This is a genomic window from Janthinobacterium sp. BHSEK, assembly GCF_056174685.1.
Window position 1 is genome coordinate 1 of the sequence record NZ_JBWBYV010000017.1, and the last position, 106,265, is coordinate 106,265.

Consider the following 106,265-nt stretch of genomic DNA (forward strand, 5'->3'; position numbering starts at 1 on the left):
ATCGGGCCTGGTTGCGCAGCCGTGGCATCGCTCCACGCATAGCCCGCTATGGCATCGAGTCGCGCGAACGCCTGGGCAAATGGCGCTGGGTGGTCGAACGCACGCTGGGCTGGCTGCACCGCTTCCGCCGATTACGCATCCGCTACGAGCGCCGTGCCGATATCCATCAGGCATTCCTCTCGCTTGCCTGCATACTCATCTGCTGGAGATACATTCAGCGGTTTTGTTAGGCGTTCTAAGGCGTCTTTGTGGCAACCGTACCATCGCTGAAAGATCCGCGTTGGGGCGGACACTCGCCAATTCGTCTGGTCGCACAGGTTCCGTAGTGCAGACTCAAGCCGGCGACGTAGTGGCAAGCGATAATTGGCTGCTGGATTTAAGCCCCTCGCTGTTTTAATCTCTGGGCCCGCTGGCTCAGCTACAAGTCAGGTTGCGACATGGAGCATTCGTTTTCACGCTTGATAATTGCGGCTGGTGTGGCTTGTTTAGTCATGGGCATGGCCGCTATTCAACAAATGCGGCTTAATCGTCCCATCGGTAAAGTAAAATATTTTCTGCTTAAATTAGCGGCGTTAGTCTGGCTAGTGAGTGGACTATTTGTCGGAACGCTCTACAGTCACGGAGTCGATGTGGCGTGGTACATTTTTGGTGTCGCCGTTAGCCTGGCCGGATGTGCCGTTGCAGGCATTGTGGTGTTTGCTTGGCCTTTTTTCACAGGACGTAAGCCGGACAGTTAATATACTTTATGAAGTTGCATCACTTATGAATTTAGTTGCAGACCGACATCTTTACGCTATATGCAAACCGATTCTATGAACCAAACTCTTGGCTTTGCCTCACTAATTGGCTTTGCAAGCGCACTGATTGTGCACATTGCGGCATTGATGGGAGTCAATGTGTCTGATAAGTTTCCTGCGATCTGGTGGCTGCACGTCGGCATTTTCGTTGTGTTCATTCCGTTTGTCTTCTCCAGTCGAAAGTCACTCGGCCCCAAACCAACGTTCGCTGAACTACGCGCAGCTTTTCCAAAGTGGGTGGTCGGACTGGGACTCTGTATTTCTGCTTACGCATTGGTGAATTTTGCACTCTTCATGATGAAAGCGGCGGGCGGCACTCCTTCGATCGTTGACGGGAAATTTGTGCTATTGAACCGTGGAAATTTCATTCGCGAACTGACCGCCGTGGAGTATTCCACTTTCAAGGTAAATCAAGTGCGTGGTTTCTCCGGGCACTGGCTAGTGTTCTACTTTGTGCCATTTGCGTATTTTATGTTCCATAAGAGATCTGAACCATTCAATTCGACGCCTTCGGCGCGGCTGCATTGATGCATGGGATTTTTCTGTCCAAGTGGCCGTATCAAGCAATACTGATGGCGGTAACGACGCCGAAACTGTCGCAGTCCAGGCACCATCAATCGTCATGACCCGAAAACACAATGAGACTGGGCTGCCGAGGTCGCTGTTATGAAGTCCGGCCTGCCCGGACGTGTGGGGTGGAAGCGGACGGAGCCGATTAGCGCTGCGAATCGCCATCAGTAGCCTAAGGCCGCGATCCTCAGCGCGGGAATTTATACCGTACCAGCAGCGTAGGTCCTTTGCCGCCGGGTGGCGTCAGCAGTATCTCGTCACCCGGCTGCATCTCTTCATACATTACCGTGCAACAGGTCGGCATCGAGTGGCCGCGCGCGGGATAAACGCCAACGTCGGTGTGCAGGTTCGCAGCGCGGACGTCCACGCTGGTCTCGCCGGCCTTTCCTGCTTCTTGCAGCAGCTTGCGCAGTGCGGTGACGAAGTCCCCTTTGCTGAGTCTGGCCGGTGCCTGGTTTGTTTGCGGGCGAGCGCTTGCGTCGTTTTTCATGCGATTTCCTTCAGTGTATACATTCCCGCCACTATATCATTGGCCCCTGATGGAGCGAGCGGAGCGAGGGGCACGGAGCGAGGGTCAGGTCCGGCATTCGCACACAGTCTGAGCCGCTAAGGTTGTTGTTAGGAAAAACCGCCTGCGGCGCAAGAGCTAGCCGGAAGAATCGGAGAGGGTTGCGCTTGCAAGCGCAACCCGGTTTTGCGGCGCCGAGCTGCGCTCGCCGAAGGCCCCGCAAAACCCCCGCGCCCGTACCGGACGCGGATTCGACGCCCGCGTTCTGCATGCATGGAATAAATAAAAAGGGCCTCCCCGCCAAAACGGGGAAGCCCTTTTATTTATTCAGTGGTGGAGACGGCGGGAATCGAACCCGCGTCCGCAAGCACTCCACAGACAGTTCTACATACTTAGCACTATCATTTAATTTAACTCAGCCAGCACGGATGTGCACGTTATGGGCAAGCGAGTTACCTATTATTTAGTCGGACGCTAAGTAACCCAGCATACGACGAGTCCCTGTAAATGACTCTAGAGCTTTTGACGGCCCACCCCAGGGACGAGGTGTTCTAGAGCTAACAGCGATTAAGCTGCCAGTGCGTACGAGTTATCGTTTGCAGTTAAGTTTTTTCTGGGTGTATTTACGAGGTAACCAGCCCTCGGTATGCCCTGCGCTGCTTTGCAACCCACGTCGAAACCAGGTCGTCCCCACAGAACCTTCATTGTAGCGCAATCTTCACACTCTTGCATGATGCATTCGCGGTAATGTAGTGGTTGTATTTACGAGGTGGCCAGCCCTCCGCATGCCGTGTGCTGCTTTGCAACCCACGTCGAAACCAGGTCGTCCCCACAGAACCTGCATTACAGCGCAATCTGCCCACTCTTGCATGATGCATTCGTGCTCTCGACGTAAGGCATGCGCCTCAAGCCGCCAGCTGCCGCTCCTGCGCCGCCTTCACCACGCCAGTCACCAGTTCCAGCAACGCTTGCGGCGTATCGAGCAGGTGGTCGGCGTTCCAGTGTTGCGGCTCGACGGGGCCGCAGTAGCCCCAGGCGCAGGCGACCGTGCGCATGCCGGCGGCGCGGCCGGCCTGGATGTCGCGCAGGTCGTCGCCCACGTACCAGCAGTCTTCCGGCGCCAGGTCCAGGCGGCGCGCCGCTTCCAGCAGGGGCGCGGGATGGGGTTTCGGGTGCGCCATGGTGTCGCCCGAGATCACGCAGCCGGCGCCGCCCAGGCCGATCTGGCCCACCAGCGGGTCGGTGAAGCGGGCGGCCTTGTTGGTGACCACGCCCCAGGCCAGGCCCAGCGCCTGCAGGCCGTCGAGCATGGCGGGGATGCCGTCGAATAAACGGCTTTCCACCGCCAGGGCCGCTTCGTAATTGTTCAGGAAGCCGTCTTTCAGGGCTTCGTAGCCGCTTTCGCCAGGGGCGATGCCATACGACGCGCCTATCATGCCGCGCGCGCCGGCCGAGGCCGTAGGGCGCAGGATGTCATACGGGGTCGGCGCCAGGCCGGCGCGCGCGCGCAGCAGGTTGATGGCCGCTGCCAGGTCGGGCGCGGTGTCGGCCAGGGTGCCGTCGAGGTCGAACAGGATGGCGCGCGGGGCTGGCAGATGGTCAGTGATCATGGCGGGCAAATTGTGTCAAGTGGGAATGAAAAATGGCGGCCGCAGCCGCCTTGTATTGTGCGTGATGGTTACAGCGGCCGGGTGCAGGCGACCAAATAATTGACGCTGGTATCGCTATTAAGTGAGTAAATCTTGGTCAGTGGATTGTAGCCCATGCCACGCATGCTGTTGACGTCCAGGCCGGCGCTGCGCACGTATTGCGACAGTTCGGCCGGGGTGATGAATTTGTCATAGTCGTGCGTGCCTTTCGGCAGCAGGCGCAGCAGGTATTCGGCGCCCAGGATGGCAAACAGGTACGCTTTCGGGTTGCGGTTCAGGGTCGACAGGAAGACGTGGCCGCCCGGTTTCACCAGCGTGGCGCAAGCCTTGACGATGGCGGCGGGGTCTGGCACGTGCTCGAGCATTTCCATGCACGTCACGACGTCGTACTGGCCCGGCTCTTCCTCGGCCATGGCTTCGGCGGCGATCAGCTTGTAGCGTACCTTGGCGCCCGACTCCAGGCTGTGCAGGTCGGCCACTTTCAAGGCCTTGTCGGACAGGTCGATGCCCGTCACGTCGGCGCCCTTGCGGGCCATCGATTCGGCCAGGATGCCGCCGCCGCAGCCGATGTCGATCACGCGCTTGCCGGCCAGCGGCACTTTCGCGTTGATCCATTCCAGGCGCAGGGGGTTAATTTCGTGCAGGGGACGAAACTCGGAAGTGGGGTCCCACCAGCGGTGGGCCAGCTCACTGAATTTTTGGATTTCGAGAGGGTCGGCGTTCATAGGTCGAATAATAGCGGCAATTTTACAATTGGGCAGCCACGGACGAAAAAAAACCCCGCCGTGGCGGGGTTTTTCATGCTGTTCTTGACTTGCGCGATGACTTGCGGCAAGTCCAGGAGTTCAGCTATTACTTGTTGCGGGTACCAACAACTTCGATTTCCACGCGACGGTTTTTCGCACGGCCTTCGGCAGTTTTGTTATCAGCAACAGGTTGTTTCTCGCCTTTGCCTTCGGTGTACACGCGGTTGCTTTCAACGCCTTTGGTGACCAGGTAGGCTTTGACAGCATCAGCACGACGTACCGACAGTTTTTGGTTGTAAGCATCGGTGCCGACGGAGTCGGTGTGACCCACAGCGATGATGACTTCCAGGTTGATGCCGCCCAGTTGTGCGGACAGCTCGTCCAGCTTGGCTTTGCCTTCTGGCTTCAGCGTAGCTTTGTCGAAATCGAAGAATGCATCAGCAGCGAAGCTGACTTTTTCCGAGGTAGGAGCAACGACGACTGGTACTGGCGCAACAACGACTGGTGCCGGTGCTGGTACGACTGGTGCTGGAGGAGCTACGCATTTGCCGTCTTGCAGGGTTTCTGGCTCTACGCACAGTGGCACGTCGCAACCTGGCACTGCGTCAGCAGGTGTCCAGTAGCCGGTACGCCAGCACAGGCCGAATGGGTCACGCACGATTACGCCGCGGGCATCTTGCACGTAAGCGCTTTTTGGGCTTGGTGCTTTGATGTCAGTGGTAACTGGCGCGAATGGTGGGGAGGTTGGGGTTTGGGCCGAAGCCGAGCCAGCAATCACTGCGGATGCAGCGAAAAACAGCGTTACAAATTTATTCATTCTTTTTTCCTTTCGGGGGGTGATATCCGCAGAACAACACTGCGCTACTGGTGCTACGTGCCAAGATTTTATCATGTAGACCATATGCGCTCGTTTCAGATTGCGAAACTAGCAATTAACTTCCCAGTCATTTTGCCACACGCATCAGGGGCACACGACCGTGGTTAAATCAAAGCTTGCCCGATTTTAGACCGTGCGTTGTTTTTGCGCAACGAAAATGCCCATTTGTAACGCACCTGTAACAATTGATCGCTTTTTTTGCCTCTTTTAAGGGCAGGTGTCTTGAACTGATATTGCCATTGTGCATTATCGACAGGTCAATATGCGCGGCCCCGGCGCAAACTGCCAATCTTGCCGGTATGGCCAATTTGTACAGGTAGCTGGGCGCGCATGCTAAAATCGTGCGCTTGACTGTTAAGAGTGCCGGGCAAATGCCCACGGCGGCACTGCATGGCCAGCACCTACCCTTGCGGTACCCGTACTGGCCGTGCCGCCAGCCCGCCGATTTGTTCTGGCACTCTGCGACATGGAAGCCGGGCCGCGCCAGCAGCGCGCGGCGCGGCGTCCACGACGACAGCCACCCAGGATATGCAGTATTGCGTCATACATTGCGTAACAGATAAGTTAACCACAGCCTGAGATCAGTCGAACCGCCAATGGATCAATTCGCAAAAGAAACAATTCCTATTTCCCTCGAAGAAGAGATGCGCAAGAGCTACCTCGATTACGCCATGAGCGTGATCGTCGGCCGTGCCTTGCCCGATGCGCGCGATGGCTTGAAGCCAGTGCACCGCCGCGTCTTGTTCGCGATGCATGAAATGAATAACGTGTGGAACCGCCCTTACGTCAAGTGCGCCCGCGTGGTCGGCGAAACCATGGGTAAATACCATCCCCACGGCGATGCCTCGATCTACGACACGCTGGTGCGCATGGCGCAAGATTTTTCGCTGCGCTACATGCTCGTCGACGGCCAGGGCAACTTCGGTTCCGTCGACGGCGACGGCGCCGCGGCGATGCGTTACACCGAGTGCCGCCTGGACAAGATCGCCAGCGAGCTGCTGGCCGATATCGACAAGGATACCGTCGACTTCCAGCCCAACTACGATGGCAAGGAAAAGGAGCCGACGGTCTTGCCGACGCGTATCCCGAACCTGCTGATCAACGGCTCGTCCGGTATCGCCGTCGGCATGGCGACGAACATTCCGCCACACAACATCACCGAAGTCATCGACGGCGCGCTGCACGTGCTGCGCAACCCCGAATGCACGATCGATGAATTGATCGAGCTGATCCCGGCGCCGGACTTCCCGACGGCCGGCATCATCTATGGCGTGTCCGGCGTGCGCGACGGTTACCGCACGGGCCGCGGCCGCGTCGTCATGCGCGCCAAGACCCACTTCGAGGAATACGGCAAGGACGGCGGCCGCATCGCCATCATCGTCGACGAACTGCCATTCCAGGTCAACAAGAAATCCTTGCTGGAACGCATCGCTGAAAACGTGCGCGACAAGAAGCTCGACGGCATTTCCGACATCCGCGACGAATCCGACAAGTCGGGCATGCGCGTGGTGATCGAGCTGAAACGGGGCGAAGTGCCGGAAGTGGTGCTCAACAACCTGTACAAGCAGACCCAGTTGCAAGACACCTTCGGCATGAACATGGTGGCCCTGGTCGATGGTCAGCCGAAGCTGCTGAACCTCAAGCAGATGCTGCAATGCTTCCTGTCGCACCGCCGCGAAGTGGTCACGCGCCGTACCGTGTTCGAACTGCGCAAGGCGCGCGAACGCGGCCACGTGCTCGAAGGCCTGGCTGTCGCGCTGGCCAACATCGATGACTTCATCGCCATCATCAAGGCCGCGCCGACGCCGCCGATCGCCAAGGTCGAGCTGATGGCCAAGGCCTGGGATTCGTCCGTCGTGCGCGAAATGCTGGCCCGTACGGGCGACGGCACGACGCCGGGCGGCGTGGATGCCTACCGTCCGGAAAACCTGCCGAAGCACTACGGCATGCAGGCCGATGGCCTGTACAAGCTGTCGGACGACCAGGCGCAGGAAATCTTGCAGATGCGCCTGCAGCGCCTGACGGGCCTGGAGCAGGACAAGATCGTCAACGAGTACAAGGACGTGATGGAACATATCGCCGACTTGCTCGACATCCTGGCCAAGCCGGAACGCGTCACCGTCATCATCACCGATGAAATGACGGCGGCGAAGAACGAATACGGCGCCGGCAACAAGGACGTGCGCCGCTCGCAGATCGAGTTGAACGCGACCGACCTGGAGACGGAAGACCTGATCACGCCGCAGGACATGGTCGTGACCCTGTCGCACACGGGTTACATGAAGGCGCAGCCGATCACCGAATACCGCGCACAGAAGCGCGGCGGCCGCGGCAAGCAGGCCATGGCGACGAAAGAGGAAGACTGGATCGACCAGCTGTTCATCGCCAATACGCACGACTACATCCTGTGCTTCTCGGATCGTGGCCGCATGTACTGGCTGAAGGTGTGGGAAGTGCCGCAAGGCTCGCGCAATTCGCGCGGCAAGCCGATCGTCAACATGTTCCCGCTGCAGGACAACGAAAAGATCACCGTGATCCTGCCGCTGTCGGGCGAGAACCGCACGTTCCCGGAAGACCATTACGTGTTCATGTCGACCAGCCTCGGCACCGTGAAAAAGACGCCGCTGAAGGACTTCAGCAATCCACGCAAGGCCGGCATCATCGCGGTCGACCTGGACGACGGCGACTTCCTGATCGGCGCGGCGCTGACGGACGGTCAGCACGACGTGATGCTGTTCTCCGATTCGGGCAAGGCAGTGCGCTTCGACGAAAACGATGTGCGTCCGATGGGCCGCACGGCGCGCGGCGTGCGCGGCATGAACCTGGAAGAAGGCCAGCACGTGATCGCGCTGCTGGTGGCCGAGAACGAGCAGCAGTCGGTGCTGACGGCCACGGAAAACGGCTACGGCAAGCGTACGCCGATCACCGAGTACACGCGCCATGGCCGTGGCACGAAAGGCATGATCGCCATCCAGACCAGCGAGCGCAACGGTAAAGTGGTTGCCGCGACACTGGTCGATGCCAGCGATGAAATCATGCTGATCACCACCGGCGGCGTCTTGATCCGCACCCGTGTGTCGGAAATCCGCGAGATGGGCCGCGCGACGCAGGGCGTGACCCTGATCGCCGTGGAAGACGGCACCAAGCTGTCCGGCCTGCAGCGCGTGGTGGAAACGGATATCGACGAAGTCGAGCTGACGACGGAGGCGGGCACGGATGCCGCACCGGCAGCGGCCGAACCAGCCGATCCTGTCGACCCGGCCCAGCCGGAGTAAGATGATTGGGGCTCTTTCGGGAGCCCCAATTGCTATTGGCGTGCCTTTTCCTGGCGCCGCCAGCACAATTTCGTAGGTCGGCTTAGCCCGTCGGGCGTAAGCCGACATGCATCGCCGGCAGTGCCCTTTTACCAGTCATTCAACATCCCGCATGCCATGAGAAAAATCGTCGCCACCTTCTTCGCCGCGTTTTCGCTGGCCTTTCTTGCGACCCTGCCGGCCCTGGCCCAGAGCACGCAAGCCACGCCCGCCCGCCAGGCGGCGCCCAGCCCCGCCATGAAAGTGGCCGTGCGGCGCATGCTCGACGCGATGCAGTTCCCGCAGCTCACGCGCAGCATCTTCGATCAGATGCTGCAATCGGTGCCGGCCATGATACGCCAGTCGGCGCAGCAGCAAATCAACAGCAACCCGAAACTGGATGATCAGCGCAAGGCGCGCGCGCTGGCCAGCGCCGAGGAGGAAATCCCCCTCGCCATCGCCACCCTGACGCAGGTACTGGCCGACCCGACCCTGATCGACGAGCTGGGCGACGAGATGGTGCCCCTGTACGCGCGTTTTTACACGGTGCCGGAAGTCGAGCAGCTGACGGCCTTCTACAAGACGCCGCTGGGACGCAAGATGCTGGCCACCATGCCGCAACTGTCGGCCGAGTCGATGGCCATCAGCCAGCGCGTGCTGATCCCGCGCGTGAACGCCGTGCTTGACCAGGTCATGCGGGCGGCCACGCAGTCGCCCCAATAAGATTCCCATTTTGCCAAGGACCGTATCGTGACCCATATCTACAATTTTTCAGCCGGCCCCGCCGTCCTGCCCAAGGAAGTGCTGGCGCAAGCGGCCTTTGAAATGCAGGACTGGCATGGCAGCGGCATGTCGGTGATGGAAATGAGTCACCGTGGTCCCGAATTCATTTCGATCTACCAGCAGGCGGTGGCCGACCTGCGCGAGCTGCTGGCCGTGCCCGAGAACTATAAAATCCTGTTCCTGCAGGGCGGCGGACTGGGCGAGAACGCCATCATCCCGATGAATCTGGTGGGCCTGGCCGCGCAGCAGCCGGCCACCGTGGACTTCGTGCACACGGGTTCGTGGTCGGGCAAGTCGATCCAGGAAGCGGCCAAGTATGCCAGCGTGAACGTGGCCGCGTCGTCCAAGGCTGCCCGTTTCACGGGCGTGCCGCCCGTCGCCGAATGGAAGCTGACGCTGGGCGCGGCCTACCTGCACATCTGCACCAATGAAACCATCGACGGCGTGGAATTCCAGCAGGCGCCGAACGTGCCGGCAGGCACCACCATCGTGGCCGACATGTCCTCGCACATCCTGTCGCGCGTGATCGACGTGTCGCAATACGGCGTGATCTTCGGCGGCGCGCAGAAAAATATCGGCCCGGCCGGCCTGACCCTGGTCATCGTGCGCGAAGACTTGCTGGGCAAGGCATTGCCGATCTGCCCGTCGGCTTTCGACTGGACCATCGTGGCCGAGCATGAGTCGATGTACAACACGCCGCCCACCTACGGCATCTATATCGCCGGCCTGGTTTTCCAGTGGCTCAAACGCCAGGGTGGCGTTGCAGCCATGGAACAGCGTAATATTGAGAAAGCGGCGCTGCTGTACGCGGCGCTCGATGCGGACGACTTCTACCAGAACCGGGTCGACCCCGCATACCGCTCGCGCATGACCATCCCGTTCTATCTGCGCGACGAAAGTCTGAACGACGCATTCCTGGCCGGCGCCAAGCAGCGCGGCCTGCTGCAACTGAAGGGCCACAAGTCCGTCGGCGGCATGCGTGCATCGATCTATAACGCGATGCCGATTGAGGGCGTGCAAGCCCTGGTCACCTATTTGAACGAGTTTGCCGGACGCTGAGTCGCTTAAGCGACCGCGCCGGCCCGCCGCCGGCGCAGGCCGCGCGGCAATGATTGAAGTACAGCTGACGAAACAAACAACCATGACCGATAAATTGAAACCGCTGCGCGAACAGATCGATGCGATCGACGCGCAAATCCTCGAACTGCTGAACCGCCGCGCGCAAATCGCCCAGCAGGTGGGCCACGTGAAGGCCGAGACGCAGGCGCCCGTGTTCCGCCCCGAGCGCGAGGCGCAGGTGCTGCGCGGCGTGGCCGAGCGCAATCCCGGTCCCATGGGCGATCGCGAAGTGCAGACCATCTTCCGCGAAATCATGTCGTCCTGCCGCTCGCTGGAAAAGCGCGTCACCGTGGCCTACCTTGGCCCGGCCGGCACCTTCAGCGAACAGGCCGTGTACCAGCAGTTCGGCAGCGCCGTCGAAGGCTTGCCGTGCGCGTCCATCGATGAAGTGTTCCGTTCCGCCGAGGCGGGTACGGCGGACTTCGGCGTGGTCCCGATCGAAAATTCCTCGGAAGGCGCCGTCAACCGCACGCTGGACATGATGCTGCAGACGAGCCTCATCATCAGCGGCGAGGTGGCGATCGCCGTGCACCACAGCCTGATGACGAAGAGCGGCAACATGGACGGCGTCACCTCGATTTGCGCCCATTCGCAGGCGCTGGCGCAGTGTCAGGTGTGGCTGAACCAGAATTATCCGCACGTCGCGCGCTACGCCGTGGCTTCGAACGCGGAAGCGGCCCGCATGGCCGGCGAAGACGGTAGCGTCGCGGCGATTGCCAGCGAACTGGCCGGCGCGCAGTACAAGCTGGGCGTGGTCAAGGGACATATCCAGGACGACCCGCACAACCGCACGCGCTTTGCCGTCGTGGGCACCTTGCAGACGGCGCCGTCGGGCAAGGACCAGACCTCGCTGGTATTGGCCGTGCCGAACAAGGCGGGCGCCGTGTACCAGCTGCTGGCGCCCCTGGCCAAGCACGGCGTATCGATGACGCGCTTCGAGTCGCGCCCGGCGCGCATGGGCAGCTGGGAGTATTATTTCTATGTCGATGTGGAAGGCCACGTGCAGGACGCGGCCGTCGCCCAGGCGCTGGCCGAGCTGCAGAGCAATGCGGCGTTTTTCAAGGTGCTGGGGTCGTATCCGGTCAGTCTGTGACTTCGTTGACTGGTGTCGGATTACGCTGTGCTAATCCGACCTACGGTAAGCTGTAGGTTGGGTTAGCGCAGCGTAACCCAACAACAACAGCCATCAGCCTAATCATTCACCAACTTTTAAAGAGCACCATGTCTAAAAATATCGGTCCAGAATACGTCCGCGCCATCGCCCCTTACCAGAGCGGCAAACCGATCGCGGAAGTCGCGCGCGAATTCGGCCTCGACGAGGCAGCCATCGTCAAGCTGGCGTCGAATGAAAATCCGTACGGCATGCCGGAATCGGCAAAGCAGGCGATGATCGCCGCCATCGATGATCTGGGCCGCTACCCGGACGCCAACGGCTTCGACTTGAAAGCCGTGCTGTCGAAGCGCTACGACGTGCCGGCCGACTGGATCACCCTGGGCAATGGCAGCAACGACATCCTGGAAATCGCCGCGCACGCGTTTGTCGAGCACGGCCAGTCCGTCGTGTACTCGCAATACTCGTTCGCCGTGTACGCGCTGGCCACGCAAGGCCTGGGCGCGCGCCACATCGTCGTGCCGGCGCAAGCCTACGGCCATGACCTCGACGCCATGGCGGCGGCGATCGCCGACGACACGCGTCTGGTCTTCATCGCCAATCCGAACAACCCGACCGGCACCTTCCTGACGGCCGCGCAGCTGGAAGCCTTCCTCAAGAAAGTGCCGGCGCACGTCGTCGTCGTGCTCGACGAGGCGTACAACGAATTCCTCTCGGCCGACGAGCAGTACGAGTCGACGGCGTGGGTGCGCCAGTATCCGAATCTGGTGGTCTCGCGCACCTTGTCGAAGGCGTATGGCCTGGCCGGCCTGCGCATCGGCTTTGCCATCGCCCAACCGGTGCTGACGGACCTGATGAACCGCATCCGCCAGCCGTTCAACGTCAACTCGCTGGCGCAGGCGGCCGCGATTGCCGCCCTGAACGACAAGGCCTTCCTCGAACAAAGCGCGCGCAACAACGCGGCCGGCTACCAGCAATTTACGGAAGCGTTTGCGCAACTGGGCCTGGAATACGTGCCGTCGCACGGCAATTTCGTGCTGGTCAAAGTGGGAGACGATGATGCGGCAGGCGCGCGCGTCAACCTGGCGCTGCTCAAGCAGGGCGTGATCGTGCGCCCCGTCGGCAGCTACGGCTTGCCGCAATGGCTGCGCATTTCCATCGGCCTGCCGCAGGAAAACGCCATCTTCATCGCCGCGCTGACGAAAGCGCTGGCCTGACCGTATGACGACGCCTGCACTGAACAAGGTCGTTATCTTTGGCGTAGGCCTGATCGGCGGCTCGTTCGCGCGTGCCCTGAAGCACGCGGGCGCTGTCGGCACGGTGGTCGGCATGGGCCGCTCGCCGGCCTCGATGGCGCGCGCGCTCGAGCTGGGCATCATCGACGAGATCGGCGGCGACATGGCTGCTGCCTTGCTTGGCGCCGACCTGGTGCTGCTGGCCGCGCCCGTGGCGCAGACGGGCGCCATCCTGGCGTCCATCGCGCCGCACCTGCGGCCCGGCACCATCGTCACCGATGCGGGCAGCACGAAAAGCGACGTGGTGGCGGCCGCGCGCGCAGCGCTCGGTGGCAAGGTGGCGCAATTCGTGCCCGGGCACCCGATTGCGGGACGCGAGACGAATGGCCCCGATGCGGCCATCATTGATTTATATCAAGGCAAGAAGGTGGTGCTCACGCCGCTGGCGGAAAATAGCGCCGCCGATGTGGAACGGGTGGCGGCCGCGTGGCGCGCCTGCGGCGCCATCCTGCACACCTTGAGCCCCGAAGAACATGACAAGGTGTTTGCCGCCGTCAGCCATCTGCCGCATCTGCTGGCTTTTGCGCTGGTCGACGACATCGCCAACAAACCGCACGCGGGCCTGCTGTTCCAATACGCGGCCAGCGGCTTTCGCGACTTTACGCGCATCGCCGGCTCATCGCCGGAGATGTGGCGCGACATCAGCCTGGCCAACCAGCCGGCGCTGCTGCATGAACTGGACGCCTACCTGGCGCAGTTGACGACCTTGCGCGCCCATCTTGCCGCGCACGACGGCGCCGCCATCGAGGGCGTGTATGCGAACGCCCAGCACGCGCGGCAGCAATGGATCGAGGCGATCGAAACGGCGGAAATACCGGCCGCGCCCACACGATAAATACTCAAGGATTCCAGCATGACCCAGACCAAGCACTACCCCCACCATATCGATCTGAAGCCGGTGATGCACGCCGAAGGCACGGTGCGCTTGCCCGGCTCGAAAAGCATTTCCAACCGCGTGCTGCTGCTGGCCGCGCTGGCCAAGGGCACGACGAAGATCATCGACCTGCTCGCCTCCGACGACACCTTCGTCATGCTGACGGCATTGACGTCGCTGGGCGTCAAATGGACGCAGGATGAATTGACGGGCGACCCGGCCACGGCGCACCAGGTGCACCACGTGGAAGGCTGCGGCGGCGCGTTCCCTCACCACGAGGCGGACCTGTTCATGGGCAATGCCGGCACGGCGATCCGCCCGCTGACGGCTGCGCTGGCCGTGATCGGCGGCGACTACACCCTGCACGGCGTGTCGCGCATGCACGAGCGCCCCATCGGCGACCTGGTCGACGCGCTGAACGCCGTCGGCACGCAGATCGAGTACACGGGCGAGCAGGGCTTCCCGCCGCTGCGCATCCGCCGCGGCCACATCCACGCGCAGCGCATCGCCGTGCGCGGCAACGTGTCGAGCCAGTTCCTGACGGCCCTGCTGATGGTGGCGCCGCTGATGGCGCGCGACCATGCGGTCACCATCGATGTCACGGGCGAGCTGATCTCGAAGCCGTATATCGAGATCACCCTGAACCTGATGCGCCGCTTCGGCGTGACGGTCGAGCATGACGGCTGGCAGTCGTTCACCGTGCAGCCGGGCCAGCAATACCAAAGCCCGGGCACGATCCACGTCGAAGGCGACGCCTCGTCGGCCTCGTACTTCCTGGCGGCCGGCGCCATCGGCGGCGGCCCCGTGCGCGTGGAAGGCGTGGGACGCGACAGCATCCAGGGCGACGTGCGTTTCGTCGAAGCCTTGCAGCAGATGGGCGCGACCATCACCATGGGCGAGAACTGGATCGAGGCCCGCTCGAACGGCGTGCTGAAGGCCGTCGACATGGACTTCAACCATATCCCCGACGCGGCCATGACGATCGCCGTGGCCGCCCTGTACGCGGACGGCACCTCGACCTTGCGCAACATCGCCAGCTGGCGGGTGAAGGAAACGGACCGCCTGGCCGCCATGGCGACGGAATTACGCAAGCTGGGCGCCGAAGTGGAAGAGGGCGCCGATTACCTGCGCGTGACGCCGCCGGCCGAGATCCAGGCGGCGACCATCGACACGTATGACGACCACCGCATGGCCATGTGCTTTTCGCTCGCCTCGCTGGACGGCGCCGCCCGCCGCGGCAACGAGATGCGCATCAACGACCCGAAATGCGTGGCCAAGACCTTCCCCGAGTATTTCGCCGCCTTCGCGGGGATTGCCAAAGATACATTAATTTAATTGATAAATAATACAATGCCGAACTCCACCATCCCAGTCATCGCCATCGACGGCCCCACCGCTTCCGGCAAGGGCACGGTGGCGCACCGCGTGGCCGACAAGCTGGGTTTTCATTACCTGGACTCGGGCGCGCTGTACCGGCTGACGGCCTTGAGCGCGCTGCGCCGCGGCACGGACTTGCGCGACGAGCACGCGCTGGCCAAGCTGGCTGAACACTTGCCTTGCCACTTTGCCAATGGCGAGATCCTGCTGGCGCAGGAAAACGTCACCGAGCACATCCGTGCCGAGGAAGTCGGCAACACGGCGTCGAAAATTGCCGTGTTGCCAACGGTACGCCAGGCCCTGGTCAGCTTGCAGCTGGGTTTTCGCAAGACGCCGGGCCTCGTGGCCGATGGGCGCGACATGGGCACGGTGATTTTCCCGCATGCCCAATTGAAGGTGTTCCTCACGGCCAGTGTCGAGGCGCGCGCGCAACGGCGCTACAAGCAATTGATAGACAAGGGTTTTTCTGCTAATATGGAAGACCTTCTGATGGATTTGCAGGCGCGGGACGAACGTGATACTCACCGTGCGATTGCGCCGCTGGTCCCCGCTGAAGGGGCGCATGTCCTCGATACGTCGGAAATGACGGCAGATGATGCCGTTGAAGCCGTGTTGAAATGGTATGCAGCTGCAGCAAAATAGCGTGTTGTTGTGCTATGTGGTGCCCGTTGACGGCTCCTGGCCTGTCCGGGTGTGTCAAAAACCTAACCCAGTTTAAGTCGCATCGTGCGATCTCTGCTGGATAACCTGTGTGAACCCTATGTCTACTGTTACAACTAACGAATCTACCGGTATGGAAAGTTTTGCTGCGCTCTTCGAGGAATCGTTGTCGCGTCAAGATATGCGCTCCGGCGAAGTTATTTCCGCTGAAGTCGTGCGCCTCGACCACAATTTCGTGATCGTGAACGCTGGCCTCAAATCCGAAGCATTCATCCCTGTCGAAGAATTCAAGAACGACCACGGCGAACTGGAAGTCAAAGTTGGTGACTTCGTTTCCGTGGCGATCGAATCGCTGGAAAACGGTTTCGGCGATACCATCCTGTCGCGCGATAAAGCCAAGCGTCTGGCTTCGTGGCTGGCTCTGGAAAAAGCGATGGAATCGGGCGAAATCGTCGTCGGTACCGTCAATGGTAAAGTCAAAGGCGGTCTGACCGTGTTGACCAACGGCATCCGCGCATTCCTGCCGGGCTCGCTGGTTGATACCCGTCCTGTCAAAGACACCACCCCATTCGAAGGCAAGACCCTCGAATTCAAAGTGATCAAGCTGGATCGCAAGCGTAACAACGTGGTTCTGTCCCGCCGCGCCGTCATCGAAGCTTCGATGGGCGAAGAGCGTCAGAAACTGATGGAAACGCTGAAAGAAGGCACGGTCGTGACCGGCGTCGTCAAAAATATCACCGACTACGGCGCGTTCGTGGATCTGGGCGGTATCGATGGCCTGCTGCACATCACCGACCTGGCATGGCGCCGTGTACGTCACCCGTCGGAAGTACTGACGGTTGGCCAGGAAATCACCGCCAAGGTCCTGAAGTACGATCAAGAGAAAAACCGTGTTTCGCTGGGCGTGAAACAACTGGGCGACGATCCTTGGACCGGTCTGTCCCGTCGTTACCCACAAAGCACCCGTCTGTTCGGTAAAGTAACGAACCTGACCGACTACGGCGCGTTTGTTGAAGTGGAACAGGGTATCGAAGGTCTGGTACACGTTTCCGAAATGGACTGGACAAACAAAAACGTTGCTCCTAACAAAGTTGTCCAACTGGGCGACGAAGTAGAAGTGATGGTTCTGGAAATCGACGAAGAGCGTCGTCGTATCTCGCTGGGCATGAAACAGTGCAAAGCCAATCCATGGGACGACTTCGGTGTTACCCATAAGAAAGGTGACAAAGTCCGCGGCGCGATCAAATCGATCACCGACTTCGGCGTGTTCATCGGCCTGGCCGGCAACATCGACGGTCTGGTGCACCTGTCCGACCTGTCCTGGACCGAAACCGGCGAAGAAGCCGTGCGTCGCTTCAAGAAAGGTGACGAACTGGAAGCCATCGTTCTGGCCATCGACGTTGAGCGCGAGCGCGTTTCCCTGGGCGTCAAGCAACTGGAAGGTGACCCATTCAACAACTTCGCAGCCATGAACGACAAAGGCTCGCTGGTAACCGGCACCGTTAAATCGGTTGAGCCTAAAGGCGCCGTGATCCAACTGTCCGAAGAAGTCGAAGGCTACCTGCGCGCTTCCGAAATCTCGCGCGACCGCGTTGAAGATGCTGGTACGCACCTGAAAGTCGGCGACACCGTCGAAGCAATGGTGTTGAACATCGACCGCAAAGCCCGTGGTATCCAACTGTCGATCAAAGCGAAAGACAACGTGGAAACCCAGGAAGCCATGCAGAAGATGGCAGCTACCGACAACAACGCAGCTTCGGGCACCACCAGCCTGGGCGCCTTGTTGAAAGCTAAGTTCGATAACAAGAACTAAGACTTCGCGGATACTGGCAGATGACAAAGTCCGAGCTGATCAACCGCCTCGCTGAGCGTTATTCTCAGCTGGTGGCGAAAGATGCGGAGTATGCCGTCAAGACCATTCTCGATGCGATGACCAACGCCCTGGCGACTGGTCAGCGTATCGAGATCCGCGGTTTTGGCAGTTTTGCCCTGAACAGCAGGCCCCCGCGCATCGGCCGCAACCCGAAGTCCGGCGACAAGGTGATGGTTCCTGAAAAACGGGTACCCCACTTCAAACCGGGCAAACAGTTGCGCGAGCGGGTGGACGCGATGGTCGGGCAACCGATCATCGAGGATTAATCGTCTGCTGGAAGGCGACATAAAGAGCGGCGTCCTTGGATGCCGCTTTTTTTTGTTAATATGCTGTAGAGCACTGCTCAAACCTACTGCGCGTCGCGCTTTGCGGCCGGCGATGCTCACCGTACTTCAGTACGGTTGCGCTTCTTGGCCACAAATCACTGCCGCTCGCTACGGTTTGATCAGCACTCTACGTTTGTGCCATGTGGCACGGGCATTTTTTTGTTCACTCTGGACCTATCGATGAAAATCATCTCCACCATCGTTGGCTGTGTTCTTTTCGTCCTGTTCTTCAGTTTTGCACTGAAGAATGCGCAGGTTGTCGACCTGCATGTTTTCCTCAATTATGAAATTCGCGGCCCCCTGGTCCTGATGCTGCTGGGCTTTTTTGTCGCCGGCGCCAGCCTGGGCGTATTGGCCCTGACGCCGACCGTGTTCCGTCACCGCCGCGAAGCGAGCAAGCAAAAAACCACCATTGCCGCGCTGCAGACCGTTGGCGTGGCCAGCAATGTCCAGCCGCAACCGGACAGCGTGAGCGCGCAGTAAGCGCCGCCGTCGCTCCTATCTCTCTTACTCGAATAAAAACAATCGCATGGATTTTGAACTCTGGTGGCTCTTGGGTATCCCCGTGTTTTTCGCGCTGGGCTGGATTGCCGCGCGCGTGGACATTCATCAACTGGTGTCCGAATCGCGCAGCCTGCCGCGCAATTACTTCAAGGGCTTGAATTTCCTGCTCAATGAGCAGCACGACAAGGCCATCGACGCCTTCATCGAAGTCGTCAAGCTGGACCCGGAATCGGCCGATATGCACTTTGCGCTGGGCAACCTGTTCCGCCGCCGCGGCGAAACGGAACGCGCCATCCGCGTGCACCAGAACTTGCTGGCGCGCCCGGACTTGCCGCTGGAACAGCAGGGCCACGCCGCCTACGAGCTGGGCATGGATTACCTGAAGGCGGGCTTGCTGGACCGCGCCGAAGAAACCTTCAACAGCCTGGTCGACACGCAATATGCGGCCCAGGCGCGCCGCGCGCTGCTGGAAATCTACCAGCGTGAAAAGGAATGGCCACGCGCCATCGAAGCGGCCGTGGGCTTGCAGGAATCGGGCGCCGGCGCGCGCCAGAAGGAAATCGCCCAGTTCTATTGCGAACTGGCGCATGACGCGCTGGTGCACATGAAGCCGGACGACGCCATGCCGCTGCTGGAAAAAGCCCTGCAGACGGACCGCAAGAGCGTGCGCGCCACCATTCTGACGGGCGACGTGCTGCTGGCGCGCGGCGACGTGGAAGGCGCGCTGACCACCTGGCGCCGCGTGGAGCAGCAAAGCGTGCCGCACGTGGCCCTGGTGGCGCAGCGCCTGATGGATGGCTACACCAAGGTGGGCCGCGCGCAGGAAGGCGTCAACCTGCTGCGCTCCTACCTGGAAGAGGCGTCGTCGATCGACCTGATCGAAGTCGTCTTCAAGGCCGTCATCGAGCTCGACGGCGTGGAAGCGGCGAAGCAGCTGGTCAGCGCCGAGCTGCGCCGCACGCCGACCCTGCTGGGCCTGGATAAGCTGCTGGAAGCGCGCATGATGGATGCGCCTGCCGCCATCTGGTCGGAACTGTCGATGGTGAAAAACCTCGTGCACGGCTACACGCAGAAGCTGGCCCGCTACCAGTGCAGCCATTGCGGCTTCAAGGCGCGCCAGTTCTACTGGCACTGCCCTGGCTGCAACAAGTGGGAAACCTACCCGCCGCGCCGCACAGAAGAACTTAACGTCATGAACTGATTCGTACACGTCACCTTGCCCTGAGCAATGTGGCGTGTACTTCTATGTAAGACCTGCTTTTTATCCATACGGTACATCCATGAAAATCACTATTATCGGCACCGGCTATGTTGGCCTCGTGACCGGCGCCTGCCTGGCGGAACTGGGCAACGACGTCTTTTGCCTCGACCTGGACGCACAGAAGGTCGCCTTGCTCAACAGTGGCGGCATCCCCATCCATGAACCTGGCCTGGAAGAAGTCGTGGCGCGCAACCGCGCCGCCGGGCGCATGACCTTTTCCACCGACGTCGAGGCCGCCGCCGCGCACGGCGCGATGCAATTCATCGCCGTCGGCACGCCGCCCGATGAAGACGGCTCGGCCGACCTGCAATACGTGCTGGCGGCCGCGCGCGGCATCGGCAAGTACATGACGGACTTCAAGGTCATCGTCGACAAGTCGACCGTGCCCGTCGGCACGGCCGAAAAAGTGCGCGCCGCCATCCAGGGCGAACTCGACGCGCGCGGCGTGGCCGCCACGTTCTCGGTGGCGTCGAACCCGGAATTCCTCAAGGAAGGCGCGGCCGTCGAAGACTTCATGCGTCCGGACCGCATCGTCATCGGCGTCGACGCCACGCCGGATGGCGAGCGCGCGCGCGAATTGCTGAAAAGCCTGTACGCGCCGTTCAACCGCAACCACGAGCGCACCTACTGGATGGATGTGCGCTCGGCCGAATTCACGAAATATGCGGCGAATGCCATGCTGGCCACGCGCATCTCCTTCATGAATGAGCTGGCGAACCTGGCCGACAAGGTGGGCGTCGATATCGAGGCCGTGCGCCACGGCATCGGTTCCGACCCGCGCATCGGCTACAGCTTCCTGTACGCCGGTTGCGGCTATGGCGGTTCCTGCTTCCCGAAAGACGTGCAGGCGCTCGAGCGCACGGCGCGCGGCCACGGCCAGGAATTGCTGATCCTGCGCGCCGTCGAAGCCGTCAACGACCAGCAGAAGCAGGTGCTGGGACGCAAAGTGGTCACTCGCTTCGGCGAAGACTTGACGGGCCGGCATTTCGCCGTGTGGGGCCTGGCCTTCAAGCCGAATACGGACGACATGCGCGAAGCGTCGGCCCGCGTGCTGCTGGCCGACCTGCTGGGACGCGGCGCCAGCGTGGCCGTGTACGACCCCGTCGCCATGGCCGAGGCGCGCCGCGTGCTGCAGCTCGATTTGACTCCGGCGCAATTGGCCAGGGTGCGCTTTGCCGACAGCCCGAAGGATGCGCTGCAGGACGCCGATGCGCTGGTCATCGTGACCGAATGGAAAGCCTTCCGCAGCCCCGACTTCGAGCAGGTCAAGGCGCGCCTGAAGCAGGCCGTGATCTTTGACGGGCGCAACCTGTTCGAGCCGGCCGTCATGGCCGAGAATGGCATCGAATACCACGGGATCGGTCGCTCGATCCTGACGCGCGCATGAGCGCCCAGGAGGTGGTCGCCTTGACGGCGCCGGCCGCGCTGGCCCAGGTACGCCTGCTGGTGGTGGGCGATGTGATGCTGGACCGCTATTGGTTCGGCGACGTCAGCCGTATTTCGCCGGAAGCGCCCGTGCCCATCGTGCGCATCGAGAAGCGCGAGGAGCGCCTGGGCGGCGCGGCCAACGTGGCGCGCAACGCGGCCGCGCTGGGAGCGAAGACGAGCTTGCTGGGCGTGGTGGGCGACGACGAGGCCGGCAGCCAGGTCGAGCGCCTGCTTGAGGGGGGCGGCATCCACAGCTATCTGCAGCGCGATGCGGCCATTTCCACCATCATCAAGCTGCGCGTGATCGGCCGCCAGCAGCAGATGCTGCGCATCGACTTCGAGGATGCGCCCAGCGATACGGTGCTGCGCGACAAGCTCAAGCAATTCAATGCCCTCTTGCCGCACTACGACGTGGTGATCCTGTCGGACTACGCCAAGGGCAGCCTGGTGAACGTGGCCGAGATGATCAAGGCGGCCCGGGCGGCCGGCAAGATCGTCATGGTCGACCCGAAAGGCGATGATTTCAGCCGCTATACGGGAGCGTCAGTGCTTACTCCGAATAAATCGGAACTGCGCCGCGTGATCGGCAACTGGAGCACGGAAGAGCAGCTCACGGAACGCGCGCAGCAGATGCGCGCGCAGCTGGGCCTGGACGCCTTGCTGCTGACCCGTTCCGAAGAAGGCATGAGCTTGTACACGGCCGACGAGGTGCTGCACATGCCCACCGATGCGCGCGAAGTGTTCGACGTCTCGGGCGCCGGCGACACGGTGATCGCCACCATGGCGGCCATGCTGGGTGCCGGCATGGGCCTGGGCGACGCCGTGCGCACGGCCAACCGGGCCGGCGGCATCGTCGTCGGCAAGCTGGGCACGGCCACCGTCACCCGCGACGAGCTGTTTCCGCAGTAATTATGCTGTATCGCCTGCGCCGGCCTGTTTGATCTGGCGCAGGTTCTCCCACCGTTCCGCCGTCCCGTCTTGTCAACCGTATCACGTCCCAGCCGTTAAAGCCGTTAAGGCGCTGCTCTTCCCTTGCGTTCGAGTCATCTTGAAACCACATCACGGAGAGATACCCATGTTCAAAAAAATACTGCTGGCCATCGCCACCTTGATCGCGACGATGGGCTTTGCCTTTGCCCAGGTCGATGTCAACAAGGCGGACCAGGCGGCACTCGACAGCGTCAAGGGCATCGGCCCCGTCACGTCGAAAGCCATCATCGATGAGCGCGCCAAGGGCGGCGCCTTCAAGGATTGGGCCGATTTCGAAAGCCGCGTGAAGGGCATCGGTCCGAAAAGTTCCGTAAAGCTGTCGGAAGCGGGCTTGCAAGTGAATGGCCAGGCCAAGTCCGGCGCGCCCGCGGCGCCCGCGACGGCGGCGAAAGCTGCGCCGGCAAAAGCTGCTGTGAAGGAAGTTGCAGCGAAAGAAGCCGCACCGAAGCCAGCTGCTGCGACCGACACCGCTGCGGCGCCGGCCAAGACAGCCGCTGAAGCGAAAAAAGAAGCTGCTGCCGCGAAGAAAGAAGCCAAGGCTGCCGCCGCTGCCGCCAAGAAAGAAGCCGCCGCGGCCAAGGTGGTGCCCGCCGCCGCGCCTGCCGCCGCCGATGGCGCCGCGCCAGTGAAGACGGCCGCCGAAGCGAAGAAGGAAGCTGCCGCTGCCAAGAAAGAAGCGAAGGCTGCTGCCGCTGCCGCGAAGAAAGAAGCGAAACTGGCTGCCGCCGAGGCGAAGAAGGCAGAAGCAGATAAAAAGTAAGCGTGTTGCTGTAAGGCGTGTTGCGTGGTGGTGCCGCGCAGCACGACAAGAAACCCCCGCGTGGTACCGGCCGCGCGGGGGTTTTTTTATTCTGCAGCCTGGACTTCTTGCTTGCCGGTGTGCCGGAATGGCGCAGCCAGTTGCCCCGCCAGCGTCTTTGGCATGGGAGCCTCGATGCCGCAGGCGGCCGGCCAGGCGCGCGGCAGGTGATATGTGCCGAACAGCCGGTCCAGCAGGGGCAGGGTCGAGGCGTAGTTGCGGTTGATGTGCTCGAATTTGCTGTGATGCCAGTGGTGGAAGGCGGGCGTGGCTACCAGCCATTCCAGCGGGCCGAAGCGCCAGCGCAGGTTGGCGTGGATGAAGAAGCCCCAGACGGTACCGATCAGCAACAGCAGCACGGGTGCGGCGCTGCCTGCCGCACCGGGGCTGGCCAGGCCCAGCAGATACAGGGGTGTCAGGCCGAACAGGCGCGTGACGACCATGTCGACGGGATGGGTGCGGGTATTGGCGAGGAAATACAGCTGTTCCGTGCTGTGGTGTACGGCGTGGTAGCGCCACAGCCATGGAATTTCATGGCTGAGCCTATGCCCCCAGTAAGTGCCGACTTCGCCAATCAGCAAGCCCAGCACGAGCTTGCCCCACAGGGGCAGGATAGACAAGGTGGCGGGAATGGCGTCTGGCAGCCAGCGCTGGCCAGCGACGGCGGCCAGGGCCAGCGGCACGGCCAGCAAGGCGGCCGGCAGCAGGCTGCTGATGAAATAAAAACCCAGGTCGCTGAACAGTTCCGTGCGGGAACGCCCCGCACGGGGTTGGCCAAAGAAGCGCTCGAGCGGCACGAAGAGCGCGGCCAGCAGCACCAGCCACAGGCTCAGGCGCAGTACATCGACGACGATGCCAGGCAAGGTGGTCAGCAGGCTCATTTGATTCCGTCAAACAATGGCAAAGTGTCGCTGTCTCAGGCCGCACGGGCCGTCTTGCGGCGGCGCGTCATGAAAGCCAGCAAGCCCAGGCCGCCGATCAGCATGCCCCAGGTCGACGGTTCCGGCACGGCCGAGACCAGCGACACGCCATCGAGCAGCATGAACGGCGGCGCGCCCGTCGGGCTGCCCTTGGCCATGAACGACAGCAATTCGCTGCTGTTCGTGGCCGTGAAGGTCATGCTGGCCTGGTGCCAGCCCGTGAAGCCCTGGCTGACATTGGCCAGGGATGCCGTTTGCTGCTTGCTGCTGCCCAGCGCAACGTCCCAGTAATTGATGGGATTATCGCCGCGGAAACCCACTTGCTGGCCAGCGCCGTACGAAAAGCTCAGGACGTAGGCCTGGCCGGCCACCAGGCCGCTCACCTGCTGCGTGACGGGGCCAGGAAAATAATCCCAGTCGGCGGCCAGCACATTGCCGCCCGTGGGGCTGACGCCCAGGCCGTTTTGCGGGCCGCGGCCGCTGTAGGAGTTCGGTCCCCACAGGGCCAGCGCCGTCGCGGCGTTGGTGTCGTCGATGTTGTTGCCGTTCAAGACGAAGTTATAGCCCTTGCTGGACCAGTCGCTCAGGTAGGTGCGGTCGTCGCGGGCGTATGTGCCTTCGTTCAATTGTTTCGAGGTGCCGTTACTGGTCAGTTCAAAATCGCCATTCTTGACCAGGTTGGTCGTGGCGGCCTGGGCGGCAGTGACGCACAGGGCGGCGGCCAGCGCCAGCAGGGTAGATGTTTTACGCATATACAGCTCCAAAAGGGACAGGGTCGTGTTGCAGTCTGTCGGCGAGCTTTTGGCCAACGTTGGATTCAATCGCGGAAGGGGCGAGAAGGGTACTTCAGGGACAGCGGCGGTGTCTCGTTGACGCCATTGACGCGATTATAGCAGCGTTTGGCAAAACGGCATCTAACATGTCTCGAAAACAACAAATATTTTTAAGTGGCAACCTTGTCAGGATTAACGTTTTTATATGCCATGCGCCTCTACAGCTGCGACTCGATCGGCAGCCAGCGCATCACGGATATCAGCAGGCGGCGCCAGAAGCCCGTTTCAGGGTCCTGTGTCCACACTTTAGCGGGCTGCTCGGTGGCGTCGGCCCAGCGCAGGGCGCCGTTGTCGAGGAACAATCGATAGCTGGTGTCGCTCGCCGTCGAGTGCAGGAATAGCGCGCGCATGTCGGCCGCCAGCGCGGCATCGTCGAACAGCACGCCCATTTCCGTGTTCAGCTGGGCCGAGCGGGGATCGAGGTTGAAGGAGCCGACGAAGCCCCGCTGGCCATCGACCACCACGGCCTTGGTATGCAGGCTGGCGCGGCTCGACCCCATCAGGCTGATGCGCTTGCGGTGCTGGGTCTTCAATTCAAACAGGGCGACGCCGCCATCGAGCAGCGCCTGGCGGTAGCGCGCATAGCCCGCATGCACGAGGGCCACGTCGGTGGCGGCCAGCGAGTTGGTCAGCACCTGGACCTGGACGCCGGCCGCGACTTTTTCGCCCAGGCTCTGCGTCAGCGCCGCGCCGGGCACGAAATAGGGCGAGGTCAGCAGCGCTTCTTCGCGCGCGTCCGTCAGCAGGGGCAGCAAGCTGTGCATGAGCCAGTGCTCGCTGCGCTGCAAACTGGCCATGGGCGCGGCTTTTTCCGGCGGGTCCGACAATACCTTCACCTGCGCGCTCCAGTGCAGGCGCAGGCGTCCGTCCAGGTGCGCCTGCAACTGGCCCGCATCGGTCAGCTGGCGCAGATACGGCGAGGCGCCCAGCTCGCCCGTGAGGGCATCGAGGCGGGCGCGCACAGCCTGCAGTTCCGGCGCGCCTGCATCCTTGCCGGCGTGCAAGGCGCCGATGGGGAGGACGGCGCGGCTGTTCCAGAAGCGGTCGAAGATGTCGCTCGTCTGCTGGACGGCGGGGCCCACCAGCAACAGGTCGGCATCCTGGAAATTGACTTGCTCGGCGGCGTCAAAATATTCATCGCCGATATTGCGCCCGCCGACGAGGGCGACCCTGCCGTCGACGATCCAGGCCTTGTTGTGCATGCGCCGGTTCAGGCTGACGGCGCGCAGGGCCATTTCCACGGCGCGCAGCCAGATGCCGTCGCGGTTGCGGCTTGGATTGAAGATGCGCACGTCGATCAGCGGATGGCTGTCGAGCGCGAGGATGGCGGCGTCCTGGCCGCGCGCATTGATATCGTCGAGCAACACGCGTACGCGCACGCCGCGGTCGGCCGCGCGCAGGAGTTCGCGCACCAGCAGGCGTCCCGTGACGTCGTTATGCCAGATGTAGTACTGCAGGTCGATGCTGCGGCCCGCTTCGCGCGCGCTCAGTGCGCGCAGGGCGAACGCTTCCAGATTGTCGTCGATCAGGGCCGTGCCGCTCTGGCCCGGGCGTTGCGCCAGCTGCGGCGCCAGCACACGGTCGAGCAGGGTGGCATCCGTCGCCACGGGCAAGGCCGTGCCCGGCGCGCCCAGTGAGCGTTCGGCGAAGCGCCCGTAGCTGTACAGGGCAGCGATGCTGAGCACGGCAAACAAGGTGGCCAGCAACAGCAATTTGACGAGCATGCGGCGCACCGTCAGCGGAGCGCGCGCAGGCTGCGGCGTGCGGGATGGAGGGCGGTCTGGCGCATGCTGTGTCTTTCGTGAGCGACGGGGAGTGGCCGATTGTAGCAGTTTCTACAATGCACGATTTTCGACCTGGGACATCCTTGCTTGCCGTCAAAAATGCGAGAATGATCACTTGTTAATGATCGGGAGACGGCGGCATGGTACGGATTTTGACGGCAATGACGGCAGCCATGCTGTCGGCGAGTGTGGCGGCGGCGCCGGGCGCCGAACCGGCACAGCAGCAGATACGGCAGGTGGTGGCCGACATCTCGCCGCAGCGCATCGAGGCGCATGTGCGCAAGCTGGTCGGTTTCCAGACGCGCCACACCATGTCCGATACCGTGTCCGACACGCGCGGCATCGGCGCGGCCCGGCGCTGGATCAAGGCCGAGCTGGAGCGCTGTGGCGCGCAGGCGGGCGGACGGCTGCAGGTAGCGTTCGACAGCCATGTCGCGCCCGTGTCGAAACGCATCGCGCGGCCGACGGAAATCGTCAACGTGGTGGCGACCCTGCCCGGCAGCCAGCCGCAGTCGGCCGGGCGTATCTATGTCGTCAGCGGCCATTACGATTCGCGCGCCACCGACGTGATGGATGCGCAGGGCGACGCGCCCGGCGCCAATGATGACGCCTCGGGCACGGCGGCCGTCATTGAAATGGCGTGCGCGATGGCGCGCCACCAGTTCGACGCCACGCTCGTCTTCATGGCCGTGGCGGCCGAGGAACAGGGGCTGCTCGGTTCCGGTCACTGGGCGCAGCAGGCAAAGTTGAACAAGCTCAACATCGCCGGCATGCTCAATAACGACATCATCGGCAGTTCGCGCGCGGAAGACGGCACGGTCGATGGCGGCCAGGTGCGGCTGTTTGCCGAGGGTATCCCGGCCGTGAAGGAGATGAGCGACGGCGTGCGCGCCCTGGTGGCGACGGGCGGCGAAAACGATTCCATCTCGCGCCAGCTGGCGCGCCATGTGAAACAGGTGGGCGAGCGCTACGTGCCCGGCTTCAAGGTCAACGTCATCCAGCGCGCCGACCGCTACCTGCGCGGCGGCGACCATATGCCGTTCCTGGCGCAAGGCTACGCGGCGCTGCGCTTCACGGAACCGCACGAGGATTTTGCGCATCAGCACCAGGACGTGCGCGTGGAAAATGGCGTGCAGTATGGCGACCTGCCGCAATTCGTCGACTACGACTACGTGGCGAAAGTGGCGCGCGTGAATGCGGCGGCGCTCGCTTCGCTGGCCCTGGCGCCGGCCGCGCCCGCCGGCGTGCAGGTGCGCACGGCCCAGCTGGAAAACGCCACCGCACTGGTATGGCAGCCGAACATGGAACCGGACCTGGCCGGCTACCGCATCGTCTGGCGCGCCACGACGGCAGACCAGTGGCAGGGCGCGCAGGACGTGGGCAAGGTCACCGAGGCCAAGGTCAAGCTGTCGAAAGACAACTATTTCTTTGGCGTCCAGGCCATCGATCGCGACGGCAACGTCAGCGTGGCCACGTATCCCATGCCGCTGCGCTGATCAGGAACCGACGGGCAGGCGCGCAAGAAAGCCGTGGATCTGGGAAACGACCGCCGCGCCTTCGCCCACGGCGGCGGCCACGCGCTTGGTGGAACCGGCACGCACGTCGCCGATGGCGAACACGCCCGGCACGCTCGTTTCCAGCGCGGCCCGCTCCGGCAAGCCCGGTGGCGGGTAGGGTAAATGCGCGGTGTGGCCATGGGCGCGGCATTCGGCGCGCGTGACGTCGAAGCCCGTGCGGATGAAACCCTGCTCGTCGACGGCGACGGCGCAGTCGTGCAGCCAGTCCGTGTTCGGATCGGCGCCGACAAACAGGAACACGCGGCGCACGGCGCAATCGCACTCTTCCCCCGTGTGGTTGTTGCGCCAGCGCACCTCCGTCAAGCCATCGTCGTCGCCTTCGAGGGCGATGATTTCCGTATGCGTATGCAGGGTGATGTTGGGCGTGGCGGCGATGCGCTCGATCAGGTAGCTCGACATGCTGGCCGCCAGGCCCTCGCCGCGGATCACCATGTGGACTTTGGCGGCGTGGCCCGAGAGGAACACGGCGGCCTGGCCGGCCGAGTTGCCGCCGCCGACGAGGATGATCTCTTCCTGCCGGCACAGCTTGGCTTCGATGGGCGAGGCCCAGTAATACACGCCACGTCCCTCATACGTTTTCAGGTTGGCCAGCGAGGGGCGGCGGTAGCGCGCGCCGCACGACAGCACCACCGTGCGGGCGCGCACCTGCGTGCCGTCGCACAGATTGACGCGCAGGGGCCAGGTGTCGCACAGCAGGTTGGCGGCGCTGGCCGGGGTGGCGATCTCGACGCCGAACTTTTGCGCCTGCACATAGGCGCGCCCCGCCAAGGCCCGGCCGGAAATGCCGGTGGGGAAACCCAGGTAATTTTCGATGCGCGCGCTGGCGCCCGCCTGGCCGCCGTACGCGCGCTGTTCCAGCGCCAGAACCGATAGGCCTTCCGAGGCCGCATACACGGCCGTGGCCAGGCCGGCGGGACCGGCGCCCACCACCAGCACGTCGAAGAGTTTGTCGCCGGATAAATCGGGCAGCATGCCCAGGCAGCGTCCCAGTTCCGCATTGCCGGGATTTTTCATGATCTTGCCGTCCGGACAGACCACCAGCGGCCACTCCTGCGGCGTGGGCTGGTAGCGACCGGCCAGCGCGGCGGCGGCCGCATCGCTGGCCGGATCGAGCACCGTGTGCGGATGGCCATTACTCGACAGAAAACTTTGCAGGTGGAACAGATTGCCATTGCCGCGCGGGCCCACCAGCACGGGGCCGCCCGAATTCGATTCGATCAGCGCCACGCGGCGCAGGATCAGGGCGCGCACGATGCGTTCGCCCATCTCCGCTTCGGCGACGATCAGCGCGCGCAAGGATTCCGAACTGATGTCGAGCAATTCCACCGGCCCCACGGCGCTGCCGTTGACGAGGGTGGGGCGGCCGGACAATTGCGCCACCTCGGCAATGAAATGGCCGACGCCCACTTCGCGCAACTGCGACGCCTGCCCCAGCACCTCGTGGCGCTTGATGCTGACCCGGCCGGACAGTATCACCAGCATGCCGAAGCTGCTGCTGCCCGCCTCGAACAGCGTCTCGCCATCGGCGAAGCGCCGCAGCGTGCCATAGCGCTGCAAGCGCTGCAGTTCGAGCGCATTGAAGACGGGCGAGATCTGGTGGCTGCGGCCCTGCAAGTCGAGCGTGGCGAACTGGACGGGATCATCCTGCGTCGTTTCGGGAATGAATTCGGGTGTGCTGCTGGCCATGGCGGGTCCGTTCGGAGGCTGAATAAGCAAATAACAAAAATAACTAACAGTGACGAGTCTAGCGCATGCGGCGCCCGCCCGCCGCAATATCCCTTGCGCACGCCCGGAAATGGCGGGGCGGCAAGCGCCATGCGGCCAGTGGCGGCGCAGCCGCGCACGCGCGCGGGCCCGGATGCCCCCGCCGATGAGCGATACGCCGTCCAGCATCTCATATTAGAATGGGTCCTTGTTGAATCCACTCAAACAGACACGATGGCTTACAAGACACTTGAAGATACGATAGGCAATACCCCGCTGGTGCAGCTGACGCGCTTGCCGGGCGCCGATGCGCTTGCGCGCAACAACGTCATCCTCGGCAAGCTGGAAGGCAACAATCCGGCTGGCTCCGTGAAGGACCGCGCGGCCATGTCCATGCTCAAGCGCGCGGAAGAGCGCGGCGTCATCAAGCCGGGCGATACGCTGATCGAGGCGACCAGCGGCAATACGGGCATCGCGCTGGCCATGGCCGCCGCCTTGCGCGGCTACAAGATGCTGCTCTTGATGCCAGACAACCTGAGCGTGGAGCGCCGCCAGAGCATGGCCGCCTACGGCGCCGACATTTTATTGACGCCGAGGACGGGCGGCATGGAATATGCGCGCGACCTGGCCGAGCAGATGCAGAAGGATGGCCGCGGCGTCATCCTTGACCAGTTCGCCAACGAAGACAATTCGCGCGCCCACTATGAAAGCACGGGACCGGAAATCTGGCGCGATACGCATGGCCGCGTGACGCATTTCGTCAGCGCCATGGGCACGACGGGCACCATCATGGGCGTGTCGCGTTACCTGAAAGAACAGAATCCCGCCATCCAGATCATCGGCGCCCAGCCCGAGGAAGGTTCGCAGATTCCCGGCATCCGCAAGTGGCCGGAAGCGTACTTGCCGAAAATCTACGACAAGTCGCGCGTGGACCAGGTGGAATACGTGAGCCAGGGCGTGGCCGAGCGCATGGCGCGCAGCCTGGCGGCGGAAGAGGGCTTGTTCTGCGGCATCTCGGCGGCCGGCGCGTGCGAAATCGCGCTGCGCATCTCGCAAACGGTGGAAAACGCGACCATCGTGTTCGTCGTCTGCGACCGCGGCGACAGATATCTGTCCACAGGTGTTTTTCCTGCGTAACGGCGAAGGATGTGAAGTGAGGTCGGCCAGAACGGCCTGAGAACTGCTGGAAATACCCCCTCCCCATGGCGGGGAGGGAAAACCTGCGAAACCGGCAGGATCAGCCTTGTGGCGTTTCGCCTTCTTTTGGTTTGAATTGCTTGTCGCTGATGCGGAATTTGTTACGACGGTCACCCATCAGGTAACGCAGGTCGCGGATGCTCAGATCGCTGACTTCGTGCATGCGGATCAGCAGCGATGCGCCGACCGGCAGGCGGTGATGGCGGATTTTGCTGATGACCGGTGGCGCCACTTCCAGCGCGCGGGACAAGGCTGCGTCGTTTTTCAGGCGCAGGTTTTCGATCAGGGTATCGAGCAGTCTGTTTGGGTTGTACTGGAGCAGATCGTCGGAGTCCGAATCGCTGTTCATATCAATGCCGACTTGGTTTGTCATGATGTTATTGTTCCTTCTGTAGTTGCACTGCAAAGTAAAAAACACTCGGAGCTCGCTCTTGCTGCGTTCATGTTCATTCTTTACTAAAAGGAACGAATTCACACACGGTACGATCCGGGAGACAGTTTTTCATGATATATACACAATTGTACAACAGGATTCAATTTCAAGCTGGAAAGCCCGATAATCTTGCCTTGTACAGAATTGGTGTTGTCTAGTTGCAACACCTATTTATTCTTTATTATGCTCTATGATAGAACAAAAATTGTACTTTGACAAAAGTTAAGTATAAAACCATTACTGCATCCCGTGCCGCACAAAGGCTGGCGAGCGAGGCTGGCACATGTTATCGGCCCTACCATAGTCTTGTTTGCTGGCCGCTTCAACATCCCTTACGCTTTCTTACAAGTAATATTATAACTTTACACTGACTTTCGGTTAGCGTGCGCGCACTTGGCTGATGGCCCTGCCCAAGTCGATCACTGACATGGCATAAAAATAACTTCTGTTGTACTGAGTTATAGCAAAGAAGTTATTGGTTGCCAAGTGATACTCAGTTGCTTCTGAACCATTTTGTAAATCGATCAGGCCGAACAACATGTTCTGGGGCGTGGACAGGGCGGCACCCACGCCGGCCTCCTGCAATTCCGCCAGCCGGTACTTGGCCTGCAAGCCCTGGCCGATGAACTTTTCCCAAGTGCGGCTGGCCGAGACGGTGACGGGATACGTGCTGATGGCGGGGTCGTCGCGGCGCCAGCCGTGTTCGACGAGGAAATGCGCGACGCTGCCGATGGCGTCGGCCGTGGAGTTGCGCAAGTCGATGTGACTATCGCCATCGAAGTCCACCGCATATTTCATGATGCTGCTGGGCATGAATTGCGGCAAGCCGATGGCGCCCGCATACGAGCCGAGCAGGGTCAATGGATCGATGCCATCCTTGCGCGCATACAGCAGCGCGTTTTCCAGTTCGCCCTTGAAAAATTCCATGCGCGCGGCGCGGTTCGGGCTTTCCGGATAGGAAAACGCCAGGGTGGTCAGCGCGTCGAGCACGCGGAAACGGCCCGTGTTGCGTCCGTACACGGTTTCCACGCCGATGATGCCGACGATGATTTCGGCCGGCACGCCATACTCGCGCTCGGCCCGCGCCAGCGCTTGCGCATTCTCTTCCCAGAATTTCACGCCCGCATTGATGCGCACCGGCTCGATGAAGCGGGCGCTGTACGCTTGCCAGTTCTTCGGCTTGCCCGGCGGGGCCGGTTTCATCAGCTGCACGGTCGACTCGACATAGCGCACCTTGCCGATCAGGGTATCGAGCCCGGCGCGGTCAAAGCCATGCTTGGCGGACATTTCATCGAGGAAGGCGCGGACTTCTTTCCAGTTGGCATAGTCGACGAATTCGCCTTCGAAGTCGAATTTTGCCGGTGCTTTTTTGGCTGCCGCCTTGGCGGGCGGGGCCTTGGCCGCGCGCACGGCACGGGCGCGGTCGGCGGCGGAAATGTTGCTGTTTTCGCCGGCGTGCGCGGTGGCCAGGCACAGGGGAAGGGAGAGGAGCAGGGACAGGGCGGAGGTTTTGATCGGTAACAAGGAGCGTCTCATCGGCATTGGGTTAACAGGCGGCGCAAGCTGCGCCGCGCGCGGAGTTGTTCGTCTGGGCTGGCATTACCATACTTCATCGCGGCATAGATTGCCAGAAACTGTGCGATGGCGGCGTGCGCTTCTTGTGTGGCCTTGCCTGCGGCCAGGCGCGCAGCATAACCGTGCGGGCCTTCATGCGGCGCACGGCTGTAGCCGCGCCCCGCCTGCTGACGGCAAAACCGCGCGTACAGGCGGTCGAGCGGATCGCCTTGCCGCGCTTGCCGCCACCAGACCAGCCCACCGGCCACGGCGGACAGCAGGGCCAGCACGGCGCAAGCGAGTGCCAGCTGCGTCGCAGGCAAGTTTTTCAAGCCATCGAGCATGGCGCGCTGGCGCTGCGGCGTGGTGTCGAGCACCCAGCTGCTCCAGGCGTGCTCGGCTTGCTGCCATTGCTGGCGCCACGCGGCGAGCGCCCCTGGCGCGCCGCCGTCGAGGCCGGCCAGGGCGCGCCACGCCGTCAGCGGCGACGGGGGAGGCGGCAGGGCGGCGTCGAGGTTGCGCTCCGTGCGCAGGGGGGCGACGGCGCCGGTGGGATCGATGCGCACCCAGCCCCGGCCCGCCAGCCACACTTCGCTCCAGGCATGGGCATCGGACTGGCGCACGCTCAGGCTGTTGTCCGTACCGTTGCGCAGGCCGCCCTGGTAACCGGTGACGACGCGCGCGGGAATGCCCATGGCGCGCATCAGCACGACAAAGCTGCCAGCATAATGTTCGCAAAAGCCCGCCTGCGTGCCAAACAGGAAGTCGTCGACGCCATGCTTGCCCAGCAGCGGCGGCTGCAGGGTGTAGCGGAAGGGCGCGCGGCGGAAGTGATCGAGCACGGCGGCGACGGCATCGGCTGGGGCCAGCGCCTGCGCGCCATGGCCGCGCAGGGCGCGGGCCCAGGCCACGCTGCGCGGATTGCTGCCAGCGGGCAAGGCCAGCCATGGCTGTTGCTGCGCGGCCGGCAAGCCGGCCTGCAGCCGGTAGCGCGCCTGGGAACTGACGCGGTAACGCACGGTCGAAGTAAGGGGCTGTACGGTCAGCACTTCCAGCGCGGACGAGACGACATACGGATTGCCGGGCAGGCGTTCGATGCTGCGCGGCACATCGAGCGCGAAGATGCGCCGCTGGCCGCTCGCCTGCAAGGTCACTTCATATTGGCTGGGCTGGCCTTCCAGCGCGATGTCGATGCGGCTGTCGCTGGCAGGCGCGCGCCCCTTTGCGCCCCTGCGCGTCCAGGTGGCGCCGTCGAAGTCGCCCAGCACCACGCCGCGCCAATACAGCTGGTCTTGCGGCGGGAGCGGTGTGGAAAATCGCGCCGTGAAGACGGGTGCGCTTGACAGGGCCAGCGAGGCGATGGCGCCCGGCTGCATGCTGTCGGACAAGCCCGTGCGCGCCTGCGCGCCGTCCGATGCGGCGCCCCACAAGGGGCCGTCCACGCGCGGCACGGCAAGAAACATCAGGGCCGACAGGGGAAAGGCCAGCGCCAGCATGCGTCCCAGCAAGCCCAGCCTTTGCGCCAGGCGCGGCTGCACCGCGCCGTACTGGGCCGACAGCAGGGCGGCCAGCAGGACGATGACGGTGGCCAGCATCCAGGCGGCGCTGAGGATGCCTTGCGCATGAAAGAAGTTCGCCAGCAGCAAAAAGAAACTGAGGAAGACGAAGACGAAGATGTCGCGCCGGCCATGCATTTCCAGCGATTTCAAGGCGAGCAGCAAGGCCAGCAGGGCCACGCCGGGATCGCGTCCCAGCACGGTGCCATAGCTGGCGTACACGCCGGCGATGCCCAGCAGGGCCAGCGGTGCGAGCATCGCCAGCGGCGGCTGGCGCCGACCCCGCACGGTGATCGCGGCGCGCCACAGCAGCAGGGCGGCGGCGGCTGCCGACAGCCACGGGGGCAGGTGCAGCGCGTGCGGCGCCAGCACCATGGCGGCGGCCAGCAACAGCAGCACGATGTCGGCCTTGTCACGCGGCAAGTTTGCCAGCCATTGCCTCATGCCATGACCTCATGCTGTGGCAAGCCGTGCAGGGCCAGCGCGCGCAGGCAGGCGTCGCGCTGGCTGGCGCCCAGGGCCGGCGCCACGGTCAGTGCGCCCAGGCGCAAGCCGTACGGCAAGCCCGTGCGTTCGGCCTGCAGCACCCAGGCGGCCAGGCGCGACAAACGCGCTTCCGGCGCCAGCGCGTGCAGGGCGGCGTGCTCAAGCATGATGCTGCCGTGAGCCATGCCGGCGGGCGCGTCGACGGCAGGCTCGAATTGCTTGCTGAAGACATGCTCACTGTCATGGCGGGCGATCTGGCGCCAGGCCAGGCGGTGCAAGGGATCGCCGGGCTGGTAGGCGCGCACGCCGGCCAGCTCCAGGACGCCGCCGGGCGAGTCTGGCGGCCGTGTCTGCTTTGCCTGCCGCACCGTGCCGGCAGGCAAGGGCAGCGGCGGCGCGTTGTGCTCGGGCTGCGGATACACGAGTACGCGGGCATCCGGCTGCCAATGGCACCAGGCAACAAACAGGCCCAGTGGAAAACTGCCGGACAGGCGCACGGGAGGAGCAGTGACCCAGCCGCGTTGCGGCGCCGCCACGACGATGCCGACGGCCGTTTCCCCTTGGGCGGCGATGTCGGCCAGGCTGGGCGCTGCCGGTGAGTCGCTGATGGCCAGGTGGATCGCATGGCGCGGGCGCGTACTGCGGTTGATCAGGCGCAAGGTGAACGAGGCGTGGCTGCCCGCGAACACGGGGCTGCCCGGCGTGGCGGCCAAGGCCAGGCCCGCCAGGTTGCGGCTGGTAAACAGCATGTCGGCGATGGCGCAGGCGGCGGCGAAATACGTGAGCGCATAACCGAGGCCCAGGCGGTAATTGACGGCGGCGATCCACAGCGCCAGCAGCAGGGCGGCAAACGCCAGGCCCGCGCGCGAAGGGCGGACGTGCACGCGCTGCGCGCCCAGCCAGGGGCGCGCCGGCAGCCAAGAGATATTGCGCCAGCGCATGCCGGTCAGACGGGTATGCTCAACAGCAGGTGCTGCAGCAGCGCGCGGCTATCCGTGGATCCTTGCGCCGCATGCAGGCGGTGGGCGCAGACGGGCAGCAGCACGGCTTGCACGTCGTCGGGCGTGACGTGGTCGCGTCCGGCCAGGGCGGCCCAGGCGCGCGCCGCCTGCAGCAGGGCCAGCGCGGCGCGCGGGCTCAGGCCATCGGCAAACACGCCCGGCGCGCGGGTGGCGTGCACGAGGGCCAGCACGTAGTCGACGACGGCGGCCGAGGCGTGGATGGCGCGCAGGCCCGCTTGCGCCTGCAGCAATTCTTCCGCGTTCATGACGGCCGGCAAGGTGTGCAGCATGGCGCGGCGGTCGGCGCCCAGCAGCAGCGCCCGTTCGGCGGCCGCATCGGGGTAGCCCAGGGTGACGCACATGAGAAAACGGTCGAGCTGCGATTCGGGCAGGGGGAAGGTGCCCAGCTGGTGCGCGCAGTTTTGCGTGGCGATGACGAAAAACGGCTGCGGCAGCGCATGCGTGACGCCGTCGAGCGTCACTTGCCGCTCTTCCATCGCTTCGAGCAAGCCCGATTGCGTCTTCGGCGTGGCGCGGTTGATCTCGTCGGCCAGCAGCACCTGGGTGAACAGGGGGCCGGGATGAAAGAGGAAACTGGCGCTGCCACGGTCATACACGCTCATGCCGGCCACGTCGGCGGGCAGCAGGTCGCTGGTGAATTGCTGGCGCTTCCATTGCAGGCCCAGCGTGATGGCCAGCGCATGGGCCAGCGTCGTCTTGCCCACGCCGGGCACGTCTTCGATCAGCAGGTGGCCGCCGGCCAGCACGCAGGCGAGGGTCTGGCGGATCTGCAAGTGTTTGCCGACGAGAACTTCGCCGATCTGCTGTGCGGCCTGGTGTATTTTCGAAAACATGCTATTTCTATCACAGTAAGACGGATTATTTAATTTACAATCGCTTTGGCCAGGTCAAACGGCGCCGCCCGCCACCTGCGCGCTCGTGGTAGATTAGAGAGGCAGCAAGGACGGCCAGGGCGGCACAGACCAGCCAGTGATTTTATGCGAGAACGCGCAGGGCGAACAGGAATGCCATGCGGTGTTCCCGGAGAATGGATAGAGACAGAGGTAACCAGTACAGCGCATGAGCACAGCCATTTATACCCATCCCGATTGCCAGCGCCATGAAATGGGCGACTGGCACCCTGAATCGCCGGCCCGCTTGCAGGCCATCAACGATCAATTGATCCTCGCGCACATCAGCGACCTGATCGAGCATCGCGACGGCGCGCGTGCGCAATTGTCCGATATCGAGCGCAACCACAGCGCCACGGCCATCGGCCTGGTGCGCGACAATGTGCCGCCCGAGGGCGACTACTATCCGCTCGACGGCGACACCCTGCTCAACGCGCACAGCTACGAGGCGGCGCTGGCCGCCGCTGGTTCGGCCGTGGCCGCCACGGATGCCGTCATCGATGGCGAGATCAGCAACGCCTTTTGCGCGATCCGCCCGCCCGGCCACCATGCGCGACCCAGCGAGCCCATGGGTTTTTGCCTGTTCAATAATATCGCCATCGCCGCCAAGCATGCGCTCGACGTGCGCGGTCTCGAGCGGGTCGCCATCGTCGATTTCGACGTGCACCATGGCAATGGAACGGCCGAGTCCGTGGCGCACGATCCGCGCATCCTGATGGTGAGCTTTTTTCAGCATCCGTTCTATCCGTACAGCGACGTGGAATCGTATACCGACACGCGCGTCAACGTGCCCGTGCCGGCTCGCTCGAAGGGCGACGCCGTGCGCCAGCTGGTGCTCGACCACTGGCTGCCGGCGCTGCACCGGCAGCAGCCGCAGATGATTTTCATTTCCGCCGGTTTCGACGCCCACCGCGAAGACGACGTGGGCGGCATGGGCCTGGTGGAGGCCGACTATACGTGGATGACGCAGCAGATGATGGCCGTGGCCCATCAGTATGGCAAGGGCCGCATCGTCAGTTGCCTGGAAGGGGGCTACAACCTGTCGTCCCTGGGCCGCAGCGTGGCGGCGCACGTGAAGGCGCTGGCGGAACTGTAACGGTGCAGCGCACTACAGCAAGGTGGGACGGCTGCCGGAGTTCGTGTGGCGGTGGGTCTGGTAGTCGAGCGCGTCGCCGGCCATGAAGCGGCGCCAGGCTTGCGTGTAGACGAGCGATGATTTATCCGCATCAAAACTGTCGAGCTGCAGCATGTCGCGGTGGTGCTTGATTTCATTGACCAATTGGTCATACAGCATTTGCAAGCCATAGCTGTCGGCGCTCTGGCGTTTCAATCGCTCTTCCAGCTGCGCCACTTGCCCCTGCAATTGCCGGCATTCCCTCTTCCAGTCATTGCGCGGCACGCGCTCGGGCGCCTTGCCAGTGTGTTCCTTCATCATATCGAACTATCCCCATCGTCTATCTCCCTGCACCTGGCGCTAGCCAGCCTGGAAATAATTGCTTTTCATTTAAGAGGCGATATTAGAGCACACTTTTTTATTACTCTCAGTAAATATAAAAATCCTTGTGGAAATATTTGACCTGGCTCGCCCGGTGCGCATCACTGGCGCTGCACCGCCTTCAACGGCGCCGCAGGGGCGGCTCCGGCCATTTTTTCGCCGTCGGCGTAGGTCAGGGTCAGCAGGGTATTGTCGTCCCAGCCCACGTCATGCAGCGGCGGCACGTAGCGCTGGCGGTCTTCCGTGACGCGGATGTCCAGCGTGCGCTCGCCCGAGCGCGCCTGCACGGCAAGCAGCTTGCGGGCCACGGGAAACGGCACGTGGATCAGCGACGAGTGGCACGGCCCGCCGGCCAGGCGGAACAGGTTGCGCCGGACAAACGGCAGATCATCCTGCTCGACGGCCCAGCGGATTTCGCATTCCAGACGCAGGTCGCCCAGGCGGCGCACGTTCTGGGGCAGGCCCGGCGTGTGGATGTCGGCGCGCCAGCGCAGGGTGTCGCGCTTCTTGTTGCTGACCAGGTCGGCATTCGCATCGTAGGCGGTCTTGTCGCGCGTCAAGGTGAAGCCGCCGTCCGCGGCCAGCGGCACGGGGATGGACAGGTTGTCGGCCGACAAATGCAGGGTCACGCCATCGAGCCTGGCCTTCGGCGTGGCGGGGATCAGCATGAAACGCAGCGGCGCGCCCGGCGCCAGGCGCTGGTGGTCGGCATACGCATCGAGTCCCTTGAGCATGGTGCGGTAGGGGCGCAGGTCGGGATCGCGCGTGCCTTGCACATCGACAATCTGCTGCATTTCATGGTTCACTGCATCGCCTGGCCCCGCCGGCTGTTCCTGGGCCATGGCGGGCAGCAGGCAGGCGCAAAGGGGGGCGAGGAGGAGGGAACGGGGAAGATGCATGGAAGGCGTGCCAGGTTGTGCTTGCAATGGGGAAACCGGCCAGGCTGGACGGACTGCGGATATTATCATTCGTGTAACTGCTAAATTATCACCAATTGTCTCGTTCGCGTCGCACGGCTGGTGCTGGCGGCGGAAAATGCGACGTCGCGGCGGCAACCACGTAAAATAGCGGATTGACCGAACGATTTTGAAAGCAAGAGCATGGCGATACAATGGTACCCAGGACACATGAACGCGGCCCGCAAGAAAGCGGCCGAAACCATGGAAAACACCGATCTGGTGATTGAAGTGGTGGACGCGCGCCTGCCGGCAGCCAGCTGCAATCCCATGGTGGACGAGCTGCGCCTGTTCCGCCAGCGCCCTTGCCTGAAAATCCTCAACAAGACCGATCTGGCCGACCCTGCGGCCACCGCCGCCTGGGTGGCGTACTTCAATGCCCAGGAAGGCGTGACTGCGTATGCGATGACGACCAAGAAGCCGGGTGACGTGGCGCGCATCCCGGAACTGGCGAAATCGCTGGCGCCGCATCGCGGCGTGCCGACGAAACCGCTGCGCATCATGATCATGGGCATCCCCAACGTGGGCAAGTCGACCCTGATGAACGCGCTGCTGAAAAAACGCGTGGCCAAGGTGGGCGACGAGCCGGCCGTCACAAAAATGCAGCAAAAGTTGTACCTGGACAAGAACACCATCCTCGTCGACACGCCCGGCATGTTGTGGCCGAAGATCGCCATCCCCAGCGACGGCCTGATGCTGGCGGCCAGCCACGCGATCGGCTCGAACGCGCTGATCGAAGAAGAGGTGGCCGTGTTCCTGGCCGAGGAATTGCTCAAGCGCTATCCGGACTTGCTGGCGGCCCGCTACGGCACCAAGGTCGGTGAAGTCGACGCCATCGGCGTGGTCGAGGGCATCGCCGCCAAGCGCGGCTTCCGCATCAAGGGCGGCGACTACGATTTCGAGAAAGCGTCGCACACCCTGCTGCTCGACTACCGCAGCGGCATCCTGGGACGCATCTCGCTGGAAACGCCGGACACGCGCGCGGCCCTGCTGGCCCAGCACGCGGCCGAGATGGCGGAAAAAGCGGCGAAGGCAGCGGAAATCGCGGCCGAAAAGGCAAAGAATGCGGCGCGGGGCAAGCGCGGCACGTAATTCACGGCCGCTGACTCACCCCAAAGCAAATTCTGGGGTCAGACCCCCGGTGACGTTGGCGCTGAACCAGCCGTTAGCGGTGTTGAGGGTCTGACCCCGGCTTACAAAAAGCGCCGCGACATCACTGTCGCGGCGCTTTTTTTATGCGGTGACGGATTATCCGAATCTGAAACTGGTCACCGCCAGCGCGCCAAAGAAATCCTCCTCGTGGTACGCCACGTGGGCCGCTTCCTGCTCGGCCGCGCCGAGCGCCACCATCAGCGGCAGCAGATGGTCTTCCTGCGGGTGGGCCTGGCGCGCGGCCGGCGCCCGGTCCCAGGCCAGCAGCTGTTCCAGCCTTTGTTCAGGCGGCAAGGCCATCGTCTGGCGCAGCCAGGCGTCGAACTGGTGCGAGGCGACGGCGCCCGCCTGGCCGAACTGGCGCAGGTTGTGGTAGCTGAGGCCGCTGCCCAGTATCAGCACGCCTTGCCGGCGCAGGCCGGCCAGCGCGCGGCCCACCTCGACGTGCGTGAGCGGATCGTAGCCGTGCTTCAGTGACAGCTGCACCAGCGGCATGTCCGCCTGCGGGTAGATGGGGAACAGGGCGCTGAAGGTGCCATGGTCGAAACCGCGCTCGTGGTCGAGGCGCGCCGGGTGGCCGGCCGCATCGAGCAGTTGCTTGACCTGCGCCGCCAGTGCCGGCGCGCCCGGCGCCGGGTACTGGATTTGATAGGTGTGCGGCGGAAAGCCCGAATAATCGTAGATCATGCCCGGCTTGGGGCTGGCCGAGACGAGAAACTGCGGCCCTTCCCAGTGCGCCGTCACGACCAGCACGGCTTTCGGGCGCGCGCCGATCTGGCGCGGGATATCCTGCAACGATGCTTCGAGCACGTCGTAGCGGCCGCCGAACTGGTCTTTCATGAACGGCCACGGGCCGCCGCCGTGCGACAGGAAGTAGGTGGGGAAGGTGTGCTCTTGCATGGCGGCTCCTGGTGGGAATGGCTGATGCTGTCGATGATAGTCATGCGCGGTCAGTTGATCAAGATCGCAATTATTGATATATCATTTCCATTTTGTTGATGATGGGGCAGTCATGGATACCTTGCGCAGCATGCGCGTGTTTCGCGCCGTGGTGGAACTGGACAGTTTCGTGCGCGCCAGCGAGCGCCTGGACCTGTCGCCGGCCATGGTCAGCAAGCACGTGATGCACCTGGAGCGCCACCTGGGCGCGCGGCTGCTGAACCGCAGCAGCCGCCACCTGAGCCTGACGGAAATCGGCAAGGTGTATTTTGAACAGTGCCGCGACATGCTCGACAACCTCGACGAAGTGGAAGCGACCGTGGGCCGCACGACGGTGGTGCCGCGTGGCATGCTGCGCCTGAGCGCCCCCGTCTGGTTCGCCAACGCCATCTTTACGCGCACCCTGGCGGCTTACCGCGAGCGCTTCCCGGAAGTGACGTTCGACATCGATTTGAGCGGGCGCGTGGTCAACCTGGTGGAAGAGGGTTTCGACCTGGCCCTGCGCGTGAGCCAGGCGCCGTCGCCGGCCCTGATCGCGCGGCCCATCGGCAGCATCGCCTTTCACCTCGTGGCCGCGCCCGCCTATCTGGCGCGCGCGGGCCTGCCGCAGCTGCCGCAAGACCTCACGCAGCACGCCATGATCAGCTATTCCTTGTTAGCGAACGGCAATGAGCTGGCCTTCGACGGGCCGCAGGGACGCGAGACGGTGAAGTTTACGCCCGTGCTGCAATGTAATAACGAAAGCCTGCTGCACGCGGCCGCGCTCGACGGCATGGGCATCGCCCTGCTGCCATCGTGGCAGACGGATGCGGACCTGGCGGCGGGGCGGCTGGTGCGCCTCTTCGACGATTTCAAGCTGGCGGGCGGCAAGGTGTACGCCGTCTACACGAGCCGCCGCTACCTGTCCTCGAAGGTGCGCACCTTCATCGACTTCCTCGCCGATGAAGGGCGCCTGGGGGCTTGATCACGCGAGCGAGCGCTTCACGTCGATCAGCGCGAACAGGCGCGCGCTGCGCATCCACGCCAGCACCAGCGCCGCCAGCTGCGTCGCCAGCAAGCCGGCCGCGATGGCCAGCGGACCGGGGCCGGCCAGGTTCAGCCGGGCCACGCCCAGCAGCGCATACAGGCCCAGTCCCAGCACGGTGATGACGAAGTAGATGGCCAGGCAGGCCAGCGGACGCCGGCGCAGCATGCCGAGACCGCGCCACCAGGCCTTGACGGCCGACGTGCGGCGCCGGTCGACGGCCAGCGCCGCGCGGCCCGCGTCGAGCGTGGCGCAGGCCAGCAGGAACAGCACGCCTGCGAGCAGCAAGGCCAGGTGGCGGGCCAGGTCGGCGTCCGCTTCCAGGATGGCTGTCGCCGTGTGCCTGCCGGCCAGTTTCAGCGCGCCGGCACCGATCGCCAGCGCCACGCCCAGCGGCACGATGCTCCACAACAGCATGCGCAGCATGCGGCCGTATTCGCTGAAGGCGCCAGTTAGCAGGGCACCGAAACCGGGTGGCGCGGGGGCGCGCGCGGCCGTCGCCACCAGGCCGCTCAGCAGCGGCGACAGCAGCAAGGCCAGCACGATGCCCGTGATGGCGGCCTGGCTGATGGCGGCCCCGTTGCGTCCCGCATTGGCCACCAGGTCGGCCACGGTCATCAGGTCGAGCTTGTGCGCCAGGGCCGCCGCATGCACGGCGTTATCGAGGCTGGCGCCCAGGGTGCGCCAGATGGGAATGACGGCAACGATGGCGGGAATCAGCAGCAGGCCCGCCCATAGCAGCAGCAAGCGCCATTGCAGGGCGGCGCGGCTGGCGCGCATGGTCAGGGTCAGGCCGCTGGCCCGTGTCGTGGAAGTGGCGCTCATACGATGGCGATCAGGGAAAGCAGGTATTGGAAGGCGGCGGCGATATCGAGGCCCCAGCGCCGCGCGGCGGACGTGTCGGCTTTCAGGGTGCGGCCGTCATCGAGCTTGTTGACGTCGAGGTAGTGCACGCGGTCGGGATCGAGTTCGGCAGAGACGGCCTTCACGGGCTTGCTCCAGGTGTAGCGCTGCCACAGCTGCTCGTTGTCCCACACCACGCGTTCGGAGCTGCCGTCGGCGAATTTCACCTGCAGCACCTGCGGCACGGGCGCGCCGCGGCGGCGCAGCACCACGCTGGTCAGATAGGGATACGGTCCCGTGCCCGGCTTGGCGTCCGGATGCGCCTCGTCCCACGCTGCGCGCACCTTGTCCTCTTCCTTTTCCAGCGCCTCGGGCGTGCGTTCCACGCGCTTGCCGTTCACCAGCGCCAGGCCGGCCAGCGGCGTCTGCTCTTCGCTGGTGAAGCTGCCGATGCGGTCGTCGATATTCGCGCTGGCATGGACTTGCTGCGCGAAGACTTGTTCCACGATGCGGCGCTGGCCCGTCGCTTCGGCCAGCGCTTCGCGCAGGTCGGCCACGCTGGGGTGGCGGAATTTCCACTGTTCGTAATAGGCCTTGAAGCCCCGTTCCATGGCCTCGCTGCCGATGCGCGCTTCCAGGTCGCGCAGGGTGACGGCCGTGCGGCTGTACACGGGCCCCACGCCCTGCAGGCGGTTCCAGGCATTCTGGCCCAGCGGGTCGGCCGCATCCTGGCGTGGCGCGGCCATGCGCTCGGCCTCGAAGACCTTGAAGGCGGGAGCGAAGCCCAGACGCTTGAGCAGGGGCGTGGTGGCGTGGATGTCCTGGCCGCGCGCGCGCAGCATGCGCTGGTCCCAGTACTCGTTCAAGCCTTCGTCGAGGATGGGTTCCTCGAATTCGTTCGAGGCCAGGATGCCGTAGAAATAGCCATGGCCGAATTCGTGGATGGTGACGAAGTCGAGGCCGAATCCGGCGATGGTCTTCGGCTGCAGGCTGGCGTAGCTCGAGGCCGTGATGAAGGTCGGGTATTCCATGCCGCCCGCTTCGGCCGCATTGAACGGCGGGATCACCACCGTCAGGGTCTTGTACGGATACGGGCCCAGGGTGCGCGAGAAATAGGTGAGCGAATCCTTGGCCGCCTGCAGCGCCGGCGCCGCGTTCGATGCGTACTCGGGCGGGTACAGCACCTGGATGGCCACGGGAGGGCTGCCAGGACCGCTCCATCTGCCCGTCAGTGGCTGCGCGCTGCGCTTGTCGGCTGTCCAGGCGAAATCGTGCACGTCGCCCTGCACATAGTGATGCGTGAGCATGCCGTTCTTTTCCTGCGGCGCGCCTTGCAGCTCGCCCGTGGCGCCCACCGTGTACTCCTTGGGCACGGTCAGCTTCACGTCATAGTGGCCGAAGTCGGCGTAGAACTCCGAATTCAGGTGGAATTCATGCGCGTTCCAGCGCGGCGCGGTGGCGCCCCGTTCGCAGGGCAGTTCCAGCACGGCGATCTTCGGGAACCACTGGCCCACCAGGTGGAAGCTGCCGAAATAGCCGGTGCGCGCGATGACGCGCGGCAGCTGGTCGAAGAAGCGGATGTCGAGCGTCGTCTCGGCGCCCGGCGCGACGGCCTGCGGCAAGTCGACGCGCACGACGGTGCGGTCGGTGGCCGGGCCGTTGTCGGGCTGGACGAAATGCCAGGGCGCCCTGGCGCCGTTCTGCGTCATGCTGCGCAGTTCCATGTAGCCCCACTCGCCGTCGCGCGTGCCGACGCCCGAGCGAAAGCCCGTGTCGAACTTGCGCTTCTCGGTAAAGAAGGTCGAATGCTCGCCTTCGAACGCATTCAGGTACAGGTGCAGGTACACGCTGCTGACGGCTTGCGCGCTGCGGTTGCGCCAGCGCAGTTTCTGCCGGCCGTCTATCGTGTGCTTGACGGGATCGAGCGTCGCTTCGATCTGGTAGTCGACCACGCGGTCCGACAGGGTCGCTTGCGCGTCCGTGCGCGCGCCGCCCCAGGCGTTGCTGGCGCTGGGCGTGCTGACGGCGGCCGCATGCGGCGAAGCGAGGGTGATGCCGTCGGCGGACGGCGCCAGCGGCAAGGGCGCGCCGGCCGGCTTGCCGTGGTCCGGCTGGGCGAGCAGCTCGGCCTGCAGGGCCAGGCCTGCCAGCAGCAGGGCGGCGGCGGCAAGGGCTTTGAGCTTGCCTGGGAGGGGGACAAGGCGGCGCGGCGTGCTACGGCTTTCCATGCGTGACTCCCACAGTGGCTTGTTGATTTTCAAATGCGGTCGGCTGCGCCCAGGATCGCCGGGCGCTCGTTAATATACCTGTAAAAATTACAAATAAGCAATGAATTATGCTGGCAGCCCCGCTCGCTGTTGCGGCGCCGCGCGCCGTGCGTATAATGATTCGCTTTTGCCATCCTCCCGTTTCACTACCGTGCGTGCCCCGGTAGCGCACCCAGCTTTCCGCCATGATGCCTGCCCCTTCCGTCCTGACCATCGCCACGCGCACCTTGCTGTTGTGCGCCCTGGCCATGCCGGCGTGCGCGCAGGAGCTGGTGCCGCCGCCCGTGCCGCAGGCCGGCGTCACGCACGGCGACTTGTCCGCCGAACTGGCGCAGGGCGGCCAGCACAGCATGCGCGCCGCCCTGTCGCGCGACCAGGACGGCATGTCGCTCGACGCGGCCATCGACGGCCTGCGTAACGGCAATTACCGCGATGGCAGCGTGTTTCACCAGCGCGGCTTCAACGGCGGCGCGGAATGGAAGCTGCGCCAGGGCCGCTTCGGCTTCAGCGCCGACCAGCTGAAGCAGGACACCCGCTATCCCGCGCCCGAGGCGCCGTTCCTGTCCTTGCTGGCGGCCCGCCCGGAAGACCTGTACCGCTATGAGGTGCGGCGCGCCAGCGCCTTCGTGCAGCGCTATGTGGGCAGTTTCGAGCTGGGCGTGGAATTGTCGCAGCGGGAAAAGCGCGCCACGGCCCACTATGCGGGCGAGGATGGCAGCAGCGAGTCGAGCTACAGCAGCCGCCGTCGGCAACTGGCGCCCCGCGTGCGCCATTACGGCAAGGTGGGCGGCGTGGGCACGGATACGGAAGTGGGCCTGGACCTGATGCAGTGGCAGCGGCGCTCGGGTCGCGCGGGCGATGCGCAGCGCCGCCAGTACTCGCGCGCGCTGCTGATGCGCGAAGAGCTGGCCTTCGGCGGCGCGTATGCGCCGCGCCTGCTGCTGGGACTGCGGCATGAACAGTTCCAGCTCGATCCGGCCGACATGCCGGCCGGCGGCAGCGACTGGGAAAACCAGAATGCCTGGGACTTGCAGGGCAGCCTGCAGCTGCGCCCGCAGCTGAGCGTGTATGCCAAGGCCGCGCGCAGCTACCGCATCGACGACGATGGCTATACCCGCGCCGGCTACCGCCCCCTGGCGGGACAGCTGCGGCGCGAAACGGAGGTGGGCGCCACCTACGGCGACGCGGCGCGCAGCGCTTCCGTGCGCGTGTTCGGCGAGCGCCTGAGCAACCAGATCGTCTTCGACCAGAGCCTGGGCCAGCTGGGCTTTGCGGGCAACCTCGATCCCTCGCGCCGTGCCGGCATCGCCATCGAGGCCAGCATGGCGCTGGCGCGCGACTGGCGCCTCGACGCCCAGGTGCGCCAGGTGCATGCGCGCTATGACGATTACGCTTACGACGGCCCGGACATCGCCCTCGTGCCGAAGACCCTGGCCAGCCTGCGCCTGTACTGGACGGGGCAGGGCGGCGCCAGTGCCGACGTGGGCGTGCAATGGCTGCGCGCCTTGCGCTACGGCCCCGATTTCGCCGGCAGCTGCCTGGCGCAAGTGCCCGCCTTCGCCACCGTGGACGGTCGCTATGTGCGCAAGCTGGGCGCCTGGGAGCTGGAACTGGCCGGCAGCAACCTGGCCAACCGCCGCCATTACGGCGATGCGCCGGGCTGCCGCTCCAGCATTTACCTCAACGATGCGCGCCAGCTGCGCGTGTCGGCGCGCTACCATTTCTGAGGCAGCGGCGCGGCGGCGCTTAAAAGCGGCTTAATCGGGCGCAAACGGGGCGCGTAAAAGCGCTTTTTTTCCGGCCGGGCCTCATCGCCCGGCGCAAAAAGTGGTAATCTCGCCCCGTTCACGACCACTTATGATGAAGGATTATTATGCGTTTTCTGCGTTTCTTGCGTCCCCTGCTTGCCGCCGTCACCCTGGTGGCGGCCACCGGCGGCGCCATGGCGGCCGATACCGGCTTTACCACGCTCCCGACGCCAGTGCGCACGGACACGGGCAAGAAGGTGGAAGTGGTCGAGTATTTCATGTACTCGTGCCCGCACTGCTACGCGCTCGATCCGCTGATGCACGACTGGGTCAAGAAGCAGGGCGACAAGATCGCCTTCCGCCGCATCCACCTGGCCTTCTCCGGCCCGAAGGATCCGCAGGCGCACGCCTATGCCACCCTGGAAGCGATGGGCCAGCTGGACCAGTTCCACGACAAGATCTTCCGCGCCATCCACGTCGAGCGCAACCGCCTGAACCGCGATGACGCCATCCTCGACCTGCTGGTGAAGAACGGCATCGACAAGGCGAAGTACCTGGAGATGTTCAATTCCTTCGGCGTGCAGACCAAGCTGAAACGCAACGAGCAATTGATCGCCGCCAGCAAGATCGACAGCGCGCCGACCATCGTCATCGACGGCCGCTTCGTGACGTCGCCGGCACAGCTGTCGCGTCCTGGCCAGTCCGAGCCGCAGACCCAGGCGGCGACCCTGCGCGTGATGGATGAACTGGTGGCGCGCACCCTGAAAGAGCGCGCTCCCGCGCCAGCGAAGAAGTAAGCGGAGAAACCATGAAACAGCTGCCCTGGACCCTGTGCGTGCTGGCCCTCGCCCTCGTGGCGTGGTTGTCGATCGCCATCGTCAACGTGGAAAACCAGCGCAATGCGCTGGCCAGCAAGGCTTGCGTGGACCCCGCGTTCAAGAACGAGGTCGATGCGAAATGCCTGGCGTCCGTGCAGACGCGCGAACACTGGTGGCAGCACCTGACTTATGCCATGACGCACTTCAGGTCATAGAACGCCGGATAAAATCTACTGCGCGTCGCGCTTTGCGGCCGGCGATGCTCACCGGCTCGGCGCCCCCGTACAAAGTACGGTTGCGCTTCTTGGCCACAAGGGGGCGCCGAGCCTCACTGCCGCTCGCTACGATTTTCTCCGGCGTCGTGACGATGAGGGATGGATCGGCAAACTGCCCGCTTTGTGCGGGCTTTTTTACGTCTGCAGCTTGCGGGTATCATGAGACCACAACCATCGAGGAGGGACAATGAAGGAAGTGATCCTGATTACGGGCAGCAGCCGCGGCATCGGTGCGGCGACGGCGCTGCTGGCGGCGCGCCAGGGCTATGCCGTCTGCGTCAACTATGTGCGCGATGCGCAGGCGGCCGGGGAACTGTGCGCGCGCATCGTGGCGGAAGGGGGCGAAGCCATCGCCGTGCAGGCCGACGTCAGCGATGAGGCGGACGTGGCGCGTTTGTTCGATGAAGTCGATGCGCGCCTGGGCACGCTCACGGCGCTGGTCAACAATGTGGGCGTGCTGGAGCAGAAATGCCGGCTGGCCGACATGTCCGTGCAGCGCCTCGAACGCGTGCTGCGCACCAACGTGATCAGTTATTTCCTCTGTTGCCAGCAGGCCGTGCGGCGCATGTCGACGGCGAACGGCGGGCGGGGCGGACGCATCGTGAATGTCTCGTCGGTGGCCGCGCGCATCGGCTCCCCGGGCGAATACATCGATTACGCCGCTTCCAAGGGCGCCGTCGATACCCTGACCCTCGGGCTGGCGAAGGAAGTGGCGGCCGAGGGCATCCGCGTCAACGGCGTGCGGCCCGGCATCATCTACACGGACATCCACGCCTCTGGCGGCGAACCGGGGCGGGTGGCGCGCCTGGCATCGGGCGTGCCCATGCAGCGGGGCGGCCAGCCGGAAGAAATCGCCGACGCCATCCTGTACCTGCTGGGGCCGGGCGCGACGTATGTGACGGGCAGCATCCTCGACGTGGCCGGCGGGCGCTGATTTTCAACGCATTTTCAACTTATTTTCAACCCTTGCAAGCAATTGCTTCAAGCGCGGGACCAATTATCAAGCAGGGCAAGCGAGTCCAGAATGACGGGGTGCTATGCGCACGCCGATTAACTCATTTGGAACCACCATGCCCACTTTTGCTCCCGCCATCCTGGCCCTGTCCCTGCTGGCCGCCGCGCCAGCCCATTGCGCCGCCAATCTGCCCATGCCCGCCCACCTGTCCGGCGCGCAAGCCGACGCCACGGTGGCGCTGGCCGCGCGCCGCTATGCCGCGTTCTGGGAAAGCGGCGATCCGGCCCTGGCACGGCTGGCACTGGCCGACGATTTTATGGACCGCACCTTGCCTGCGGGCCGGCCGCAGGGACTGGCCGGCCCGCTGCAGGCGTCGCAGGTGTTCCACGCGGCCGTGCCGGACTTGAAGGTGGCCATCGAGGAGATGCTGGTGGCGGGCGACCGGGTGACTTTGCGCCTGCATTTCACGGGCCGCTTCACGGGCGTCTTCCCCACGCCGCAGGGGCCCTTGCAGGGGCAGGGACAAGCCATCGATTTCCATGCGTTTGATTTATATCAGGTCAATGCGCAGGGGCGCATCAGCGATAACTGGCACCTGGAAGACAACCTGACCCTGCTGCGCCAGCTGGGCGTGCTGCCGCGGTAAGGATGGCCGTCAGGCTTGCAGCGCGGCGAACTGCCGCACGAGGAAGTCGGCCAGCAGGGCGACGCGCGGCGGCTGGAAGCGGCTGCGCCGGTACAGCAGGTTCAGGGGGACGCTGTCGGCAAAGTAATCGTCGAGCACCGTCTGCAAGCGCCCCGCGCGCAGGTCGTCGCCGATGTCGAGCAGGGATTTGTAGGCGTAGCCATGGCCGGCCACGGCCCAGCGGCGGATGATTTCGCCGTCGTTGCTGTGCCAGTCCCCCGGCAGGCGCAGGCTGTGGCGCTTGCCGTCTGCGCGGTAGCGCCATTCCTGCGGCGCGCCGTCGCCGGCCGTGAGCACGAGCGTCGGCAACGAGGCCAGGTCGTGCGGCATGGCCGGCACGCCCACCTTGACGGCCAGCGCGGGCGCCACGCACACGACGCGCCGGCCCGGGTGCAGCAGGCGCGCCACCATCTCGCTGTCGGGCAGCTCGCCGTAGCGGATGGCCAGGTCGACGTCGTCCTGCACCAGGTTGGCCGTGATGTCCGTCAGGGTCAGCGCATGGCGCAGCTGCGGGTGCAGCGCGGCGAAGCGGTCGAGCATGGGCAGCAGCAGCTGGCGGCCGATGTCGGACGGCGCCGAGATCCGTACCACGCCGCGCACGGCGCCGCCGCTCCCGTGCAAGCCGTCTTCCGCCTGCGCCAGCAAGTCCAGCGCCTGTTCGCTGTACTGGCGGTAGTGCAAACCTTCTTGCGTCAGGCGCAGCTGGCGCGTGGTGCGCTCGAACAGGGTGGCGCCCAGCGCCGTTTCCAGGCGCGCGATGGCGGCGCTGGCGGCGGCCGGCGACAGGCCGTGCTTGCGGCCGGCCGCGGAAAAGCTGCCCAACGCCGCGGCGTCGAGGAACAGGGCGATTTCCGCCAGGCGCCCGGCGCCGCCGCGCATCATGATCATGCCGGGTGCGCGGCCGCAGGCTTGGGCGCAGGCGCAGAATGGGGCGCCGAGTGGGGCGTGATCACGACGGTGCAGGTGGTGCCGGCCACCAGGACCTGATTCCTGTCTTGTTCATCTATGTGGATGCGCACGGGCACGCGCTGCGCCAGGCGCACCCAGTTGAAGGTGGGATTGACGTCGGCCAGCAGTTCGCGGCCCGTGGCGGCGTCGCGGTCGGTGATGCCGCGCGCGATGCTCTCGATGTGGCCGTGCAGGGTGCCGCCGCTCATCAGATTCATTTCCGCCTTGTCGTCCTGCGCCAGCATGCCCAGCTTGGTCTCTTCGAAGTAGCCGACGACGTAGTACGAGGCGCTGTCGATGACGGCCAGCTTGGCCGCGCCGACGGCGGCGAAATCGCCCTTGTGCACGTTCAGGTTCGTCACGTAGCCGCTGACGGGGGCGCGCACGGTGGTGCGTTCCAGGTTCAGTTGGGCCAGCGCGCGCGCGGCCACGGCGGCCTGCACTTGCGACGAGGCCGAGCTGGCGGCGTAGGCCGCGCTTTCGCGGCTTTCCGTCGAGATGATGCTGGCGTCCAGATTGGCGCGGCGCTGCGCTTCCTTGCCGCGGCGGCCCATTTCCGTTTTTTGCGCGGCAAGCACGGCGTCGGCCTGGGCCAGCGCGCTGGCATAGCGTTCCTTGTCGACGACGAACAGGATATCGCCCTTTTGCACGACCTGGTTGTCGCGCACCAGCACCTCCGTGACGGTGCCGGCCACGTCGGCGCTGATGTTGACGATGTCGGCCTTGATGCGCCCGTCGCGCGTCCACGGCGACTCCATGTAGCGGTCCCAGACGGTCTTGCCTATCCATAGGGCTGCGGCCAAGAGCAGCAGGGTGATTGCATAGCGTGTCAGTTTGCTTACCATGTCGGCAGCCTTTCCTTGATCAGGTTGAACAGTTTTTTTTATTTGTAAAGCGATAGAGCCAGCGCGCCGAAGATGGCGATGAAGATGCACAGCCGCGCCAGCGACGGGTGCCACACCATGCGGTACACGCCCAGCCAGCCCAGCACGCGGTCGAGCAGGGTTTGCAGACCGATGCTGAGGATGAACAGGGGCAGCAGGGTAGGAATCAGAATTCCGAACAGGGCGAATTCACGCGGCATGGTGGTCTCCGGCGCCAGGCGCCATGTGGTCGAGTAATGAGGTGTAGATCGAATGCAGGTCGGCCAAGGCCGTCTGCAGGCGCGCGCTGCGTTCGGCTGTCGCATCGGCTTGCGTTTGCGCCGCGCGCACCACGGCGCCCGCCTGCAGGGTGGCGTCCAGCGCCGCCTGCAGTTGCGCATCGCCGCGCGTGCGCAGCCAGGCGGCGATGCCGTCCACGCACTGCTGCAGCGCATGGCGCGTGGCGCCCGGGCGGGCGGTCGCGATCAGGTCGCGCAATTCGATCACGGAATGGCCGATCTCCAGCAGGGTCAGGGCCTGGCGCACGACGGCGCGCGTGGCCTCGCCCGGCGCCGGTCCGGCCGCCGCATTGAGCTGGCTGAGCAGGTCGCGCACGCGGTTGTCGAAGCGGTGCTTGACCCGGCGCGCCGGCGCCGTGCACGCCTGCAGCGCTTCGCGCCAGAGGGCCGGGCCGATATGGTCCTTGTGGCCCATCGTGTGCTCGGGCAGCAGCACGGCGAACACGAGGGCGGCCAGCATCAGGCCGACGATCAGCGCCATGCCCGTGTTCAAAAAGGCCGCGCCGTCGACGTGCATCAGATTCGTCGGCGCCATCTGCGTGATGAAGGTGGACACGCCCAGGCCCACGCCCAGCTTGGCGGGATTCGTCATCAGGTACAGGCCGACGGCGAGGAAGGGCGCAAAGCTGAGCACCAGCATGGGGAAGCCGTCGCCGTGCACCAGCACGAAATACACGCAGACGAGCGACAGGGGCATGGCGATCAAAAAGCCCGTCAGCACTTGCCGGATCATCAGGATGGGGCGCGGCGAGGACGAGGCCAGCGCGCAGAACACGGCCGCCATCAGCATCGCCGTGCTGGCGTAGGGCCAGGCGAGGAAGTAGGCGCCCAGCGCCAGCAGGGCCAGGCTGATGCCGGCGCGCGCGCCGCTGGCGAGCACCAGCGCGGGCGGCGTCTTCGGCGCATACGCCTGCGGCGTGCTCACGTCGAGCGGCGTGTCGTGCACGAGGCTGAAATACACTTCGTGAAAGCGGCTCATGTCGCGCGCGAAGCGCTCGAGCAGCTCGCAGACGGTGTCGAAATCGATGCGCTGCGCATGCGCGATGGCCGCGCCGTCGATGTCCGCGCGCGCCTGCGCCAGCGCCGTTTGCAGATGCCGCTGCATGGTGTCGAGCGAGTCTTGCGACGGCGTCGCTTGCAGCGCCTCGGCGACGATGGCGTACAGCGGCGCACAGGCCTGCATGACCTGGGTTTCGCCATCGCGCTGCAGGCGGTCGAACAGACGGTGGAAGGTATAGAAGGTGGTCAGCGCCGTCATGAAGGTGGCGTTGAAGGCGTGCAGCTTGCGGTTCTGCGCGCGCACGTGGCTCACTTTGCTGGTGACTTCGAACAGCGCGGCCGAGCGCCCCAGTTCCAGCGCCGCCACGTCGGCGGCAAACTGCAGATGCGTCAGTTCCACCTGCGCCGGCGTGAGCTTTTGCTGCAGCACGTCATGGCAAAAGGCGAGGAATTTGCCGTAGCGGGCCTGCACCGTGCGCATCACCTGCGTGCCCTGGTGGCGCGGCAGCAGTACGCTGGAGACGGCGGCCGAGCAGATGATGCCCAGGCCCACTTCAGCCACGCGCGTGACGGCCAGCGAGAATACCTGCATCGGCTGCTCGATGGCGGGCAGCACGATCATGCAGGCCGTGTAGCCGGCCAGCACGTACACATACGATTGGGCGTTGCGGTGCAGGGCCGAGCCGCTCGTGCACAGGCCCACCCACAGGGCCAGGCCGGCGAACAGCAGCACGGGCTGCTGCGGGAACAGGCCGATCAGGGTCAGCGCGGCCGTGCATCCCAGCAGGGTGCCGCACAGGCGGTAAAAGCTTTTTTCCAGCACCATGCCGCTGCTGGGCAGGGCCAGGATGATGGTGGTGGTCATCGCCGTACTGGGCGAGTCGAGGCCCAGGCGGTAGGCCAGCCACAGGGCGCAGAACGCGGCGATGAGGGTCTTGCCGACGTAGATCCAGCGTTCGCCTTCCGTCGCGCGCCAGTCCTGCAGCGCCAGCGCCAGCCAGTGGGCCGCCCGGCTCAGGGGGCCATATGTGGGTTTTGTTGCTGTGGCTGGCGTCATCGATAGGCTATCAGTTCTGGTTGTTGAGATTGTTCAGGTTGCGCAGCTGGCGCATGTACAGCTTGTCGAGCACTTGCAGCTCTTCTTCCGTGAACCCGTCGTACAGGGCCGAGGTTTCCTGGTACACGTCGGGCAGCGCCGTTTCGATCAGCGCGCGGCCCTTGTCGGTCAGCGAAATCATCACGGAGCGGCGGTCGCCGGGGCGCGTGCCGCGGTGGATCAGGCCACGCGTTTCCAGGTCGTTGCACACGCGCGTCAGGTTGGCCGGCTTTTCATGGCAGGCCATGCCCAGGGTGCAGGCGTTCGAGGTTTCGTCGTCCGTGCCGTACAGCACGGCCAGCACCATGTAGCTGGCATCGACCAGGTCGTGCTTTTTCAGCGCGGCATTGGTCAAGTCCTTCATGCCTTTTTGAATGTGGTACGTCATGCGCAACAGGCGCATCAGTTCCATGGGGAAGCCTGGCATGCGCGTGCGGATGTTTTGCAGCCGCTTGGAGGTGGCGTCAAAAGCGGTCATGTCATATTCCTTCATGTGTGAATAAAGCTCCGATTGTATCTTGTTGGGCTAGGGCAATGCCAGGATTGCAAGCCTAGATGCCGCCTCCCAATGCATTCATCAAGGAAACGTACAGATCGAGCTCGCGCGCCCCATTTTGCGCCTGCTGCTGTTCTTCCGCCAGCAGCGCCACTTGCGTGTTGAGCATGTTGATGGCGTCGCTCATGCCCGCCTTGTACGCTTTTTCCGCCAGGTCGCGCGCGCGCTGCGCCGTGGCCAGCGCCTGCACGGTCAGCTGGTGCTGCTTTTCCAGCGATTGTGCCTTGGTGACGGCGTTGGCCACGTCCGACATGGCGTTGATGACGGTGGCGTTGTACTGTTCCACGGCGCCGTCGTACACGGCCGTCTGGCTGCCCAGCTGCGCGCGCAAACGGGCGCCGGCAAAGATGGGCAGGCTCAGCGCGGGAGAGGCGCCGCGGATGTCCGAGTTGGCATCGAGAAAATGGCTGAAACCGAAGGCCTGGAAGCCGGCAAAGGCCACCAGGTTGACGTTCGGGTAGAACTCGGCCTTGGCCGCATCGATGCGCCGCGCTGCCGCTTCCACTCGCCAGCGCTGGGCGGCGATGTCGGGCCGGCGGCCGATCAGGTCGGCGGGCAGGGCGGCGGGAATGGCCAGCGGCTGGTCCAGGCGCAGCACGGGGCGCGTGAGCGCCGCACCCGCTGCCGGACCCTTGCCGGCCAGCGCGGCCAGCTGGTTGCGCAGCAGGGCCAGCGACTCGGCCGACTGCTCCAGCTGGCGGCGTCCCGCGGGCAAGGTGGTTTCGATCTGCGCCACGTCAATGTCCGTGCCGATGCCGGCCGCCTTGCGCTGGCGCGTGATGTCGAGGATGCGGGCGCGCTGCGCCAGGCTGCGTTCGATCACGTCCTGCAGCTGGAATTCATACGACAACTGGATGTAGGTGCGCACCAGCGCCGTTTCCAGGGCCAGGCGGGCCATCTGCGATTCGGCCGACGCCATCTGCACGTCGCCCAGGGCGGCGGACAGGGCGGCGCGGTTGCGGCCCCACAGGTCCAGGTCGTACGAGGCCGTGACGGTGGCCTGGTTGCGCCACGCGTAGTTGCCGGCCAGCGGCGCCGGCGTGCTGCCGTGCTGCGAATACAGTTCGCGGTTGATGGAGACGTTCGCGTCCGCCTGCGGGCGGGTCTTGTCCTCGGCTGCGCCGGCCAGCGCCTCGGCCTGGCGCACGCGCGCCTGGGCGCCGCGCAGGGTGGGGCTGTCGGCCAGCGCCTGCTCCATCAGGTGGTTCAATTGCGGGTCGTGCAAGTCTTGCCACCATTGCGTGCGCGGCCATTGTATGGCGGCGCTGGCGGCGGCATCCATGGCCTGGCTCGCTTTCAGCTTGTTGGCATCGAGCATGGCCGATTGCGGCGCGATATGGCCCATGTCGGCGCAAGCGCTCAAGGCAAGGATCAGGCTGGCAGCAAGCAAACGGCGGTGCAGGGACATGCAGGAACTCCGGGAGAGATATGTTGGGGGTGCTGCTGGGGTATCACAGCTCGCCGCGGTGAGCGCCGGGAGTGGCCCGGGTGCTGCGCCGCAACTGAGTTGTTACTGACTGAAACCGGCTGACTGGTTTCTTATTGCACGACGTGCTTGGCCGTTTGCGCGACATCAAAGTCCGCTTCCGTTTGCGGGATCAGGCCAGCCTTGCGGGCGGCGTAGAACTCGGCCATGACTTGTTCGCGCGTCACCTGGCTGGCGGCGGTGGCCGGCGTTTTCGGATAGTCGACTTCGCTGGTGGCGATTTCGCCGGCGTTGCGGGCACGGATGTATTCGGCCGTGACGTCAGCGCGCGTGAGTTGCTGGCTGGCAGCGGCAGGCGCGGCGCTTTGGGCGAAAGCCGAAGTGGCGGTGGTGATGGCAAACAATGCTGCGATGAGTGATTTGGCTTGCATGATAAGACTCCAAAATGTGCATGATGGCTGGGTGGATGGGCCGGATCGCCACGTACCGGTCGGTTCGGCGGCGCTGCGCTGGTGGGCGCCGTGCCGCCGATGAAGCAATTTCTGGATGAGAAGATGCTTACTTGAATTAACTATAGCAATGAATAGTACATTTGTGAAGTAATTTCTGAAAATATTTGTGCGCCGCCGCATTTCCCCCTCGTAAAAGGCCGGGCAGGCGTGCGCCGCTGGACTGGCCAGGAGAGTAAGCTGGTTTTTTTGTTAACGGGAGTCAGCCATGAGCAGCAGCACACTCGATCCGGACAATTTGCCCGTCACGCCCGACCGCGTCCTGGGCAGCGGCCATGGCAAGGGCGCGCTCGGTCCCAGCGACAGTTCCGACAGCGGCAGCGACATGCAGGGCGTGCCCGGCCAGGATGTTGAAGCGTTGGAGAACGACAGCGATGCGGCCGGCACGGGCGAACGGGCCGGCGTGGAGCCGCGCAATACGGCGCCCGATGGCGGCGACATCGACGTCGATCATGTGGAAAGCCTGGCGCCCGTAACGCCGGCGGAGGAGGGCGAGGGGGAATTGCCGCCACGAATTACTGTCCCTCCCGCGCCATCGGCGTAAAATGCGGGCAAGGCGGCATGCGCGCCGCCATGGCCAGCCGGCCTGCACAGGATAGGATGTCAGAGGATGCAAACGCAGATGTCGGAAGAGAAAGAAAAAGACTTGATGTCGATGTACCGCGAGACGCGGCCACGCGAGTTTTTTGGCGAAAAAAGTAACACCAATCACCTGGCCTGGAGTGCGCTGGTGATCTTGCTGGCGCTGGCGTTCTGGCTCGTCGTGGCCCTGGCGGCGGCGGAAAACCAGCGCTATGCCCTGGAAACGAAGGTGTGCCAGGATCGCGTGTTCCCCACGGAAATCGACACGTCTTGCCTGAAACAGGTCAGGTCGCGCGATCACTGGTGGCAGCACGTGGGCCACGCGCTGCTGCGGATGGGCGCCTGACCCGGGTGTGAGCCGGCGGTGGTGGGAGCCGCCGCAGTGACAGGGGAACGGGGCGACAGGTAAATGGGGCAATAGTGCGACAGTGCGGGAGGCGCCATGCCACGCGATCACTCGCGCGAGCAGCCGCAATGGCTGCTGGCGCGCCACAGTGCCTTGACGGCGCGACAGTTGCTGCGCGCCTATGGCTTGCTATGCCTGTTTTCCCTGACGATTGCCGCCGCCTTTGCGCTGCGCGGCCTCTGGTACATTCCCGTCTTTTCGTTCGCCGAGCTGGGCCTGGTGGCCGTCGCCCTGCTGCATTACCTGCGCCATGCGCGCGACTATGAGCACATCGCCCTGCGCGATGGCGAACTGATCATCGAACAGGTCAGCGCCGGCCACTGCCGGCGCCACCACTTTTCGCCATGGCGCACGCGCGTCGAAGTGCCGTGCTGGCCGCGCCAGTTGATACGCATCAAGGATAGCGGTCATGGCGGCGCGCAGGTGGACGTGGGCGTCTTCGCCACGCCCGAACGGCGCCGGCAGGTGGCGCAGGAACTATGCGCGCTGCTGCCAACGCCCCTGTCGCCGCCAGCGCTGCCCTGAACGCCTTACACGGCCCGCGACGGGCCTTCCCACAGATTGATATGGCCTTCGCGTGCCTGCACGTCGATGGCGGCCAGCTCGTCGGCCGTGAACGACAATTGCTGCAGCGCGGCCACGTTTTCGCGGATTTGCGCGCTGCTGCTCGCGCCGATCAGGGTCGAGGTGACGCGCGCATCGCGCAGCACCCAGGCCAGCGCCATCTGCGCCAGGGTCTGGCCCCGCTGCGCGGCGATCTGATTCAGGGCGCGCACGCGGGCCAGGTTTTCCGCGCTCAGGTGCTGTTGCAGCAGCGAGCCGCCGCCGGGGCGGTTGACGCGCGCATCCTGCGGCACGCCATCGAGGTATTTGTCGCTGAGCAAACCCTGCGCCAGCGCCGTGAACGTGATGCAGCCCATGCCTTCTTGCTGCAAGGTATCGAGCAAGCCGTCTTCCTCGATCCAGCGGTTGAGCATGTTGTAGGCAGGCTGGTGGATCAAACACGGCACTTTCCACTCCTTCAGCAGGGCGGCCGCCTCGGCCGTCTTTTGCGGCGAGTAAGACGACAGGCCCACGTACAGTGCCTTGCCCTGCTGCACGGCGGTCGCCAGCGCGCCCATGGTTTCTTCCAGCGGCGTGTCGGCGTCGTAGCGGTGCGAGTAAAAGATGTCGACATAGTCGAGACCCAGGCGCCGCAAGCTCTGGTCCAGGCTGGCCAGCACGTATTTGCGCGAACCGCCGCCCTGGCCGTACGGGCCCGGCCACATGTCCCAGCCCGCCTTGGTGGAAATGATCAGCTCATCGCGGTACGGTAAAAAATCGTCGCGCAGCAGCTTGCCGAAATTGCTTTCCGCGCTGCCGTAGGGCGGGCCGTAGTTGTTGGCCAGGTCGAAATGCGTGATGCCCAGGTCGAAGGCCGTGCGCAGCATGTCGCGCTGCGAAGCCAGATTGTTGCTGTCGCCAAAGTTGTGCCACAGGCCCAGGGACAGCAGCGGCAGTTTCAGCCCGCTGCGCCCGCACGTGCGGTATGGCATGCTGTCGTAGCGGTTCTCGGCGGCGTGGTAGGTCATGGCATCTCCTTGTAAATGAATCGCCTATTTTGGCGCAAAATCAAGGTGTGCGTGCGTGCGCCTTGCGCGCGGCGGGACGCGCCTTACAATGGGCGTTCAGGAATCTCGCAAGGAGCGGTCATGGAAATCGAATTGAAATTGCTGCTGGCGCCGCAAGACGCGCCCCGCCTGCGCGCCCACCCGCTGCTGGCGCAGGCTGCGCAAGCAGAGGTGCAGGTGCTGCAGATGCACGATATCTATGTCGATACGCCCGATTTGCAGCTGTGCCGCCACCACGCGGGCTTGCGCGTGCGCCAGGTGGACGGGCACTGGGTGCAAACCCTGAAGGCGGGCGGCACGGTCAACGGCGGCTTGCACAGCCGCCACGAATGGGAAGGCGACGTGCCGGGGCCGCAGCCGGATCTGGCCGCGCTCGACTCTGCCATCGGCCGCAAGCAGCCCGTCCGCGCGCTGCTGCGCCAGGACGCCGTCCGCGACGCCTTGCGGCCCGTGTTTACCACGCGCATCGAACGCACCGTCTGGCAGCTGCGCACGCCGCAGGGCGACCAGATCGAATGCGTGCTGGACCAGGGTGTCATTGAAAGCGGCGTGGACGGGGCCGATGGTGCCGATGGTACCGTATACAGCGTGCCCGTCAGCGAGGTCGAACTGGAATTGAAGCAGGGGCAAGCTTCCAGCCTGTTCGACGTGGCGCTGGCGCTGCTGCGGGACGTGCCGCTGCAGCTGGGCCACATGAGCAAGGCGGAACGCGGTTACCGCCTGGCGGTGCCGCAGCCTCTGCAGGCGGTCAAGGCGCAGCCGCTGGCGCTGGACGCGGCCATGTCGGTGGAACAGGTGTTTGTGGCCATCGCCGGCAATTGCCTGGAACAGGTCAGCGGCAACCAGGATGGGGTGGCGGCGGGCGAGGACGTGGAAAGCGTGCACCAGATGCGCGTGGGACTGCGCCGTTTGCGTTCGGCGCTGGGCATGTTCAAGTCCCTGCTGGTGCTGCCGGACGCCTTGAAGGCCGAACTCGACTGGCTGGGCGGCGCGCTGGGCGAGGCGCGCGATTGGGATGTGTTGGCTGGCAATACCCTGGCGCAGCTCGACGGCGAGGCGCAGGCCGATGCGGCGGCGCTGGCACAGGCCGCGCACGCGCAGGCGCGGCTCAAGCACCAACTAGCCGCCCAGGCCGTCACCTCGGCGCGCTGCACGGCCTGCATGCTGGGCTTGCAGCGCTGGCTGCAGGCGCGCGCCTGGCGCGATGGCTGTTCCGCGCGCCAATTGCGGCGCCTCGATGCGCATGTCTCGCCGTTTGCCCGCGCCACCTTGCGCAAGGACCAGCGCCGCCTGATGAAGCGCGGCAAGCGCCTGCTGCATGCCACGCCGCAGCAGCGCCATCAAGTGCGCATCGCGGCCAAGAAGACGCGCTATGCGACGGAATTCTTTGCCTCGCTGTTTGCGGGCCGGGCCGTGAAACCGTATGTGGGGCGCTTGTCGGCCTTGCAGGATGAACTGGGCTGGCTCAACGACGTGCAGGTGGCCGACCGGTTGCTGCAGCAATTGCCCGAAGTTCAGGCGGGCCAGGCCGACCAGGCTGACCAGCCAGCCCAGGACGGATTGCGGCTGCACGCGGCCTTCGTGCGCGGCTATCTGGCGGCGCGCGCGCAGGCGGACGGCAGCGATGGCCGCATGCACAAGGCCTGGCGGCGCTTCAAGGCGGCCCGCTTGCCGGCCTGAATCCGCTTTTATCGGGCGTGAGGCCCGGCCAGATCAAACCAGGCTAGGCCAGCGGGCGCTGCAACCGGCGCTCGAGGATGGCCAGCGGCGACTTGTGGGGCGCTGCCATGGCGCGCACGGGCAGCAGCCAGGTTTGTTCCAGCGCATGCTGTCCCCGCAGGGCCGCGTGCGATACGGCGTCGCTGAAGACGATCCACGTCTGGCCCGGCGCGAACGCGTGCGTTTGCTGCTCCACCTGCGCCTGGTAATCGAGATCGGCCTTCATGGCGTCGTGCAGCTGCAGCATGTAGTGATCGTAGGCCGTGCGCCGCGACTTGGTGATGCGCAGCCATTGCAGCAGCGCCGCCAGCACGGGTTGCGGACGCTTAGCAAGGGGTAGAAAACGCTGCGCCACCTGCTCGAACGGCGCGCCCAGTTTCCACACGCGGGGCGCGCCGCGCGGATCGATGTTGGTGAAGACGCGCAGGATGCGCCGGCCCTGCGTGGGTGAGGAAGGAAAGCTGTCGACGTGCAGGCGCGTATCGTCCTTGCGCCACGAGGTGATGCGCCCGGCGATTTCCACGGGGCGAAAGCTGCCCTTGCCTTGCTGCAGATGAGGAACATAGCCGGGCAGCAAGCCGGCCAGCAAGTGCCGCGTGTGCCGCGCATAGCGCCGCATCAGCGCGGCCAGCAGGGCCGCATCGCAGGCCTCGCCCTGGCCGCGCACGCCGCGCGCCGCTTCCCAGCTGATGTTCTTGGCGCTGCTGGCGCTACCCACAGCGCCGTCGAGCAGGGCATGCTCTTCCTGTTGCAGGGGAAAGCCCAGAGCCGGCAATAGCAGCACTTGGCCATCTTCGAGCGCCTGCAGCGCCGCCGCTTGCTGCGCGGCGCTGCCGCTGGCGTCCCACCGGGACAGGGAAATGTCGATGAGCTTGCTCATGGCGCAAACGGGAAGACATGGGAGCGGCCAGTATGGGCGCTTGCCGCCCGCTCCCGTTTGCGCTGGCGCAGACTTACATCACAGTTTGCTGTTCTGGCAGCCGGCGCTCACGCATTCGCGCACGCGGTCCTGCAGGAATTGCGCGCGTTCGATGGTGGTCTTGGTGGCGCAATCGAGGTTGACGTAGAAACCCGACGATTCGCGTTTGGAACAGCTGTCGTTGCGGTTGGCGATCCACGCCAGCTGGCCCGATTTCAGCTTCTGCTTGCCGCCGGCATCGAGCTTGGCGGCGAGTGTCTTGTAGTTGGCGTTGAGTTCCTTGTCCGCTTCCTGGTACACCTTGTTGAGGCAATACAGGCCGTCGAAGTCGTTGCGCGGCGTGTCGCAGGCCGAGTTGGCGAAGGCGGAACCGGATGCGCAGAGCAGCAGGGCGAGCAGGCATTTTTTCATGGCGGGCTTTCGGTAAGGGGGAGGGAGATGCAAGAGCATGTCAAGCTCTTGTGCATCGTATAACATTATCCGTCCTGGCCCCTGCACGCTTGCGGGCGTGCTCCGCCAGCTTCGCCGGCGCCGTCAGTAGGCCAGGCGGCCCGGCACGCTCACTTCGACCTGCGTGCCGGCGCCGGGCCGGCTGTCGATGCGCAGGCTGGCCCCGATGCCGGCGGCGCGCTCGCGCATGCCGACCAGGCCCCAGTGGCCGGGCCGCTGGCCCGTTTGCGCCACGGCGTCATCGAGGCCGCAGCCGTCGTCGCGCACGCGCAGGGTGAATGCCTGCTCCGCATAGTCGAGTTCCAGCACGATGTTTGCCGCCTCCGCATAGCGCGAGGCGTTGAACAGCGCTTCGCGCGCGATGGCATAGATCTCGTCATGCACGCGCGGCTGCAGGCGCCGGCAGCTGCCGCTGACGTGCACCGTGAAGGCGTGCGCGCGGTGCTCGGCCAGGCCCTTGCCGAATTGCTGCAGCGCCAGCCGCAGTTCGTCCGGTTCGGCCGAGGCGCGCAAGTCCATGATCTGGTCGCGGCCTTCGATCAGCAGCTGGTCGGCCAGGTTGAGGGTGCCGTCGAGGCGCGCCCGTTCGCGCGTGCCCTTGGGCAGCATGTCCGCATGCGCATGGAACGACAGGATCAGGCCCTGCACGCTTTGCAGCAGGGTGTCGTGCAGCGAGCGGGCGATGCGCGAGCGTTCGGCCAGGCGCTCCTGCAAGCGTTCCTGCAGCCGCTCCTGCATGTTGCGCGTCAGGTGGCGGATGCGCAGCACATAGCCGCCATACAGCAGCAGCGCGGCGCCCAGCGCCAGCAGCAGCACGAACCACGGCGTCTGCACGAAGGCGGGCGCGATGACGATGTCAAGCTTGGCTCCCTGCGTGTTCCACACGCCGTCTTCGTTGGCGGCCGTGACCTCGAAGCGGTAGCTGCCGGGCGCCAGGTTGGTGTAGTACGCTTCGCGCCGTCCCACGGCTTCCTGCCAGCCCGCGTCCACGCCCGCCAGCCGGTAGCGCAGGCGCACGCGTTCCGGCATCGACAGGCTCAGCGCCGTGAAGCCGATCTGCAGGTTCTTGCTGCCTTGCGGCAGGTGCTGCGGCTTGCCATCGTCCAGGGCATAGCGCACGCCATCGGCCAGCAAGCTGTGGATCTGCACGGGCGGCGGCAGGCGATTGCGGCGGATATGCAGCGGGTCGAGCATGGCGATGGTGGCCGAGGTGGAGAACCACAGCTTGCCGTCGGGCGCATGGATCAGCGACGGCACGGGGCGCAGCTGCGAGGCATGGCCCTGCAAGCCGTCGAGCGCGTCGAAGCGTTCCGAGACGACGGCGCTGCCGTCGCGCATCCACGCGGCCAGGCTGGCGGCGCCGATATGATCGATGCCGTCCGCGCCATGCAGCCACAGGTCGCCGTCCGGCAGGCGCACGATGCCCGACACGCCGCGAAACGCCGCGCCGCGCGCGCCGCGTAGCATGTGGAAGCGGCCGGCGCGGTACAGGGCCACGCCGTTTTCGCCGCCGGCCCACATCGCGTCGCCATCGCGGTACAGCTGCAGCACCGTGCCCACCTGCAGGCCCTCGTCAGCGCCGAGCCGCCTGACGGCGCCCGCCCGCTGGCCATCGGCCACCAGGCTGACGGTATTGTCGGCATGGCCCAGCCAGACGGTGCCGGCGCCATCGATCGCCATGGCCGTGGTCAGTGCCGCCGGCAGGCCGGACAGGCCGCCGTTGGCGCTCCATTTTCCTGCGTTCAGGCGAAACAGGCCGCCGCCGGAAAACGAGGCCCACAGGGCGCCCGAGCGGTCCTGCTGCAGCGCCTGCGGATCGAGTCCCAGCACGGGCGGCACCACGCGCGTCATGCTGCCGTCGCGCGCGCGATGGTGCAGCTCCTGCTCGTTGCCCAGCCACAGCGTGCCGTCGGGCGCCCAGTGACTGGCCGCCAACGCCCCTTTCAAGATCACTTTTTTCACCCCGTCGGCCGTAAAGCTGCGCACGTCGCCCACGTAGTCGCCGATCCACACGTCGCTATCGGGTCCCGCCAGCATGCCGGGATGGTCGAAGGGCACGGCGACGGGCAAGGTCCGCAGGCGGTTCGGCCGCAGCCGGTCCAGGCCCGTCGAGGTGCCGAACCACAGATTGCCCTCGCGGTCCTGGAATGACGTTTGCGGCAGCGGGCCGCTGATGCCGTTCTGGCGCGTCAGGCGCTGGGCCGGCAGGCTGGGACCGGAAGGATCGAACTTGCGTTCGATGCCATCGGGCTGCATCAGCCACATGGTGCCGGCGCGGTCGAAGCGGATGCCGTTGCCCCTGGCGTCGGGCCGGATGGGCGCATCGCCGCGCGGCGCGCTGGTGCGCACGCGGTAGTAATTGCTGTGCGTGTCGACGGCCCAGATGGCGCCATCGGGCGCTTCGTCCATGCTGGTGAGCATGGTGCGCGGCCAGGCATGGGAAAAACGCGCCTGGCCCGGCTTGCGGAAAAAGACGCCATGCATGGTGCCCATCCACTGCGTGCCATCGCGTCCGAACAGGATCTGGTACACGCGCTTGTCGGGCAGGCCCACATTGGCGGCTTGCGCGACGAAGCGGTCGGCGCCCGGCGCCAGGCGCGCCGCGCCATCGCGCGTGCCGACCCAGATGGCGCCGTCGGGCGCTGCCTCGATATGGAACACGGCGCCCGGCGGCAAGCCGTCCGCTTCGCGGTAGGTGCGCGCGCCACCCCGGCGAAAGACGCTGACGCCGCCGAGGCGGTAGCCGACCCACACGGCGCCGTCCGGCGGCGTGGCCAGGCCCAGCACATTGCTCGACGGCAGGCGGTGGCCGTACACGCTGTCGACGCGGTCGAAACGCACGCCATCGTAGCGGTACAAGCCGGTGGCCGTGGCGATCCACAGCCAGCCATCCTGGCCCTGGGCGAATTTGAGGACGTCGACGGGCGCGCCTTGCAAGGCGCCCCAGGCATTGTGGGTGTAGTCGGACAGCAGGGGAGCGGCCGCGCATGCGTGCAGATGGCACGCCAGCAGGGGCAACAGCAACAGGCGGCGCAGCAGGCGAGCGGACATCGGTGCAGAGGAAGATGGCGGTGGCAGGGCAGTGATTGTAGCGCAGCGCCGTGCGTTTCAGCAGGCAAAAAAAAGCCTGCGCGGGATGGCGCAGGCTTTTTTCGCCCTACGTTGACAAGGACCGCTTACGCGAAGTTCTTGGCAACGAAGTCCCAGTTGACCAGGCCCCAGAACGTTTCCACGTACTTGGCGCGCAGGTTGCGGTAGTCGATGTAGTAGGCGTGTTCCCACACGTCGCATGTCAGCAGCGGCTTGTCGCCGGTGGTCAGCGGGCAGCCGGCGTTCGAGGTGTTGACGATGTCGACGGAGCCGTCGGCTTTTTGCACCAGCCAGGTCCAGCCCGAACCGAAGTTGCCCACGCACGACTTGGTGAATTCTTCCTTGAACTTGTCGAACGACGACCATTTGGCGTTGATCGCGTCAGCCACGGCACCCGTAGGCGCGCCGCCGCCGGCCGGCTTCATGCCGTTCCAGTAGAAGGTGTGGTTCCATACTTGCGCCGCATTGTTGAAGATGCCGCCCGACGATTTCTTGATGATCTCTTCCAGCGACAGGTTCTCGAACTCGGTACCCTTGATCAGGTTGTTCAAGTTGGTGACATACGCCTGGTGATGCTTGGCATAGTGGTATTCCAGGGTTTCTTTCGAAATATGCGGCGCCAGAGCGTCCATTTCATACGGCAGTGGTGGCAGAGTATGTTCCATGTGATGTCCCTTTATGGTGAGTATTCGGAGTCTACCGGCCTGCGGCCGGAGGGTTGAGCCAAGCTTGCTTGAAGCAGGCATTCTTGCTGAACGAGCCACTATTGTAAAGCGGATGCGCCATTGCTGCAGATTCCGGCATGCGTTGCGGATGCGGGTAGCGTAGTGATTCTCGTTCAGCCTGAATTGGGCGGAAAAGTTCCCCGCCGTAAGCCTTAGCGGATCCGCCGCGTGGTCTCGCGTACGATCAGTTCCAGCGGCGGAATGGCCGCCTGCACGGCTTCGCCATTGATCAGTCCCAGCAGCGCTTCCGTGGCGATGCGGCCGATGTCGTACAGGGGCTGGTGGATGGTCGTCAGCGGCGGCGTCGTGTAGGACGAGCCGGGCAAGTCATCGAAACCGACGAGCGAGATATCGTCGGGCACGCGGATGCCCTTGCGGTACAGGCACAGGCGTACGCCATAGGCGGACAGGTCGTTGGCGGCGAAGACGGCGCTGAACTGCTGCTGCGTATCAAACAAGTGGTTCATGGCCAGCATCCCGCTGGCCTCGTGGAAATCGCCTTCCGCCATCAGTTTCGGGTCGATGGCGATGTCCGCTTCGCGCAGCGCGCGCTGGTAGCCCGTCAGGCGTTCGGCCGCATCCGTGTTGTTGGCGGGCCCGGCCACGAAGGCGATGCGGCGGTGGCCCAGCTCGATCAAGTGGCGCACGGCCAGGTAGGCGCCGTATTCGTTGTCGAGCTTGAAGCCGATGGCGCTCCTGGTCGCCAGCAGGCGGCCCGTCGAGACGATGGGCCGCTGCTGCGAGAAATCGAGCACGCTCTCGTCCGAGATGCGCCCCGACAGCAGGATGATGCCGTCGACCTTTCGCGCCAGCAGCAAACGGATGCGGTCCGCCTCTTCCTGCGCATTCCAGTGCCCGCTGACGATGACGGACGCATAGCCCGTGTCCTTCAAGCCATCGTCCACGCCGCGCAGGCTTTCGTCGAAGAAGGGGCTGGAAATATCCTGCACCACGATGCCGATGGTCATCGAGCGGCCCTTTTTCAAGCCCTGCGCCATCTGGTTCGGCGCGAATTTCATGTGCGCGATGGCCGCCAGCACGGCGTCGCGCTTGTCGTCGGAGACCCTGGCCGTGCCGTTCAGGATGCGCGACACGGTGCTGGGCGACACGCCGGCCTGGCGGGCCACGTCGAGCAGGGTGGAGGGAGAGGCGGCGTGGTCGCTATCGTTCAAGGCGGTTCCTGGGTATCAAGATGGCTGGTCGTCAGTGCTCTGAAAACCTTTTCATCGAAAGATTACCATAAATGGCCGATAACGACCGCAGGTCGGGGTAGGTCGGGTTAGCCCGCAGGGCGTAACCCGACACATCACGGCCAGCAATGCGCCGGAACATGCCTCTGCCGCCAACAATATTGTCGGATTACGCGCTCACCCGCTAATCCGACCTACGCTTGAAAACGTTTTCACAAAAAACAACGGCGGCTCAAATGAGGAATTTTTGCGCTTTTTCATAGGAGAACACGTGCCACGGCGTGCAGCTTGCCACACCACCGTCGATAAAAATGACAACTTTTTCGGTTGACTTGGTTTTCTTTGCGGTGTTAAATGGACACATGTTGTGAAAACGTTTTCAAGATAGAAGACGCTCAATAATCGGAGATGAAATAATGAAGTCAAGCATCCTTGGCGCTGCCCCCCTGGCCGCGCTGACCCTCGCCTGTGGCGTGGCCGCCGCAGCCGCCCCGCCTGCCGCACAGCCGCCGGCGCTGGCCCCCGCCACGATCACTGTCGCCTCGTTTCCCGACCTGGACCGTGCCGTCAAGACGGCCTTGCCCCTGTGGGAAAAGCTGTACCCGCAAGTGAAGGTCAAGCTGGTCAGCCTGCAGATCGACGATCACCATAACTCGATGACGACGGCGCTGGCGGCCGGCGCGCGCCTGCCCGACGTGATGGCCATCGACTTCCGCTACGTGGGCAGCTTCGCCGAATCGAAGGGCATGGAAGACCTCTTGCTGCCGCCCTACGGCGCAGGGCAGTACCGCGCCCAGTTCGTGCCGTTCACCTTCGTGCAGGCCACCAGTTCGCGCGGCACCCTGGGCGCCATGCCGGCCGACCTGGGACCGGGCACCCTGTTCTACCGCAAGGACCTGATGGACAAGGCGGGCATCAAGGAGGCCGACCTGACGCAATCGTGGGAATCGTACATCGCCGCCGGCAAGAAGCTCAAGGCCGCCACCGGCACCTATCTGCTGGCCGGTGCCAGCGACCTGGCCGACATTTATATACGCGCCAATCTGAAGGATGGCGAAGGCATCTACTTTGGCGACAAGGGCCAGGTGCTGGTCGACTCGCCCCGTTTCATCAAGGCCTTCGAACTGGCCAAGGCGGCGCGGGTGGCCGGCATCGATGCGCGCACCGTGGCCTGGACGGGCGAGTGGGCCGAAGGCTTCAAACGCGACAAGGTGGCCAGCCAGATGATGGGTTCCTGGCTCAGCGGCCACCTGGCCAAATGGCTGGCGCCCGATTCCAAGGGCCAGTGGCGCGCGGCCAACCTGCCGGCCGGCGCGCTGGCGTCCTACGGCGGCTCCTTCTACGGCATTCCGAAAAAGGCGGCGAATAAAACCCAGGCCTGGGAATTCATCAAGTTCATGACCGTCAACAAGGATATCCAGCTGCACTCCTTGAAGGAGATCGGCGCCTTCCCGTCCCTCAAGGCGGCATATGCCGACCCGATGATGGACGAGCCGCAGCCGTATTTCGGCGGCCAGAAGACGCGCCTGCTGGCGCGCGACACGGCGGCGAAGATTCCCGTCATCCGCGTCGACAAGTTCGACGCCGTGGCGCGCGACATCGTCAACATGGAACTGGAAAGCGTGCTGGCGCAAAACAAGGATATCAAGACGGCGCTGGCCGACGCCAAGGCCCTGATCACCCACCGCGCGCGGCGCTAGGAACAGCATGAACACGACCATGCCTTGTGCCGATGGCGCCGCCGTCCCGGCGCGGCCCGCCAAAAAACGCTTCAACATGAAAAAATGGGCGCCGTATATTTTCATCAGCCCCTTCTTCATCCTGTTCGCCGTCTTCAGCCTGTTCCCGCTGCTGTTTTCCATCTATTTGTCGTTCAACCAGTGGGAAGCGGCCAGCGGCGTGGAAGCCATGCAGTGGGTGGGCCTGGACAACTACAAGTATGCCTTGAGCGACCCGTGGTTCTTGCGCTCGCTGGGCAATACCGTCTGGCTGGCACTGGCCTCGGGCGTGCCGCAGCACCTGGTGGCCATTCCGCTGGCGGCGTTCATCCACAACAGCTTCAAGCGCTCGCGCAACCTGGTGATCGGCATTTACTTTTTACCGTTCATCACCTCCAGCGTGGCCATCGCCATGGTCTTCAACACCCTGTTTTCGCGCGACTATGGCCAGATCAATGTGCTGCTCCAGTGGTGCGCCAGCCTGCCGCTGGTGGGCGGGCTGTTTCCGGCGGAATCGATCGACTGGCTGGGCAGCTCGCTGTTCATCAAGCCGGCCGTCGCCTTCGTGATTTTCTGGCGCTACCTGGGCTGGAACCTGGTGCTGTACCTGTCCGCGCTGCAGGTGATACCGAAGGATCTGTACGAGGCGGCAACCATCGACGGCGCCTCGACACGCCAGCAGTTCTGGTACATCACCCTGCCGCAGCTGCGCCCCATGATCTACCTGGCCGTCACGCTCACCATCATGGGCAATCTGCAGCTGTTCGAGGAACCGTTCGTGCTGGTGGCCGAATCGAGCGGCGTGAGCCAGTCGGTGATGACGACGGCCATCTTCGTCTACAAGACGGCGTTTTCCTCGGGCGACTTCGGCACGGCGTCGGCCATTTCCTGGCTGCTGTTTTTGATCATCGCCAGCACCACCTGGGTGAATAACCGCATCTTCAGCCGCAATGAACGTCAAGAACGCAAGGAGGCACGATGAAAACCACGCGCTGGACGGCCTATGCCATGGTGGCCATCGGCGCCCTGATCATGGTCGCGCCGTTCTACTTCATGTTCGTCTTCGCCACGCACACGAGCGCCGAGATCTACAGCCTGCCGCCGCCGCGCTGGTTCGGCACGGCCCTGCTGAACAATCTGGAACTGCTGCAGGAGCGCCTGCCGTTCTGGCGCAATATCGGCATCAGCCTGTACGTGGCCCTGATGACGACCGCGCTGACCCTGTTCTTTTGCTCGCTGGGCGGTTATGCGTTTGCCATGTACGAATTCCGCTTCAAGCGGCCCTTGTTTACCCTGGTGATGGCGTCGATGATCATTCCGTCGTTCATGAACATGATCCCGACCTTCATGCTGATGGATTTCCTCGGATGGCTGGACCAGCCGCGCGCCCTGTACTTGCCGGGCGCGGCCGGCGCGCTGGGCATTTTCCTGATGCGCCAGTACATCGGCACGGCGATTCCGAAGGACCTGATCGAGGCGGCGCGCATCGACGGCTGCGGCGAATTCGCCATCTACTGGCGCGTCGTGCTGCCGCTGATCGGCCCCGCCATGGGCACCCTGGGCCTGATCACCTTCATCAACTCGTGGAACAATTTCATCACGCCGCTGGTCGTCATGCGCTCCGTCGAGAACTACACGATCCCGCTGGCCCTGCGCAGCATGCAGGCGCCGAACAACACGGAGTGGGGCGCGCTGATGACGGGCGCCGCCATCGCCGTGCTGCCGCTGCTGCTGATGTTTTTTGTCGCCTCGAAGCGCCTGATCGAAGGCTTGACGCAGGGCGCCGTCAAAGGCTGATCCACACATTTATCTCAACCCCTCACACTGACATGACGACCATGCACAACGACGACATCGACACCAACTTCCCCGCCACCTTCACCTGGGGCGTGGCCACCAGCGCCTACCAGATCGAGGGCGCCGCCGCCATCGACGGCCGCGGCCCGTCCATCTGGGATACCTTCAGCCACACGAACGGCAAGATCATCGACGGCAGCAATGGCGACGTGGCTTGCGACCATTACCACCGCTATGCCGAGGACGTGGAGCTGATCGCCAGCCTGGGCGTAAACGCCTACCGCTTTTCCATGTCCTGGTCGCGCGTCCAGCCGACGGGTTCCGGCGCCTGGAACGAGGCCGGCTTTGATTTTTACTCCCGCCTGCTCGATGCCCTGGCCGCCCAAGGCCTCGATGCCCATCTGACCCTGTACCACTGGGACTTGCCGCAAGCCTTGCAGGACGAGGGCGGCTGGCTCAACCGCGCCACCTGCTACCACTTCGCGGCCTACGCGGCCGAGGTGGCGCGCCGCTTCGGCCACAAGGTCGCCAGCATCGCCACGCACAATGAACCGTGGTGCACGGCCGTGCTGGGCCACGGCACGGGCCAGTTCGCGCCCGGCATGGCCGACCCGGCCGCCGCCGTGCAAGTGTCGCACCACCTGCTGCTGTCGCACGGCCTGGCGATGCAGGCCATGCGCGCCGTGAATCCGCCCGCGAAGCTGGGCATCGTGCTCAATCAATGGACGGCCACGCCGGCCACCGACAGCGCCCAGGACCGCGAGCTGGCCGAACTCGAATATGCGCGCTCGGTGCAGTGGTATATGGACGCCATCTTCAAGGGCCGCTACCCGGCCCTGGCCCTGAAACACGTCGATGCTTCTGCTTTGGCTATCTTTGAAAACGATTTCATGGATATCAAGCAGCCCATCGATTTCCTCGGCGTGAACTACTACACGCGCGCTTACATGAGCGCCGAGACGCCGCCGCGCAAGCCCGAATGCAAGCTCGGTGTCAACGACATGGGCTGGGAAACCTATCCGCAAGGCTTGACGGAGCTGCTCGTGGGCCTGCACCGCGAATACCGGCTGCCGCCCGTCTACATCACGGAAAACGGCATGGCCGTGGCCGACAAGCCCGTCGGCGGCAAGATCCACGACGCGCCGCGCATCGAGTACGTGCGGCTGCACCTGGACGCCTTGCGCGCCGTGATCGCGCAGGGCATCGACGTGCGCGGCTATTTCTACTGGAGCCTGATGGACAACTTCGAGTGGAACTCGGGCTACGCCAAGCGCTTCGGCATGCTGTACGTCGATTACGCCACGCAGCAGCGCAGCTTCAAGGACAGCGCCCTGTGGTACCGCGATTTTATTATCGCTCAGCGCGCCGCCCATGCGCCGGCCCTGGCGGGGGAGCACTGACATGGCCGCCATTTCCCTGCGCGGCATCCGCAAGACCTACGGCGACGGCCCGGAAATCGTCAAGGGCCTCGATCTCGATATCCACGACGGCGAATTCATGGTCTTCGTCGGGCCGTCCGGCTGCGGCAAGTCGACCCTGCTGCGCATGATCGCGGGACTGGAAGACATCAGCGCGGGCCAGCTGCGCATCGGCGACCTGCTGGCCAATGACGTGGCGCCGGCCGAGCGGGGCATCGCCATGGTCTTTCAGAGCTATGCCCTGTACCCGCACATGACGGCGCGCGACAACATGGGCTTTGCTCTCAAATTGGCGGGCAAGGGGCAGGCCGAAGTGCGCGCGGCCGTCGGCAAGGTGGCCGAGATCTTGCAGATCACGCACCTGCTTGACCGCAAACCCAAGGCCTTGTCCGGCGGCGAACGCCAGCGCGTGGCCATCGGTCGCTCCATCGTGCGCCAGCCCAAGGTGTTCCTGTTCGACGAGCCGCTGTCCAACCTCGATGCCTCGCTGCGCGTGCAGACGCGCATCGAGCTGGCCAAGCTGCACCAGGAGCTGGGCACGACGATGATCTACGTGACGCACGACCAGGTCGAGGCCATGACCCTCGGCGACAGGGTCGCCGTCTTCCACGGCGGGCACCTGGAGCAGGTGGGCGCGCCTTTGGAGCTGTACCGCCACCCGGCCAGCCAGTTCGTCGCCGGCTTCATCGGCGCGCTGCGCATGAACTTCTTGCCGTGCGCCGCCGTCCCGGCCCTGGCCAGCCAGCTTGGCGGCGCGGCGGGCATGCTGGTCGGCATACGCCCGGAACACCTGCGCCTGGTGCCGCGCGAGGAGGGCTACGGCGCCACCGTCACCCTGATCGAACAGCTGGGCGATGCGCAGATCATCCACGCGACGCTCGAGGGAAGTTCGCATGCGGTGGCCATCAAGCTGCACGGCGAGGCGCGCCACGCGCTGGCGCAGGGCAGCGCCATCGGCTTCGCGCCGGAAGAAGGCCATGCCTTTCTGTTCGACACGGCCGGGCGCGCCGTGGCTACCCATAGACCCCGCACGGAGGCGACATGACTTCAGATTGACACCCAAAAAATGTGCAGCAGTAGCCAAAGAGCTATGTGATCATCATTCAACCAGCGGTACAGGAGACAACAACAATGCAACAGCTCAAACGCAATACCATCGCCCTCAGCCTGGCGCATGCGACCTTCGCCCAGTTCATCTTGCTGGGCAGCGGCGCCGCCATGGCCCAGGAGGCTGCAGCCACGGATGCGGCAAAACCGGCAGCCGAACAGATGGACCGCATCGTCGTCACGGCCACGCGCCGCAATACCTTCGTGCAGGAGACGCCTCTGGCCGTCACCGCCTTCAACCAGGACACCCTGCAAAACAATCAAGTGAAAGACCTGGCGTCGCTGGCCACCATGGTGCCCAGCCTCGTCGTCGAGCAGCATGGCGACTCGGGCGGCGTGCACGTCTACATGCGCGGCGTCGGTTCGGCCAACCACACGGAGCTGGGCGACCCGGCCGTCGCCTTCTATGTCGACGGCGTGTATTCGCCGCGTCCCCAGGGCGCCACGGCGCTGATGTATGACTTGAGCCACGTCGAGGTGGCGCGCGGACCGCAGGGCACCCTGAACGGCCGCAATTCGACGGCCGGCGCCGTCAACCTCGTCTCGGCCGCGCCAAACACATCGAAGTTCATGGGCTCGGCCGGCATCACCGTGGGCGACTACCGCCACCTGCAGACGCAGGGCATGCTCAATATCCCGTTCTCCGACGACGTGGCGCTGCGCATCGCCGCCATCAAGGATAGCCACGACGGCACGGTGGACTTCCGCCGCGGCTCGAACGTCATGCCCGGTACGGCCAAGTATGGCGCCGGCGACCAGATGGGCGTGCGCGCCTCGCTGCTGTGGAAGTTCACGCCGCAGCTGCGCGGCACTTTTATCGCCGACTACTTCCTCGACCAGGGCGCCGGCAACGTCTATCTGGCGGCCGAACCGAAAGGGGGCGAGAAGCTGCGCTCGGCCCTGATCGACACACCGGGCACACTGGACCAGTCGATTTTGACCTACAAGGGCAAGCTCAATTACAAGCCGACGGATGCGCTGGACTTCACGTACCTGGGCAGCTGGAGCCGCTACAAGCGCCAGAACAGCAACGACGCCGATGCGGGCCTGTTCCCCGGCTTCAAGTCGGAAAACCGCACCGACTGGGCGCAGTTCGACAGCTATTCGCACGAGCTGCAGGCGCGCTCGGACGACGATGCGCCGTTCCAGTGGGTGGCGGGCCTGTTCCTGTTCAATGAAAAGAACAAGGTGCGCTTCGATATCGACCGCAGCCAGATTTCGCAGGCCGCCGTGCAGCAGGATATCGCCAACGGCGCCGTGATCTTCGTGCAGCCCACCGTGGGCCAGTATGCGTCGTCCATGTCCTTCATCCAGGGCGACCGCCAGCTCAAATCGAAGGCCGTCTTCGGCCAGGTCAGCCAGCAGCTGACGGACCAGATCAAGCTGACGGCTGGCGCGCGTTACACGAAGGACCATAAATTCGACATCGGCGGCCAGAATTGGGCGTGCCCGAACTGGCCCGCGAACACGCCGCTGGGCACCACCGTGCTGACTGCCGATCAGCTGCGCCAGCTGGTCACGCCGGGCACGGGCCTGGCCAACACGCACAATATCGGCCCCGGCGGCGCCATCACGGCGGCCGCCTGCGGCAATACGCCGGGCGACAACACGGCCGACCTGAAATACGGCCAGGCCACGTGGCTGGGCCGCATCGAGTACAAGCTGCGGCCGGACATTTTGCTGTTCGGTTCCGTGACGACGGGCTTCCATTCGCCGGCCATCGGTGACGGCGGCGCCACCACCAAGCCGGAAAAGCTGACCAGCTATGAAATCGGCTTCAAGTCGGACTTGCTGAACCGCGAACTGACCCTGAACCTTGATGCCTTCCTGATGAAGTACAAGGACAAGCTCGAATCGCAGGTGGTCAACAGCGTGCTGGCCAACTTCAACGCGGCCGGCGCCACCGTCAAGGGCCTGGAAGCGGAATGGGTGTGGCGGCCGACGAAGGTCGACCGCCTGACGGGCAACGCCACCTGGCTCAAAGCCGTGTATGACGATTTTCTTTCGTGCGACGTCGATGCGGCGCGCGCGAATGGCCAGTCCTGCGGCTCGACGGCGCCCTTGGTGAACGTGGGCGGCAGCACCATGAAGCATGCGCCGAAGTTTTCCACCACCGTCCAGTACGAGCACGATTTCGCCGTCGCCGGCGGCCAGCTCACGCCGCGCGCCTCGGTGCACTATGAAACCATGTCCTACGTGGGGGCGGGCGCGTTCAACGGCGACGTGCCGGGCCATGCGGGCGTCAAGCGTCAGGAAGCCTACACGACCCTGGACCTGAGCCTGCGCTTCCAGCCGGCGAACAAGGCGTACACGGTGGAAGCGTTCGTGCAGAACGCCACCGACAAGGCGGTCAAGCTGGACGTCAATGAAATCTGCACGGACGTGGGCATGCCATGCCAGCCGACGCAGCAGATCTACGGCGCCTTCTACAACGCGCCGCGCACGTTTGGCGCGCGCGTGTCGATGAAGTTTTAAATGCGGTAGTGTGAAAGGGCAGTTGCAGCAGCAGTCCACTCAGTAGGGGAAGGTGTTGGGCCGGGGAGCTTCCCCGGCCTTTTTTATGCCGGCGCCTATTCCAGAGTTGCCTGCACGCTGGCGATGCCGATCTGCGCGCTGCCGTCGGCCAGGCGCACGTTGACGTTCTGGCGCGCCTGCAGCTGCGCCGGCGAGCGCACGATGTTTCCCTTTTCGTCGCGCAGGATGGCGTAGCCGCGCTCCAGGGTGCGCTGCGGATTCAACAGCTCCAGCTGCGCCGCCAGGCCGTCGAGGCGGTGGCGCCGCTGGCTGAGCAGCTGCGCCATGGAAGCGCCGCCGCGCCGCTGCATCTCCACCAGGCGCGCGCGCGGCGCCGCGACGTCAGGCCGCAAGGCGGCCCAGCGGCTGCGCAGGCGTTCCAGTGCGTACTGCGACTGGTTCACGGGCGCGCGCGCCGCGTGCGTCATGGCCGTGGACAGGGCCAGCAGCTGCAGGCGCTGCTGCCGCAGCTGCGCCTTCGGGTTGAGCAGGCGGCGGCTGTGGCGGTCCAGGGTCTGGGCCGAGTCGTCGAGGCTGCGGCGCATGGCGCGGCGCAGGTCGGCCGCATCGGCGCGCAAGGATGCCATCCAGTCGGCGCGCGGCGTGGCCGCCAGTTCGGCCGCCGCCGTCGGCGTGGCCGCGCGCAGGTCGGCCGCGAAGTCGGCGATGGTGAAATCCGTCTCGTGGCCCACGCCGCTGATCACGGGCATGGAGCAATCGGCGATCGCGTATGCCACGGCTTCGTCGTTGAACGACCATAAATCCTCAATGCTGCCGCCGCCACGGCACACCAGCAGCACGTCGCACTCGGCCCTTGTCGATGCCGTGCGGATCGCTTGCGCGATCTTTTCCGGCGCCTGCTGGCCCTGCACGGGCGTGGGATACAGGATGATGGACACGTGCGGCGCGCGGCGCTGCAAGGCGATCAGCACGTCGCGCAGGGCCGCCGCCTGCGGGCTGGTGACGATGCCGATGCTGCGCGCGAACATGGGGATGGCGCGCTTGCGCTCCTGGTCGAACAGGCCCTGCGCGGCCAGCTTTTCCTTCAGGCGCTGGAACGCTTCGTACAGGGCGCCCACGCCGGCGCGGCGGATGGTTTCCACGTTGATCTGGTAATCGCCGCGCGCGCCGTACAGGGTGACGAGGGCGCGCACTTCGACCTTGTCGCCTTCGCGCGGCGTGAAGCCCGCGTACTGGGCGCGGCCGCGGAACATCACGGCGCGCACCTGGGCGCCGTCATCCTTCAAGGTGAAATACCAGTGGCCGGAGGCGGCGCGCGTGAAGTTGGAAATCTCGCCGGCGATCCAGGTCAGGGGAAACGAGCGCTCGAGCAGGCGCGCGACGGCCTGGTTCAGGGCGCTGACGGTCAGCACGGGCGGGGCGGCAAAGCCGCTGTCAGTCGGGGTGTCGGTCATCATAAAGCTGGGGGCGGGAAGGGAACTGTCCACATATTATCGGCGAGGTCATGCTTATGTCATATATCGTGCAAAACAACAAGATCTATTTCTAAGTAATTGATTTCATGATGAATTCCCGTATGCCTGATTTGCGTGCACAGGAAAAAAATCCTTTAATATCAAGCACATCAGTGCCGCCCCTTCCACTTACGCACAAAGTTATCCACAGAAAGTGTGCGGAACTTTTTGCCTTGGACAAACGTTAGCGGACCGGCTCCTTTATTCCCATAAAAGTGCCTTGCTACATTTTTGCGCAAGGAAATAAAGTGCATAGGAATCAAGCGCTTAGTATGCCATGCATGGCCTTGCGCACAATCTTATCCACAAAAAATGTGCAGAACTCCCGCGCGGCGCTGGATTTATCCACCGGAATGCCCACGGCATGGCTTGCCTGAATTTTGCGCAGCATGAAAATAGCCATATAGATCAAGGGTCTAGCGTTCGACCGTGCGCCTTGCTCACAATCTTATCCACAGAATATGTGCAAAACCGCATAAACCGTTTCGTCTTTTCCTGGTGTTTTCCACGGCGCGAGCAGGCGCTTGCGCTGCCTTATTTTTCAGCATCGAAAAAAACTCCTTTAAAATCAATGCTCTTGCGTGGAGTCAATCGGCTTGCTCACAATCTTATCCACACTTTATGTGTGGAACTGCCTTCTCGGTGGAAAACTGTCCTTTTGCCGTGAAATGTGATGCTGAAAAGCGTGCTTTTCCGCCCTTGCTACATTTTTATGCAAGGCAATAAAAACGATATAAATCAATGTACTTAGCGCCTATCTTTGAGCTTGCGCACAATCTTGTCCACAGATTGTGTGCAGAACTTTGACGCTCCATCTGCCGCCGATTACGCGCTGCCTGCCACTTTTTTGCGCATCGACTTAATTTTCTTTAAAATCAATGACTTAATTGAATTTCACGGCTTTGCGCACAATCTTGTCCACAGTAAATGTGCAGAACTCTGCAAGTATTAATTTATTGACATTGACTACTGTCGATAAGCTGCTATGCCTGTATTTTGCGCAGCGCGATAATTCCCATGCAAATCAAGGGCTTGCATGCTGGACTTCATGCTTGCTCACAATCTTATCCACACAAAATGTGCAAAACTGTGCGCCGGCAGCGTGCTGGGGACAAGTGCCATGCAGGCGCCACTTGCCGCCGGCGCGGCAACGCGCTACATTGCGCCATTCCCGCGCGGACGTACAATCGGTCTTCGGCGCTCGGTACAATACAGGCTGTCCAGGCGGTCCATCGCCTTCCCTTTATCAGGAGTTTCTTTTGCTCGCTATATTTCAAGCCGCTGGCTGGCCCATCTGGCTGTTGTTGATCGCTTCCATCGTCGCCCTGGCCCTGATCATCGAGCGCCTGCTGTATTTGCGACGCGCCAAGATACTGCCACGCAAGCTGTTCGATGAAGTGGTGCAGGTATATCGCAGCGGCAAGATCACGCCGGACACGGTGGCCAAGCTGGAAGACAATTCGCCGCTGGGCGTGGTGCTGGCCGCCGCCCTGCGCAACGTCGACGCGCCGCGCGAGGTGATGAAGGAATCGATCGAAGAGGCGGGCAGCGGCGTGGCCCACACGCTGGAACGTTTCCTGACGACCCTGGGCACCATCGCCACCCTGGCCCCGCTGATGGGCCTGTTCGGCACGGTGGTGGGCATGATCGAGATCTTCGGCTCGCAAAACGCCAGCGGCTCGAATCCCGCCCAGCTGGCGCACGGTATCTCGGTGGCCCTGTATAACACGGGCTTCGGCCTGGCCATCGCCATGCCGACCCTGGTCTTCTACCGCCATTTCCGCGCCCTCGTCGACAGCTTCGTCATTGACATGGAGCAGCAAGCAGTCAAGTTCGTCGACATCGTCCACAGTGGCCGCAAATGAACTTCCGCAAAGGCAAGGGGCGTGAAGACCCCGAAATTAACCTGATCCCGTTCATCGACGTGCTGCTGGTGATCCTGATCTTCCTCATGGTCAGCACCACCTACAGCAAGTTTACGGAGCTGCAGATCACCTTGCCGACGGCCGATGCCGAGCAAGCCAAGGACAAGCCGCAGCAGATCGACGTCACCGTCGATGCCAAGGGCAATTACACGGTCAACCGCGAGCCGGTCTCGTTCCGCGACGTGGCCGGCCTGGCCGAGGCCCTGCAGGACGCGGCGAAAGCGGCCAACGGCGGCAAGGCGCCGGCGCAGACGCCCGTGGTGGTGGTCAACGCCGACCAGTTCGCCATGCACCAGATGGTCATCCACGTGATGGAAGCGGCGCGCCTGGCCGGCTATGAAAAGCTGACGTTTGCGGCGCAGGCGGGCGGCAGCAAGTAGGTCGGCTTAGCCGGAACGGCGTAAGCCGACACAAGCCGCAGCCGAGCATGTCGGATTACGCTGCGCCTGGCGGCGCGGCTAATCCGACCTACACCATTTTTACGTCTTCCTTCATGCCCACATCCTCCCCCGCCAAGCTTGAAACCACATTCACCCGCGCCTGGTTGTCGCGCGGCCCGCTGGCGTGCGCGCTGTGGCCCGTTTCCCTGCTGTTCGGCGCCCTGAGCGCCATCCGGCGCGGCCTGTATCGCGCCAACATCATCAAATCCGCGCGCCTGCCCGTGCCCGTCGTCGTCGTCGGCAATATCTTTATCGGCGGCACGGGCAAGACGCCGCTGACGATCTGGCTGGTGCAAGCCTTGCGCGAGGCGGGCATGCGCCCGGGCGTCATTTCGCGCGGCCATGGCAGCGCCGACCGGCTGCCGCGCGCCGTCACCGCCGCGTCCACGCCGCAGCAGGTGGGCGATGAGCCGCTGCTGATCTTCCAGCGCGGCGGCTGCCCCGTGATGGTGGGGCGCGACCGCGCGCAGGCGGGCAGGGCGCTGCTGGCCGCGCATCCGGACGTCGACGTGCTGGTGACGGACGACGGCTTGCAGCATTACGCCTTGCGGCGCGACGTGGAAATCGTGCTGTTCGACGGCCGCGGTGCGGGCAACGGCTGGCTGCTGCCGGCCGGCCCGCTGCGCGAACCGCCGCGCCGCCGGCGCGACGTGACGGTGATCAACGCGCCCGCGCTGGCGCCGGCGCTGGTGGACCAGGTCGCGCCCAAGGGCGGCCTGGTGGTGCAGATGCGGCTCGATGGCGATGTGGCCGAACGCTTGACAGACCGCAACGAGCGCATGCCGCTAACAAACCTGGCGGCCGGCGGCCAGCGCATCGTGGCGGCGGCCGGCATCGGCAACCCCCGGCGTTTCTTTGCCATGCTGCGCGGGGCCGGATTGGACTTCGCGGAACTGCCCTTGCCCGACCATCACGACTTTCTCGACCAGCCATTCGCCGCCCTCGACACGGATGTGATCTTGATCACCGAGAAGGATGCAGTAAAATGTGCGCAAATTGAATATCTCAAAGATGACCCGAGACTGTGGGTCGTCCCCGTCAGTGCGCGCATCGATAGCGCGCTGGCCCAACAAATTGTGGAGAAATGTCGTGGACGCTCGACTGCTTGATATCCTGGTCTGCCCTGTTTGCAAGGGTCCGCTTGAACACGATAAGAAGGCGCAGGAACTGATTTGCCGCGGCGACCGCCTCGCCTATCCTATCCGCGATGGCATCCCCATCATGTGGGCGGACGAAGCGCGCACCCTGCAAGACGCAGTGGAATAACGATGGCGTTCATCGTCATCATCCCGGCCCGCCTGGCTTCGACGCGCCTGCCGAACAAGCCGCTGGCGGACCTGGGCGGCAAGCCCATGGTGGTGCGCGTGGCCGAGCAGGCAGCCCTGTCCGGCGCCGCGCGCGTCATCGTCGCCACCGACCATGCATCCATCCGCGACGCCTGCGCCGCGCATGGCGTGGAAGTGTGCATGACGCGCAGCGACCATCCGTCGGGCACGGACCGCATCGCCGAAGTGGCGCGCACGCTCGATCTGCCGCCGGACGCCGTCGTCGTCAACCTGCAGGGTGACGAACCGCTGATCGACCCGGCCCTGCTGGCCGCCTGCGCGGCGCAGATCAGCGCCGCCGTCCCCATGGCCACGTGCGCCCATCCGCTGCACGAGGTGCTTGAGGCCTTCAATCCGAACGTCGTCAAGGTGGTGCTGGACAAGGCAAACCGCGCCTTGTATTTTTCGCGCGCCACCATCCCCTGGCACCGCGACGGCTTCGCCCAGTCCCGCGAGAACCTGCCGCAAGGCTACGTGCCGCTGCGCCATATCGGCCTGTATGCGTACAGCAATGCATTTTTGCAAACGTACCCCACGCTCTCCGCCTCGCCGCTGGAAGCGATCGAGGTGCTGGAGCAGCTGCGCGTGCTGTGGCATGGCTATGCCATCGCCGTGCATGTCACGGACTCGGCCCCGGCCGCCGGCGTGGACACGCCGGAAGATCTTGCCAGAGTACAGGCGCACTACCAGCACGCCACCTGAGAAAACACCCATGGCTGCCTTGCCCTGGACGTGTTTCAGGCGCCGTGCGTGCGCGAGAAAAATTTTATGCGGGGCCTGCCACAAAAAACCACATTTTGAAACACCTGCTTCGCTAATTGTTGGCTTTGATCAATCAGGGCATAGCAATTCGACAGCAAACTGGCGCTTCGGGGATTTTTTGTGGTAAGTTTCGTAGGGAAAGATAGCCATAGCAACATCATCTAAAAATAATTACACATACCACCATCCAAAATCTGTTTTTTAGGAACTTTTCAATGCGTCTGATACTTTTAGGAGCACCCGGTGCCGGCAAGGGCACCCAAGCTAACTTCATCAAAGAAAAATACAATATTCCACAAATCTCCACGGGCGACATGCTGCGCGCGGCGATCAAGGAAGGCACCGAACTGGGCCTGGCAGCGAAAAAGGTCATGGATGCGGGCGGCCTCGTGTCGGACGACATCATGATCGGCCTGGTCAAGAACCGCCTGCAGGAGGCCGATTGCGCCAATGGCTACCTGTTCGACGGCTTCCCGCGCACCATCGCGCAAGCGGACGCCATGAAGGATGCCGGCATCAATGTCGACTACGTGCTGGAAATCGACGTGCCGGACGCGTCCATCATCGAGCGCATGGACGGCCGCCGCAGCCACCCGGGTTCGGGCCGCGTCTACCACGTCAAATTCAATCCGCCCAAGGTCGACGGCATCGACGACATCACGGGCGAGCCGCTGATCCAGCGCGACGACGACAAGGCGGAAACGGTCAAGAAGCGCCTGGACGTGTACCACAACCAGACCAAGGTCTTGCTCGGTTACTACAATGACTGGGCCAAATCCGGCCTGCCAGGCGCGCCGAAATACCGCCGCATCGCCGGCGTCGGTCCTGTCGAGCAAATCCGCGACAGCGCATTTGCCGCCCTGGCGGAATAAGCAGTGTTTGAAAAGCGGACCTGAGTGTCCGCTTTTTTTGTGCCCGCGCTTCAGGCGGGCGCCGTATCGTTTTCGTGGTTCAGTTTTTTTTGCAGGTCGTGTTTTCCTGGCTGCGCGTGCCTACCCGGTGCGGTCTGCAGCTGTCGGCAATGACGTCGGATAAAAACAGAAGGGGACGATATGGCAGCCAGTTTGTGGTTTGCGGTAGCCTGCGGCGTGGTCGCAGTCATCTATGGTTTGGTGTCGCGTAGCTGGATCCTGCGCCAGGATCCCGGCAACGCGCGCATGCAGGAAATCGCGCTGGCCATCCAGCAGGGCGCGGCCGCCTATCTGGCGCGCCAGTACCGCACCATCGCCATCGTCGGCGTGGTGCTGCTGATCGCCATCTATGTGCTGCTTGGCCTGCACACGGCGCTGGGCTTCCTGATCGGCGCCGTGCTGTCGGGCGCCTGCGGTTTCATCGGCATGAATGTCTCGGTGCGGGCCAATGTGCGCACGGCGCAGGCGGCCACCCTGGGCATCAACCAGGCTTTGAGCGTGGCCTTCAAGGGCGGCGCGATCACGGGCATGCTGGTCGTCGGTCTGGGCTTGCTGGGCGTGACCCTGTTCTACTGGCTGCTGGTGAAGACGGGCGCGCCCGGCCTGACCCAGCATGACCTGATCAAGCCTCTGATCGGCCTGGCCTTCGGCGCCTCGCTCATTTCCATCTTCGCGCGGCTGGGCGGCGGCATCTTCACCAAGGGCGCCGACGTGGGCGCGGACCTGGTGGGCAAGGTCGAGGCGGGCATTCCCGAGGACGATCCGCGCAACCCGGCCGTCATCGCCGACAACGTGGGCGACAACGTGGGCGACTGCGCCGGCATGGCGGCCGACCTGTTCGAAACCTATGTCGTGACCCTGATCGCCACCATGCTGCTGGGCGCGCTGCTGATGGCCGAAGCCAGCAGCACGGCCATCCTCTATCCGCTGCTGCTGGGCGCCGTTTCCATCCTCGCCTCCATCGTCGGCTGCTCGATGGTCAAAACGGTGCCCGGCAAGAAGATCATGTCGGCCCTGTACACGGGCCTGTGGTGGGCGGCCGGCCTGTCGCTGGTGGGCTTTGCCGTGGTCACGTGGCTGCTGTGGCCCGACGACGCCATGCGCTACAAGATGCTGGGCGCCACCGTCGTCGGCATCGTGCTTACGGGGCTGATGGTGTACATCACCGAGTACTACACGGGCACGGACTTCAAGCCCGTGCGCCATATCGCCGAAGCGTCGACGACGGGCCACGGCACGAATATCATCGCCGGCCTGGGCGTGTCGATGAAGTCCACCGCGTATCCGGTGCTGGCCGTCTGCATCGCCATCCTCGTGTCGTACCAGCTGGCGGGCCTGTACGGCATCGCCATTGCGGCCACCTCGATGCTGTCGATGGCGGGCATCATCGTCGCGCTCGACGCGTACGGCCCCATCACCGATAACGCGGGCGGCATCGCGGAAATGTCGGGCTTGCCCGACTCCGTGCGCGCCATCACCGATCCTCTGGATGCCGTCGGCAACACCACCAAGGCCGTCACCAAGGGCTACGCCATCGGCTCGGCTGGCCTGGCCGCGCTGGTGCTGTTCGCCGACTACACGCACGCGCTCGAATCCGTGGGCCAGCACATCACGTTCGACTTGTCGAACCCGATGGTCATCGTCGGCCTGTTCATCGGCGGTCTGATTCCGTATCTGTTCGGCGCCATGGCGATGGAAGCCGTGGGCCGCGCGGCCGGCGCCGTGGTGGTCGAGGTGCGCCGGCAGTTCCGCGACATCAAGGGCATCATGGAAGGCACGGCGCGGCCCGAATACGACAAGGCCGTCGACATGCTGACGGCGTCGGCCATCCGCGAAATGATCGTGCCGTCGCTGCTGCCCGTGGTGGTGCCCATCGTCGTGGGCATGCTGCTGGGGCCGGCGGCGCTGGGCGGCCTCTTGATGGGAACGATTGTGACGGGTCTGTTCGTGGCCATTTCCATGACCACGGGCGGCGGCGCCTGGGACAACGCCAAGAAATACATCGAGGATGGCCATTTCGGCGGCAAGGGTTCCGACGCGCACAAGGCGGCCGTCACGGGCGACACGGTGGGCGACCCGTACAAGGACACGGCGGGTCCTGCGGTGAACCCCTTGATCAAGATCATCAATATCGTGGCCCTGCTGCTGGTGCCGCTGCTGCCGGCCACGGGCTGGCTGGCCGTCAAGGCGCCGGCACCCATCCACGCGCCCGCGCCGCCCATCCTGGCGCCGGCCACGCCGGCGCAGGTCTTGCCGGCGCAATAAAACCCGTGCCATCTCAAACAGCCCCGTGTCACGGGGCTGTTTCACGTCTTGCACATCAAAATTTCCTGGTTTTCATATCGTTCGGGCGGGGCTGGTACGGCGACCTGTGGTACCGCCATCCTTACGGACGCACGGTCGTGGTGCAGCCGCTGTCCGTCACGCCTCCCATATATGTCGAACAGGGCGGGGTGCCGACGGCGCCGATGTGCTAATACTGCCGCCATCCGCAAGGCTATTTTCCCTACGTGACCAGTTGCACGCTGCCGTGGCGCCGGCGTGGGAGCGGGCGCGGCCGACAGTTCCGCGTACGGCATGCAGCGCCGCGATGACTACGCCTACCAGCAATGCCTGTATGCGAGCGGCCACAAGGTGCCCGTCGCCGGGCGGATGCGCAGCAGCGTGCCGGCTGCCGCCACGCCGCCGCCCCGTGATTAGAACCGCGAGGTCAGGCCGACGAACATGCGCCGTCCCGGCACGTAGTAGTCGACCAGGCCGTCGGCCATCGGCCCTTTCTTGAACAGATTTTGCACGCCGCCGCGCACCGTCCACTGGGGCGTGACCTTGTACGACACGACGGTGTCGACGATGGTGTAGGCTTTGTCGGCCAGCTTGCCCGCGTCGAGTTCCTTGCCCGTGTACTGGGCCGACACTTCGCCGAACAGCTGGTCGTTGACTTGCCAGCCCAGCGCCGAATACCACGACAGCTTCGGCGTCGACAGCAGGTTGGCGCCCGTGGTCAGGTTTTTCGCTTCCGCCATGTAGGTGACGTTGTTACGCCAGTCCAGGTTTTTCGTCAGCGGGATGGTGGCCGTCGCTTCCAGGCCGCTGGTGCGCGCCTTCTGGATATTCGTCATCTTGGTCCACCAGCGCTTCTGGTAGAAACCCAGCGGCGCATAGTCGATCTTGTTCTTGAAATCCGTGTGGAAGTACATCAAGCCGACGTCCCAGCCATTCTGTTCCCACGCCACGCCGATCTCGCCGGCCGTGCTCGTTTCCGGCTTCAAGTCCGCATTGCCGGCCATGTAGCAGCCGCCCGTGACATAGCCCAGGGGCTTGAGGCTGCCGCAACCGCGTCCGCCCGACTGGGTGGCCGCCGCCGGCGAGTTTTCCTTCAGGCTCGGGGCGCGGAAGCCTTGCGATACGCCGCCCTTGATGGTCCAGGCGGGAGCAGGGTGGTACACGAGGTACAGGCGCGGGCTGTAATGGTTGCCGAACTTGCTGTGGTGGTCGAGGCGCAGGCCGGCCGTGGCCGTCAAGTTGTCGCGCAGGAACAGCTGGTCTTCCGCAAACAGGGCAGAGGTGGTGCCGGACAGGGTGGCGCCGCTGACGGGCTTGCCCAGGTAATCGGTCGGCACGGTGCCGATGGTGTCCGTATTCGTCAATTCCTGGTGCTTCCACTGGCCGCCCATCACCAGCATCTGCTCGATGCCGCCCCAGCCGACGCGCTTTTCCAGGCTGGCGTCGAGCGTGCTGTCCTTGGATTTCGCGATCGTGCCGACGACTTCGTTGTCGAAATCGTTGTGATACAGGTTCACCACGGCCTTGCCGAAGTCCCAGCGGCCCTCATAGCCGATGCTGGCGCTCTTGCGTATCAGCTTGCTCGCGCCCCAGGCGCCGAACAGCGGGTAGCCGTCCGCGTCGAGCGTGGTCGAATCCGTCGATTGCTGCTTGCCGTAGCTGGCGTCCAGCGACAGGTTCTGCTTCTTGTCCAGCGCCCAGTTCAGCTGGCCCGAGACAGTCTGGTTGCGTTCGCCGCCGATGCCGCCCGATTTGCCGATGGCCTTTTCGTCGGGATTCTGGCGCGTCTGGCCCACGCCCAGGCGCATGCCCACCGTGTCCGACAAGGGACCGGCCAGGTTCACGCCCAGCTGGTGCGCCGTGCCGCGGCCGCTGTCCTGCGGCTGCGTGTAATTGGCCGTGGCCGAGCCGTTCCACTTGCCCGGCACCTTGCGCGTGATGATGTTGATCACGCCGCCCATGGCGTCCGAGCCGTACAGCGAGGACATGGGTCCGCGCACCACTTCGATGCGCTCGATCATGTCGGGCGAGATCCAGTTCAAGTCCTGGCGGCTCAGGTCGGGACGGTAGGCCGTGTCGGCCGAACTGCCCACGCGCTTGCCGTCAACGAGGATCAAGGTGTATTTGTCGGGCAAGCCGCGCAGCTTGATCTTCGATTCCTCGCCCACCGGGCTGGTGCCGCCCGTCACGCCGGGGATGCGGCGCAGCAAGGTATTCAGGTCATACACGGGCTGGCGCTCGATTTCCTCGCGCGTGATGACGCTGATGCTGGCCGGCGCATCTTTGATGTCGATGGCCGTGCCCGATGCCGTGACCACCACCGTGTTCATGGTCGGATCGGCGGCCGCATTGCCTTCGGCCCAGGCGCTGCCGACGGCCAAGGACAGCAGGCAGGGCAGGAGCAGGGTGGCGCAATGGATGGGGCGGGCGGGCGTAACAGGATGAATGAATGCGGGACTACGCTGGATCATGGTGAACTTTCCGGATGTTGTTATTTCCTGGCTGCCTTCCGGGTGGCTCGGGTATGAATGAAAAGATAGTAAATTGCGCTCGAATTCCGCTAATGAGAATAAGAATCGTTCTTATTGTAATGCCATCCTGGCAAGAAGGAAAGTGCTGAAAGGAAATAAAACACCGTTGCAGCATGTGCGTGGCAGCCGCAGACGTGAGAGTGTTGCCCTCGCTGGCATTTGGCGCGGCGTGTGCCAATAATGAAAGCGGTAGGATCGATGCTGGGGAGGGGGTATGAAGAAGATGACAAAAACCATGCTGGCGCTGGCCGGCGCCCTGCTGCTCGCTGGCGGCCATGCCTGGGCACAGGAGCCGGCGGCGTCCGATGAACTGCCCGTGTGCCAGCTCGACCCGCGCGACAGCAGCAAGCTGGCCGTGGAACCGTGCCGCCCGGCGCCGCCCGTGCAGCCGCGCCGCGCCGTGGCGCAGGTAATCGGCCGCATGCCGGCACAGCCGGCGCCTCCCATTGTGCCCATCGCGCCCCTGCCGCCCGGCCCGGCCGTGCCGATGCCGCGCGCGCCGCAGCCCATCGGTGCCTGCGACACGGGCGGCTGCCGCGATGCCGCCGGCGCGCGCTACAACGGCGCGGGCAACGCCACGCTCGATGCGAACGGGCGCATCTGCCACCGCAATGGCGCTTTCATGCAGTGTTTTTAACCTTGCCAGTCGCCGGCGTTGCAAGTTTTCGCTCGGTGACGGCAAAAATGGCTACAATTGTCGCCGACATTACGTTTACGTAAACGTAATAGCGTAATAGCGTAATAATGGCATTGTGCATCAACCATCAGGCGCCGGGAACACGGCCCTTATCACTCAGGAGATTTCATGCAGATTCAGGACAATGTATTCATCATCACGGGCGGCGCATCGGGTTTGGGCGCGGCCACGGCGCGCATGCTGACGGCCGCTGGCGGCAAGGTCGTGCTGGCCGACGTGCAGACGGAGGCGGGCCAGGCGCTGGCCGCTGAGCTGGACGGCGTGTTCGTGCAGTGCGACGTGACGTCGGAAGAGGACGGCCTGGCCGTGGTGGCCGCGGCTACCAAGCTCGGTACCTTGCGCGGCCTGGTCAACTGCGCCGGCGTGGCGCCGGCCGTGAAGACCGTGGGCAAGGATGGCCCGCATCCGCTGGCCCTGTTCCAGAAGGTCGTCAACATCAACCTGGTGGGCACCTTCAATATGTGCCGCCTGGCGGCCGACGCCATGGCGAAACAGGACGCGACGGCGGAAGGCGAGCGCGGCATCATCATCAACACGGCTTCCGTGGCGGCCTATGATGGCCAGATCGGCCAGGCGGCCTACGCCTCGTCGAAGGCGGCCGTGGTGGGACTGACCCTGCCGATGGCGCGCGACCTGTCGCGCAACGGCATCCGCGTGATGACGGTGGCGCCCGGCATCTTCGAGACGCCCATGCTGCTGGGCATGCCGGCCGAAGTGCAGGATGCGCTGGGCAAGATGGTGCCGTTCCCTTCGCGCCTGGGCAAGCCCGGCGAATACGCGCAGCTGGTGAAAGCCATCGTGGAAAACGTCATGCTCAATGGCGAAACGATCCGCCTGGACGGCGCCATCCGCATGCAGCCCAAATAAGCGTGGCGTGATTTGATGTAGGATACCCCCGTATGGGGCGTACAGCCTTGCTCGGCTGTGCGCCCTTTTTTTATCGGAGAAACCATGATCGCATTGAAGCCGCTGGCCCTGAGCCTGACCTTGCTGGGAGCCCTCGCTGCCAGTCCCGTATTTGCCGAAGTGCCGCAGAAGGCGCCGGAAATCGCCACCGCGTATGCGGAAAAAAGTGGCTGGGCGGCGCAGAAATTCATGGTCGCCGCCGCCAATCCGCTGGCCGCCGATGCCGGCTACCAGATGCTGAAGAAGGGCGGCAGCGCCATCGACGCGGCCATCGCCACGCAGCTGGTGCTCACCCTGGTCGAGCCGCAATCGTCGGGCATCGGCGGCGGCGCCTTTTTGCTGTACTCCACGGCCAAGGGCGTGCAGGCGTTCGACGGGCGCGAAACGGCGCCTGCCGCCGCCGATGAACACCTGTTCCAGAATGCGGACGGTAGCCCCGTCTCGCGCGCCACGGGCGTGGTGGGTGGGCGTTCCGTGGGCGCGCCGGGCGTGCTGCGCATGCTGGAGCTGGCCCACAAGGAGCATGGCAAGCTGCCGTGGGCGACCCTGTTCGGCCCCGCCATCAAGCTGGCGCACGGCGGCTTTCCCGTCAGCCAGCGCCTCAACGGCTTGCTGAACTGGGACCAGGCCCTGAAGCGCGACCCCGTCGCCGCCGCGTATTTCTATGACGGCGAGGGCAAGGCCTGGCCCGTCGGCCACGTGCTGAAGAACCCGCAGCTGGCGCGCACCCTGCGCGAAATCGCCCGCGGCGGCGCCGACGCCTTTTACAACGGCCGCATCGCGCGCGACATCGCCGCCAAGGTGGCGTCGCACCCGAGCAACCCGGGCAAGCTGACGGCGGCAGACATCGCCGGCTACCGCGCCAAGGTGCGCGAGCCCGTCTGCAGCGATTACAAGGCTTGGACCGTATGCGGCATGCCGCCGCCATCGTCGGGCGGCATCGCCATCGCGCAGATGCTGGGCATGCTGGAAGTGAAGGACATCCGCCCGTATGCGCCCGTCGACGGCGTGCTCGATGCGCAGGCGATCCACCTGTTTTCGGAAGCGGGGCGCCTGGCCTACGCGGACCGCAACCGCTACGTGGCCGACACGGACTTCGTGCCGCTGCCGGGCAAGGGCATCGCCTCGATGCTCGACAAAACCTACCTGGCGCAGCGCGCCGCCCTGATCGGCGACAAATCCATGGGTAAAGCCTTGCCCGGCACGCCGCCCGGCATGCAGGTGGCGTGGGGCATGGACAACGCCTTGCAGCGTCCGTCGACGTCGCACCTGGTGGCCGTCGACGCCTTCGGGGGCGGCCTGTCGATGACCACCAGCGTGGAAGACGCCTTCGGTTCGCGCCAGATGGTCGACGGCTTTTTGCTGAACAACCAGCTGACGGATTTCTCGTTCGATTCGCGCGATGCCGATGGCCCCATCGCCAACCGGGTCGAGGCGGGCAAGCGTCCGCGCAGCGCCATGTCGCCCACCCTCGTGTTCGAGAAGGGCACGCACAAGCTGGTGCTGGCGACGGGCTCGCCGGGCGGCTCGTCCATCATCAACTATGTCGCCAAGGTCCTGGTCGGCACCATGGACTGGGGCTTGAACGTGCAGCAGGCCATCAGCCTGCCGAACTTCGGCAGCCGCAACGGTCCGACGGAACTGGAAAAGGGCCGTGCGCCGGCCGCGCAAGTCGAGGCACTGCAGGCGATGGGTCACGAGGTGCGCGTCATCGAACAGAATTCCGGCTTGCAGGGCATCATGCGCCTGAATGCGCATGGCAAGGATTTCTGGTTTGGCGGGGCCGATCCGAGAAGAGAAGGGATGGTCCGAGGCGACTAAACTTTTCCACAAAGCATCAAGACCCTGCTAATCTGCCGGCATGGGAATGCAAAATAAAACAGGCTTGATACTCACGGGAGGGGGCGCCCGTGCCGCCTACCAGGTGGGCGTGCTGCAGGCGATTTCGGCGATTCTGTGGGAAGCGGGCTGGGCGCCGGCGCGCAACCCGTTCGATATCATCTGCGGCACCTCGGCCGGCGCCATCAATGCCACGGCGCTGGCCTGCCGTGCCGATAATTTCGGCGAAGGCGTGCAAAAACTGCTCGACGTGTGGCAGCACATCGAGGTCGAGCAGGTCTACCGGGCCGACTCGCTGGGCGTGATCCGCTCGGGCGCGCGCTGGCTGTCCTTGCTGTCGTTCGGCTGGCTGCTGCGCCAGTGGCATGCGTCGCCGCCCAATTCCCTGCTCGACAATACCCCGCTGGTCAGCCTGCTGCACCGCATGCTCGACCTGCCGCGCCTGGACGCGGCCCTGGCCGACGGCTTGCTGCATGCGCTGGCCGTGACGGCGTCGTCGTATTCGGGCAGCCGCCACATGACGTTTTACCAGACGGCCGAGGATATCGCGCCCTGGGTGCGCACGCAGCGCCTGGCCTTGCCGGACCAGATCGGCGTGGAGCACTTGCTCGCCTCGGCCGCCATCCCTTTCATTTTTCCCGCCGTGCCCCTGTACGTGGGCGGCCAGCGCGAATACTGCGGCGACGGTTCCATGCGCCAGCTGGCGCCGATCTCGCCGGCCATCCACCTGGGCGCGAACAAGGTGCTGGTGGTGGGCGCGGGGCGCATGACGGAACCGGCACCGGCCGCCTCCGAAGCGGCGCGCTACCCGAGCCTGGCACAGATCGCCGGCCACGCGCTGTCGTCGATCTTCCTCGATGGCCTGGCCGTCGACATTGAGCGCCTGAACCGCATCAACCTGACCCTGTCGATGCTGCCGCCCGAGTTGCTGGGCAAGACGGCCTTGCGGCCGGTGGAATTGCTGGTCATCGCGCCGTCCGAGCGGCTCGACGCCATCGCCAGCCGGCATATCGGCAGTTTGCCGCGTCCCATCCGCACCATGTTGTCGGGTATCGGCGCGGCCGAAGCGCGCGGCGCGGCGCTGGCATCGTATTTATTGTTCGAATCGACGTATACTAACGAGCTGATCCGTCTTGGACAGCGCGATACGCAGGCCCGCAAGGACGATGTACTGGCGTTTTTTGGTTCTTGAGACGGCCCCCGGAACAGTTGCGGGAGTTTTCGCGTTTTTTTGACAGGACGATTGTGCAGGTATTTCGACGTGTTTTCGATGTTGCCTTACTGTTAATTCTGCTGCTGGGCGGTCCGGCCATGGCCGCGCCTGCGCCCACCCTGCGCTTCGACCAGCTCAGTGTAGACCAGGGCCTGGCGCAGGAATCGGTACTGGCCATCGCCCAGGACCGGCAAGGCTATATGTGGTTCGGCAGCCAGTCTGGCCTGAGCCGCTACGACGGCTACCGCATGGTCGTCTACAAGAATATCGAGGGCGACAAGACCAGCCTGGCCGATAACTGGGTGGGCGAGCTGCATGTCGATAGCCAGGGCCAGCTGTGGGTGGGCACCGACAATGGCCTGGACCGCTTCGACGCCGCCAGCCAGACCTTCATCCACTACGTGCCGGCCGAAAAGAGCAAGCGCGGCAACGGCAACCGGCATATCCACGCCATCCTCGACGATGGCGCGCGCGGCTTCTGGATCGCCACCTCGGACGGCTTGCAGCATTTCGACCCCGCCACAGGCGTCTTCCGCACCTGGCACCATGAAGAAGGCAACCCGCACAGCCTGGGCGACAATGAAATCAAGGCGCTGGCGCTGGACGCGCAACGGCGCCTGTGGATCGGCACGGTCACGGGGCTGGACATGCTGGCGCCGGGCAGCGAGCGCTTCGAGCATTTCGCCGTCGATGCGATGCCCGGCTCGAAATACAACGTGATCCAGTCGCTGCTGGTCGACCGCCAGCAGAATCTGTGGATCGGCACCATGGCCGGCGCCGAGCGCTGGCGCCTGGGCGGCGCCGGCCAGCCGCCGCAGGCGCGCGTGCGCCTGAGCGAAAAACAGGGTTTTTCCGCCATCCGCGTGGCCAGCCTGTACCAGGACGTCGACGCCACCGTCTGGCTGGGCAGCAATGCCGATGGCCTGTTCCGCTGGCTGCCCGACAGCGACACCTTCCTGCAGTACCGGCACCAGACGGGCGACAAGTTCAGCGTCGCCGACAACCAGCTGTCGTCCTTGTACCGCGACCGCGCCGGCACTTTCTGGGTCGGCTCCTGGTACAACGGCGTGAGCCGGGTCGACCTGGGCAGCGGCGGCTTTGCGCGCATGGCGCGCGCGCCCGGCGACGTGGGCGCGCTGGCGGACAAGAAAGTGCGGGCCGTCGCCGACGCGGGCAATGGCAAGCTGTGGCTGGCCACCAAGGGCGGCCTGAAACTGTACGACACGCGCGACGGCAGCTCGCGCCTGTTCGACCTGCGCAGCTCGCCCGGCATGTCGCGCGACGAGCAGATCACCACCCTGTACAAGGGGCCGGACGGCACCCTGTGGGTGGGCGGCTCGACCGGCTTGCACCGCTTCGATCCGGCGCTGGAACGCTTCTTTACCATGCGCTTTGCCGCCGGCGACCCGAACAGCGACACCATCCGCAATGTCGTGAGCGACCGCAGCGGCATGCTGTGGGTCTCGACGCGGGGCGGCGTGCACCGTTTCGACCCCGTGAGCAAACGCTTCACCACCTACCGCCACGATCCGGCCGACCCGAACAGCCTGTCCGACAACATGGTGCGGCCCGTGCTGGAAGACGGCAAGGGGCGGCTGTGGATAGGCTCCTTCCACGGTCTGGACTTGCTGGACCGCGCCAGCGGCCGCTTCCGCCATTTCCGCCACGATCCGCAAGACCCGCATAGCCTGAGCCACGACGAAGTGCATTTCCTGCACGAAGACAAGCGCGGCGTGCTGTGGGTGGGCACGGCCAACGGCTTGAACCGCATGGACGTCGACGCCAAGGTCGGGATCCGCTTCCGGCGCTTCCTGCGCAAGGATGGCATGGCCGACGATGCCGTCGCCAGCATCCTCGGCGACGACAATGAACAGCTGTGGCTGAGCACCAACAGCGGCATCACGCGGCTCGACATGCGCAGCGGCCTGTTCCGCAACTACGACAGCGCCGACGGCACGGTGGAAGGCTCGTACTTCGATGGCGCGGCCTTGCGCGCGGCGGACGGGACCATGTATTTCGGCGGCTTCAACGGCATGACGGCGTTCGTGCCGCAGGATATCCACGACAACCGCGTGCCGCCGCTGGTGGCCATCACGGAACTGCAGATCTTCAACAAGCCGGTGGCCATCGGCCGCGGCGAGTTCGCGCACGTGCTCGGCACGGCGATCGACCATACGCGCAAGCTCGTGCTGACCAGCCGCGAAAGCGTCTTTTCGCTGGAATTCGCGGCCCTGCATTTCGCCGCGCCCCAGCGCAATATGTTCGCCTACCGGCTCGAAGGCTTCGACCAGGACTGGGTCATGACGGATGCGGGGCGGCGCTTTGCCACCTACACCAACCTCGATGCGGGCGACTACGTGTTTCGCGTCAAGGCGGCCAACAAGGACGGCGTGTGGAACGAGAGCGGCGCCACCCTGGCCATCACGATCCTGCCGCCGTTCTGGAAGACCTGGTGGTTCCGCACCCTGATGGCGGCGCTGCTGCTGGGCGCCGTGTACGTCGCCTACCGCCAGCGCGTGCGTGCGCTGCGGCGCCAGCAGAACGAGCTGGAAAAACTGGTCGGCGAACGCACGGCCGAGTTGCAGAGCAAGGAAATCGAAGTGCTGGCCCAGTCGGAAAAGCTGGCGCAAGTGAACAGCAGCCTGACGAAAAACGAGGAAAGCCTGCGCCAGGCCAAGCGCAAGGCCGAGGATGCGACGCGCCAGAAGTCGGAATTCCTGGCCAACATGAGCCACGAGATGCGCACCCCGCTGGCCGGCGTGATCGGCATGCTGGGCTTTGCCCTGCGCGACGAGCAGCTGCACGACGCCACGCGCGAGCAGATCCTGCGCGGCCAGGCCAATGCCCAGTCGCTGCTGGTGATCATCAATGACCTGCTCGATTTTTCCAAGATCGAGGCGGGCAAGCTGAGTATCGAAAACATCGACTTCGCGCTCGGCGCGGCCATCGAGACGGTCGTCAGCCTGTTCGAGGAGCAGGCGGCCGCGCGCAGCATCGGTTTCTCCATCGATTTCGCGCCCGACCTGCCGCCCTTCGTGGTGGGCGACCCGACCCGCTTGCGCCAGGTGCTGGTCAACCTGGTCGGCAATGCTTTCAAGTTCACCCAGCGCGGCGGCGTCAGCGTGTGCGTCGAGCGGGCCGGCGTGGCCAGCGGCAGCGGTGGACGCCGTGTCAACCTGATCCGCTTTAGCGTCAGCGACAGCGGCATCGGCATCGATGCGGACGCGATGGCGCGCCTGTTCCAGAAGTTCGAGCAGGCCGACGCCAGCACCACGCGGCGCTACGGGGGCACGGGGCTGGGCCTGGCGATCTGCCGCCAGCTGGTCGAACTGATGGAAGGCGAGATCGAGGTGGCCAGCACGCCGGGGCAGGGCAGCACGTTTGCCTTCACCTTGCCGCTGGCCGACGGCGTGGCGCCGCCGCTGGTGCCGCAGGTGGCGCTGGCGCCGCACAGCCACCAGTTGCGCGTGCTGTGCGCGGAAGACTTCCCCACCAACCAGATCATCATCCGCGTCATGCTCGAGGAACTGGGACACCGGGTCGACGTGGTCGCCAACGGCATGCTGGCGGTGGCGGCTTGCGTGCACACGCGCTATGACCTGATCCTGATGGACGGGCGCATGCCGGAAATGGACGGCGCCACGGCGACGCGTCTGATCCGCGTGGGCGGCTGGCCGGACCAGCCCGTGCGCGACCAGGAACTGATGATCGTGGCCCTGACGGCGAACGCCAGCGAAGAAGACCGCGGCCGCTACCTGGGCGTCGGCATGGACGATTTCCTCAGTAAACCCGTGGACGAGGCGGCGCTGCATGGCTTGCTGGCGCGCGCCATCGAGCGCCAGCTGCAGCGCGGGTTCATGTTGCCGCGCATGCCGTCGAACGCGCCGCGCGCTAGCGCGCGGGGGCAGGCCGAACTCGACGCCCTGTTCGGCATCGCGCCGGCCATCCCCGTCGTCGCGCCTGCGCAATCCGGCCGCGGCGGCGAACTGCAGCGGCGCATCCGCGTCGCCTTCGTCGCCGACCTGGAGGGGCGCTTGCGCGAACTCGACGACGCCCTGGCCGCGCAGGACAGCGACAACGCCGGGCGCCTGCTGCACGGATTGAAGGGCAGCGCCGCCTATCTCGATGAAACGCAGTTGCACATGCTGTGCACGGAAATGGAGGAGGCGGCGGACGGCGGGCGCTGGACCCAGGTGGCCCTGCATTTGCCGCAATTGCGCACACTGTTGGCGCAAATAGCCGTTTCGGGCAAGAAAATGTAAAATAGGCAATGCCGGCCATCGGGCGCGCGGCGAAACTGGGTAGAATACGGCCAGGCCCCTGACGCCGCCGGCAATGGAGAAAGCAATGAAAGTACTGGTGGTTGACGACGATGTCGTGTCGCGCATGGTATTGATGCATCTGATCGACAGCTGCGGCGTGCACGATATCGTGGAAGCCGAAGATGGCGCGGCGGCGTGGGAGCAGCTCGAAGGCGGCTTGCGCCCCGCGCTGTGCTTCTGCGACTTGCGCATGCCGCGCCTGTCCGGCATGGAGCTGCTGCAGAAGATCCGCTCCGACAGCGCGCTCGATGCCATGCCGCTGGTGCTGGTATCGTCGGCGAATGACCACGACACGGTGCGCGACGCCGTGCAGGCCGGCGCCGCCGGCTACATCGTCAAGCCTTTCCAGCCGGAGCAGGTGCGCCAGCATATCGACGCCTGCTTCGACGTCTCGGCCTTGCCGGCCGAGGCGCCGCGCGACACCTTGCAGCGCCTGGGTATCGACGGCGAACGCCTGCTGGCCTATCTGACAGGCTTTCAGGGACAGATAGTCGCCGCCAGCGAACAGGTCGACGCCTTGCTGGCGCGCGGTGAACCGGCGCAGGCGCGCCAGCAGCTCGAACGGCTGCACCTCGGTTGCCGCACCCTGGGCTTGCACGGCGCGGAAGCCGGCATGAGCGCGCTGCTGCAGTCGGCGGTGCTCGATGGCGAGCAGATGCAGGCTGCCCTGGCCGCGCTGGCGCGCAGCGCGGCGCAGCAGGCGCGTTTGCTGCGCCAGGACGGCGCCGACTGATACACCATAACAAAACCTACTGCGCGTCGTGATTTGCGGCTTCCGATGCTCACTGTGCATCCGCACAGCTCCGCTTCTCGGCCACAACTCCCATCCGCTCGCTACGGTTTTGTTAGGTGTGTTGAAATTGCTGTTTCTGCTTGCTGGAAAAATACTTTAGGTTTAAAGTATCTGCTTCCGGGCCTTGTGCACGCGCCCGCCACCAGCCAGGATGAGCATGAGCAGCGACCCTTCGCCTACCACCGCATCTCCCCAGGATGATTTTGCGCGCGCGCACCTGCCGCCGCGCGCACTCTGGCCGCAGCTGTGCCTCGACTTGCCCGGGCTGCAGTATCCGGCGCGTCTCAATTGCATCGCCGCGCTGCTTGATGCGGCCGTGGCCAACGGCGGCGGCGAGCGCACCGCCATCCTTGCCGACGGCCAGCGCTGGAGCTACGCCGAGCTGGCGCGCCAGGTCGACCGCATCGCCCACGTGCTGCACGCCGACCTGGGCCTGATCCCCGGCAACCGCGTGCTGCTGCGCGGCGCGAATACCCCGATGATGGCCGCCTGTCTGCTGGCCGTGCTGAAGGCCGGCTGCATCGCCGTGCCCACCATGCCGCTGCTGCGCGCGCGCGAACTGTCCACCATCCTGACCAAGGCGCAAGTCAATGCGGTGCTGTGCGCGCAGGGCCTGCGCGGGGAGCTCGACGGCTTGCCCGGCCTGCCGGCCATGCTGTGCTTTGGCGCCGCCGATGCGGAACTGGAACGGCGCATGGCGGCCCACGATGCGCCATTTCCCGCGCACGACACGGCGGCCGACGACGTCTGCCTGATCAGCTTTACCTCGGGCACGACGGGCGTCCCCAAAGGCACCATGCATATGCACCGCGACCTGCTGGCCATCTGCGACTGCTTTCCCCGTTCCATGCTGCAGGTGCGCGCCGACGACATCTTCATCGGCACGCCGCCGCTGGCTTTTACTTTTGGCCTGGGCGGCCTGCTGCTGTTTCCCCTGCGTTTTGGCGCGGCCACCGTGCTGCTGGAAAAACTCACGCCCGAGACCCTGCTGCGGGCCATCGGCGCCTATCAAGCCACCATCTGCTTCACGGCGCCCACCTTTTACCGCCAGATGGCGCCCCTGGCGGCCAGTTACGACTTACGCAGCCTGCGCTTGTGCGTGTCGGCCGGCGAAGCGCTGCCGCTGGCCACGCGCGACGCCTGGCAGGCGGCGACGGGACTGGCCATGACGGACGGCATCGGCGCCACCGAAATGCTGCACATCTTCATTTCCGCCACGGGCGAGGGCATCCGCCGCGGCGCCATCGGCAAGGCCATTCCCGGCTACCAGGCGTGCATCGTCGACGATGCGGGCGTGCCGCAGCCGCCCGGCGTGACGGGCCGCCTGGCCGTAAAAGGCCCCACCGGCTGCCGCTACCTGTCCGACCCGCGCCAGCGCGAATACGTGCAGAACGGCTGGAACCTGACGGGCGACACCTTCGAGATGGATGCCGACGGCTATTTCTATTACCGCTCGCGCAGCGACGACATGATCGTCTCGGCCGGCTACAACATCGCCGGCCCGGAAGTGGAAGAGGCGCTGCTGCGCCATCCTGCCGTGGCCGAATGCGGCGTGGTCGGGCGCGCCGATGCCGAGCGCGGCCAGATCGTCGAGGCGCACATCGTGCTCAAGGAGGGCTGCCAGGCCAGCGACGTGCTGGCGGCCGAACTGCAGGACTTCGTGCGCCAGCAGATCGCCCCGTATAAATACCCGCGCGCCATCCATTTCCTGCCTGCGCTGCCGCGCACGGAAACGGGCAAGCTGCAGCGCTTCAAACTTCGCACGGACACCCCATGAATATCGTCTGTATCGGCGGCGGCCCCGCCGGCCTGTATTTCAGCCTGCTCATGAAAAAGCAGAACCCGCATCACCGCATCACCGTCATCGAGCGCAACCGCCCGTACGACACGTTTGGCTGGGGCGTGGTGTTTTCCGACCAGACCCTGGGCAACCTGGCCAACGCGGACGAGCCGACGGCGCGCGCCATCCTGCAGGCGTTCAACCATTGGGACGATATCGAGATCCACTTCAAGGGCGAGACCGTGCGCTCGGGCGGCCATGGCTTTTGCGGCATCGGCCGCAAGCGCCTGCTCAATATCCTGCAGGCGCGCTGCGAGGAACTCGGCGTGCAGCTGGTGTTCGAGACGGAAGTGCGGGACGACCAGGCCATCGCGCGCCAGTACGGCGCCGACCTGGTGATCGCCAGCGACGGCTTGAACAGCCGCATCCGCACGCGCTATGCGGCCAGCTACCAGCCCGAGATCGACCAGCGCCATTGCCGCTTCGTCTGGCTGGGCACGCGCAAGAAATTCGAGGCGTTCACGTTTGCCTTCCGCCAGACGGAATTCGGCTGGTTCCAGGCGCATATCTATCAATACGATGGCGAGACGTCGACCTTCATCGTTGAAACGCCCGAATACGTGTGGCGCGCCGCGGGGCTCGATAGCATGAGCCAGGAAGAGGGCATCGCCTTTTGCGCAGCCCTGTTCGCCGAGGAACTCGACGGCCATGAGTTGCTGAGCAATTCGCCGCACTTGCGCGGCTCGGCGCAGTGGATCACCTTCCCGCGCATCGTCTGCCGGCAATGGGTGCACCGGCAGGACGGCGTGCCCGTCGTGCTGATGGGCGACGCGGCCCACACGGCGCATTACTCGATCGGCTCGGGCACCAAGCTGGCGCTGGAAGACGCCATCGAGCTGGCGCGCTGCTTCGGCCTGCATGGGGATAGCGACGCTGCGCTGGCCGCCTACCAGCAGCTGCGCGCCATCGAGGTGCTGAAGATCCAGAGCGCGGCGCGCAATTCCATGGAGTGGTTTGAAAATGTCGAGCGCTACAGCGCCATGGAAGCGCCGCAGTTCGCCTATTCGATGCTCACGCGCAGCCAGCGCATCTCGCATGAAAACCTGCGCCTGCGCGATCCCGCCTACGTGGCCGGCTATGAACTGTGGCTGGCGCGGCGCGCCGGCGAGCAGGCCGGCGTTGTATTTCCGCAAGAACCTTTGCCGGATCAGGCCTTGCCGCCCATGCTCACGCCGTTCCGGCTGCGCGGCATGCTGCTGAAAAACCGCATCGCCGTCTCGCCGATGGCGCAGTACAGCGCCGTCGACGGCGTGGCGGGCGACTACCATCTGATGCACCTGGGCGCGCGCGCCATGGGCGGCGCCGGCCTCGTGTTTGCCGAGATGACGTGCGTGTCGGCCGACGCGCGCATCACGCCCGCCTGCCCCGGCATGTACAGCGAGGCGCACACGCAGGCCTGGCGGCGCATCGTCGATTTCGTGCACGCGAACAGCGATGCGAAGATCGCCCTGCAGCTGGGCCACGCGGGGGCGAAAGGCTCGACGCGGCCCATGTGGGACGGCATCGACCTGCCGCTCAAGGATGGCAACTGGCCTTTGACCTCGGCCTCGGAGCAGCAGTATCTGGCCGGCGTGTCGCAAACGGCGCGGGCGGCCACGGAAAACGACCTGGCGCGCATCGAGCACGACTTCGTGCGCGCCACCCTGGCCGCCGCCGTCGCCGGTTTCGACTGGCTGGAACTGCATTGCGCGCACGGCTATCTGCTGTCGAGTTTTATTTCGCCGCTGACCAACCGCCGCACGGACGAGTATGGCGGCAGCCTGGAAAACCGCTGCCGCTATCCGCTGCGCGTGTTCCGCGCCATGCGCGCGGCCTGGCCGCAGGATAAACCGATGAGCGTGCGCATCTCGGCCCACGACTGGGTCGAAGGCGGCATCACGCCAGACGATGCGGTCGTCATCGCGCGCCTGTTCAAGCAGGCGGGCGCCGACCTGATCGACTGTTCCTCGGGCCAGGTCAGCAAGCTCGAACAGCCGGTCTACGGGCGCATGTTCCAGGCGCCGTTCGCCGACCGCGTGCGCAACGAGGCAGGCATCGCCAGCATGGCCGTCGGCTCGATCTTTGAAGCGGATCACGCCAACAGCATCATCGCCGCCGGGCGCGCCGACCTGTGCGCCGTGGGCCGCCCGCACCTGGCCAACCCGGCCTGGACCCTGACGGAAATGGCGCGCATCGGCTACAGCGGCGCAGGCGCTGGGAAAGGCGCAGCCTGGCCGAAACAGTACCGGCCGGGCCAGCAGCAGCTGGAACGCAATCTGCAGCGCGAGCGCCAGCTGGCCGCCGCCAACACGGGCCTCACCCCGCAACAGGTGGCCGCGCGGCTGCTGGAAGGATGACATGAGCAAGGAAGCATTGATGGACGCATTATCAGGAAAGCATGCGCTGGTGACGGGCGCCGGCAGCGGCATCGGCCTGGCCTGCGCGGGCGCCTTGCTGGACGCGGGCGCCAGGGTCACCCTGGCCGGGCGCGATGGCGCGCGGCTGGCGCGCGCGCGCATGCAGCTGGAAGAGGCGGGCCATGCGGGTCGGGTGGCCATCTGTGTGCTCGACGTGGCCGTGGAAGCATCCGTGCAGGCGGGCTTCGCGCAGGCCGCCGCGCATTTCGGCCGCATCGATATATTGATCAATAACGCGGGCCAGGCGCATGCGGCGCCTTTCGGCAAGACGGATGCCGCCATCTGGCAGCAGATGCTGGCCGTGAACCTGACGGGCGTGTTCCACTGCTGCCAGGCGGCCATGCCGGCCATGCTGGACGCGGGCTGCGGGCGCATCGTCAACGTGGCGTCGACGGCGGGCTTGAAAGGCTATCGTTACGTCAGCGCCTATGTCGCCGCCAAGCATGGCGTGATCGGCCTGACGCGCGCACTGGCGCTGGAAGCGGCGCCGCGCGGCGTCACCGTCAACGCCGTCTGCCCCGGCTACACGGAAACGGACATGGTGGCGCAGGCCGTGCAGAACATCGTGCGCAAGACGGGGCGCGGCGAAGACGCGGCGCGCGCGGAACTGGCCGCTGCCAATCCGCAGCAGCGGCTGGTGCAGCCGCGCGAAGTGGCCGATGCGGTGGCGTGGCTATGCCTGCCCGCGTCGGCCGCCATGAATGGACAATCGATCGCCGTCGCCGGCGGCGAAGTCATGTAGACAATGGATAAAATGGATAATCAACGCGACCTCCAGCAGGCAGAACCCGTGCTGGACCTGGCCAGCCGGCTGACGCAGGACCACCACCAGTCGCTCAAGCTGTGGCTGCGCATGCTCTCGTGCACGGTGAAAATCGAGAACGAGGTGCGCACGCGCTTGCGCGCCACCTTCGGCATCACCTTGCCCCGCTTCGACTTGATGGCGCAGCTCGAACGCTTTCCCGATGGTTTGCGCATGGGCGAGCTGTCCAGGCGCATGATGGTCACGGGCGGCAATATCACGGGCATCACCGACCAGCTGGAGCAGGAAAAATTGGTGGCGCGCGTGGTCGACCCGAAAGACCGCCGCTCGTACAGCGTCAAGCTGACGCCGGCCGGCCGGCGCGCCTTCGACGAGATGGCGCGCGTGCATGAGGGCTGGATCGCCGAACTGCTGCACGGCGTGACGCCGGACGACAAAAACCAATTGATCGACCTGCTGTCGCACATGAAGCAGCAGCTGAATAACACCTCAATAAAGGACTGAGCATGCGCCATCTACCCGGCCAGCCGCAAGACCTGCCAGGCAACCGCGCCAGCCTGGCCGGCTACGCCGCGCGGCATTTCCTGTTTGCCGTCGACGCAGGCGTCGCCACCTTGACCCTGCACCGGCCCGAGCGCAAGAATCCGCTCACCTTCGATTCGTATGCGGAGCTGCGCGAGCTGTTCCGCGCGCTGGCGCATGCGGACGACGTCAAGGCCGTGGTCATCACGGGCAGCGGCGGCAATTTCTGCTCGGGCGGCGACGTGCACGACATCATCGGCCCGCTGACGCAACTCGACATGCCCGGCCTGCTGGCGTTTACCCGCATGACGGGCGACGTGGTGAAGGCCATGCGCGCCTGTCCGCAACCCATCATCGCCGCCATCGACGGCATTTGCGCGGGCGCCGGCGCCATGCTGGCGCTGGCTTCCGATATCCGCATCGGCACGGCGCGCAGCAAGACGGCCTTTTTGTTTACGCGGGTGGGCCTGGCCGGTTGCGACATGGGAGCATGCGCCTTGCTGCCGCGCGTGATCGGCCAGGGCCGCGCCGCCGAACTGCTGTACACGGGGCGCTCCCTGGCTGGAGCCGAGGGCGAGCGCTGGGGCTGGCTCAACCGCCTGGTCGAGCCGGAGGAGCTGGCCGAGGCGGCGCAGCTGTTCGCCGCCGGCCTGGCCAGCGGCCCCACCTTCGCGCACGGCATGACGAAAAAAATGCTGCAGCAGGAATGGAACATGGGCGTCGACGAAGCCATCGAGGCGGAAGCGCAGGCGCAGGCCATCTGCATGGCCACCAACGATTTTCACCGCGCCTATCACGCCTTCGTGGCGAAGGAAAAACCGCAGTTCGAGGGCGATTGAGATGCAAAATACACGCGACACCACTTACCTGGAATGGCCTTTTTTCGAAGCGCGCCATGCCGAACTTGAGCGGCACCTCGATGCTTGGGCGGCGCAGCACCTTGGCGACGAGCATGGCGCCGATGTCGACGCGGCTTGCCGCGCGCGGGTGGCGCAACTGGGGCAGGGGGGCTGGCTGGCATACGCCACCGGTACCGATGGCAAGATCGATACGCGCGCCATTTGCCTGATGCGCGAAACCCTGGCGCGCCACGACGGCCTGGCCGATTTCGCTTTTGCCATGCAGGGACTCGGCTCGGGCGCCATCGGCCTGTTCGGCAGCGCCGGGAACAAGGCGCGCTATTTGCCGGACGTGGCCAGCGGCAAGCGCATCGCCGCCTTTGCCCTGTCCGAGCCGCAGGCGGGCTCTGACGTGGCGGCCATGGCGTGCGCGGCGCGCCGCGACGGCGACGACTATGTGCTCGACGGCGAAAAGACGTGGATCTCGAACGGCGGCATCGCCGACTTCTACGTCGTCTTTGCCCGTACGGGCGAGGCGCCGGGCGCGCGCGGCATCAGCGCCTTCATCGTCGATGCCGACAATCCCGGGCTGGAAATCGCCGAGCGCATCGCCGTCATCGCCCCGCATCCGCTGGCGCGCCTGCGTTTCAATCATTGCCGCGTGCCCGTGTCGCAGCGCCTGGGCGAGGCGGGGCAGGGCTTCAAGGTGGCGATGGCGACACTGGACGTGTTCCGCACCTCGGTGGCCGCGGCCGCGCTGGGCTTTGCGCGGCGCGCGTTTGACGAGGCGCTGCGCCACGCGACAAAGCGCCAGATGTTCGGCCAGACCCTGGCGGACTTCCAGCTGACGCAGGCAAAATTGGCGCAGATGGCCACCGGCATCGACGCGGCCGCGCTGCTGACCTACCGCGCCGCCTGGCAGCGCGACCAGGGCCGCAAGGTGACGAAGGAAGCGGCCATGGCCAAGCTGACGGCCACCGAGACGGCGCAGCAGGTGATCGACGCGGCCGTGCAGCTGTTCGGCGGCATGGGCGTCGTCAGCGGACATCCGGTCGAGCGCCTGTACCGCGAAATCCGCGCCTTGCGCATCTACGAGGGCGCCAGCGAAGTACAGCAACTGATCATCGCGCGCGAACTGCTGCGCGAGGCGGCCAGCGCATGAACCCCATGGACAACGAGGAAAACACAATGCAAGTGCTGCAACCACCAGGATGGGCCAGGCCGCGCGGCTATGCGAACGGCGTTGCCGCCAGCGGACGCACGGTGTATGTCAGCGGCATGATCGGCTGGGATGCGCAGGGGCAATTTCATACGGACGACTTCGCGGGACAGGTGCGCCAGGCGCTGCAGAACGTCGTCGCCGTGCTGGCCGAGGCGGGCGCCTTGCCCGAGCACATCGTGCGCATGAACTGGTATGTACTGGACAAGAAGGAATATGTGGCGGCATATCCACACATTGGCGTTGCCTACAGGGAAATCATCGGCAAGCATTTTCCAGCCATGACGGCCGTGCAGGTAGCGGGATTGATCGAGGATAGGGCGAGGGTGGAGATCGAGGTGACGGCGGTGTTGCCTGGCTGAATTTCTGCTATGAAATATTGCGTATTGGTATCTAAATAATAAATATAAAAATATCATCTATCGTGTTATATTTGGCAACCGGAGCATGCGCCGGTTTTAAATACTGACAGTCGAGGTAGAAGATGCGCAATAATTTTAGAGTGGTGAGAAGTGTGGTGCTGGCCTTGGCCGGTATGGGTTTTTCCCTGGGCGCGCAGGCGGGACCCGGTACTTCGCTACTCTCTCCCGGCTATCAGGCGCAGCTGGAAACCTGGCTCGGCGAAGGCCATCTGGCACTGACGAACATCTATAGCAAGGCAACGGGTGATACTTCGCTCGATTTTCACAAGGCTTCCGATGGCAAGGGGCGCACCTTTTCCGTCATGGAAGCCACGAATTCATCGGGCAAGACGTGGCTGGTGGGCGGCTATAATCCGCAAAGCTGGAGTTCCAGCGATGGCATGCATGTCACCATGGATGACAGCCAGCGCACGGCCTTCCTGTTCAATCTGACGGCCGGCTTCATGCTGCCGCAACTGAAGCAGTATTTCAATGGCGATGGAATCGGCAAGGACCAGACCTACAATCAGGCCAATTATGGACCCACGTTTGGCTATGGCCACGATTTGTATGTGCCGCAGGACCTCACGCATGGCGGCAGTTCCTTTCTCTATACCTATAATTATCTGGGCCAGCCATCGACCGGTGTCAGCTTGCTAGACGGTTCTACCTGGCATGGCAACGATGTGACCTTCGGCGCCATCCAGGTATTTGCCATCAGTGCCGTGCCGGAGCCGGGAACGTATGGAATGCTCATGGCAGGATTGCTGCTGATCCTGGCGCGCCGCCTTGGCAAACGTGCGGTTGGCAATGTGCACAGTGGTAAATGACGCTGAAAAAAACATTGTGCAGTATGCCGTCCTGTGCCAGGCAAGCCGTCGCAGGACGGCGGGTTGGGTGCTAGCCCGCTACTCATGGGGACGGTAGAGCGAACAGGTTCGAAACCTGTTGCGAGATCGGCCTGGCGCT

At 64.6% G+C, this 106,265-nt stretch carries 94 protein-coding genes and 1 other RNA gene; 60 read left to right on the top strand and 35 right to left on the bottom strand.

Going from position 1 to position 106,265, the window contains the following annotated elements:
- The 3 genes from AC0V2Y_RS07900 to AC0V2Y_RS07910 all read left to right on the top strand — a co-directional run.
- Window positions 1–230 (top strand): transposase (locus AC0V2Y_RS07900; RefSeq protein WP_475415720.1); only part of this gene is annotated, 230 nt, incomplete at its 5' end.
- Between the two features lie 207 nt (window positions 231–437).
- Window positions 438–737, top strand: coding sequence for a hypothetical protein (locus tag AC0V2Y_RS07905; RefSeq protein WP_475415719.1), 300 nt, complete (start codon window positions 438–440; stop codon window positions 735–737).
- Window positions 738–812: 75 nt separating this feature from the next.
- Window positions 813–1,325, top strand: coding sequence for a hypothetical protein (locus tag AC0V2Y_RS07910; RefSeq protein WP_475415718.1), 513 nt, complete (start codon window positions 813–815; stop codon window positions 1,323–1,325).
- A gap of 229 nt (window positions 1,326–1,554) precedes the next feature.
- Here the strand turns inward: AC0V2Y_RS07910 and AC0V2Y_RS07915 are convergent, their stop codons facing one another.
- From AC0V2Y_RS07915 to ompA, 5 genes are all read right to left on the bottom strand, one after another.
- Window positions 1,555–1,857, bottom strand: coding sequence for an HNH endonuclease (locus AC0V2Y_RS07915; RefSeq protein WP_475415717.1), 303 nt, complete (start codon window positions 1,855–1,857; stop codon window positions 1,555–1,557).
- 349 nt (window positions 1,858–2,206) lie between these two features.
- Window positions 2,207–2,567, bottom strand: a transfer-messenger RNA (tmRNA) gene (ssrA, locus tag AC0V2Y_RS07920).
- A gap of 213 nt (window positions 2,568–2,780) precedes the next feature.
- A complete protein-coding gene (locus AC0V2Y_RS07925) occupies window positions 2,781–3,485 on the bottom strand; it encodes an HAD family hydrolase (RefSeq protein WP_475415716.1) in 705 nt (234 codons plus the stop codon).
- 68 nt (window positions 3,486–3,553) lie between these two features.
- A complete protein-coding gene (ubiG, locus tag AC0V2Y_RS07930) occupies window positions 3,554–4,249 on the bottom strand; it encodes a bifunctional 2-polyprenyl-6-hydroxyphenol methylase/3-demethylubiquinol 3-O-methyltransferase UbiG (protein WP_230538500.1) in 696 nt (231 codons plus the stop codon).
- A gap of 127 nt (window positions 4,250–4,376) precedes the next feature.
- Window positions 4,377–5,087, bottom strand: coding sequence for an outer membrane protein OmpA (gene ompA / locus AC0V2Y_RS07935; protein WP_475415715.1), 711 nt, complete (start codon window positions 5,085–5,087; stop codon window positions 4,377–4,379).
- Window positions 5,088–5,743: 656 nt separating this feature from the next.
- Here ompA and gyrA point away from each other — a divergent pair.
- The 15 genes from gyrA (at window position 5,744) to AC0V2Y_RS08010 (ending at window position 22,801) form a co-directional block, all read left to right on the top strand.
- A complete protein-coding gene (gyrA, locus tag AC0V2Y_RS07940) occupies window positions 5,744–8,422 on the top strand; it encodes a DNA gyrase subunit A (protein ID WP_475415714.1) in 2,679 nt (892 codons plus the stop codon).
- 156 nt (window positions 8,423–8,578) lie between these two features.
- Entirely contained in the window at window positions 8,579–9,163 is a 585-nt protein-coding gene (locus tag AC0V2Y_RS07945) for a DUF2059 domain-containing protein (protein ID WP_475415713.1), read from the top strand.
- 27 nt (window positions 9,164–9,190) lie between these two features.
- A complete protein-coding gene (gene serC / locus AC0V2Y_RS07950; RefSeq protein ID WP_475415712.1) occupies window positions 9,191–10,282 on the top strand; it encodes a 3-phosphoserine/phosphohydroxythreonine transaminase in 1,092 nt (363 codons plus the stop codon).
- Between the two features lie 82 nt (window positions 10,283–10,364).
- Complete coding sequence (gene pheA, locus AC0V2Y_RS07955; protein ID WP_475415711.1) at window positions 10,365–11,435, top strand: prephenate dehydratase; 1,071 nt, start codon at window positions 10,365–10,367, stop codon at window positions 11,433–11,435.
- 128 nt (window positions 11,436–11,563) lie between these two features.
- Entirely contained in the window at window positions 11,564–12,670 is a 1,107-nt protein-coding gene (gene hisC / locus AC0V2Y_RS07960) for a histidinol-phosphate transaminase (protein WP_475415710.1), read from the top strand.
- A gap of 4 nt (window positions 12,671–12,674) precedes the next feature.
- Window positions 12,675–13,583, top strand: coding sequence for a prephenate dehydrogenase (locus AC0V2Y_RS07965; protein WP_475415709.1), 909 nt, complete (start codon window positions 12,675–12,677; stop codon window positions 13,581–13,583).
- 18 nt (window positions 13,584–13,601) lie between these two features.
- Window positions 13,602–14,957: a 3-phosphoshikimate 1-carboxyvinyltransferase gene (gene aroA / locus AC0V2Y_RS07970; RefSeq protein ID WP_475415708.1), complete on the top strand. Its 1,356-nt coding sequence runs from the start codon at window positions 13,602–13,604 to the stop codon at window positions 14,955–14,957.
- 15 nt (window positions 14,958–14,972) lie between these two features.
- Entirely contained in the window at window positions 14,973–15,641 is a 669-nt protein-coding gene (gene cmk / locus AC0V2Y_RS07975) for a (d)CMP kinase (RefSeq protein WP_475415707.1), read from the top strand.
- Between the two features lie 118 nt (window positions 15,642–15,759).
- Window positions 15,760–17,472, top strand: coding sequence for a 30S ribosomal protein S1 (gene rpsA, locus AC0V2Y_RS07980; RefSeq protein ID WP_071650172.1), 1,713 nt, complete (start codon window positions 15,760–15,762; stop codon window positions 17,470–17,472).
- Window positions 17,473–17,492: 20 nt separating this feature from the next.
- Complete coding sequence (locus AC0V2Y_RS07985; RefSeq protein WP_008446215.1) at window positions 17,493–17,798, top strand: integration host factor subunit beta; 306 nt, start codon at window positions 17,493–17,495, stop codon at window positions 17,796–17,798.
- Between the two features lie 240 nt (window positions 17,799–18,038).
- Window positions 18,039–18,341 (top strand): LapA family protein, encoded by a 303-nt coding sequence (locus tag AC0V2Y_RS07990; protein ID WP_077400759.1) that lies wholly within the window; start codon window positions 18,039–18,041, stop codon window positions 18,339–18,341.
- A 46-nt stretch (window positions 18,342–18,387) separates the two neighbouring features.
- Window positions 18,388–19,563, top strand: a complete 1,176-nt coding sequence (gene lapB / locus AC0V2Y_RS07995) for a lipopolysaccharide assembly protein LapB (RefSeq protein ID WP_034782020.1) — start codon at window positions 18,388–18,390, stop codon at window positions 19,561–19,563.
- Window positions 19,564–19,642: 79 nt separating this feature from the next.
- Window positions 19,643–21,010: a UDP-glucose dehydrogenase family protein gene (locus AC0V2Y_RS08000; protein ID WP_475415706.1), complete on the top strand. Its 1,368-nt coding sequence runs from the start codon at window positions 19,643–19,645 to the stop codon at window positions 21,008–21,010.
- Window positions 21,007–21,960, top strand: coding sequence for a D-glycero-beta-D-manno-heptose-7-phosphate kinase (gene rfaE1, locus AC0V2Y_RS08005; protein ID WP_475415705.1), 954 nt, complete (start codon window positions 21,007–21,009; stop codon window positions 21,958–21,960). Before AC0V2Y_RS08000 ends, rfaE1 begins: the two co-directional genes overlap by 4 nt.
- A 166-nt stretch (window positions 21,961–22,126) precedes the next feature.
- Complete coding sequence (locus tag AC0V2Y_RS08010; protein ID WP_475415704.1) at window positions 22,127–22,801, top strand: ComEA family DNA-binding protein; 675 nt, start codon at window positions 22,127–22,129, stop codon at window positions 22,799–22,801.
- An 86-nt stretch (window positions 22,802–22,887) separates the two neighbouring features.
- Here the strand turns inward: AC0V2Y_RS08010 and AC0V2Y_RS08015 are convergent, their stop codons facing one another.
- The 3 genes from AC0V2Y_RS08015 to AC0V2Y_RS08025 form a co-directional block, all read right to left on the bottom strand.
- Window positions 22,888–23,721 (bottom strand): sterol desaturase family protein, encoded by an 834-nt coding sequence (locus AC0V2Y_RS08015; RefSeq protein WP_475415703.1) that lies wholly within the window; start codon window positions 23,719–23,721, stop codon window positions 22,888–22,890.
- Window positions 23,722–23,756: 35 nt separating this feature from the next.
- A complete protein-coding gene (locus AC0V2Y_RS08020) occupies window positions 23,757–24,512 on the bottom strand; it encodes a PEP-CTERM sorting domain-containing protein (protein WP_475415702.1) in 756 nt (251 codons plus the stop codon).
- 239 nt (window positions 24,513–24,751) lie between these two features.
- The gene (locus AC0V2Y_RS08025; RefSeq protein WP_475415701.1) at window positions 24,752–26,317 is read right to left on the bottom strand and encodes a phospholipase D family protein; all 1,566 of its coding nucleotides are present in this window, start codon (window positions 26,315–26,317) and stop codon (window positions 24,752–24,754) included.
- 200 nt (window positions 26,318–26,517) lie between these two features.
- On the opposite strand from AC0V2Y_RS08025, the gene AC0V2Y_RS08030 reads away from it, so the two are divergent.
- The gene (locus AC0V2Y_RS08030; RefSeq protein WP_475415700.1) at window positions 26,518–27,873 is read left to right on the top strand and encodes a M20/M25/M40 family metallo-hydrolase; all 1,356 of its coding nucleotides are present in this window, start codon (window positions 26,518–26,520) and stop codon (window positions 27,871–27,873) included.
- On the opposite strand, the gene AC0V2Y_RS08035 is transcribed toward AC0V2Y_RS08030, so the two are convergent.
- Window positions 27,874–29,640, bottom strand: coding sequence for an FAD-dependent oxidoreductase (locus tag AC0V2Y_RS08035; protein ID WP_475415699.1), 1,767 nt, complete (start codon window positions 29,638–29,640; stop codon window positions 27,874–27,876).
- 252 nt (window positions 29,641–29,892) lie between these two features.
- Between AC0V2Y_RS08035 and cysM the strand changes: the two genes are divergently transcribed.
- Window positions 29,893–30,795, top strand: a complete 903-nt coding sequence (gene cysM, locus AC0V2Y_RS08040; RefSeq protein WP_475415698.1) for a cysteine synthase CysM — start codon at window positions 29,893–29,895, stop codon at window positions 30,793–30,795.
- Between the two features lie 100 nt (window positions 30,796–30,895).
- On the opposite strand, the gene AC0V2Y_RS08045 is transcribed toward cysM, so the two are convergent.
- The 5 genes from AC0V2Y_RS08045 to AC0V2Y_RS08065 all read right to left on the bottom strand — a co-directional run bounded on the left by AC0V2Y_RS08045 (window position 30,896) and on the right by AC0V2Y_RS08065 (window position 36,739).
- Complete coding sequence (locus AC0V2Y_RS08045) at window positions 30,896–31,228, bottom strand: hypothetical protein (RefSeq protein ID WP_034751784.1); 333 nt, start codon at window positions 31,226–31,228, stop codon at window positions 30,896–30,898.
- Between the two features lie 438 nt (window positions 31,229–31,666).
- Window positions 31,667–32,812, bottom strand: a complete 1,146-nt coding sequence (gene mltB, locus AC0V2Y_RS08050) for a lytic murein transglycosylase B (protein ID WP_475415697.1) — start codon at window positions 32,810–32,812, stop codon at window positions 31,667–31,669.
- Window positions 32,813–32,820: 8 nt separating this feature from the next.
- Entirely contained in the window at window positions 32,821–34,842 is a 2,022-nt protein-coding gene (locus AC0V2Y_RS08055; RefSeq protein WP_475415696.1) for a transglutaminase TgpA family protein, read from the bottom strand.
- Window positions 34,839–35,825, bottom strand: coding sequence for a DUF58 domain-containing protein (locus tag AC0V2Y_RS08060; protein ID WP_475415695.1), 987 nt, complete (start codon window positions 35,823–35,825; stop codon window positions 34,839–34,841). The genes AC0V2Y_RS08055 and AC0V2Y_RS08060 overlap by 4 nt, the downstream gene beginning before the upstream one ends.
- A gap of 5 nt (window positions 35,826–35,830) precedes the next feature.
- Window positions 35,831–36,739, bottom strand: a complete 909-nt coding sequence (locus AC0V2Y_RS08065) for an AAA family ATPase (protein WP_475415694.1) — start codon at window positions 36,737–36,739, stop codon at window positions 35,831–35,833.
- A gap of 226 nt (window positions 36,740–36,965) precedes the next feature.
- Here AC0V2Y_RS08065 and AC0V2Y_RS08070 point away from each other — a divergent pair, with 226 nt between their 5' ends.
- Window positions 36,966–37,892, top strand: coding sequence for a histone deacetylase family protein (locus AC0V2Y_RS08070; RefSeq protein ID WP_475415693.1), 927 nt, complete (start codon window positions 36,966–36,968; stop codon window positions 37,890–37,892).
- A 12-nt stretch (window positions 37,893–37,904) separates the two neighbouring features.
- Here AC0V2Y_RS08070 and AC0V2Y_RS08075 read toward each other — a convergent pair whose 3' ends face one another.
- Both AC0V2Y_RS08075 and AC0V2Y_RS08080 read right to left on the bottom strand, forming a co-directional pair.
- Window positions 37,905–38,231 carry a hypothetical protein gene (locus AC0V2Y_RS08075; RefSeq protein WP_475415692.1) on the bottom strand — a complete coding sequence of 109 codons (327 nt, stop codon included), beginning with the start codon at window positions 38,229–38,231 and terminating at the stop codon, window positions 37,905–37,907.
- Window positions 38,232–38,392: 161 nt separating this feature from the next.
- Window positions 38,393–39,190 carry a hypothetical protein gene (locus AC0V2Y_RS08080; RefSeq protein WP_475415691.1) on the bottom strand — a complete coding sequence of 266 codons (798 nt, stop codon included), beginning with the start codon at window positions 39,188–39,190 and terminating at the stop codon, window positions 38,393–38,395.
- A gap of 228 nt (window positions 39,191–39,418) precedes the next feature.
- On the opposite strand from AC0V2Y_RS08080, the gene ylqF reads away from it, so the two are divergent.
- The gene (gene ylqF, locus AC0V2Y_RS08085) at window positions 39,419–40,339 is read left to right on the top strand and encodes a ribosome biogenesis GTPase YlqF (protein ID WP_244556234.1); all 921 of its coding nucleotides are present in this window, start codon (window positions 39,419–39,421) and stop codon (window positions 40,337–40,339) included.
- 156 nt (window positions 40,340–40,495) lie between these two features.
- Here ylqF and AC0V2Y_RS08090 read toward each other — a convergent pair whose 3' ends face one another.
- The gene (locus AC0V2Y_RS08090) at window positions 40,496–41,299 is read right to left on the bottom strand and encodes a DODA-type extradiol aromatic ring-opening family dioxygenase (RefSeq protein ID WP_475415690.1); all 804 of its coding nucleotides are present in this window, start codon (window positions 41,297–41,299) and stop codon (window positions 40,496–40,498) included.
- 112 nt (window positions 41,300–41,411) lie between these two features.
- Between AC0V2Y_RS08090 and AC0V2Y_RS08095 the strand changes: the two genes are divergently transcribed.
- Complete coding sequence (locus AC0V2Y_RS08095; protein ID WP_475415689.1) at window positions 41,412–42,302, top strand: LysR family transcriptional regulator; 891 nt, start codon at window positions 41,412–41,414, stop codon at window positions 42,300–42,302.
- Here AC0V2Y_RS08095 and AC0V2Y_RS08100 read toward each other — a convergent pair whose 3' ends face one another.
- Together AC0V2Y_RS08100 and AC0V2Y_RS08105 are read right to left on the bottom strand one after the other, a co-directional pair.
- Window positions 42,303–43,187 (bottom strand): hypothetical protein, encoded by an 885-nt coding sequence (locus AC0V2Y_RS08100; RefSeq protein WP_475415688.1) that lies wholly within the window; start codon window positions 43,185–43,187, stop codon window positions 42,303–42,305. It lies immediately after the preceding gene.
- Window positions 43,184–45,433: a M1 family metallopeptidase gene (locus AC0V2Y_RS08105; RefSeq protein WP_475415687.1), complete on the bottom strand. Its 2,250-nt coding sequence runs from the start codon at window positions 45,431–45,433 to the stop codon at window positions 43,184–43,186. Before AC0V2Y_RS08105 ends, AC0V2Y_RS08100 begins: the two co-directional genes overlap by 4 nt.
- Window positions 45,434–45,657: 224 nt before the next feature.
- Between AC0V2Y_RS08105 and AC0V2Y_RS08110 the strand changes: the two genes are divergently transcribed.
- From AC0V2Y_RS08110 to AC0V2Y_RS08130, 5 genes are all read left to right on the top strand, one after another.
- Window positions 45,658–47,199 carry a TonB-dependent receptor domain-containing protein gene (locus tag AC0V2Y_RS08110; RefSeq protein ID WP_475415686.1) on the top strand — a complete coding sequence of 514 codons (1,542 nt, stop codon included), beginning with the start codon at window positions 45,658–45,660 and terminating at the stop codon, window positions 47,197–47,199.
- Between the two features lie 146 nt (window positions 47,200–47,345).
- Complete coding sequence (locus tag AC0V2Y_RS08115; protein WP_475415685.1) at window positions 47,346–48,017, top strand: thiol:disulfide interchange protein DsbA/DsbL; 672 nt, start codon at window positions 47,346–47,348, stop codon at window positions 48,015–48,017.
- Between the two features lie 11 nt (window positions 48,018–48,028).
- Window positions 48,029–48,253, top strand: coding sequence for a hypothetical protein (locus AC0V2Y_RS08120; protein WP_475415684.1), 225 nt, complete (start codon window positions 48,029–48,031; stop codon window positions 48,251–48,253).
- Between the two features lie 247 nt (window positions 48,254–48,500).
- Window positions 48,501–49,247, top strand: a complete 747-nt coding sequence (locus tag AC0V2Y_RS08125; protein WP_475415683.1) for an SDR family oxidoreductase — start codon at window positions 48,501–48,503, stop codon at window positions 49,245–49,247.
- A 136-nt stretch (window positions 49,248–49,383) separates the two neighbouring features.
- Window positions 49,384–49,914 carry an ester cyclase gene (locus AC0V2Y_RS08130; protein WP_475415682.1) on the top strand — a complete coding sequence of 177 codons (531 nt, stop codon included), beginning with the start codon at window positions 49,384–49,386 and terminating at the stop codon, window positions 49,912–49,914.
- A 9-nt stretch (window positions 49,915–49,923) separates the two neighbouring features.
- On the opposite strand, the gene AC0V2Y_RS08135 is transcribed toward AC0V2Y_RS08130, so the two are convergent.
- The 7 genes from AC0V2Y_RS08135 to AC0V2Y_RS08165 all read right to left on the bottom strand — a co-directional run bounded on the left by AC0V2Y_RS08135 (window position 49,924) and on the right by AC0V2Y_RS08165 (window position 56,571).
- Entirely contained in the window at window positions 49,924–50,841 is a 918-nt protein-coding gene (locus tag AC0V2Y_RS08135) for a LysR family transcriptional regulator (RefSeq protein WP_475415681.1), read from the bottom strand.
- Window positions 50,838–51,746, bottom strand: coding sequence for an efflux RND transporter periplasmic adaptor subunit (locus tag AC0V2Y_RS08140; protein WP_475415680.1), 909 nt, complete (start codon window positions 51,744–51,746; stop codon window positions 50,838–50,840). The genes AC0V2Y_RS08135 and AC0V2Y_RS08140 overlap by 4 nt, the downstream gene beginning before the upstream one ends.
- Before the next feature lie 38 nt (window positions 51,747–51,784).
- Window positions 51,785–51,985, bottom strand: a complete 201-nt coding sequence (locus tag AC0V2Y_RS08145) for a DUF1656 domain-containing protein (RefSeq protein ID WP_070224633.1) — start codon at window positions 51,983–51,985, stop codon at window positions 51,785–51,787.
- Entirely contained in the window at window positions 51,975–54,119 is a 2,145-nt protein-coding gene (locus tag AC0V2Y_RS08150) for an FUSC family protein (RefSeq protein WP_475415679.1), read from the bottom strand. The genes AC0V2Y_RS08145 and AC0V2Y_RS08150 overlap by 11 nt, the downstream gene beginning before the upstream one ends.
- Before the next feature lie 10 nt (window positions 54,120–54,129).
- Window positions 54,130–54,636, bottom strand: coding sequence for a MarR family winged helix-turn-helix transcriptional regulator (locus tag AC0V2Y_RS08155; protein WP_070224646.1), 507 nt, complete (start codon window positions 54,634–54,636; stop codon window positions 54,130–54,132).
- A 73-nt stretch (window positions 54,637–54,709) separates the two neighbouring features.
- Window positions 54,710–56,122, bottom strand: coding sequence for an efflux transporter outer membrane subunit (locus tag AC0V2Y_RS08160; protein WP_475415678.1), 1,413 nt, complete (start codon window positions 56,120–56,122; stop codon window positions 54,710–54,712).
- Between the two features lie 131 nt (window positions 56,123–56,253).
- Window positions 56,254–56,571, bottom strand: coding sequence for a DUF4148 domain-containing protein (locus AC0V2Y_RS08165; protein ID WP_198511265.1), 318 nt, complete (start codon window positions 56,569–56,571; stop codon window positions 56,254–56,256).
- 286 nt (window positions 56,572–56,857) lie between these two features.
- Between AC0V2Y_RS08165 and AC0V2Y_RS08170 the strand changes: the two genes are divergently transcribed.
- The 3 genes from AC0V2Y_RS08170 (at window position 56,858) to AC0V2Y_RS08180 (ending at window position 58,162) form a co-directional block, all read left to right on the top strand.
- On the top strand, window positions 56,858–57,193 hold the full coding sequence (locus tag AC0V2Y_RS08170) for a hypothetical protein (RefSeq protein ID WP_475415677.1): 336 nt from the start codon (window positions 56,858–56,860) through the stop codon (window positions 57,191–57,193).
- A gap of 66 nt (window positions 57,194–57,259) precedes the next feature.
- Window positions 57,260–57,577, top strand: coding sequence for a hypothetical protein (locus AC0V2Y_RS08175; protein ID WP_475415676.1), 318 nt, complete (start codon window positions 57,260–57,262; stop codon window positions 57,575–57,577).
- Window positions 57,578–57,673: 96 nt separating this feature from the next.
- The gene (locus AC0V2Y_RS08180) at window positions 57,674–58,162 is read left to right on the top strand and encodes a DUF2244 domain-containing protein (protein WP_475415675.1); all 489 of its coding nucleotides are present in this window, start codon (window positions 57,674–57,676) and stop codon (window positions 58,160–58,162) included.
- A gap of 5 nt (window positions 58,163–58,167) precedes the next feature.
- Here AC0V2Y_RS08180 and mgrA read toward each other — a convergent pair whose 3' ends face one another.
- The gene (gene mgrA, locus AC0V2Y_RS08185; protein ID WP_475415674.1) at window positions 58,168–59,208 is read right to left on the bottom strand and encodes an L-glyceraldehyde 3-phosphate reductase; all 1,041 of its coding nucleotides are present in this window, start codon (window positions 59,206–59,208) and stop codon (window positions 58,168–58,170) included.
- A gap of 120 nt (window positions 59,209–59,328) precedes the next feature.
- Between mgrA and AC0V2Y_RS08190 the strand changes: the two genes are divergently transcribed.
- Entirely contained in the window at window positions 59,329–60,927 is a 1,599-nt protein-coding gene (locus AC0V2Y_RS08190; protein WP_475415673.1) for a CYTH and CHAD domain-containing protein, read from the top strand.
- A gap of 43 nt (window positions 60,928–60,970) precedes the next feature.
- On the opposite strand, the gene AC0V2Y_RS08195 is transcribed toward AC0V2Y_RS08190, so the two are convergent.
- The 5 genes from AC0V2Y_RS08195 to AC0V2Y_RS08215 all read right to left on the bottom strand — a co-directional run bounded on the left by AC0V2Y_RS08195 (window position 60,971) and on the right by AC0V2Y_RS08215 (window position 67,322).
- Window positions 60,971–61,846 (bottom strand): Kdo hydroxylase family protein, encoded by an 876-nt coding sequence (locus AC0V2Y_RS08195; protein ID WP_475415672.1) that lies wholly within the window; start codon window positions 61,844–61,846, stop codon window positions 60,971–60,973.
- Window positions 61,847–61,924: 78 nt separating this feature from the next.
- Window positions 61,925–62,296 carry a lysozyme inhibitor LprI family protein gene (locus AC0V2Y_RS08200; protein ID WP_475415671.1) on the bottom strand — a complete coding sequence of 124 codons (372 nt, stop codon included), beginning with the start codon at window positions 62,294–62,296 and terminating at the stop codon, window positions 61,925–61,927.
- A 123-nt stretch (window positions 62,297–62,419) separates the two neighbouring features.
- A complete protein-coding gene (locus AC0V2Y_RS08205; RefSeq protein ID WP_475415670.1) occupies window positions 62,420–65,386 on the bottom strand; it encodes a sensor histidine kinase in 2,967 nt (988 codons plus the stop codon).
- Window positions 65,387–65,511: 125 nt separating this feature from the next.
- Window positions 65,512–66,090 carry a superoxide dismutase gene (locus AC0V2Y_RS08210; RefSeq protein WP_070224622.1) on the bottom strand — a complete coding sequence of 193 codons (579 nt, stop codon included), beginning with the start codon at window positions 66,088–66,090 and terminating at the stop codon, window positions 65,512–65,514.
- Window positions 66,091–66,302: 212 nt separating this feature from the next.
- Window positions 66,303–67,322, bottom strand: a complete 1,020-nt coding sequence (locus tag AC0V2Y_RS08215) for a LacI family DNA-binding transcriptional regulator (protein ID WP_475415669.1) — start codon at window positions 67,320–67,322, stop codon at window positions 66,303–66,305.
- A 434-nt stretch (window positions 67,323–67,756) separates the two neighbouring features.
- Here AC0V2Y_RS08215 and AC0V2Y_RS08220 point away from each other — a divergent pair, with 434 nt between their 5' ends.
- The 6 genes from AC0V2Y_RS08220 (at window position 67,757) to AC0V2Y_RS08245 (ending at window position 75,855) form a co-directional block, all read left to right on the top strand.
- Window positions 67,757–69,040, top strand: coding sequence for an extracellular solute-binding protein (locus AC0V2Y_RS08220; protein WP_475415668.1), 1,284 nt, complete (start codon window positions 67,757–67,759; stop codon window positions 69,038–69,040).
- Window positions 69,041–69,047: 7 nt separating this feature from the next.
- On the top strand, window positions 69,048–70,040 hold the full coding sequence (locus tag AC0V2Y_RS08225) for a carbohydrate ABC transporter permease (protein ID WP_475415667.1): 993 nt from the start codon (window positions 69,048–69,050) through the stop codon (window positions 70,038–70,040).
- Window positions 70,037–70,855, top strand: coding sequence for a carbohydrate ABC transporter permease (locus tag AC0V2Y_RS08230; protein ID WP_475415666.1), 819 nt, complete (start codon window positions 70,037–70,039; stop codon window positions 70,853–70,855). Before AC0V2Y_RS08225 ends, AC0V2Y_RS08230 begins: the two co-directional genes overlap by 4 nt.
- A 32-nt stretch (window positions 70,856–70,887) precedes the next feature.
- Window positions 70,888–72,255 (top strand): GH1 family beta-glucosidase, encoded by a 1,368-nt coding sequence (locus AC0V2Y_RS08235; RefSeq protein WP_475415665.1) that lies wholly within the window; start codon window positions 70,888–70,890, stop codon window positions 72,253–72,255.
- Between the two features lies 1 nt (window position 72,256).
- Window positions 72,257–73,318 (top strand): ABC transporter ATP-binding protein, encoded by a 1,062-nt coding sequence (locus AC0V2Y_RS08240; protein ID WP_475415664.1) that lies wholly within the window; start codon window positions 72,257–72,259, stop codon window positions 73,316–73,318.
- Between the two features lie 86 nt (window positions 73,319–73,404).
- Complete coding sequence (locus AC0V2Y_RS08245) at window positions 73,405–75,855, top strand: TonB-dependent receptor (protein ID WP_475415663.1); 2,451 nt, start codon at window positions 73,405–73,407, stop codon at window positions 75,853–75,855.
- Window positions 75,856–75,950: 95 nt separating this feature from the next.
- On the opposite strand, the gene xseA is transcribed toward AC0V2Y_RS08245, so the two are convergent.
- Complete coding sequence (gene xseA, locus AC0V2Y_RS08250) at window positions 75,951–77,312, bottom strand: exodeoxyribonuclease VII large subunit (protein WP_475415662.1); 1,362 nt, start codon at window positions 77,310–77,312, stop codon at window positions 75,951–75,953.
- 316 nt (window positions 77,313–77,628) lie between these two features.
- Entirely contained in the window at window positions 77,629–77,760 is a 132-nt protein-coding gene (locus AC0V2Y_RS08255; protein WP_475415661.1) for a hypothetical protein, read from the bottom strand.
- 868 nt (window positions 77,761–78,628) lie between these two features.
- On the opposite strand from AC0V2Y_RS08255, the gene AC0V2Y_RS08260 reads away from it, so the two are divergent.
- The 8 genes from AC0V2Y_RS08260 to AC0V2Y_RS08295 all read left to right on the top strand — a co-directional run bounded on the left by AC0V2Y_RS08260 (window position 78,629) and on the right by AC0V2Y_RS08295 (window position 85,432).
- Window positions 78,629–79,234, top strand: coding sequence for a MotA/TolQ/ExbB proton channel family protein (locus tag AC0V2Y_RS08260; protein ID WP_070224614.1), 606 nt, complete (start codon window positions 78,629–78,631; stop codon window positions 79,232–79,234).
- Window positions 79,231–79,674 (top strand): ExbD/TolR family protein, encoded by a 444-nt coding sequence (locus tag AC0V2Y_RS08265; protein ID WP_475415660.1) that lies wholly within the window; start codon window positions 79,231–79,233, stop codon window positions 79,672–79,674. The genes AC0V2Y_RS08260 and AC0V2Y_RS08265 overlap by 4 nt, the downstream gene beginning before the upstream one ends.
- Window positions 79,675–79,787: 113 nt before the next feature.
- Window positions 79,788–80,843: a tetraacyldisaccharide 4'-kinase gene (gene lpxK, locus AC0V2Y_RS08270; protein ID WP_475415659.1), complete on the top strand. Its 1,056-nt coding sequence runs from the start codon at window positions 79,788–79,790 to the stop codon at window positions 80,841–80,843.
- Entirely contained in the window at window positions 80,824–81,000 is a 177-nt protein-coding gene (locus tag AC0V2Y_RS08275) for a Trm112 family protein (RefSeq protein WP_475415658.1), read from the top strand. Before lpxK ends, AC0V2Y_RS08275 begins: the two co-directional genes overlap by 20 nt.
- Before the next feature lie 2 nt (window positions 81,001–81,002).
- The gene (gene kdsB / locus AC0V2Y_RS08280) at window positions 81,003–81,761 is read left to right on the top strand and encodes a 3-deoxy-manno-octulosonate cytidylyltransferase (RefSeq protein ID WP_475415657.1); all 759 of its coding nucleotides are present in this window, start codon (window positions 81,003–81,005) and stop codon (window positions 81,759–81,761) included.
- Between the two features lie 275 nt (window positions 81,762–82,036).
- The gene (gene adk / locus AC0V2Y_RS08285) at window positions 82,037–82,693 is read left to right on the top strand and encodes an adenylate kinase (protein ID WP_034782090.1); all 657 of its coding nucleotides are present in this window, start codon (window positions 82,037–82,039) and stop codon (window positions 82,691–82,693) included.
- Between the two features lie 180 nt (window positions 82,694–82,873).
- Window positions 82,874–84,997, top strand: a complete 2,124-nt coding sequence (locus AC0V2Y_RS08290; protein ID WP_475415656.1) for a sodium-translocating pyrophosphatase — start codon at window positions 82,874–82,876, stop codon at window positions 84,995–84,997.
- Window positions 84,998–85,273: 276 nt separating this feature from the next.
- Window positions 85,274–85,432 (top strand): hypothetical protein, encoded by a 159-nt coding sequence (locus AC0V2Y_RS08295; RefSeq protein ID WP_475415655.1) that lies wholly within the window; start codon window positions 85,274–85,276, stop codon window positions 85,430–85,432.
- Here the strand turns inward: AC0V2Y_RS08295 and AC0V2Y_RS08300 are convergent.
- Window positions 85,429–87,486, bottom strand: a complete 2,058-nt coding sequence (locus AC0V2Y_RS08300; RefSeq protein WP_475415654.1) for a TonB-dependent receptor domain-containing protein — start codon at window positions 87,484–87,486, stop codon at window positions 85,429–85,431. The genes AC0V2Y_RS08295 and AC0V2Y_RS08300 overlap by 4 nt on opposite strands.
- A gap of 274 nt (window positions 87,487–87,760) precedes the next feature.
- Here AC0V2Y_RS08300 and AC0V2Y_RS08305 point away from each other — a divergent pair, with 274 nt between their 5' ends.
- The 14 genes from AC0V2Y_RS08305 to AC0V2Y_RS08370 all read left to right on the top strand — a co-directional run bounded on the left by AC0V2Y_RS08305 (window position 87,761) and on the right by AC0V2Y_RS08370 (window position 106,126).
- Window positions 87,761–88,183: a hypothetical protein gene (locus AC0V2Y_RS08305; RefSeq protein ID WP_475415653.1), complete on the top strand. Its 423-nt coding sequence runs from the start codon at window positions 87,761–87,763 to the stop codon at window positions 88,181–88,183.
- Window positions 88,184–88,351: 168 nt separating this feature from the next.
- Window positions 88,352–89,110 (top strand): 3-hydroxyacyl-CoA dehydrogenase, encoded by a 759-nt coding sequence (locus AC0V2Y_RS08310; RefSeq protein WP_034751723.1) that lies wholly within the window; start codon window positions 88,352–88,354, stop codon window positions 89,108–89,110.
- 84 nt (window positions 89,111–89,194) lie between these two features.
- On the top strand, window positions 89,195–90,970 hold the full coding sequence (gene ggt, locus AC0V2Y_RS08315) for a gamma-glutamyltransferase (RefSeq protein WP_475415652.1): 1,776 nt from the start codon (window positions 89,195–89,197) through the stop codon (window positions 90,968–90,970).
- A 40-nt stretch (window positions 90,971–91,010) separates the two neighbouring features.
- Window positions 91,011–92,180 carry a patatin-like phospholipase family protein gene (locus AC0V2Y_RS08320; RefSeq protein WP_319992520.1) on the top strand — a complete coding sequence of 390 codons (1,170 nt, stop codon included), beginning with the start codon at window positions 91,011–91,013 and terminating at the stop codon, window positions 92,178–92,180.
- A 119-nt stretch (window positions 92,181–92,299) separates the two neighbouring features.
- The gene (locus tag AC0V2Y_RS08325; protein WP_475415651.1) at window positions 92,300–96,463 is read left to right on the top strand and encodes a hybrid sensor histidine kinase/response regulator; all 4,164 of its coding nucleotides are present in this window, start codon (window positions 92,300–92,302) and stop codon (window positions 96,461–96,463) included.
- Between the two features lie 85 nt (window positions 96,464–96,548).
- Entirely contained in the window at window positions 96,549–97,256 is a 708-nt protein-coding gene (locus tag AC0V2Y_RS08330; RefSeq protein ID WP_475415650.1) for a response regulator, read from the top strand.
- Between the two features lie 217 nt (window positions 97,257–97,473).
- Window positions 97,474–99,093 (top strand): AMP-binding protein, encoded by a 1,620-nt coding sequence (locus AC0V2Y_RS08335; protein ID WP_475415649.1) that lies wholly within the window; start codon window positions 97,474–97,476, stop codon window positions 99,091–99,093.
- The gene (locus AC0V2Y_RS08340; protein WP_475415648.1) at window positions 99,090–101,492 is read left to right on the top strand and encodes a bifunctional salicylyl-CoA 5-hydroxylase/oxidoreductase; all 2,403 of its coding nucleotides are present in this window, start codon (window positions 99,090–99,092) and stop codon (window positions 101,490–101,492) included. The genes AC0V2Y_RS08335 and AC0V2Y_RS08340 overlap by 4 nt, the downstream gene beginning before the upstream one ends.
- A gap of 19 nt (window positions 101,493–101,511) precedes the next feature.
- Window positions 101,512–102,294 carry an SDR family NAD(P)-dependent oxidoreductase gene (locus tag AC0V2Y_RS08345; protein WP_475415647.1) on the top strand — a complete coding sequence of 261 codons (783 nt, stop codon included), beginning with the start codon at window positions 101,512–101,514 and terminating at the stop codon, window positions 102,292–102,294.
- A gap of 12 nt (window positions 102,295–102,306) precedes the next feature.
- Complete coding sequence (locus AC0V2Y_RS08350) at window positions 102,307–102,819, top strand: MarR family winged helix-turn-helix transcriptional regulator (RefSeq protein ID WP_475415646.1); 513 nt, start codon at window positions 102,307–102,309, stop codon at window positions 102,817–102,819.
- Between the two features lie 2 nt (window positions 102,820–102,821).
- Window positions 102,822–103,676, top strand: coding sequence for an enoyl-CoA hydratase family protein (locus AC0V2Y_RS08355; protein WP_475415645.1), 855 nt, complete (start codon window positions 102,822–102,824; stop codon window positions 103,674–103,676).
- 1 nt (window position 103,677) lies between these two features.
- A complete protein-coding gene (locus tag AC0V2Y_RS08360) occupies window positions 103,678–104,838 on the top strand; it encodes an acyl-CoA dehydrogenase family protein (protein ID WP_475415644.1) in 1,161 nt (386 codons plus the stop codon).
- 26 nt (window positions 104,839–104,864) lie between these two features.
- A complete protein-coding gene (locus AC0V2Y_RS08365) occupies window positions 104,865–105,257 on the top strand; it encodes a RidA family protein (RefSeq protein ID WP_475415643.1) in 393 nt (130 codons plus the stop codon).
- 122 nt (window positions 105,258–105,379) lie between these two features.
- Window positions 105,380–106,126, top strand: a complete 747-nt coding sequence (locus AC0V2Y_RS08370) for a PEP_CTERM-anchored TLD domain-containing protein (RefSeq protein ID WP_475418330.1) — start codon at window positions 105,380–105,382, stop codon at window positions 106,124–106,126.
- Window positions 106,127–106,265 lie beyond the last annotated feature (139 nt).

Excerpts from the sequence above, each read along its gene's own strand:
- AC0V2Y_RS07905 (WP_475415719.1), top strand. The coding sequence starts at position 438 with ATGGAGCATTCGTTTTCACGCTTGATAATTGCGGCTGGTGTGGCTTGT.
- AC0V2Y_RS07910 (WP_475415718.1), top strand. The coding sequence starts at position 813 with ATGAACCAAACTCTTGGCTTTGCCTCACTAATTGGCTTTGCAAGCGCA.
- AC0V2Y_RS07915 (WP_475415717.1), bottom strand. The coding sequence starts at position 1,857 with ATGAAAAACGACGCAAGCGCTCGCCCGCAAACAAACCAGGCACCGGCC.
- AC0V2Y_RS07925 (WP_475415716.1), bottom strand. The coding sequence starts at position 3,485 with ATGATCACTGACCATCTGCCAGCCCCGCGCGCCATCCTGTTCGACCTC.
- ubiG (WP_230538500.1), bottom strand. The coding sequence starts at position 4,249 with ATGAACGCCGACCCTCTCGAAATCCAAAAATTCAGTGAGCTGGCCCAC.
- ompA (WP_475415715.1), bottom strand. The coding sequence starts at position 5,087 with ATGAATAAATTTGTAACGCTGTTTTTCGCTGCATCCGCAGTGATTGCT.
- gyrA (WP_475415714.1), top strand. The coding sequence starts at position 5,744 with ATGGATCAATTCGCAAAAGAAACAATTCCTATTTCCCTCGAAGAAGAG.
- AC0V2Y_RS07945 (WP_475415713.1), top strand. The coding sequence starts at position 8,579 with ATGAGAAAAATCGTCGCCACCTTCTTCGCCGCGTTTTCGCTGGCCTTT.
- pheA (WP_475415711.1), top strand. The coding sequence starts at position 10,365 with ATGACCGATAAATTGAAACCGCTGCGCGAACAGATCGATGCGATCGAC.
- hisC (WP_475415710.1), top strand. The coding sequence starts at position 11,564 with ATGTCTAAAAATATCGGTCCAGAATACGTCCGCGCCATCGCCCCTTAC.
- AC0V2Y_RS07965 (WP_475415709.1), top strand. The coding sequence starts at position 12,675 with ATGACGACGCCTGCACTGAACAAGGTCGTTATCTTTGGCGTAGGCCTG.
- aroA (WP_475415708.1), top strand. The coding sequence starts at position 13,602 with ATGACCCAGACCAAGCACTACCCCCACCATATCGATCTGAAGCCGGTG.
- cmk (WP_475415707.1), top strand. The coding sequence starts at position 14,973 with ATGCCGAACTCCACCATCCCAGTCATCGCCATCGACGGCCCCACCGCT.
- rpsA (WP_071650172.1), top strand. The coding sequence starts at position 15,760 with ATGTCTACTGTTACAACTAACGAATCTACCGGTATGGAAAGTTTTGCT.
- AC0V2Y_RS07985 (WP_008446215.1), top strand. The coding sequence starts at position 17,493 with ATGACAAAGTCCGAGCTGATCAACCGCCTCGCTGAGCGTTATTCTCAG.
- AC0V2Y_RS07990 (WP_077400759.1), top strand. The coding sequence starts at position 18,039 with ATGAAAATCATCTCCACCATCGTTGGCTGTGTTCTTTTCGTCCTGTTC.
- lapB (WP_034782020.1), top strand. The coding sequence starts at position 18,388 with ATGGATTTTGAACTCTGGTGGCTCTTGGGTATCCCCGTGTTTTTCGCG.
- AC0V2Y_RS08000 (WP_475415706.1), top strand. The coding sequence starts at position 19,643 with ATGAAAATCACTATTATCGGCACCGGCTATGTTGGCCTCGTGACCGGC.
- rfaE1 (WP_475415705.1), top strand. The coding sequence starts at position 21,007 with ATGAGCGCCCAGGAGGTGGTCGCCTTGACGGCGCCGGCCGCGCTGGCC.
- AC0V2Y_RS08010 (WP_475415704.1), top strand. The coding sequence starts at position 22,127 with ATGTTCAAAAAAATACTGCTGGCCATCGCCACCTTGATCGCGACGATG.
- AC0V2Y_RS08015 (WP_475415703.1), bottom strand. The coding sequence starts at position 23,721 with ATGAGCCTGCTGACCACCTTGCCTGGCATCGTCGTCGATGTACTGCGC.
- AC0V2Y_RS08020 (WP_475415702.1), bottom strand. The coding sequence starts at position 24,512 with ATGCGTAAAACATCTACCCTGCTGGCGCTGGCCGCCGCCCTGTGCGTC.
- AC0V2Y_RS08025 (WP_475415701.1), bottom strand. The coding sequence starts at position 26,317 with ATGCTCGTCAAATTGCTGTTGCTGGCCACCTTGTTTGCCGTGCTCAGC.
- AC0V2Y_RS08030 (WP_475415700.1), top strand. The coding sequence starts at position 26,518 with ATGGTACGGATTTTGACGGCAATGACGGCAGCCATGCTGTCGGCGAGT.
- AC0V2Y_RS08035 (WP_475415699.1), bottom strand. The coding sequence starts at position 29,640 with ATGGCCAGCAGCACACCCGAATTCATTCCCGAAACGACGCAGGATGAT.
- cysM (WP_475415698.1), top strand. The coding sequence starts at position 29,893 with ATGGCTTACAAGACACTTGAAGATACGATAGGCAATACCCCGCTGGTG.
- AC0V2Y_RS08045 (WP_034751784.1), bottom strand. The coding sequence starts at position 31,228 with ATGACAAACCAAGTCGGCATTGATATGAACAGCGATTCGGACTCCGAC.
- AC0V2Y_RS08055 (WP_475415696.1), bottom strand. The coding sequence starts at position 34,842 with ATGAGGCAATGGCTGGCAAACTTGCCGCGTGACAAGGCCGACATCGTG.
- AC0V2Y_RS08060 (WP_475415695.1), bottom strand. The coding sequence starts at position 35,825 with ATGCGCTGGCGCAATATCTCTTGGCTGCCGGCGCGCCCCTGGCTGGGC.
- AC0V2Y_RS08065 (WP_475415694.1), bottom strand. The coding sequence starts at position 36,739 with ATGTTTTCGAAAATACACCAGGCCGCACAGCAGATCGGCGAAGTTCTC.
- AC0V2Y_RS08070 (WP_475415693.1), top strand. The coding sequence starts at position 36,966 with ATGAGCACAGCCATTTATACCCATCCCGATTGCCAGCGCCATGAAATG.
- AC0V2Y_RS08075 (WP_475415692.1), bottom strand. The coding sequence starts at position 38,231 with ATGATGAAGGAACACACTGGCAAGGCGCCCGAGCGCGTGCCGCGCAAT.
- AC0V2Y_RS08080 (WP_475415691.1), bottom strand. The coding sequence starts at position 39,190 with ATGCATCTTCCCCGTTCCCTCCTCCTCGCCCCCCTTTGCGCCTGCCTG.
- ylqF (WP_244556234.1), top strand. The coding sequence starts at position 39,419 with ATGAACGCGGCCCGCAAGAAAGCGGCCGAAACCATGGAAAACACCGAT.
- AC0V2Y_RS08090 (WP_475415690.1), bottom strand. The coding sequence starts at position 41,299 with ATGCAAGAGCACACCTTCCCCACCTACTTCCTGTCGCACGGCGGCGGC.
- AC0V2Y_RS08095 (WP_475415689.1), top strand. The coding sequence starts at position 41,412 with ATGGATACCTTGCGCAGCATGCGCGTGTTTCGCGCCGTGGTGGAACTG.
- AC0V2Y_RS08100 (WP_475415688.1), bottom strand. The coding sequence starts at position 43,187 with ATGAGCGCCACTTCCACGACACGGGCCAGCGGCCTGACCCTGACCATG.
- AC0V2Y_RS08105 (WP_475415687.1), bottom strand. The coding sequence starts at position 45,433 with ATGGAAAGCCGTAGCACGCCGCGCCGCCTTGTCCCCCTCCCAGGCAAG.
- AC0V2Y_RS08110 (WP_475415686.1), top strand. The coding sequence starts at position 45,658 with ATGATGCCTGCCCCTTCCGTCCTGACCATCGCCACGCGCACCTTGCTG.
- AC0V2Y_RS08115 (WP_475415685.1), top strand. The coding sequence starts at position 47,346 with ATGCGTTTTCTGCGTTTCTTGCGTCCCCTGCTTGCCGCCGTCACCCTG.
- AC0V2Y_RS08120 (WP_475415684.1), top strand. The coding sequence starts at position 48,029 with ATGAAACAGCTGCCCTGGACCCTGTGCGTGCTGGCCCTCGCCCTCGTG.
- AC0V2Y_RS08125 (WP_475415683.1), top strand. The coding sequence starts at position 48,501 with ATGAAGGAAGTGATCCTGATTACGGGCAGCAGCCGCGGCATCGGTGCG.
- AC0V2Y_RS08130 (WP_475415682.1), top strand. The coding sequence starts at position 49,384 with ATGCCCACTTTTGCTCCCGCCATCCTGGCCCTGTCCCTGCTGGCCGCC.
- AC0V2Y_RS08135 (WP_475415681.1), bottom strand. The coding sequence starts at position 50,841 with ATGATCATGATGCGCGGCGGCGCCGGGCGCCTGGCGGAAATCGCCCTG.
- AC0V2Y_RS08140 (WP_475415680.1), bottom strand. The coding sequence starts at position 51,746 with ATGGTAAGCAAACTGACACGCTATGCAATCACCCTGCTGCTCTTGGCC.
- AC0V2Y_RS08145 (WP_070224633.1), bottom strand. The coding sequence starts at position 51,985 with ATGCCGCGTGAATTCGCCCTGTTCGGAATTCTGATTCCTACCCTGCTG.
- AC0V2Y_RS08150 (WP_475415679.1), bottom strand. The coding sequence starts at position 54,119 with ATGACGCCAGCCACAGCAACAAAACCCACATATGGCCCCCTGAGCCGG.
- AC0V2Y_RS08155 (WP_070224646.1), bottom strand. The coding sequence starts at position 54,636 with ATGACCGCTTTTGACGCCACCTCCAAGCGGCTGCAAAACATCCGCACG.
- AC0V2Y_RS08160 (WP_475415678.1), bottom strand. The coding sequence starts at position 56,122 with ATGTCCCTGCACCGCCGTTTGCTTGCTGCCAGCCTGATCCTTGCCTTG.
- AC0V2Y_RS08165 (WP_198511265.1), bottom strand. The coding sequence starts at position 56,571 with ATGCAAGCCAAATCACTCATCGCAGCATTGTTTGCCATCACCACCGCC.
- AC0V2Y_RS08170 (WP_475415677.1), top strand. The coding sequence starts at position 56,858 with ATGAGCAGCAGCACACTCGATCCGGACAATTTGCCCGTCACGCCCGAC.
- AC0V2Y_RS08175 (WP_475415676.1), top strand. The coding sequence starts at position 57,260 with ATGCAAACGCAGATGTCGGAAGAGAAAGAAAAAGACTTGATGTCGATG.
- AC0V2Y_RS08180 (WP_475415675.1), top strand. The coding sequence starts at position 57,674 with ATGCCACGCGATCACTCGCGCGAGCAGCCGCAATGGCTGCTGGCGCGC.
- mgrA (WP_475415674.1), bottom strand. The coding sequence starts at position 59,208 with ATGACCTACCACGCCGCCGAGAACCGCTACGACAGCATGCCATACCGC.
- AC0V2Y_RS08190 (WP_475415673.1), top strand. The coding sequence starts at position 59,329 with ATGGAAATCGAATTGAAATTGCTGCTGGCGCCGCAAGACGCGCCCCGC.
- AC0V2Y_RS08195 (WP_475415672.1), bottom strand. The coding sequence starts at position 61,846 with ATGAGCAAGCTCATCGACATTTCCCTGTCCCGGTGGGACGCCAGCGGC.
- AC0V2Y_RS08200 (WP_475415671.1), bottom strand. The coding sequence starts at position 62,296 with ATGAAAAAATGCCTGCTCGCCCTGCTGCTCTGCGCATCCGGTTCCGCC.
- AC0V2Y_RS08205 (WP_475415670.1), bottom strand. The coding sequence starts at position 65,386 with ATGTCCGCTCGCCTGCTGCGCCGCCTGTTGCTGTTGCCCCTGCTGGCG.
- AC0V2Y_RS08210 (WP_070224622.1), bottom strand. The coding sequence starts at position 66,090 with ATGGAACATACTCTGCCACCACTGCCGTATGAAATGGACGCTCTGGCG.
- AC0V2Y_RS08220 (WP_475415668.1), top strand. The coding sequence starts at position 67,757 with ATGAAGTCAAGCATCCTTGGCGCTGCCCCCCTGGCCGCGCTGACCCTC.
- AC0V2Y_RS08225 (WP_475415667.1), top strand. The coding sequence starts at position 69,048 with ATGAACACGACCATGCCTTGTGCCGATGGCGCCGCCGTCCCGGCGCGG.
- AC0V2Y_RS08230 (WP_475415666.1), top strand. The coding sequence starts at position 70,037 with ATGAAAACCACGCGCTGGACGGCCTATGCCATGGTGGCCATCGGCGCC.
- AC0V2Y_RS08235 (WP_475415665.1), top strand. The coding sequence starts at position 70,888 with ATGACGACCATGCACAACGACGACATCGACACCAACTTCCCCGCCACC.
- AC0V2Y_RS08240 (WP_475415664.1), top strand. The coding sequence starts at position 72,257 with ATGGCCGCCATTTCCCTGCGCGGCATCCGCAAGACCTACGGCGACGGC.
- AC0V2Y_RS08245 (WP_475415663.1), top strand. The coding sequence starts at position 73,405 with ATGCAACAGCTCAAACGCAATACCATCGCCCTCAGCCTGGCGCATGCG.
- xseA (WP_475415662.1), bottom strand. The coding sequence starts at position 77,312 with ATGATGACCGACACCCCGACTGACAGCGGCTTTGCCGCCCCGCCCGTG.
- AC0V2Y_RS08255 (WP_475415661.1), bottom strand. The coding sequence starts at position 77,760 with ATGCTGCGCAAAATTCAGGCAAGCCATGCCGTGGGCATTCCGGTGGAT.
- AC0V2Y_RS08265 (WP_475415660.1), top strand. The coding sequence starts at position 79,231 with ATGAACTTCCGCAAAGGCAAGGGGCGTGAAGACCCCGAAATTAACCTG.
- lpxK (WP_475415659.1), top strand. The coding sequence starts at position 79,788 with ATGCCCACATCCTCCCCCGCCAAGCTTGAAACCACATTCACCCGCGCC.
- kdsB (WP_475415657.1), top strand. The coding sequence starts at position 81,003 with ATGGCGTTCATCGTCATCATCCCGGCCCGCCTGGCTTCGACGCGCCTG.
- adk (WP_034782090.1), top strand. The coding sequence starts at position 82,037 with ATGCGTCTGATACTTTTAGGAGCACCCGGTGCCGGCAAGGGCACCCAA.
- AC0V2Y_RS08290 (WP_475415656.1), top strand. The coding sequence starts at position 82,874 with ATGGCAGCCAGTTTGTGGTTTGCGGTAGCCTGCGGCGTGGTCGCAGTC.
- AC0V2Y_RS08300 (WP_475415654.1), bottom strand. The coding sequence starts at position 87,486 with ATGATCCAGCGTAGTCCCGCATTCATTCATCCTGTTACGCCCGCCCGC.
- AC0V2Y_RS08305 (WP_475415653.1), top strand. The coding sequence starts at position 87,761 with ATGAAGAAGATGACAAAAACCATGCTGGCGCTGGCCGGCGCCCTGCTG.
- AC0V2Y_RS08310 (WP_034751723.1), top strand. The coding sequence starts at position 88,352 with ATGCAGATTCAGGACAATGTATTCATCATCACGGGCGGCGCATCGGGT.
- ggt (WP_475415652.1), top strand. The coding sequence starts at position 89,195 with ATGATCGCATTGAAGCCGCTGGCCCTGAGCCTGACCTTGCTGGGAGCC.
- AC0V2Y_RS08320 (WP_319992520.1), top strand. The coding sequence starts at position 91,011 with ATGGGAATGCAAAATAAAACAGGCTTGATACTCACGGGAGGGGGCGCC.
- AC0V2Y_RS08325 (WP_475415651.1), top strand. The coding sequence starts at position 92,300 with ATGGCCGCGCCTGCGCCCACCCTGCGCTTCGACCAGCTCAGTGTAGAC.
- AC0V2Y_RS08330 (WP_475415650.1), top strand. The coding sequence starts at position 96,549 with ATGAAAGTACTGGTGGTTGACGACGATGTCGTGTCGCGCATGGTATTG.
- AC0V2Y_RS08335 (WP_475415649.1), top strand. The coding sequence starts at position 97,474 with ATGAGCAGCGACCCTTCGCCTACCACCGCATCTCCCCAGGATGATTTT.
- AC0V2Y_RS08340 (WP_475415648.1), top strand. The coding sequence starts at position 99,090 with ATGAATATCGTCTGTATCGGCGGCGGCCCCGCCGGCCTGTATTTCAGC.
- AC0V2Y_RS08345 (WP_475415647.1), top strand. The coding sequence starts at position 101,512 with ATGGACGCATTATCAGGAAAGCATGCGCTGGTGACGGGCGCCGGCAGC.
- AC0V2Y_RS08350 (WP_475415646.1), top strand. The coding sequence starts at position 102,307 with ATGGATAATCAACGCGACCTCCAGCAGGCAGAACCCGTGCTGGACCTG.
- AC0V2Y_RS08355 (WP_475415645.1), top strand. The coding sequence starts at position 102,822 with ATGCGCCATCTACCCGGCCAGCCGCAAGACCTGCCAGGCAACCGCGCC.
- AC0V2Y_RS08360 (WP_475415644.1), top strand. The coding sequence starts at position 103,678 with ATGCAAAATACACGCGACACCACTTACCTGGAATGGCCTTTTTTCGAA.
- AC0V2Y_RS08365 (WP_475415643.1), top strand. The coding sequence starts at position 104,865 with ATGCAAGTGCTGCAACCACCAGGATGGGCCAGGCCGCGCGGCTATGCG.
- AC0V2Y_RS08370 (WP_475418330.1), top strand. The coding sequence starts at position 105,380 with ATGCGCAATAATTTTAGAGTGGTGAGAAGTGTGGTGCTGGCCTTGGCC.